This window comes from Viridibacillus sp. d25.2, assembly GCF_055456015.2.
The window spans coordinates 461372-576714 of record NZ_CM196652.1 but is presented as its reverse complement, the minus strand read 5'-3'; the positions used below and the strand labels follow the sequence as shown (position 1 = coordinate 576714).

Genomic DNA, 115343 nt, shown 5'->3' with positions numbered 1-115343 from the left:
AGTACTGCATTTGCCGCTAAGAGCTTTAAGCTAGAAATACCAACTAGTGGTTTTTTCAACGTCCAAGCAAGTGTCTTAGCAATCGTAACACCAATGCGCACACCTGTATAAGAACCTGGACCCTCACCAACTGCAATTGCATCAACTTCAGCCGGTTTTATCTTCGTTCTTTCAAACAATCGCTCAATTGCAGGCATCGCCCCAATTGAATGATTTAATTTAATATTCGCTACTTCCTCCGCAACAACTTGACCATCTTTTACAATTGCTACAGCTAGCGGGGAATTCGATGTATCTAATCCTAACCAAATCATTTCATTAACTCCTCACACAATCGTTCATAACGCTTACCGATTGGTTTCAATAAAAATCGTCTTTTATTCTCATCTATTCGATGGATTTCAATCCCTAGACGTTCAGCAGGCAGATCTTGTTCAATAAGGTGAGCCCATTCTATTACAGATACAGCATCACCGAAAAATAGCTCATCCCAGCCTAAATCCTCATCGCTATCAGCTAGTCGATAGACATCTAAATGATTGAATGGCAACCTACCTTCATATTGCTTTAAAATCGTAAAGGTTGGACTATTTACTGTACGTGTAATTCCCAATCCTTTAGCCAAAGACTGTGTAAAAGTCGTCTTACCTGCGCCAAGATCTCCTTCGAGTGTAATTGCATCTTGTGCTTCCAGCAAAGCAGCCAGTTTCAAAGCAAGACTTTTTGTTTCTTCTAATGAATTAACCAATATCTCAATTGTCATTCAACCTTATCCTCTCAAACTTACATTAACTATAGTTTACCTAAAGCACCGCAAATGTTCAAAGTGAACGGGCAAAAAATTTTAGACATAAAAAAATAACACAGCTACATTAGCTGTGTTTACATTTGAATTTAAAAGTAAATGGCGGTCCGGACGGGACTCGAACCCGCGACCTCCTGCGTGACAGGCAGGCATTCTAACCAACTGAACTACCGGACCATTTCTTTAAGACAAGATTTATTATATCAGGTAATCTAGCCTTTGACAATAGAATTTAATAAAAAAAATTACTTTTACATAAAATATTTTTACTTTTTCTAGCTAATATGGCTCTATTCAAGCATTTCTACTACTTAAAACTGTCTGTTATTTTTAACTATGATCCAAAATAAATCAAAAATTAGTAATCTACAATCATTAATAGACACGATAATGACATTACATAAACTCTCCATAAAGGGTATTATTTAAAACTTGTAAATTTCCGTCTGTCTTAAATAACGAAATTCCATCCAAGTAATACTTTTGAAACTCTTTAATAACATTTCAGCATTTAGATTAGCCTTTAAATAGATAGACATGATTCTACTATTCCAAATCCCTGTGATCGTACAAAAATCTTTGCTATTCATGACTTTCACGTAATTTATATATTTAAGACAAATAAAAAAATACAACTGATTAAATCAGTTGTGCTTTAGTGTGCCTAGCAACGTCCTACTCTCACAGGGGGAAACCCCCAACTACCATTGGCGCTAAAGAGCTTAACTTCCGTGTTCGGCATGGGAACGGGTGTGACCTCTTTGCCATCATCACTAGACTATATTCGACTTCCAATACACATCGCATTACTTCGTCAATTTTACTCATTCAAATCCTCATGTACAAAAGTACATTCCGGTTTTCATTCGTTCATTTCCTCGTACTGCTCGTGTCTTGAAACTCTTATTTGAGAACTTGTTCTCTCAAAACTGGATAAATTACATTGAAGTTTGTTAAGTAAAATTTGGTTAAGTCCTCGATCTATTAGTATTCGTCAGCTCCGTATGTCGCCACACTTCCACCTCGAACCTATCTACCTCATCGTCTTTGAGGGATCTTACTTACTTGCGTAATGGGAAATCTCATCTTGAGGGGGGCTTCATGCTTAGATGCTTTCAGCACTTATCCCGTCCACACATAGCTACCCAGCGATGCCCTTGGCAGAACAACTGGTACACCAGCGGTGTGTCCATCCCGGTCCTCTCGTACTAAGGACAGCTCCTCTCAAATTTCCTACGCCCACGACGGATAGGGACCGAACTGTCTCACGACGTTCTGAACCCAGCTCGCGTACCGCTTTAATGGGCGAACAGCCCAACCCTTGGGACCGACTACAGCCCCAGGATGCGATGAGCCGACATCGAGGTGCCAAACCTCCCCGTCGATGTGGACTCTTGGGGGAGATAAGCCTGTTATCCCCGGGGTAGCTTTTATCCGTTGAGCGATGGCCCTTCCATGCGGAACCACCGGATCACTAAGCCCGTCTTTCGACCCTGCTCGACTTGTAGGTCTCGCAGTCAAGCTCCCTTATGCCTTTACACTCTACGAATGATTTCCAACCATTCTGAGGGAACCTTTGGGCGCCTCCGTTACTCTTTAGGAGGCGACCGCCCCAGTCAAACTGCCCGCCTGACACTGTCTCCTACCCCGCTAAGGGGCATGGGTTAGAAGTTCAATACAGCTAGGGTAGTATCCCACCAACGCCTCCTCCGAAGCTGGCGCTCCGGAATCTCTGGCTCCTACCTATCCTGTACAAGCTGTATCAAAATTCAATATCAGGCTACAGTAAAGCTCCACGGGGTCTTTCCGTCCTGTCGCGGGTAACCTGCATCTTCACAGGTACTATAATTTCACCGAGTCTCTCGTTGAGACAGTGCCCAGATCGTTACGCCTTTCGTGCGGGTCGGAACTTACCCGACAAGGAATTTCGCTACCTTAGGACCGTTATAGTTACGGCCGCCGTTTACTGGGGCTTCAATTCGCACCTTCGCTTGCGCTAAGCACTCCTCTTAACCTTCCAGCACCGGGCAGGCGTCAGCCCCTATACGTCACCTTACGGTTTTGCAGAGACCTGTGTTTTTGCTAAACAGTCGCCTGGGCCTATTCACTGCGGCTCTCTCGGGCTTTCACCCTACTAGAGCACCCCTTCTCCCGAAGTTACGGGGTCATTTTGCCGAGTTCCTTAACGAGAGTTCTCTCGCACACCTTAGGATTCTCTCCTCGACTACCTGTGTCGGTTTGCGGTACGGGCACCTTTTACCTCGCTAGAGGCTTTTCTTGGCAGTGTGAAATCAGGAACTCCGGACATACGTCCTCGTCATCACAGCTCAACGTTATAGAAATGGGATTTGCCTCATTTCACGCCTCACTGCTTGAACATGCATAACCAACAGCATGCTTACCCTATCCTACTGCGTCCCCCCATTGCTCAAATGGTAAATAGGTGGTACAGGAATATCAACCTGTTGTCCATCGCCTACGCCTATCGGCCTCGGCTTAGGTCCCGACTAACCCTGAGCGGACGAGCCTTCCTCAGGAAACCTTAGTCATTCGGTGGACGGGATTCTCACCCGTCTTTCGCTACTCATACCGGCATTCTCACTTCTAAGCGCTCCACCAGTCCTTCCGGTCTGACTTCACAGCACTTAGAACGCTCTCCTACCACGGACATCTAAGATGTCCATCCACAGCTTCGGTGAATTGTTTAGCCCCGATACATTTTCGGCGCAGCGTCACTCGACCAGTGAGCTATTACGCACTCTTTAAATGATGGCTGCTTCTGAGCCAACATCCTGGTTGTCTAAGCAACGTCACATCCTTTTCCACTTAACAATTACTTTGGGACCTTAGCTGGTGGTCTGGGCTGTTTCCCTTTTGACTACGGATCTTATCACTCGCAGTCTGACTCCCGTGCATAAATCACTGGCATTCGGAGTTTGTCTGAATTCGGTAATCCGGGATGGACCCCTAGTTCAAACAGTGCTCTACCTCCAGGATTCTCTATCACGAGGCTAGCCCTAAAGCTATTTCGGAGAGAACCAGCTATCTCCAGGTTCGATTGGAATTTCTCCGCTACCCACACCTCATCCCCGCACTTTTCAACGTACGTGGGTTCGGGCCTCCAGTAAGTGTTACCTTACCTTCACCCTGGACATGGGTAGATCACCTGGTTTCGGGTCTACAACCACATACTCATTCGCCCTATTCAGACTCGCTTTCGCTACGGCTCCGTCTTCTAAAACTTAACCTCGCATGTAATCGTAACTCGCCGGTTCATTCTACAAAAGGCACGCTATCACCCATTAACGGGCTCTAACTACTTGTAGGCACATGGTTTCAGGATCTATTTCACTCCCCTTCCGGGGTGCTTTTCACCTTTCCCTCACGGTACTGGTTCACTATCGGTCACTAGGTAGTATTTAGCCTTGGGAGATGGTCCTCCCAGATTCCGACGGAATTTCACGTGTTCCGCCGTACTCAGGATACACTCAAGAGAGAATGAACTTTCAACTACAGGGCTGTTACCTGCTCTGGCGGGCCTTTCCAGACCGCTTCGTTTAACTCATTCCTTTGTAACTCCATATAGAGTGTCCTACAACCCCAAGAGGCAAGCCTCTTGGTTTGGGCTATTCCCGTTTCGCTCGCCGCTACTCAGGGAATCGATTTTTCTTTCTCTTCCTCCAGGTACTTAGATGTTTCAGTTCCCTGGGTCTGCCATCAAGACGCTATGTATTCACGTCAAGATACTGCTCCATTACGAACAGTGGGTTCCCCCATTCGGAAATCTCCGGATCAAAGCTCACTTACAGCTCCCCGAAGCATATCGGTGTTAGTGCCGTCCTTCTTCGGCTCCTAGTGCCAAGGCATCCGCCATGCGCCCTTAATAACTTAACCTAAAAGTTAGTTATTAAGCCTAAAAAACTTAATAATAAAAAATGTGTTACTTAATTTGCTTCAATGTCGTTTTATCCAGTTTTCAAAGAACAAGGTTTTGAAGATCATTTTACAATGAGCCTTCAAAACTGAACGCAAGACGTTAATCGACAGATCCAAGATCTGTTTCCGTAATTATCCTTAGAAAGGAGGTGATCCAGCCGCACCTTCCGATACGGCTACCTTGTTACGACTTCACCCCAATCATCTATCCCACCTTCGGCGGCTGGCTCCATAAAGGTTACCTCACCGACTTCGGGTGTTACAAACTCTCGTGGTGTGACGGGCGGTGTGTACAAGGCCCGGGAACGTATTCACCGTGGCATGCTGATCCACGATTACTAGCGATTCCGGCTTCATGTAGGCGAGTTGCAGCCTACAATCCGAACTGAGAACGATTTTATGAGATTAGCATACCCTCGCGAGTTAGCGACTCTTTGTATCGTCCATTGTAGCACGTGTGTAGCCCAGGTCATAAGGGGCATGATGATTTGACGTCATCCCCACCTTCCTCCGGTTTGTCACCGGCAGTCACCTTAGAGTGCCCAACTAAATGATGGCAACTAAGATCAAGGGTTGCGCTCGTTGCGGGACTTAACCCAACATCTCACGACACGAGCTGACGACAACCATGCACCACCTGTCACCAATGTCCCCGAAGGGAAAACTCTATCTCTAGAGCGGTCATTGGGATGTCAAGACCTGGTAAGGTTCTTCGCGTTGCTTCGAATTAAACCACATGCTCCACCGCTTGTGCGGGCCCCCGTCAATTCCTTTGAGTTTCAACCTTGCGGCCGTACTCCCCAGGCGGAGTGCTTAATGCGTTAGCTGCAGCACTAAGGGGCGGAAACCCCCTAACACTTAGCACTCATCGTTTACGGCGTGGACTACCAGGGTATCTAATCCTGTTTGCTCCCCACGCTTTCGCGCCTCAGTGTCAGTTACAGACCAGAAAGTCGCCTTCGCCACTGGTGTTCCTCCAAATCTCTACGCATTTCACCGCTACACTTGGAATTCCACTTTCCTCTTCTGCACTCAAGTCTCCCAGTTTCCAATGACCCTCCACGGTTGAGCCGTGGGCTTTCACATCAGACTTAAGAAACCACCTGCGCGCGCTTTACGCCCAATAAATCCGGACAACGCTTGCCACCTACGTATTACCGCGGCTGCTGGCACGTAGTTAGCCGTGGCTTTCTAATAAGGTACCGTCAAGGTACGTTCAGTTACTAACGTACTTGTTCTTCCCTTACAACAGAGTTTTACGATCCGAAAACCTTCATCACTCACGCGGCGTTGCTCCATCAGACTTTCGTCCATTGTGGAAGATTCCCTACTGCTGCCTCCCGTAGGAGTTTGGGCCGTGTCTCAGTCCCAATGTGGCCGATCACCCTCTCAGGTCGGCTATGCATCGTTGCCTTGGTAGGCCGTTACCCCACCAACTAGCTAATGCACCGCGGGCCCATCTAGTAGTGACAGCCGAAACCGCCTTTCAGCATTTTGCCATGTGACAAAATGGATTATTCGGTATTAGCCCCGGTTTCCCGGAGTTATCCCAATCTACTAGGTAGGTTGCCCACGTGTTACTCACCCGTCCGCCGCTAAATCAGAAGAAGCAAGCTTCTTCATCATTCGCTCGACTTGCATGTATTAGGCACGCCGCCAGCGTTCGTCCTGAGCCAGGATCAAACTCTCCATAAAAGTAGTTTGAAAGCTCATTAGCTTTGCTAGCGTATCATCCGAAGATGATATCTATTTCGTTTTGATCCATCAACAGAGTTGATGTCCAAAAACATTTATTGATTAACGTCTTGCATGTTCAGTTTTCAAGGTTCATAAATTATATTGGAGCGGGTGAAGAGAATCGAACTCTCGACAACAGCTTGGAAGGCTGTGGTTTTACCACTAAACTACACCCGCATTGATATTATAATTTTTAAAAAATATGGCGCGCCCGGCAGAAGTCGAATCCACAACCTTCTGATCCGTAGTCAGACGCTCTATCCAATTGAGCTACGGGCGCATATCGTATATTATATATTGTAAACTTTTTGGTGCGGTCGAGAGGACTTGAACCTCCACCGAGTCAACCTCGACTAGGCCCTCAACCTAGCGCGTCTGCCATTCCGCCACGGCCGCATTTCAATTGAAACATGATAGGTTTCTATTATATCACCTAAAAACATAATGTCAAGTTAAAATGGTGAGTCATGCAGGATTCGAACCTGCGACCCTCTGATTAAAAGTCAGATGCTCTACCAACTGAGCTAATGACTCGTAGCTAAAAGAATGAAAATGGCTGGGGTACCTGGATTCGAACCAGGGCATGACGGAATCAAAATCCGTTGCCTTACCGCTTGGCTATACCCCAAAAAGTAAATGGCGGTCCGGACGGGACTCGAACCCGCGACCTCCTGCGTGACAGGCAGGCATTCTAACCAACTGAACTACCGGACCATATAAAACTTGGTGACCCCTACGGGATTCGAACCCGTGTTACCGCCGTGAAAGGGCGGTGTCTTAACCGCTTGACCAAGGGGCCATATGGCTCCGAAGGTAGGACTCGAACCTACGACCGTCCGGTTAACAGCCGGATGCTCTACCACTGAGCTACTTCGGAAAAATTTGTTGCATTTTGTCGTCATCACCTTGTCGACTTTTATTATTATAGACAGGTATTTAGAAAAGGTCAAGCGTTTTTCTAAAAAAACTTTTAACCAATTTGCTTAATGTGCCCTGAACACTTGCTACAACGGTATTTGGAAGGGTTCATTCTTATCTTCCTAACATAGTTTGTACCGCATTTTATACATATATAAGTATAACTTTTATTAGCGTTCTTCCCCTTTTTCTCAGTTAAGTTAGAACAGTATCTAGGAGCATTGGCGTTCTTTAATAGGAGGCGGAAATCCGCATCACGATGTTTATAACCCTTTCCTTCTATATGAAGATGATAATGACATAACTCATGACGAACAATTCCTTCTACTTCTTGAATACCGAACTTTTCAAAGGCTTTCGGGTTAATCTCGATATTATGTGATTGCAATAAGTATCTACCACCTGTAGAGCGTAGTCGCTTATTAAAATAAGCTTGATGCCTAAACGGTTTATGGAATACGTTCTCTGAGATTTCTATTACAAGGTTTTGCAACTCTTCATCTGTCATCTTATTCTCCCCTTTCTTCTATAAAATAAACCCCGCTTTATGGCGAGGTTTATTCTTTCTACTATATTAATCGATTTGTTTTGCCGGTGGAAGCATTGTTAACGCAATTCTTCCTTTATCTTTTTCAATCTTTTCCACCCACACAGTTACGATATCCCCGAGTGCTACTACATCTAGAGGGTGCTTTACAAAGCCATTTCTCAATTTAGAAATATGCACAAGGCCATCTTGCTTCACACCGATATCAACAAATGCACCGAAATCGACTACGTTGCGCACTGTCCCTTGCATCTCCATTCCCGTCTGCAAATCTTCCATTTTCAAAATATCTTTCTTCAATAATGGTTGAGGGAATGCATCACGTGGATCACGAGACGGTTTCATCAATGTATCGATGACATCTTTTAACGTTACTTCTCCTATATCCCACTGTGCGCTTAAAGTTGCAATGTCCAGGTTAGCTAGCGCTTGTTCAGCTTCTGCTGTCCCTAGCTGTTCCTTCTTAATAGAAGCAGCTTCAAGCAATTGATTGGCAAGATCATAACTTTCTGGGTGAATACCTGTAGCGTCTAACGGATTTTTCGCTTCAGAAATTCGTAGAAAACCGATTGCTTGTTCATAAGTCTTAGCCCCTAAGCGTGGAATCTTCTTCAACTGGGTACGAGCTATGAATTTCCCGTTTTCACCACGGACTTTAACAATGTTCTCTGCAACTGTTTTTGAAAGCCCTGAAACATATTGTAAAAGTGAAGATGATGCAGTATTCACATCTACACCAACTTGGTTAACAGCTGTTTCAACGATGAAAGTTAAAGAATCTGCTAGCTTTTTCTGAGATACATCATGCTGATATTGCCCTACGCCGACTGCTTTCGGTTCAATTTTTACAAGCTCAGCAAGTGGATCTTGTAATCTTCTTGCAATTGAAACAGCACTACGTTGTTCAACTTGTAAATCCGGAAACTCTTCACGCGCCACTTCTGACGCTGAATACACACTTGCCCCAGCTTCATTGACAATAACGTAAGCTGTCTCGCTAATTAACTCTTTCAAGCATTCTGCTACAAACTGTTCTGACTCACGAGAAGCTGTCCCATTACCAATAGCAATAATAGATATTGGGTACCTTTGCAATATGTCCTTGAATACCTTTTTGGATTGTACAGGATCTGCTTTAGGCGGATGTGGGTAGATAACTGAGATTTCAAGCATTTTACCTGTATCGTCCACAACAGCCAACTTACAACCCGTTCGATACGCTGGATCTAGTCCCAATACATAGCGATCTTTTAATGGCGGTTGCAAGAGTAGGTTTCGTAAATTTTCAGAGAAAATATGAATCGCTTGAGCTTCTGCCTTTTCCGTTAGCTCTCCACGTAATTCTCTTTCAATAGAAGGTTGAATTAATCGTTTGTATGAATCTTCTATCGCTAACTCCACTTGTTTAGCTGCGGGTGAGTATGTACGTGGTATCCATTCCGTACACATTAATTGATGTACTCGTTCTACCGGTACAGCAATATTGATTTTCAAAACATCTTCCTTTTCACCACGATTGATGGCTAATATACGGTGAGGAACAATTTTATTAATCGGTTCTTCGTATTCATAGTACATTTCATAAACAGATTTTTCGTCTAAATTTTGATCTTTTACCGCTGAAAGAATCTTGCTATTTTGCCATGATAGCTTACGGATTTTCTCACGAATAGTCGCATCATCTGCAAAACGCTCTGCTAAAATATCGCTAGCACCTTGTAACGCTTCCTCAACTGATTTCACATTTTCATTGATATAAGGTGCAGCTAAATCTTCAAGTACCGTTGACTTAAATTTCATCAACTCATCCGCTAAAGGCTCTAACCCTTTTTCTTTAGCGATTGTAGCTTTTGTTCTACGTTTTTGCTTATAAGGACGATATAAATCTTCAACCCGCTTTAGGACAGTTGCCGCTTCTATATCTTTTTTCAATTCTTCGGTTAACTTTCCTTGCTCATCAATAAGGCGAAGCACTTCTTCTTTTCGTTGTTGTAGTTGTTGTAAATAATGATAACGGTCTTCGATTGCTTTAATTTGGACTTCATCAAGTGAACCAGTCACTTCTTTACGATAGCGCGCTATAAATGGCACCGTATTTGAACCTTCTAACAATTCGATAACTGATTCTACTTGTTTTGGTCGGATGCTAAGTTCTTTCGAAATTAATTGCTGCATTTTTTTGTTGTCCATTCAGTCACAACCTTTCTCTATCTTATTTATATTATCATATAGGTAAGTCCAAATACTCTTGTCGCCCAGCAATGCATCACCTTTGCATTATTTTACAATAAATAAAAAGCCTACTCCAAAAGAGCAGACTCCTAACATCAAAGTTTCTATTGTTATTTTGGCTCTCGCCAACCAACACCGCTTTAATAAGGTGTCCATTCTTCCAACTGTAATTTGTTATTCCTTCTAGTAAGTCATAGATGTAAATTATAAAATCATTATTCTATTTTAATACGAATGCCGCTGGTAGCACCAATTGCCTCTTGTAGTTTTTTAATCGCTCTCCTCTGCAACCTAGAAACATGCATTTGAGAAATACCGAGACTTTCTCCTGCTTCTTTCTGACTTAATTGTTCCAAATATGTAAGCTGGATAATGCGTGTTTCTTTTTCTGATAAAACTGCCATAGCTTCAGCAACAATCATGCGGCGGTTTGTTTTTTCATAACCTTCATCTTCATCTCCAACAATATCGAAAAGCGTCATAGAACTACCATCTGAATCGGACTCCATTGTATAATCCATCGATAACGCTTGGTAACTCTGCCCCATTTCCATTGCTTCTAACACTTCTTCTTCCTCAACCCCCATGTACTCTGCAATTTCATTTACATGCGGGGAACGTTGGAATTCTGTCGTCAGTTGCTCTACTGCAGACTTGATACGCGGTCCAAGTTCTTTTATACGTCTTGGTACATGGACATCCCATGATTTATCACGTAAAAAACGCTTAATCTCTCCGATTATTGTAGGAACTGCAAATGCTTCAAAATTACGACCAAAAGATACATCAAACCTTCTAATAGCACCCAGTAGTCCAAGCATACCTACTTGGACAATATCATCGTGATAAGAACCACCTTTTGAATACTTTCTTGCAAGTGACTCAACTAAATATTTATATTGTACAACTAAATTTGTTTGCGCTTCATCATCTTCGTATTTCTGGTAGTTATTAATCCATTCTAAAATTTGCTCTTTTGAAGCGGACTTAGTAGGTGATTTTTTCCACATGGTCTGTCACCTGCTCTCTGGCGACATATTTTGTCATTAAAACAGTAACGCCATTGTCGTTAAGCACTTTTACCTCATCCATTAGAGTTTCAATTAAATATAGACCCAAACCACCTTCTCGAATAAATTGAACATCTTCACCTTCTTGATATGGCCCAACTCTTTTTTTCACATCCTCAAAATCAAAGCTATAACCATAATCCGCGACCATAATTTCAATTTTATCTTTATATAACGCACATCCTACTATAACTTCACCTTCCACATCATCTTCATAAGCATGTTGAATAGCGTTAGTAATCGCTTCACTTGAAGCAATTTTCAAATCTTCAATATCATCATAAGAAAAGCCAATTCGATTTGCTAAACCTGAAATGGTTAATCTTATAACCCCTACATATTGAGGTTTTGCTGGCACTCTCATTTCAAAGTAATCAAATTTCTTCATGGTTGGTAGTCGCCTTCCCCTCTTCTTCGATATTCATTATGTCACTTAGACCAGTTATATTAAATAAGCGATGTAAACGTGGCGACAGCCTTCTTAATTTCATATCTCCGCCGGCACTTATTACGTTTTTATAAAAAGCAACAATAACACCCAATCCTGTACTATCCATATATACTACATCATGAAAGTCTAATTCAATCTGGACACTTTCAGTTAATTTAATGTTAGTTAGTCGCTCACGAAGCTTAGGTGCAGTGAAAGCATCTATTTCTCCGCTAACATAACCAATACTTTTTTGTGCATCTACAGTTTCTAGGTTGAAATCCATATTAAAATCTCCTTCCATCTACTAATCTAGCTCGATTACTCATATAATTACCCTATTATAATAGCTTTAAACCTTAGCGTTTATTTTTTGAAATACCATACATTAAACGTCCTTAATAGTAATTTTATCATCATTATTTTTTTAATATATACAGTACCTACGTTTTCAACAGAGTTTTAATAACACATCTCCCAATAAAAAAGCACTAAAGTGAACTTCACTTCAGTGCTTAACATTTATGTATACCATTAAAATTTCAAAAGTCCCAAGCTAATTTCTAATGCTTCTTCTACTTTTTCCATTAAGGGATCATCAAGTTGTGTTATTTTATCAGTCAATCGTGATTTATCTATCGTACGCAATTGTTCAAGTAAGATAACTGAATCTCTTTCGAAGCCATACTGCTTAGCATCAATTTCGACATGAGTTGGTAGTTTGGCCTTTTGAATTTGCGCAGTAATAGCCGCAATAATTACTGTTGGGCTGAAACGATTTCCTATGTCATTTTGAATAACCAGAACGGGTCTTGTACCACCTTGCTCAGACCCGATAACTGGTGATAAATCAGCAAAAAAAACGTCACCACGTTTTACGATCAAGTTTTCATCCTCCGCTTACGAGACGCTCCACCATATGTTCGGCTTCATACTCTAAATGTAGACATTCACTACATATGGATAAGTTAATTTGTGACATCTCTATATAACCTTTAACCATTGCTTCTCGTATTTGATTTTGTTTGTATTCTCTTTTGTATCTCTTTGTTGGTGTATAAACGAATTCATCGCATTCTGTCGTAATTTGTCTATAAGCTTGTTCAATATTCTCAGCTATCTTATGCTTAGGGAGCTCTAAGATAACTTCACTTATCCTCTTCTTATTCACGGCCAGCACCTCCGACAAAACATTCCATCTTTTTCAATTCAACTTTCAACTTATCCCTATCTTAACATTGAAATTAATTGTTGAATAGACAAGAAAGGTAAGAATTTGACATTGTGGGTGGAAATGTTTTTATTTGTCGGCTGCAATCATTGTTATTAAAGACTTAAAGTTATTGAAATCATTTATAAATCCTTGGAATTCTTGATGTTAACATACATGGTATTTCATATACAATTGTCTGAAGTCTATCTGACCATTCTTTTATCTGAATTTCCTCTTGCTGTTGTTGACCAATTAAAACGACCTTTTCTCCAACCGGCATTTCATATGGTAGCTTGATCATACATTGATCCATACAGATACGTCCAATGATCGGAACGCGATTCCCTTGAATCAATACCTCTTGACCAGTAAGCCCTCGTAAAAGACCATCCGCATAACCAATCGGCATTGTACCAATCCACTCTTCTTCCGATGCTACATACTTGCCACCATAGCTCACTGTATCACCTTGTTCAATTTTCTTCACATGAACAAGTTCGCTTTCAAGTGACATAGCAGGTTTCAAAGGAAATGGTAGATGCTTTTCCACATACGGTGATGGTGCTAGTCCATACATAGAAACACCGAATCTTACGGCATTGAATTGTACATTTTCTTTATTTAATGTCGCAGCCGTATTGGCAGCATGTACAAGTCGTGGTTTCTCGGGTAAACTCTCTACAAATGAATTAAACTTTACTAGTTGTTCGTTGTATTGCATAGCCTCTTCTTCATCTGCAGTTGCAAAATGAGTGAAAATGCCATCGATTAAAAAGTGCTCGTTCGCTTCGATGGCATTATAAAGCGCTGTTAACTCAGTTTGTTTTCTAACACCAATCCGCCCCATACCACTATCAACTTTAATATGTAGCTTCAAAGGTTTTTCAAAGTTCTTTGCTTGTTTCGCAACTTCATTTACCCAATCTAACGAGAATACCGTTAGAGATATATCGTATTGTGCTGCAAAACTTGCAAAACATACCGGGGTTGCTCCTAAAATTAAAATTGGGGCTTCTTTTATAAACTCTCGTAAATGAAGTGCTTCTTCAGGCGTTGCTACAGCTAGCATTGAAGCCCCCGCTTGCAACGCTGCACTTGCTATTTGTAAATCACCATGACCGTATGCATTCGCTTTAACAACTGCAATAATTTCTGTCGTGGCATGTAAGTGTTCACGCAGTTGTTTGATGTTATATTCAATGTTTTCTAATTCAATGACTGCCTTAGTAGGGCGGAAATTCTGATGCTGATACATAGATGATCCCTCATTAAAAATGGATTTTTTTCTATTATCCGCCCTGAAAAAGGTTAGGTCAAATGTTTCATCATTTTACTTCACCATTTACCATAGATGATGCAACTTCCACCATCTCTTCACGAGTTAAAGAATCTGTCGCTATAAAGAAAGATACCCCATTTTTCTCCCAACTAATCGAATTATCTGTAATTGCTCCAATAGTAAATCCTAAATCAGCAGGATCTCCTGGTGCAAACACCGGAATAGAGAGTGGGTTTGTATCTGCAGACTGTTCAATCACGGTGAATGGCTTGTCACCCTCGTATGTCAAAATTCTTCTTTCACCATTTGCACTTGCAACTGTTTTATCATCCTTAAGTTTGACATCCCATTTAAGGACTGGATAATGTGTTTGGAATGTAGGATTTTCAATATCAGCCCCTGCTTGTGCATCGCCTGTTAAACTTTTAGTTGCTTCTTTATCTTCTCCTGTTGTATTCTCAGATGTTTTTCCAGAATCATCTTTCGCATTTTCTTTTTCAGTTGTACTTCCTTCAGCTTTATCACCTGATGCATTTTCTTTTGTTGCAGTTTCATCAGTTGTCCCTTTATCATTCGTGCCTTTTTTAGAGAAATCTTCTACTGCATAGTCTGTACCTTTTCTTGACGTTCCAAGCGAAATTTTCTTAAATGTAATAACAATTTGCTCTTCTTTCGCTTCATTTAATACCGAAACCTTAGTCGGAAGCAAAGTCTTTTTATCGATGAAAATTTGCTGAGTTGGCAACATCTTTGAATGATTGTTACGCGTCTTAACTTCAAAGACATAAGCCTTGTCTGATTCAGTCATTTTCGCATTCTCATCTGCTTTTAAATCTTCCGCAAGTGCACCAATTAAATAAGCCTGACTATTTTGTTTTGGCCAATCACTTTGGAATTTATACGTCTTTTTCATTGAAGGAGTGACAACAAATACACCATCTTCATTACGTATAATCATTTGTGAATCTTTTTCCCCTTGTTGTGCAACGGCTACACGATAAAAATCGGGTTTTGTATGCCATACATTAACATCATAAGTACGGGGTTCTGCACCTGATTTAATTTCCATTTGTGCAGTTAAATCATACCCCTTTGTTTCTGTCCATTTATTACTCGTTTTTTTCAAAACTGCTTCCTTCGAATTTGAACCACAAGCTCCCAAAACCAGCGCTACAATCATAAGTAAAGTTAACACTATAAAACGTTTTCGCAATTTCCCATCCCTTCTCAATTCTATCCGTTAAGATATCTTATGAAACAAGCCAGGCGTTTATGCTAGAAGGATAACTTGAGCTGCAGCATATTCTTTTGAGTGGGTTATACTTACATAACCATCTACAGTCTCCCCTTTAAAGTATAGTATTGGTTGACCCATCGGATTCGGCAAAACCTCGATGTCTAGAAAGCCACAACTCTTACCAATACCCGTTCCATTTGCTTTTGAGTAAGCCTCCTTAGCAGAAAATCTCCCAGCTAAGAACTCCATTTGGCGACGTGCTTTTAATGTATCAAAAATAGCGAGCTCCTTATTTGTTAAAATACGTTGTCTAAATTTCTCACTGAGATCATTGGATCGTTTTACACGTTTGATTTCGACGATATCTAATCCGATTCCTTTTATCATATAAGGTTCTCCTTTCATTCATTAGCTAAAACAATGTATAATAATTATACAAAATTGAGGTGAATAGATGTTTATTCGTAGAGAAAATTTTTCACAGTACATAAAATACTACCCCGTCGTTTCTTTATTAATTGCTCTGAATACGCTAATTTATGTGATGAGTATTTTCCCAATCATAGGTGATAACTTATTTATCTTAGGTACCGGTGCAAACTTTTTAATTGCCGACGGGGAATATTGGCGACTAGTGACACCAATCTTCCTCCATGCAGGTTTTCCACACTTACTATTTAATATGTTTTCGCTTTATTTATTTGGCCCTGAGCTTGAAAAGATTGCAGGGAAGTTGAGATTCTTCACCATTTATTTCATCGCTGGACTTTTAGGCAATGTTGCTACTTATTTATTACAACCAATAAACTATAACAGTGTTGGTGCTAGTGGCGCTATATTTGGTATTTTCGGTGCATTTGCTGCCCTTGTCTATTATACGAGAAATACCCTACCACAATTAAAGCAGACAATTATGCCGATTATTATCGTTAGTTTAATAATGACATTCTTACAGTCAAACGTTAATGCAACTGCTCATATCGCCGGTCTGTTAACTGGTTTCGTTATCGGCCTAATAGACTTCCATCCACGCAGAATTTTAAATTGGCGGATAAAAAAGAAAAGATAAGAAAAGCTGTTGAGTTTTCGTACTCAACAGCTTTTTCTTATAGTTCATTTACCTGCTTTTCATCATGAGTAGATTTCACATTCGGTTTGTACCACTCCATTAATCTATCCATGTCTGTTTTTTCAAAATGGGCAACTGTGGTTGCAAAGCCCGCTGAACCCGATATAATAGTCGCACCAATTGATGCAATATCTTTTCTTTTCCTAAAATACGTTTGCTTTAAACTCATTTGCTGTATACGCTTTTTCTCCATAAAGACAGTTATTTTACTAAATGTACGGTAAACAATTGTTAATTGGTTACCTTCTACTGCATAACCCGCAGTCTTATGTTGCCAAACACCATTCAAAATTGCTAACGGTATTATGAAGAATGACAATAAACCAAATGGGAAGAAGAAGTAACTCACAAGCGCTACGATAAGCAAACTCCATAAGATTTCGATACGATAATAATACGGGCGTGCCCTTTTAGGCGAACGCTTTAACATTGGTTGCCAATTGATATCCGGAAATAATTGTTGTAAAGGCCCCATGGCATGAAGTTTCTTTACAAGCGGCATAAGGACAATTTTCCTCTCATCATCCTGTGCCGACCCCCCAGCACTCTCAACAACAACTGTCGCGTAGCCAAACATTTGGCGTAATGGGTTTTCCACAATTTTAATACCTTGAATGCGATTAATAGGTATCGTAATTCGTTTTTTTTCTATTAACCCTCTAGTAATGATCAACTTGTCACTTTCACGCTCAACTATAAAATCATAATAATTGAACAATGTTAAAACGAGCGATAACCCCCAGGCGATAAGTAATACAAGGAAAATACCTAGTAACACAAGCAAAATACCTATTTTTACAAACGCACGAAACTCATCATACAAATAATCGTACGGAATAATGTTACCAAATTGCGATGCAAAGGCTGCTATCCCTGAAAATACGACACCGACACCACCTGATGTTGTTGCTAAGATAAGTAAATCTTTGATAGACATACGATGCACTATCTCTTTATGCGCAACTTCTTCCTCAGGAAGCTGCTCGTACTGATTTGAAACAGGCACATCCTCCGACACATTGTCCCGATTAACTTCATATTGATCCGCTACTTGTTTTCCTTGTCGCTTCTCTTTTTTAGCTCGTTTCATCTCAAACTCAATCGTATCAGCAGCTTCTCGCGTAATGGCAGTTAACTCTGCTTCCGCTTTCCCGTTATTGCTACCAGCTGTTTCTACGCTAACTTTGACAAGACCAAACGGTCGATGGAAAATTCCCTCTTTATAATTTAAACTTTGAATACGTTCAAAAGGAATGTAACGTTTCTTTTTAACGAAAAGTCCATACTCTACTCGCAGTTCACCTTCTTCAAACCAGTAAACAAAACGTCTCCATTTCACAATCCCACCAATTAGATTTAATATTACTAAAAATGCACCAATCGCTAATGGCACGAGATCTTCCCAGAATTCTTCATTATTAGGATTTAAATTAATCTTTAAACCATTACTAACGAAAATAAGAACAAACGGGAATATTAAATCTTTTAATCCTTTAATGAAATTAATAATAGCTGAAATTGGGTGTAATCTAAATTTCGTATCAGACATCATCTTCCGCCACCCTTGCTAACTCAGATATGCGTGCTCGTAAATCATCTGCTTCAGCCATAACAAGGGCCGGAATCGTATGCGTAGTTGCTGCTGTTGAAATTTTCATTTCAGCTAATCCATACCGCTTTAATATCGGACCTTGAGAAGTATCAACATGCTGTACACGTACCATCGGCACTAATGTCCTAACAACAATAAACAATCCATGTTGCACTTCGATTTCTTGTTCACGTACTTCGTAACGCCAATGATCCCAACGTATTTTAGGAAATAAGAAAATAAATAAAAATGCAAAAATAAACGGCACTACTGCGCAAATTATGTATATCCACCAATACCATTCAAAAAACCACGTTAATACACCGCCGCCCACCGCTACTAATAAAACAATTAGTGATTGAATAATTCCGTAAACGCGCCAAACGGATAACCCTTTTCTTGATATTTGATATTTCGGTTCTATACTCATTTTGTCCACCTCTTTTCTTTTATATCTCTTTTACGTTTGAAAAGTAGGAAACGTTTCATTTATTTTCAGTCTACAAAGAGACAGTTAAAATGACCATTTGTTAAGTCCAGCAATCACGCTTTACTAATATCAAAGTAAACAAAAAAGCTACCCCACCGAAATGGGATAGCTTTATTAGATGAATTTTAGTCTTCGCTACGTTTGCGTGGTGCACGAGTGCGTCCGCCTTGGCTAGCGCCGCCTTCACGACGACCGCCACCTTCACGACGACTACGATCTCCACCACGTTCTCCACGGCTTCCACCGCGTCCTCCGCGATCTCCACCTCGGCTGCTGCTGCCGCCGCCACTTGAGCGACCACCACGGTAACCGCCACCGCCGCCACTTGAGCGACCGCCACGACTACTACCGCCTGAACGTCCACCACGTTGTGGTAATGGGCGTTCTTCAGTGATTTTGATTGGCGTATCATCTGGCTCTTTAGTCATTGATTTAATAGCAGCTGCTACTAAATCAACAGCTTCGTGTTTAGCTAACAAATCTTCTGCCATTGAACGGTAATCACTTAAGTGATTTTTTTCAACTAGTTCAGTTAATTGTTCTACTGCAAGAGCTTGTTGGCCAACTAAAGCTTCATCCGCTGTTGGTGGACGAAGAGCAGTCATACGTTTTTTAGTTGTTTCTTCAACAATACGTAAGTAACCCATTTCACGTGGTGTTACAAATGTAATTGCCATACCTGATTTACCAGCACGACCTGTACGTCCAATACGGTGAACGTAAGATTCTGGATCTTGTGGGATATCGAAGTTATAAACGTGAGTTACACCTGAAATATCAAGACCACGAGCTGCTACGTCAGTTGCAACTAATACATCAATTTTATTTTCTTTGAATTGACGTAATACTGAAATACGTTTTGCTTGGCTTAAATCTCCATGAATACCTTCAGCAAGGTAACCGCGAATGCTTAAAGCGTGAGCTAATTCATCAACACGGCGTTTAGTACGACCAAATACGATCGCTAATTCTGGTTGGTGAACATTTAATAGACGAGAAAGGATATCGAATTTTTCGCGTTCTTGAGACTTAACGAAAAATTGCTCAATGTTTTCTACTGTCATTTCTTTAGATTTAATTTTAACTACTTCAGGGTCTTTCATGAATTTCTCAGCAATTTTACGAATTGGTCCAGGCATAGTAGCCGAGAACAGTAATGTTTGGCGCTCAGCTGGAACGCTTTCTAAAATTGTATTGATATCTTCAATGAATCCCATGTTTAACATTTCATCAGCTTCGTCTAACACAAGTGTTTGAACGTTATCTAATTTCAATGTACGACGGTTGATATGGTCAAGAATACGACCAGGAGTACCAACAATAATTTGTGGTTTGTTTTTAAGAGCACGGATTTGACGACTAATGTCCTGTCCACCGTATACTGATAAAATTCGTGCACGTGTATCATAACCAATTTTATGAAGTTCTTCAGAAACTTGGATTGCTAATTCGCGAGTTGGGGCAATAATTAAGCCTTGGATTGCAGGATTATTGATATCAATTTTCTCGATAAGCGGAATACCAAACGCTGCAGTTTTACCAGTACCAGTTTGTGCTTGGCCGATAATGTCGCGTCCTTCTTTCGCAAATGAAATTGTACCTTCTTGGATTGGGGTTGCTTCTTCAAAGCCCATACGTTGTAGGGATTTTTGGATAGAAGCGCTAACGTTTAATTCTGAAAAATTTGTCAAAGTTTCATTCTCCTTTTTGCTCATGCATTTGACAAATGGTTACATTTTCAGATGAAAATAGGGCAAATCGAGCCTTGTGAGAGGAACGTTTCCGTCTCTTAATATATCTCTGTTTTAGTTCCAGAGGAATTTTATATATATAAAGTAAAGCCCGGTCTTTGCCGAGCGGTTCAATTCTCGGGGAATTCTAACCCAAAAAAGAATAAACCGTAATGTTCAAAAAAAAGCACTCTCCATCATCTCGGAGAGTCTTCACACAAAATGTATCCATTGCTTTCAATAGTCTAACACGAGTAACCATACTATGCAATCAATATCCATCAGTCGAAATTATCAGTTTCTTTCACTCTAACAAAAAGCTCAATACAGATTGAAACCATTCATCCCTATCATCACTATAGCAAATATGATGTTTACCATTTGGTGAAAGTATTAATTGCTTTTTCGTTGATCCTAATCGGTCATATAAAAATTGAGCGGTTATCGCTGGCACTATTCCATCTACCTCTCCTTGAACTAAACAAATGGGTACTTTAATTTTCTCATAATAAGGTTCCACTTTTTTTACTAAACGAAGAAATTCAAACGTCGATGACATAGGTACATTACTAATTTTACTGTCATAGCGATGGAATAGCTCATTTTGCTCGAGCTCTCCATGAAACAAATCATTGGTCAACTCTTTTATATCTTTTAGCAATTGACGGACACTGATATATTTTGCTGCGGCACTTAGTAATACTAATTTTTCCACCTCATAACGCAATGCTAGATAAAGGGCTATTAGTCCTCCCATGGAAAACCCTACAACAATGACTACGTCTACTTCTTTAGCTAATTTTTTATAAGCCAGTTCAGCATCCATTAGCCAATGCTCAGCTTTATAATTATCTAAATGCAATTCTTCACCATGTCCTGAAAGAGTTGGCACTAGAACAATCCAATCTGTTTTCTGCTTTAGAAAATCCACGAACGGTTTTAATTCTTGTGGTCCACCTGTAAAACCATGAATACAAAGCACGCCTGTTGTCATCATGTTATCCTCCGCCCATAGTGTACCCATTATTTTATAAAAAAAGCATCAAAAAGGAACTCAACCTTTTTAGATGCTTTACAAAAAATTACTATTTAAATGCTTTTAACACATTTTCAAGAGCCATTCCACGTGAACCTTTTAATAAGACAATAGAATTTGCACCCGCATTCTCTTGAAGATGTTGAATAATTGTTTCATATTCTTCTGCAGTCCATAATAGACGATCTGCTGGTAAAATATTTTGCAACTTATTGTATAACCACTTCATACGTGGTCCAAATAGACATACTCGGTGGATGCTCTCTGCATCAATTACCTCTGCAATTTCCTCATGAAACTGTTGCTCTAGCTCACCTAACTCTAACATGTCTCCAAGCACTACCCATTTATCTAAACGAATATCTGTCGTTTGTAAAAATTGCAGCGCTGCCTTCACAGAAGTTGGTGCTGCGTTGTAAGCATCATTAATAAATAAGATATCTTGTGCTCCGGTTACTAATTGCATACGCATATTAGTTAATGAAACTTCTTTTAAGGCTTCGCGAATTTGTTTGGCTGATAGACCTACTTCACGTGCAATCAAAATCGCTACCAATGTATTTTTCACTTGGTGACTTCCTAAAACTGAGATGAAGAAATCTTCATTCAACAAGCCCTCAACAGTAAACACACTACCGTTTTCAGTTGTCTTAATGTTTGTCGCAGTTATATCTGCTGAGTCCTCAAGTCCAAATGATATGGCTTGTAAATCTGTTTGTTCCGAAACAAGCGGCATAAGTAACGGCTCATCACCGTCATAGAACAACTTACCACCAGGTTGTAAACCTTCAACGATTTCAAATTTTGCTTTTGCAATTCCCGCTCTTGAACCGAGATCTTGCATATGCGCTTCTCCAATGTTCGTGATGGCTGTAAAATGCGGTTTAGCTAGTTTAGTCAAAAATTCAATTTCACCAAAACCACTCATCCCCATCTCGAGAACAGCAAAATCTGTATCTTCATCAAGAGATAAAATTGTTAATGGTAAACCTAACTCATTATTAAAGTTTCCCTCTGTTTTTTGCACTTTGTAGTAAGGAGATAATACTCCCGCTACTAAGTCTTTTGTAGAAGTCTTCCCATTAGATCCCGTAATACCTATAAACGTAGCACTGTGTTCTTGTCGATAAGCTGATGCCATTTGTTGAAGCGCCTCTTCTGCATCGTCTACAAAAAGTAATGGCAGACCTACAGGCGGATTAGGTTCATCCTTTAGCCAAAATGACGCGGCAGCACCGTTTTCAAATGCTTGCTCTACATAACGATGACCATTTGTTTTTTCACCACGGAAAGGTATAAAAAGATCTCCCGCTTGCAATGTACGTGTATTAATAGAGATTCCTGTAACTACAACGTTTTCAAATAGTTGTTGATCGCTATTTAACCAGTTTGCAATTTGCTTTAATGTTTTTCTCATTATCTCATCACACTCGAGTCTTATTGATATTGAAGCTGTTGTTTTTCGTCATGTCTTTCAATTGCCAAGTCAATCAATTGTTCAATTAAATTTGAATAAGTAACACCTGTATTTTGCCATAAAATTGGATACATGCTGACAGGCGTAAATCCTGGCATCGTGTTTACTTCGTTAATAACAATGTCATCTTCAGCTGTTACAAAGAAATCTGCTCGCACAAGACCTGAACAATCTAATACTTTAAATGCACGAATCGCCATATCTGTCATACGCTCTACAACATCTGTTGATACTGGAGCAGGAATAATTAGACCTGTATTATTATCGTTATATTTTGAATCGTAATCATAAAAATCTGTTACTGGTTTGATTTCACCAGGTACAGATACTTTTGGTGAATCGTTTCCTAATACACCCATTTCTACTTCACGTGCAACGATCCCAGTTTCAACAATAATTTTGCGGTCATATTTTGACGCAAGATCAATTGCATTAATAAGTTCTTCACGGTTAGATGCTTTGCTAATCCCAACACTTGATCCCAAGTTTGCAGGTTTAACGAACATCGGCCAAGTTAGCTCTTCTTCCATTTTAGCAATTAATTCATCTTGGTTTTTGCTCCATTCTTTACGGATGAAGTATACATAAGGAACTTGTTTTAACCCAGCATGTTCGAACAGTTGCTTCATGACCACTTTATCCATACCTGCAGAAGAAGCCAATACGCCATTGCCGACATACGGTAAGTTCAATACTTCTAATAAACCTTGCACTGTGCCATCTTCTCCGTTTGTACCATGTAGTAGTGGGAAAATAACATCAAATTCTTTTTCGTCTTTATCTAATAAGAAGCTTGATACATCATTTGGAATGCTGTCTTGTGTACCTTTGCCTAGTTGTAATTGTTCAACTGACTCTGCAGGCTCTGTTAACTGTTCTCCTTTTCTCCATTCGCCTTCGCGTGTAATAAAAATAGGGAATACATCAAATTTATCAAAGTTTAACGCTTGAGTGACTGCTCTTGCTGTTGATAAAGAAACATCATGCTCAGCTGATTTACCACCATATAATAAGCCTAATTTTTTTTTCATTTTATAAATGTCCTCCAGTTTGTTGTACTTTTAGTTTATCATGAACCGAAAAGATTCATGAAATGATTTCATCATAAAGAGTCTAAGGTCCTTCAATCTTTTTTCTTACTTAAAATATCTTTTCTTATAATAGCACTCTAGAAAATTTATGCATGCAAATATGAAAAAATTCTCCACAGAATTATCCGTGGAGAACCTTATAAGCAGTTGCACTCAATGAACTTCCATTATTTGTTCTGCTTTTTTCTTTAATATTGTATTTAACTCATCCCAAATTTCATCCGGGAAAGTTAAATCAGAAATATTGCGCAGTTCTAAGACATATGCAAGGTCCGGCTTTTCAATTTTGTACATTGAAAATAATACGCCATCCTTCACTTCTTCACGAAAGCCCTCAAACATCTCTTTCTTAAAGGTCGGAATACTGTCTTTCGCTTTTCTTCTCCAAAATGTCGCAGGCTTTTCTTTTTCTTGAATAATGGCATTAAACAAATTAACTAATAATTCTTCGACGTCTTGTAAATCCCTGAAGTAAATTTTAGACATCTTCTCATCTTCATTGGCCAAATATACGTATTTATTTTGTAGTTGGTGATAAAATGGCGTACGGACAGGCTCTTTTTTATGACCAATATATAATAGCTCTGCCTGTTCTTGTGGCGTTAAAAGATTTAATCGTTTTTCGTCTGAGAAATCAATCCAACAAAGCTCTTTTTTTGAATCTGAAGCTTTCTTTATAAACTTGCGGATACTTCCTTCTTCTACGAATTCTAACTGTGTATGCATATTAAATGAACCGTCTTCGTATTCATTTTTCAAGAGTAAAATATTTTGAAGCGGACCGACTGAAGAAACGAATTCTTGAAACGTTAAACCACTAAAAATGACAAATTGATTAATCTCATTCATATGTACATATAAGTGGTGCAAAAAATCATCAGCAGCTCGCATTTTTTTTGCCAAGTCGATCACCTCATTTCCAACTCTCATTATAAGATGAATTATCATAATTTGAAACATTTGTGATTCGATTTCGTCACATCTTTATTATGAAGCGTGATACAATTATTTACGCTATAATGAAATGAGAAATGAAACTAAATAATTTAGGTGACGTAAATGAATACAAATAAAAAATTCTCCGATCGTTTTGACTGGACGCTCGCTTTTATATTGCTCTTATTTTGTATTATCAGTGTAATAGCTATTGCTTCAGCTCAAACTTCTGGTCAATACGCAGCAAACTATGTAAATAAGCAATTATTTTGGTATTTTATCTGCGCATGTATTATGAGTGCGATGATGTATTTTGAACCCGACCAGTACAAGAAAATGTCCTGGTTTTTATATGGAGCTGGGATTTTCCTATTAGCTCTATTATTAATTGCCCCTGATGGAGTAGGTCAAATTGCCGAACGACGAAATGGTGCAAAAAGTTGGTTCCATTTACCTGTAGGTGATATTCAGCCTTCCGAATTTATGAAAACTTTTTTCATACTCGCACTCGCCCGAATGGTTAGTAAGCATCATGAAAAGTACTCTACGAAATCCTTAAAAACGGATTTCATGTTATTAGGTAAAATTTTCGGCGTATTATTAATTCCATTAGCATTTATTATGCAACAGCCTGATTTAGGTTCAGCACTCGTTTTCTTTGCTATTACTGCAGCAACTGTAATCGTAGCAGGGATTTCTTGGAAAATTATTTTACCTATCATAGGTAGCGCCGCAGCTTTAGGGGCTGGTTTATTGTGGATGGCCCTTTACATGCAAGACTTCCTACAACACAAATTAGGTTTCAGCCCTTATCAATTTGCTCGAATCTATTCTTGGTTAGACCCTTATTCCTATGCATCTGGTGATGGCTATCACTTAATTTCATCCTTAAACGCCATTGGCTCAGGTGAAATATTTGGGAAAGGCTTCCAAGGTCGTGAAGTATATGTTCCTGAAAACCATACAGACTTTGTCTTTAGTGTAATCGGTGAAGAGTACGGCTTTATAGGAGCAAGCGTCGTTATTTGTTTATTCTTTATCCTAATCTTCCATCTGACAAAGTTGACTTTGCAAATGAAAGACCCATTCTGTACATATGTTTGTGCTGGGATTATCGCCATGATAACATTCCATGTCTTAGAAAACATCGGTATGACAATTCAATTACTACCTATAACAGGCATTCCATTACCATTCATCAGTTACGGTGGTAGCTCGATGATGGGCAATGCACTAGCATTAGGTTTAGTATTCAGTATGAAATTCCATCACCGTACATATATGTTCGGCAACCATGATGAAGATGACGAATTTTAATAAAAATAGAAAAAGCCCAGAGAATAATTAATTTCTCTGGGCTTTCTCTTTATAAATAAAAAAACTTCGACATCTTATAGTCGAAGCGGAGCATTTTAGTTTTGTGTTTGTGGTGATTGTTTTGGTGGTGCTATTGCTTTAAGTAATTCCAAGCGCGATTTTGTAGTCGTTGCTTTAACGCCAAGCTTTGATAAGTTAGAAACAATTTTAGTCAAATCTACTTCTCTTCCCATACTTTCCACCTCTTCTTTTCTTTAAATTTAAGACGTAGTGTCCCATAAAAGGTTTCAACTACATCATACCCACTAATTAAGTATTTCATGCTTATTATTATAACATTTTTTCACCATCTGATACGTTTCAATATTGTTACATATATTAAGCGGAAGTAAATCATACTACATGATAAGCCTTATTGACAATGGTATTTTCAAAATATTCGTGCTATTCATCACTCTTTAGTTTTCTTTAACAGTAATGCTTATACCAAATATTTAAAACATTAATTTTGAATACCCCCCTATAGTATGATATTATGAATTCATCAAACGTAGGAGGAACAAAATGACGAAAGAATGTCACGATAACTCTTGTCGTAAAAGTCACCACCCAGAGCAAATAAAAAAAGATTTAATCACTCGATTAAATCGCGCCGAAGGTCAAATCCGCGGTATTAAAGGCATGGTCGAAAAAGATGTTTACTGTGATGATATCATCACACAACTATCTGCAACACAATCGGCTTTAAATAGCGTCGCAAAAGTTCTCCTAGACGGACACTTAAAAGGTTGTGTAAAGGACAGACTAGCTGAAGGTGATGACGAAGTATTAGACGAGCTAGTCACAACTATACAAAAACTAATGAGAAAATAAGGAGTGTTCGAAATGGCAGAAACAATTCAATTAAAAGTAGAAGGTATGTCTTGCGGTCACTGTGTAAACGCTATAGAAACTGGCGTTAGTACACTTGCAGGTGTAGATACCGTATCAGTAAACCTTCAACAAAGTACAGTAAATGTAGAATATGATAATTCAAAATTGAATAAAACAGACATTTCACAAGCAATTGAAGAGGCTGGATATGCAGTAAAAGGTTTAGCCGATCCTTCATAACAGAAATTTTATGCTTATTAAACAACACACAAAAGACATTCAGAATGCTCATATCCTGAATGTCTTTTGTTATTTTCATATATTTAGGTTTTAAGATCCTCTCTTACAGGATTTTTTCATTGTTATATTTCCTATTATCTCAGCAGATTTGTTTATATTGCATGTGTAGTTATTGAAGCGAAGGTGGCGACTCCTACGGGAAATGTGGCTTGGCGCCCGCCCCGGGAAAGCGTCCACCGATTAACGGTCTTATCTACAGTCTTAAACAACTGTGGCCTAACAGTTGTTTTTTTATGTTCATGGAGAATTTTTTATTGATACACCAACCAGTTGTCACAAATTCTTTAGTTCTAACACATTATGATAAAAAGGAAATCACATGCCTAAAATTATCATCTTACAGAGGTTATCAGAATAAACACTTTATACTTTCTCAAGAAAAACTGAGACTTAGTATAATGAGTATTCGATTTAATGCAATCAAACACTCCTTTATTTTTTCTCTGATAGTTGTTTCTATATTTATACAGCGTTAAAATGAACATACTTATGTTTATAGAAAGCAGGGATTATATGAAAAAATCCATCCTATTATTAATGTCCGTACAGTTCTTTGTTTATTTAGGATTTGGTTTAATCATTCCTATTTTGCCTGAAGTTGTTATTCAACAAGGCTTTAACAAAATGCATGTAGGTGGATTATTAACAGTCTATTCTCTAGCAAGCTTCTTCACAGCACCTCTTTGGGGTATGTTATCAGATAAAATGGGTCGTAAAAAATTAATTTTAGTTGGTCTTCTAGGCTTCTGCACAAGTTTCTTATTAATTTCACTCTTTATCGATTCTCTTACAATGCTCTATATTTCGCGCATTGTTGGCGGCCTATTCTCTGGAGCACTTTATACTGCTGTAACAGGTTTTATAGGTGATATGTCTACAGAAGAAAATCGTAATAAGTACATGGGCTTCATGGGGATGTCAATCGGTTTAGGCTTCATCTTCGGTCCAGGAATTGGCGGATTACTTGGTCATTATAGCTTAAGCTTGCCATTTACAGCTTCAGCCATTTTAATCTTCCTATTATTCATTTATGCAAGTATTGTGTTGGTAGAGCCTGAACGTCTTGGCGAAGCTAATAAACGTGCACTTGTTCCAAAAGGGGCTTCTACTCTTTTCAAATATCGCGTGCGATACTTATTCCTATTTTCATTCGTTGTAACATTTTTGCTTGCAGGTGTCGAGTCAACTCTACAATTATTCCAAATGGATAAAATCAACATCACTCCAGCACAACTTGGATCACTATTCTTATTCAGTGGATTCGTTGATTTCCTAGTCCAAGGTGGCCTTGTTCGTCGCATTAAAGATGGTTCTGAAGCTAAATGGTTAATGATCGCTCAAATCATCACAGCAGGTGGTTTATTACTGTTCCCATTCACAACAAGCCTTGCTTTCGCAGGATTTGCGCTATGTGTCTTCACTGCAGGTAACGCTCTAGCCAGAACATTAACAGTTTCGTTAACAACTAAAGAATCTGGTGGTAAATACGGTACAGCAGCTGGCTTAACATATTCAATGGATAATATGGGACGTATTATCGGCCCTCTATTCTTCACTTGGGTATTCACTATGCAAGCAAACTCAACATACTTTATTTCTGCTTCACTAGCGATAGTAAGTATTCTAATCATCCTATTATTCAAGTCAACTAAAAAAACATTACGTGTTTCAGAATAAAAGTGAAAATCCAGCAGCCATTATGGTTGCTGGATTTTTTCTGTCAATTTAAATGACTTTGTTTCTTTTGCTAATTCCGGATAAGCCTCTTTTAGTACGGAGGATCTTAGCATATAAAGCGTTATGATAATAAGGAAACCACTTGAGCCGAGCAAGATCCACTGTGCGGGGAACTTATCAAATAATAACCCAAACAGCAGCGTTCCAAGTGGCATCATCGCCCCCGCCATTGTTTCTAGAATACCGAACGCTCTCCCACGATATTCTTCCTCTACTTCCGTTTGCATCATGACGCCAATTGGTGTATTCGTAAATACACCAAATACAGAAAAGCTTATAAAAATAATTATATAAAAAATAACTATCCAAATATACGGGAAATCTATCCACAGTGGAACAGTCATTAAACCTAATGATATGGCCAATAACAATATAGATCGTTTTGAAAATAATAACGGATATTTCACTTGCTTTCTTGTCGCGAAATAAATAGACGCTACAAGCATCCCAACTGCACCTGATGCCTCAATAATTCCGATATGTCGTGAATTCACATGTAACAATTGAACTAACACATAAGTTCCACCCACACTCAAAGCCGAAAAGAAAAAGTTAATCCAAAGCGCAGCCCATATAATAATTAAGACGACACGCTTTGTTTTTAAATATCTAAATCCTTCTTTAAAGTTTTGTAAAAAGCTTTCTTTATCTCCTTCACTTTTATCTTCTTTTTTTGAATACAATTTAAAATCCATTGTTGCTTCGAGTAAAAAAGCTGTAGCGTATGCAGCCATATGAATCATTAAGAATACTTCTATCGAAACGAAACCATACATCATCCCACCTAGGGCAGGACCACCAATTGCCGCTACAGACAATGAAGCTTGATTAAATGAGGTAGCCTTTTGCAAACGTTCTCCATCGACTAAATTTGCTATAGAAGAAGAAAACGTAATGCCAGTAAATGTTGATGTAATTGAATAAATTGCTGTAGTAATATAGATTGCTGTTACTGACATCCCGAATATAGATGCATACGTAAGGAGTCCACCCATAGTTAATACGGTACATGCTTGAGCGATTAATATGATGTGTTTCTTCGAATATTTATCAGCCATCATACCTGCTACTGGTGCTAACAAAGTCCTTGGAATAATGGAACAAATCATATTCACGGCAAAAGAAGTCGCTGATCCCGTCATCGCCAAAATGTATAAACTAATACCAAACGCTAATACATTGGAACCCAATGTAGAAATCATTTTACTAATCGTAAAAGTCCATAAATGATAAGTCGCTTTCTTTAACTTTAAAGCTTCGTTCACTTGGCATCTCCACCTTTAGTTTAATTTAATTTAAATGTTTAATATGATTAAACAAATAATAACATGCACTTGACTTCCATTGCAAGCTAAAGTTTAATATAATTAAACAAATTAAAAAATAGTGAGGTGTCTGTATGGAGACTCTTGGAATGCGTATACGTAAACTCCGCAAAGAGCGAAAGCTTACATTAGCAGAACTAGCAGGCGACCGCTTAACAAAAGGTATGCTTAGTCTAATTGAAAACGATAAAGCCAATCCTTCCATGGATAGCTTAGCATATATTGCAGAACAGCTCGGAATTGAAGTAAGTGAATTATTGGAGGAAGTTAGCGCATCAGAATTACGTGAGTTACTTGAGAAAGTAAAAAGTATCAAGGTCCCTAAGCTGTTAAAAACCATTGATTCCCAACGTGAAAGAATACAACTAATCGAGCCTTATGTAGATCGACTCCCCGTTAGCTACGAAGCAGGACAACTCCTAGTGTTATACGCTGAAGCTAAATACGGTGTAGAAAAGACACATTGGGAAGAGCCATTAGATCGAGCTATTCAAATCTTCAAAAAGATGAATTTAATGAACGATTGGCTTCGTGCCTATTTTTTAAAATCAACTTCTGAGTTCATTGATTATAATTACGAAGAGTCGCTAAATATATTGCTAGTAGTGAAAAAAGAAATGGAAATGAATCACTATGTAATAGATGAACTACCAAATCTCGATTTACTTTATATGGTAGCTATTAGATACTTGGCAATAGGGCTGGATGAAGAAGGTCTTGGGGTCATGAACGAAGCAATCAAACTATCGAAGGAGGCACGTATTTTCTATCGCATCGATGACCTTTATCGATTAGCTGCGTTCAAAGAAATGATGAGTGGTAACGATCAAGACGTACAATATTATTTGAACAAGCTCTCTCAATATGCTGACTTTACAGATGATATTGAAACAAAGGGCTTTATCCTATTCGCGAAAGCCCATTACTATAATAGTTTTGTAAAAGACTATGAAAAAGGAAGTGAATTTGCTGAGCAATTCTACGACTTTGACGCCTTTTACTATATTGAAAAAGGTAAATCATTATTTGGGATGAAGCGGTATGAAGAGGCGCTAGAAGCATTTGAGAAAATAGACGGATTTCCTGATTGCGATCATCACCCATATGATTTATCTATGCAAAATGAATTATATGCTTATAAAGCCTTATGCTATGAGCAACAAGGTCAATTATCAAAAGCATTAGAAGAAGCTAAAATCGGTGTAGATTTAGTCGAACCTTTTATCAATACACCTTATAAGCAATTTATTAATGACACATATGAAAAGCTAAAAAAGAAAGCAGATGGGCGTTAGCACCATCTGCTTTTTCGTTGAGCTCTAGTCATAGTAGTTATACAAGCTTATTCAACATTTAAGTTTTCTGTATTCCTTATATTTACTATACCATTTCTTAAAACGTCCCCACGCTTCATCAAAGTCCGGTTGGATGATTGAAATTTGTACCCATCCACGTTCTTTTAAATACGCACTTTCATAGTGTAAATGGAAACCATTTATCGCTGCAGCGTCAGCCATATTTGTTAAAGATTCATCCGCCTTCAACGTGACGATCATTGGATAGCCCTCAGTTGTTAAGAAAGTGAAGTCACCATCAGTAGCTGCCTGTTGTAATTTTTCATATCGTGCTTGCAATAAATCGTAGCGATTTCCTTCAGTATAAGCTAGTAGCGCGTTGTTAAAACTCTCCATCAACTGCGCTGGATAGGTAAATGGAATATGATGATTAGAATAATTGCCTAAATCAATATACGATGGAAGTTGCTCACTTTTTGCAATAACATGATTTGAAAATACTACGGCTATACCACTCATTGTGCCAACTGCCTTACCACTAACCGCTGTTGCTATAAATACCTTCTCCAGTGAAAAACGGTATGTTCCAAAAGAACTTACACAATCCATGCAAAGCTTTACATTATATGTCTCGCATAGATTTTGTACCATCTCTAGATTATTTAACATTCCAGTAGATGTTTCACCATGAGCAATTAACAGCCACTCAAAATCTGACTGTTTTAAAATAAGTGCTAATTCTGCTTCGTTAAAAGATTGGCCCCAATCATAACGTAACCAATCATGTTTTAAATGCCAACGCTCTGCTTGCTGTTGCAAGCGCTCACCAAAGGCACCGTTTGTAACAATTAACCCTCTTCCAGGGAGTTTAGTAAGCTGAGCAATCATTGCTTCATTCGCCAATGTACCGCTTCCTAACAGCAAATGAGCATAACTTGCTCCACTTAGTACTTCCAGTTTACTACGCACCTGATCGATTGTTCTAGAAAAAGAATAGGAACGATGAGATACTGGCGTCTTTAGTAAAGGCGCTTGAATATCCTCTGTTAGTTGAACTGGTCCTGGATAAAAGGAGTAACGTCGTTGCTTAAAACGACCTGCTAACGATTTTTCATAACGCTCCGCCGTTAACACCATCGGAATGAATTTTGCATCATCTGCCCCAACCGGCTCTGAAAATGCCTCAAATCCCATTTGCATATACAATTTTTCTTCGCGTACAGTACCAGAGATAACTGCAGCGCCATAGCCATTTTCGTAAGCATAATCAATTAACGCTCGAGTTAGCATAAAAAATACACGACCGTTACGATGCTCCTTTTTAACAGCTAGCAATCGCACCTCACAAAGCCTACCTAATAACGCGTCTGCAGGTAATAACTTCTCCACCTGACCAATCTTTTTATCCAAAGAGAAAGGTCGATGATCACGAAAAGCAACCATACCAACGAGCTCTTCATCCTTCAGTACAACTAAGTACATATTTTCGTGATGAAAAGCATCGACACGTCGCCCACTAGGGTCTGGCTCATGCTGAGGAATTTCTTCTACAAATGTTTCGTAGTTAAGCTTGGCGATTTCATCAAATTCTTGTTCTGTTTGCGCAATTTTACACCAATACATAGAAGAGCCCCTTTAACGTTTTACTATAATAACGAAATGTTTAAATAGAAGTTTCCATATTAATACTATTAGTTACAAAACAGGAATATTTTCTACTACTTTCATTTTATAGCTAAATGGCTACGAAAAAAAGGAGGTAATTTCCCATTTTCTATTATTGTGCAATTAATTCAAAATCACCTGAGTTTGTTCGAGATTTGATAATCGGGTTTCCGTTACCGATTTCGCCCACAATTCTATGATCTTTATTCTCTTTAAAAGTCATACCAGAATGTATTACTGTTCCATCACCTGAATCACTTATATAATCTACACCTAAATTATCTGCCTTGTTTTTCAATATTACCGCTGTTTCTCCACTTGTGGTATTAAGTGTTATATCGTCCTTCACTGAATCTAATAACAATTCTATATCACCTGAACTAGTTTTCGCTATAATTTCTCCAGCTATATAATCCGCTGCTATATCACCTGAAGTCGCATCCATTATTATGTTCTTTGCTTTAAAATTCTGAGATGCGATCTCTCCACTTGAAGTAGTTAATTTTGCTTCACCATCTACAGTAATACTCTGACTGGTAACATCCCCAGAAGTTGCATCCATAACGATGTTCTTCATCTGCATATCTCGGACATTTATATCTCCACTTGAAGTAGTTAATTCTACGTCACCATCTACAACGATATTTTCCCCAGCTATATCACCTGAAGATGCTCGAATAGCTAATTCTTTCGTAGAAACATCTACATAAGCTACATCACCCGACGAAGTATTCACGGTTATTTTCTCATACATAGCTTTCGGCAATGCTACTTTTAAGCTAACTGAACCTCTGTAAAAATTAATAAATGAGAATAATTTTTTAAATTTTGCTTCAGCAACGATAGAGCGACCACTTTTTTTCACATCTAAAGATATTTTCCTCGCTAAATTAGGATTTACCTTTCCGGATATAGTGAAAACTGCCTTATCCCCTTTGCCTTCAACGACTTCAATATCAATCGATGAACTTAACACCTCAATTGCATCTACATCTGTTATCTTAATCTCCTTCTCGATAGACGCATCTTTCATCTTCATTCCTGTAAAATAATAAAAGCCACAAACTATAATTATCGCTACTAAAAATATACTAACCAATACTTTTTTCACTCCAGCACCTCTTTCCTTATATTTACTATACCAAAAAGCAAGATATACCATATCAGACCTGAGACGTATTTAAAAAAGGCGCTTGAAAAGAGGGCAGCACTTTATTGGTTCGGAGAAGCGTCCCTCGGCTCCTGCGGGATTAGCGAGACAGACGAGACCCTGCAGGAGTGTAGCGACGAAGCGGCTCGGCGGCTCGCCCGCGGTAAGCGAGCGGCTCGCCCGCGGTAAGCGAGCGGTAAGCTTCGGAAAACCTGATCTATCCTGTATACACAGAAATCAGAGGGCAGCATTTTATTGGTTTGGAGAAGCGTCCCTCGACTCCTGCGGGATTAGCGAGACAGACGAGACCCTGCAGGAGTGTAGCGACGAAGCAGCTCGGCGGCTCGCCCGCGGAAAGCGAGCGGTAAGCTTCGGAAAACCTGATCTATCCTATATACACAGAAATCAGAAGGGAGCACTTTATTGGTTCGGAGAAGCGTCCCTCGACTCCTGCGGGATTAGCGAGACAGACGAGACCCTGCAGGAGTGTAGCGACGAAGCGGCTCGGCGGCTCGCCCGCGGTAAGCGAGCGGTAAGCTTCGGAAAACCTGATCTATCCTATATACAAATAAAAAGACTGTAGAAAACTCTTTTTTTCGAGTTTGTCTACAGTCAATTGCTCTAAGTTAGACTAGAGCTTGCTTTCAATAAATACATTAAATTTCGGTTAATTCTTGAGATGTTTCAGTGTCAAAGATATCTTTATCTAATTCACCCGTCACACGTGCAGTTACGACACCTGCAGTCATTGAACCATTTACATTTAACGCTGTACGCCCCATGTCAATTAAAGGTTCAACAGAAATCAAAACACCTGCAAGGGCTACTGGTAAATTCATCGCTGATAATACAAGGATTGCCGCGAATGTTGCACCACCGCCAACACCTGCCACACCGAAAGAGCTAATTGCTACTACAGCAATCAACGTGAAAATAAATGATGGTTCTAATGGGTTAATTCCAACACTTGGCGCAATCATAACAGCAAGCATAGCTGGATAAATACCTGCACACCCATTTTGACCAATTGATAAACCAAATGAACCAGAGAAATTTGCTACGCCCTCTGAAACACCTAAACGATTTGTTTGTGTTTGAATATTAAGTGGTAATGCACCTGCACTAGAACGTGAAGTGAAGGCAAATAATAATGTTGGTGCCACTTTTTTCACATAAGTGATTGGATTTAAACCTGATGCAGTCACAATCAATAAGTGAACGATGAACATAAAGATTAATGCTACATATGAGGCAACAACGAATTTACCCATATTGTAGATTGCACTAAAATCTGATGTTGCAACCGTTGACGCCATAATTGCCAAAATACCGAATGGTGTTAAACGTAAAACGATTTTCACAACACCCATTACTAAAGCATAGATTGCATCAATTCCTACTTTTATTGTATCTGCTGTCTTTTCGTCTTTACGTTTAACTGCTAAATAAGCAAATCCTAGGAATGCTGCGAAAATAACAACTGCAATTGTTGAAGTAGAACGAGCGCCTGTTAAATCTAAAAATGGATTAGCTGGGAGCAAATCAATAATTTGTTGTGGTAATGTTTTTTCACCAATATCTGCTGATTTTGCAGCAATATCTTCACCACGTTGCATCTCTGCATCACCTTGGACGATTTGTGATGCATCCAATTGAAAGCCTACAGCTGAAGCAATACCCACCGCAGCGGCGACTGCCGTTGTACCAACTAAGATAAATAAAATAAGTGTAGCCATTTTCCCAAAGTTTTTACCGATAATGACTTTCGTAAACGCTGAAAGTATAGAGATAAATACTAATGGCATTACAACCATTTGAAGTAATTTTACATATCCCGATCCAATGATGCTAAACCATCCAACTGAATCTGCTAATACTTGTGCATCAACGCCATACGCAAAGTGCAAGATTAACCCGTATATAATTCCTAAACCTAGACCAGCAAATACCCTTTTCGAAAAAGATATATGTTTGCGGTGCATAATAATTAATAAACCAATGAGCAGTAAAAGTACTACAACATTGAGTGATGTCAATAAAATACTCATAGTAAATCCTCCTAGTAAAGAAAAACATAAATGATAATTATATAGAATACATTAAATCATTAATCCCTATTGGTCAAGTAGGTTTTAAGAAAAATTTAGAAAATTGGTACCTCCTTCTTTCTTATAGACATATACGATATACTAAAGGAAAGAAATAATGGAAGAAGGTGTAACGTTTGATTGTAACGTTTTTTTCATTTATAGTGCCCCTTACCTTATCGTTGAACATCTTATTAGCAATCCCCATTATATTTTTAGAAAGACGTGAACCTTCCTCGACATGGGCTTGGATATTGGTCCTATTCTTCTTCCCAGTTGGCGGATTCATATTATATTTACTATTAGGTCGTAAATTACGTAAAAAGCATCTTTTCCGATGGGAAGGTCGCAAGAAAATTGGGATTGAAAAACTAATTGATTATCAGATGGAAGCTATTGAAGATGGGACATTCGAATATCGATTAGATGATGCAGCACATTATAAAGACCTCATCTATATGCACCTAAGTACAAATCACGCTGTTTTAACACAAGATAACGCAGTGAAAATCTATTCTGATGGTGCTGAGAAATTCAAATCTCTACTAAAGGATATTGAAGCAGCGAAAGACCATATCCATATTCAATACTATATTTTCAAGATGGATAACTTAGGAACTCATATCTTAAATGGGTTAATTAAAAAAGCGAAGCAAGGGATACAAGTAAGGGTATTGTATGATGAAATGGGTTCAAGGGGTGTTCACAAGAGACACTTCAAGCAATTAATAGAAGCTGGCGGTGAGGTAGAGGTATTTTTCCCTTCAATTTTACCGCTCATTAATCCTCGTTTGAATTATCGAAACCACCGTAAACTTGTTATCGTAGACGGTCGAACAGGATATATTGGTGGATTCAATGTCGGCGACGAATATCTTGGATTAAACAAAAAATTTGGCTACTGGCGCGATACACATTTACGTATTGAAGGAAGCTCTGTACATCCACTTCAAACTCGCTTCATTTTAGACTGGAATCAAGCATCTGATAACCAGGATATTGAATATTCTGATCGATACTTCCCTACTTTTTCTCGTAAAGGTGAAGTTGGTTTGCAAATAGTTTCTAGTGGCCCTGATTCAGAATGGGAACAAATTAAAATCGGTTATTTAAAATTAATAGGAATGGCAACAAAATACGTTTATATTCAAACACCTTATTTTATCCCAGATGATAGTTTTATGGATGCAGTGAGAATCGCATGCTTATCTGGGATTGATGTACGTATTATGATACCTAACAAACCTGATCATATGTTTGTTTACTGGGCAACTTATTCTTATATTGGTCAGCTCATTAAAGCAGGAGCTAAAATATATATTTATGAAAATGGTTTCTTGCATACGAAGATGATCGTCATTGATGATGAAGCTTCTACAGTTGGCACTGCTAATATCGATTTCCGTAGCTTCAAATTGAATTTCGAAGTAAATGCATTTATATATGATCGGGAAACTTCCCATCAATTAGCAGAGCTTTTTGAACAAGATATGCAGTTATGCACAGAATTGACTCCTGAAAAATATGCTAACCGTTCTCGCATTATTAAAATAAAAGAATCAATATCTCGTTTACTATCCCCTATATTATAAACAAAAAAGCCTTCTGAATGGATATTCAGAAGGCTTTCCTATTATATAGCAATTTACTTTCCTATTTCTAAGTATTCTTCTAATGTGCTTTTATTGCTATAGATATCTTTAGCAATATCTTTTCCTACGTAACGGAAATGCCATGCTTCATGCATGTAACCTGTAACTTTTTCTTTTCCTTCCGGATAGCGCATGATAAATCCATACTTATGGGCATTTTTTGCAAGCCATTTACCCGCTTCAGTTGCACCAAAACCTTCATCTGCAAAAAATTGTTCATTTCCTACTTCACCAATATCAAAAGCTAATCCTGTTTGATGTTCAGAATAACCAGGACGGGCACTATACGTATCTGCTGCTTCTTTGCCATCTCTATTTACATAATTAGCATACAACTCAACTTGGCGGTCATAAGAACGATAAGTACTAAATGCATTAAAAGTATAGCCCTCTAGTAAAGCTGCAGCATTTAATTCTTCATAAGCTGCACGCGCTTCAGGATTTTCACCTGGAGCAAAGTCGGCAGGTAATGGATACCTTTTACTAGCAATTAATATTGCATTTATATAAGTGGCTTTTTTAGGAAGCTCTTGACCTACAATATAGCCTCCAGCGTCACGCACTTCTTCTTGTTCATTCTTTTTTGAATCTTGTGTTTCTATATCTTCATGAAATGTTTCAGTTGTTTTTGATGATTGTTCTTCTTTATTTTCAGTACCTTCATTCCCACATCCTGACATCATTAACGCAAAAACCGCAAATGAAGCCATCATCTTAAATGGAAATTCGATATGATTATTTTTACTCATGTTTATTCGATACCTGTCCTTCTTTTGTATATTTTATGCTGATTTTACGTGAATACATAGAACCATCGACTACCAAATCTCTTTTATATAGACGTTCTCTATATGGTAATGTTTCATCAAACAATAAAAACGATATCTAGTAACCGCCAGATATCGTTTCATATTACGGTTACATGAAGTTAACTACTAATATCGCTAAAGTAGCTATCCCGAAGAAAATAGACATTCCCCGCATCCATTTAGCCTCTTTTTCAAAACCTTTTTCTTTAAAATCTTTTGCTCTAAAAGCATTCGTTACCGTGAACATTAATGTGATGAATAGTATAGCTACATTAAAGTTCTGTTTAATGATGAAATATAGCGCCAGTAAACTCGTGATGACAACTAATACACCTGTAATATTTTTTATTTTCAAAGTATTTTCCTCCAAAAAAATCGGGACACTATCTGCCCCGATCATTGTATTACTATTTTGCTGCCTTTTCCGGATGTTCTGAATAGAACTTGCGACCAAGATATGTTTGGAATATTAAAATCGCACCGCTGACAGACCAGTAAAGTGGTAAAGCTGCCATACTTGAGAATGAGATGAACATAATCATAATCGGCGAAATATACATCATTAATTTCATTTGCGATTTTTGTTGCTCAGGTACAGTCCATAACGACACTTGTGCTTGAACGAAGTAAATCGCACCAGCAACCAATGTCATAATAATATCTGGTTTACCTAGACTAAACCATAAGAATTGATGGGCTTGAACCTCAGTTGAATAAAGGATTGCATAATAAAGACCCATGATGATTGGCATTTGTATCACTACTGGTAAACAACCCATATTCAATGGATTGACTCCATGTTTACGATATAGACCCATCATTTCTTGTTGCAATGCCATTTGTTCTTCTTTTGTTTTTGCTGCTTTTAATTTCTTTTGGATATCATCCATTTCAGGTTTTAACTTATCCATCTTCGTCTTCATACCTTGTTGATGCTTATAGTTTTTAAGCATAAACGGCATTAAGATAAGGCGAATAAGAACCGTAATTAAGATGATGGCTAATCCGTAACTATCTGTAAATAACGTATTTCCAAAGAAATTCAAAACAAATTCCATTGGCTTTACGAACAAACTATAAAAAAAGCCTTCTTGGTTTTTCACTGAATCACAACCAGCTAGCACAAACGGCGCTAAACCAAGCATTGAGAGTAACCCAAGTTTCTTCTTCAATTTTCTCACCTACAATTTCTCAAACTATAGTGAAGTATACCTTAAATATATAGTACATTTCAAATCAAAGAAGAAGTAAACTATCAATATTTTCAAATATTTCGGTCTGGTAGTTGGAAACGAAAGTACTCATGATTTGGTTGGTCTCTAAAATGCTTAGGTGTTAACCCTACATACTTTTTGAAAATACGTGTATAGTAGCTCTGATTACAGAAGTGGAATTGCTCTGAAATATCTGAAATACTTTTATTTGTATGCCTTAAATAATACTGCGATTCCTCTACACGCCTCACGTTCAAATACTCTACTAATGTAATTCCCACATGTTCCTTGAAGATACGTGACAGATGACTTGTACTGATCGTAAAGTACTGTGCAATATCTTCTACAGATAAGTCTGTCTCTACCTCATCATCAATAAACATAATGACTTTATTGACGGTTTGATGCTTGTAAGAAGGCTGCTTTCTTTCAGAAATCACATAAATATAGAATTCTATTAAATCATCCGCAAACTGTAAAAACTCTGCGTCATTCATACGTTGATCAATCATCTCAACGCAAGCGGCGTTAAAGGCAAATGCCTTTTTAGATGGTGCCTGGTTCTCAATAAGTTTTCTCGTAACAACTGATGAAAGTACAACAAAATAATGCCTGATCGCCCTGAAAAAGTGCTTCCCAGAACGCTCAGATAAAATATCAATTAGAAGACGCAAAGATTCCTTTGAAGCTTCAGCCTCTAATTGATAAATCTCTCTTAACAGTTGGGATTCAATTTCAAAAAATTTTTCAATACCTTCATAGCGGTTCATCGTTTCAATCTCTTGGAAATACCTCTTTGAAATAGCTTCTGAAATAGAATATTGGTGTTGTAGCATATACTCCCCATCTTTCTACAATATGCGCATGTTTTATAATAGACTTTAATTAACTATATAACGAAATTGGTAATATGAAAATAGTTTTATTCCTTTCTAAGCAAAATTTGTAAAAAACGATATTATAGGACGTTGTTCTCACTAATTTTACAGGCGATATATATATATTATACAATATTTATCCATTAATATTAATTAAAGGGGATGAAATTTATTTATTTTGCAAAGCATGCTACAATTCCTTACAAACTCTTATGACAAAACTATAGTATGAAAGAAGCAAATTATGTATCTTTTGTTTCATCCTGATTCCACTAAATAATTTTTTATTATTCCAATGATTCTCTTTACTTAAATTCGTCTTTAAACTATAGTAAAATGTTAGAAAAGTACTTAAGAATGGAAAGAAACGAGGTATGGATTTATGGATCCACGATCTATCGAGGAATTGATACAAATTATTAAGGAATTTTTCCCTGATAACACTTCAATCGTTATTTCAGATACTGAAGAATACTTATATTATCAGCCAAGTAAAAAAGTTGATTTAAAAATCAAACCGGGTGATCTAATCCCTGAAGGTTCAGCAACACACCAAGCTCTTCGTTACGGACAAAAAATCAATTCATTTATCGAACCTGAAGTATTCGGCGTTCCTTACTATGGAATGAGTATTCCGTTAATGGAAGAAGGGGAAACCAAAGGGGCTATTACAGCTATTTTCCCACAAAAGCCATCTCCTTTCCTTACAAACTACATTACGATTAAAATCGATGACTGTTGGTACCCTGTCAAACATAAAGAAGTTATCTATTTAGAAACTCAACTTCGCAAAACTTTTGTGAAAACAATGTATAAAGAAGGCTATCATCGTTTGAATTTAAGTGATTTAGAGCTTTTCTTATCTCCGGACTCTTTCATCCGTTGCCATCGTTCATACATTGTTAATATCGATTATATTGAAGAAATTCAACCGGATTCTCATTCAACCTTCTTATTGATTATGAAGGACGGAACAAGAATTCCTGTCAGTCAACGTTACGCAAGCTATTTCCGTCGTTCACTGGGATTCTAAGTAAACATAAGAAAAAGCTGTCTTTTAAGACAGCTTTTTCTCGTTTACGCGTTTTTTTTCTCTTTCGAACTAGTTTTAAGCCTTTTCATGCTTTTTTCGAGCAAATGTGACAATTCGGTGATAATATAAAAATAGGTATAATCTTCATACAAGGCTAATTTATAAGAATTTTGTGTAATAATGATAGAAAAGTATTCATCAAGCAGAGAGGATGATAGTAATGACAGTAAAAATCGAAGAAAGACTTCGTCATGCAGAACTTGCGAAAAAGGTAATTACAGCTGAGGAGGCTGCATCTTTAATTCAAGATGGTATGGCACTTGGTCTAAGTGGCTTCACACGCTCAGGGGATGCGAAAGCAGTACCAATGGCTTTAGTAGAGCGCTCTAAAAACGAGAAGTTCAAAGTCGATGTATATACAGGTGCATCTCTAGGTTCTGATATCGATACGATCATGTCTGATGCAGGCATTATTGGCAAACGCGTACCTTTCCAATCTGATAGCGCAATGCGTGGTCACATTAACAATGGCGACATGTACTATATCGACCAACATTTATCTATTACTGCTGAATACTTACGCCAAGGAGCTATGAAAGGCGTAGACGTAGCTATTATCGAAGCAGTAGCAATCACTGAAGACGGCATGTTAATTCCAACAACTTCTGTTGGTAACTCACCAATCTTCATTAAAACTGCCGATAAAGTTATTATCGAGTTAAACCTTGCTTCTTACCCAGCTCTTGAAGGTATGCATGATATCTATGTTCCAGATAACCAAGGTGAACGTGGTCCAATTCCATTGTTAAACGCTTCTGATCGTATTGGTACTATCGGTATTCCTTTAGATTTAGATAAAGTTGCTGGTATTGTCATTACAAATCAAGAAGACTCTGAATCTGCAATCGTTCCACCAGATGCTGAAACAGATCAAATCGCTTCTCATTTACTTGGTTTCTTACGTAACGAGATCAAAGAGGGACGTTTAACGGAAGAACTTGCTCCAATGCAATCTGGTGTTGGTTCAGTTGCAAATGCTGTACTTCACGGTATGTTAGATTCTGAATTCAAAGATTTAGAAGTTTACTCTGAAGTTTTACAAGATGCTGTATTCGACTTAATCGATGCTGGTAAAGTTAAATTTGCTAGTGGTTGCTCTACAACACTTTCTCAAGAGAAAATGGAATCTGTTTATTACAATTTAGAAAAATACAAAGACAAAGTATTATTACGTCCACAGGAAATCTCTAACCACCCAGAACTAATCCGTCGTATGGGCTTAATCGCTATTAATACTGCACTTGAGCTTGATATCTACGGAAACGTAAACTCAACTCACGTAAGCGGTACTAAAATGATGAATGGTATCGGTGGATCAGGAGACTTTACACGTAATTCTCGTGTATCTATCTTCGTTACTAAATCATACGCTAAAGGCGGCAAAATCTCTTCAGTAGTACCATTTGTATCTCACGTTGACCATACAGAGCATGACGTAGATGTAATTGTAACTGAACAAGGTTATGCTGATTTACGTGGACTTGCTCCTCGTGAACGTGCTGCACTAATTATCGAACACTGTGCTCACCCTAAATTCAAAGGTGCTTTAAATGCATATGTAGAAGAAGCTAATGCACGTGGTGGACAAACTCCACACGTATTAGAAAAAGCTTTTGAGTTCCATACAAACCTTGCTAAATACGGTCAAATGCTAACTCCAGAGCCTGAAGAAGTAAAATAACTCAGTTCTAAATAGCTTAATTATAAGAGGTTGTTCAAATCTTTGATATTTCAAAGATTTGGGCTCCTCTTTTTTGTATTCGTTAATAAAAAAATAGAGCTAACTGTAGATTTACTACAATTAGCTTTTACTTTATTATTATTTTTTATCTTCTGCAGGCTGTTCTGGATCATCAAATGAATTATCTTGTCCATCATCCTGAACTTCAGCGTTGTAATATCGAACACTTGTTAGCGCACCTTCATCTACCATTCTAGAATCACCCTCATCATAAGGGTTTGGGTGCCCTGCTTCAGTTAAATCAGAACAATTGTGTTTTTGCGCTTCAATAAATGAATTAACTTTAACCTTCGTATTATTAAATGCAACTACAGCTTTATCACGGTTTTCTTTTTTGCGGAAGTATGCATATGCACCTGCTGCGATACCTGCGATTACTAAAGATTTACCTTTTGCCATTGAACATCATTCCTTCCAATATTTTGTTCCATCATACTATGTTATTTACCTTATTTCCAAATAACTAAACATGACATTTAATTTCACTTTGTAAAAATACTATTTTTTTCGCTTGAACACCATATCAATATGAGGTAAACATTCCATAATATATTCCTCAGAAACAGCTTCAAATCCAAAAGCACCATAGAATTTTTGCAAATAGGCTTGAGCTTCTATAAAAATATCTGCTTCAGGCCAATTACGTTCTAAAATCACCATTACTCTTTTAATAAGTTCTTGTGCTAGTCCTGTTCCTCTGGCTTCTGGTAAAACGATTACACGGCCAAATGAAGCCTTTTCGAATTTTTCACCTGAAGGGACAACACGTGCATAAGCAATTAGTTTTCCATCTTGCTCATACGTTACATGTATACAATTTTGATCATGGTCATCCAGATCTGCATAGTAAGCCTTCTGCTCAACTACAAATACATTTATGCGTAATTGTAGTATGCGATAAAGCTCTGTCGTTGTTAACTCTTCAAATGTCCGTTCTTTCCATGCCATTATCTATCACTCCTTAGTATTCATTATTTCACATTTTCTATACCTTTTCGACTTAATTACTGCTAAGCAAATAAAAAAATCGGACAATTTTGAAATATATTCACTAATAGTTCACAAGGAACTTTTTCGCCTTAGGTATAGAACAACAAATTCATTTATGCGGAAACGATTAATAGTTTCTGCCATGGCTTTTTCTTCGATGCCGTTAATTTCCGTTCCGGCGGACGCTTTCCTGGGGACGAACCTTGAGCCTCCTCGTCGCTAACGCTCCTGCGGGGTCTCAAGATGTTCGTTAGTTCCCCAAGGAGTCGCCGCCTGCACTCCAATCAACTAGTTTTATCGTTTTTCTAGGCTTAGAGAAAAAGCGCTATAAAATTGAAGAAAAGAAGAATAGTGAGTAGAAAAATCCGCATGGCTACAATACGGCAAAATCGGCGGGTTTATTTGGTCTAAAAATCCAAGAAGCTTCAACAATATTTGCGGTGAATTTGAAACGTATCTTAAAGCTATTAAATGAATAATAAGGGGAATACAAAAAAACACCGGCACTTTCTGTTCAAAATCAAACAAAAAGTGCCGGTGTTTACTATTGAAGAACATTACATTTTAAAAACATAAGTTTTACAGTACCCTCAGTTTTTTACTCAGAGCTCTTTTGTTTTATTCGTTTACATAAAAAGTATCTATTTCTTCAACTTTTGGCTTCCTTACAAAGCTCATGATCGCTGCAATATAAAATAAAATTGCAGTTACCGAGATAATTCCAGCGAATACCCCTGCTAATATAAAGAAGGTACCTGCTACATTTTGTTTATCACTTTTTCTAATATATACAACACCTAAAATGCCAAGTGCAAGTGATACTACTAATAATGCAACACCAAACCATCCAAATGCATTTATATAAGTTGGCATATTATCGATAAAAGCAGTTAGCGCTTCTATCTCACCAGAACTTAAAGTTGGATCATTCTGCACATCTGACAATACCTCATCTGTGAATGTTGAATCATTCGCAAATGTTGAGATACCGATTATCATTACTGTAAGTAAAATAATTACAAGTACGTTAATAACAGAACCTATAATACCTAAAGCCATTTCTCCCGTTCTCTTCATCTAATCACCTCTAATTTATCATTTCTATTTACTTTACGTACAACCTTTAATTTGGTTTCACTTTTATTAAAAACAGCCCACTAAATATTTAGTGAGCTGCTTCGTTAAACCTACTGTTCAATTGTATGAAAGTAATTATACTTTAATGTCATCATATGCATTTGATTTTTCAAAAGCGGCTACTACATACGTGCAAACAGCTTCAATCTTGAAATCTTTTTCTCTAGCATAATCAGCTGCACGATCTAATAGTTTTTTTGCAACACCTTGTCCACGTAATTTTTCGGATACAAATGTATGGTCAACAACCATAATATCCCCTAATTTTGTCCAACTAATTTCCGCTAATAATTCATCTTTTTCTTTGTACTCAAAAGCGAATTCTTCGTTGCCACGATTATTTAATTGAAATTCCATATTACACACCCCTTTTTTAATTTAGTGTAGCACAATTTATTCTGACAGTGTTAATGGTCGCAATTTCGCTTCAATTTTATCACGTTGAGGCTCTAAGAATGGTGGTAATGCTAATTGTTCTCCTAAAGTTTCAAGTGGTTCATCCGATGTAAAACCTGGTTCATCTGTTGCTAGTTCGAATAATAACCGTTTGGTTCACGGAAATAAATTGACCGGAAATAAAAGCGATCTACTTTTCCTGAAGTATGGAAACCCTGTTGTCGCAGGTGCTTTTCCCAAAGATTATACTCTTCAAAAGTATTTACTCGGAATGCGACATGGTGCACGCTTCCTCTACCTGGGCGTTCTTTAGGAAGGTCTGGACGTTCTTCTATGTGCACTTCAGCTCCAGCGCCACCTTCACCTGTTGTATAAACAATGATATCTGGCATATTGGGTATTGCCGAAGGATATGTTCCCGCTTTTTCAAATCCCAAAACTTTCGACAATACAGTTTCAGTAGGAGCTGCTAAATGGACGGTTAATGTTATAGGACCTAATCCAACTATCCCATATTCTATTGGTATATCCGTTTTTGTCCATGCTTCTCCGTAAGGCACCCCTTCTCCATCATCTACAACAAGCATTAAACGTGAGCCTTCAAAATCACGAAATGTTAGTGTTTGGCGTCCGAAGCGCTCCATAACCTCATCATGCTCTATTTCTAATTTTTTAAAGCGATTTTTCCAATATTGTAGTGCTTCATTAGATTTTATTCGGAAAGCTGTGTTGTTAATACTTGAAACTCCCGGGTAGGTTCGACCAGCTATGGGAATATCAAAAAACGTCATATCTGATCCAGGTGTACCAACTGCATCCGCGTAAAATAGATGATACGAAGATGTATTGTCTTGATTCACAGTTTTTTTCACAAGACGCATTCCTAAAATTTTCGTAAAAAAATGATGGTTTTTTTCTGCATTAGCTGTAATTGCTGAAACGTGATGGATTCCTGCTAAATGTAATGACATATTAAACGCCTCCTAAAAACAACTTTACATATCTCGAATTCGAGATAATTTATTAAACATATAATATCACTCTAATATTTCTATTGCAATTACAATGCTCAAAAGCTTTTTCACAATAGAAAAGACTACTCCATACCTATAGTGTGGAGTAGTCTCTTAAATGGTATTTTAAGCTATTAGCTAAAAAGGCCGCTAATACCGTCCGCTATTTTTTGGAAAAAGTTTTTAACACTTGCCCAAAAGCCAGAATCGCTTTTAATATCTTCTGAAATGCTACCTAGTTTATCTTTTAACGTACTACTTAAGTCTTCTAATTGACTGCCCCATTTACTAAAATCGATATCTAATTTACTGATTTTATTCATTAAATCAATTAACAGTTGGCGGTCTTTATCGCTCAAATTAATCTCTAATTTGCTAAGTTGTTCGTTTACAATTTTTTCAACGTCTTCTTTTGTTGCAGGTTTTTGTTCTGCAATTTGCTTTTTGATTTCCGTTAATAGTTGACTTACTTTTTCATCGTCAACGCCTGCTTTTTGTGCTAAATCTGTTGCGACAGAAAGTTCTTCATTCGCTACATCAGTACGTTCTGTGTCTAGCTTTTCACCAGTTGTTACTTCATATGCTTTATAAATACCTACAAGTGCAGAGTGTCCTGTAACTGCTTTAGGAGCTGCTACTTCTACTACAGCGTCCTCAATACCAGCTGTTAACATAGCATTTGCATACATATCTGATGTTACTTGTGTAATATTTTGTGGTGTTACAATATTAATGACTAATCCTGCTCCAGCATCTTTACGCGTAATCTTCGCTGAAGAATACATACGAGAACGTGCATCACCATCTGAGATATACTTTACTAAATCCGCACCTGTTACTGTAACCTCTTCTACTTCTGCTTCACTTGCTACATTTAAACTTTTCTTCACGCTTTCTTTTTCTGTATCTGATAAATTGCCACCGTAAACAACGATTGGCACACCTAATTTTTCGTTAATACCTTTTGTTGCTGAAGTATCAGTTGTGCTTGCAAAGCTAATCGAGGGTGCTACAACTGAAGTTGCTAAAAACATTGCCGTTAAGACGGCTAAAAATTTCTTTTTCATTTCTATTTCCTCCTTCATTTAAAAGTGTTTCATATACGTTAGTATAGTAGACTATTTCATAAAGTTGCATTCTTAAGCAACGAATAGTATGACTTCCATCAAACTGATTGTATTAAGGAAAACTAACCAAATAACTAAATCAAAAAAATTTGTTGATAACAATTGCTACATACTATGATTTTACTTATTTTCTCACCACTATGTATTATTACGAAAAAAAGGAGCAAAAAGTTTCTGAAAGTATGGAAACTTTCTACTTTTGCTCCATCAATTTTATTCTTTAATTTCAGTCCAACCATCTACTTGTGTTATTCGTCCGGCTTTCATTAATGTTCCTAAAGCGCGTTTAAACGAAGCCTTACTCATATGGAACATCTCTTTGATTTCATCAGGAGACGATTTATCTCCGAAAGGCATTTTGCCGCCAATTTCTTGTAAGTAAGCAAAGATTTTCTCAGCGTCATCCGATAGACGTTCGTATTTACGTGGTAACATTGAAGCGTTAATCGTACCGTCTTCTTTCACTTCAATTACACGTACTGAGATATCTGCACCAAGGCGAGGCTCTGCATTACGTTCTGATTCATGTACAAAGATACGATAAGGTGTATCTACACCAATTAGGAATGTTCCAACTGGTAGTAAACGGTATGGACGAGCGATGATATTTTGGTTGAAAAGTTCAGGTTCTGCATCTTCATACATTTCCAATACTTTTTCCTCTGTAGCAAGGCGTCCGAATAAACCTCCATCACGGTCTGTACGCAGCGTGATAAATAAATGGTTGCCAGGCTCTGGCCATAGTGGTTTAAGCTTTGGTAAATCCTCCGCTGGTACTAATACCTCTCTCGAAGTACCGATATCAACATAAGCACCGTCACGATCTTTCACATGTAATACGCGTGCCCAGCCGTATTCGTCTTTATTAATATGAGGTATAGCTGTTGTAGCGGATAGATTTCCTCTACGGTCAGCAAATAAAAACACCTCAATTTTACTATTCAGTTCTAAAGGCTCCGTTACTTCCGAAATATTAAGTGGAATATCAACAAAATCATTGGTTAGAATATACTTTGATTCTTGTTTTTCTTTCACAAATAATTTAACGATATCGCCTGATTGTAATTCTGCCATACATCTAGCTCCCTTCATATGACATATCATTCACTTTGTTGAGTTTTTAACTCCTCAAGCTTTTGAATAAATGTAGGATTTTCTTCCATCACTTGTATAAGATCTGCTATGCGGTCTATAGAATTCCAACTCAAATGATGCTCAATTCCTTCAACATCATTGTAAATTCGTTCTTCATCTACACCAATTAGTCTTAAAAAATTCTCTAGTAGATCATGTCGTTCTACTAAACGCTTGCCTAGTTTGGAGCCTTTAGGGGTCAACATGAGGCCTCTATAACGTTCGTACACTAAGTAACCATCTTTATCAAGCTTCTGAACCATTTTGGTAACAGAGGAAGGAAGAACTGACAATGCTTCAGCGATATCCGATACGCGTGCATAACCCTTTTGATCAATTAATAAGTATATTTGTTCGATGTGGTCTTCCATACTCGGTGTCGGCATCTCATGTCCCTCTCTTTCCATATCCTACTGTATAGTTTACTACAAGCACTAATAAAACGTAACCTAAAACAGTAAATGAGCGTACCTATTACAGGGAATAGTTCTTTAATGTGTCGATTTCTGACTGACGATGTGAATCGCATGTATGATTTGTTTATTAATTTTCTCGATGCTCTCGGGTGTCTTTAAAACAGTGTAGGCTCTTTCACGAGCTTCTTTTGTTGTCACAAAATGATTATCTAAATGATTTAACGTAATAGCACAAATATCTAATTCACATTTTTGGCAGCGACAAAATGTTGGATAGTCAGGACCATGAATAGCGAAAGTCACAAGTCCTCGCACGATTTCCTCAGTTACGTTCAACAATTTCACTTCTTTGGTAACTGTCGAGGTTTTCATTTGTTCCGTCATAATCTCTCTCCTTCAAGTACTTCCGACAATTCCCTTATGTTTAAGTTTTTCGAAAAAGGGAATTATTTATACATAACAACAAAAGGGGTGTGCCTAATGGGGAAACTGCTATGGTGGATTGTCTGTATTTTAATCGTATTCTGGTTACTTGGCTTACTTTTTAAAATCGGTGGCGGTCTCATCCACATTATTTTAGTCATTGCAGGTATTATATTCTTCGTTCAATTACTGGCAGGAAAAAAATCATTATAACATTCGAATGCCAATGCGTAAACGCATTGGCATTCGATTTTTTCATTGTGTTTTGGCATATATACAAGTATCTCTCAATACTTTTCCGTTAGCAGAAAGTGAATCATTTTTAAGGATTCCCTCTAATTCATATTGCGCACGTTCAGCAACAGCTCTACTACGAATATTCTCAACATCGCAACGAATTTCTATACGTGCTGCATATAACTCTTCAAAAGCAAATTGTGTAATACGTTCAACTGCCTCTGTCATATAGCCTTTACCTTCATGACGTGCATCTAACCAATAGCCAATTTCAAACTTTGGAATATCCCAATCGATTTTGTGTAAACCAGAGCTGCCTATAAATTCTCCTGTCCCCTTTAAAAATATATGCAATCTCAAGTCTTTTCTCGCCAAAAAATCTGCAATAGCTTGTCGAATATTCTCTCTTGTCTCTTCAGATTTAGGTAATGTCTGAGCCCACGGCATGTATTGTTTTAATGACGTTGCTGATTCAACAATCGAATCCCAAACTGCTTCAGCATCTTCCATTAGCGGCATACGTATAATCAATCTTTCAGAATTAAACGTATTAGGGAAATCCCAGTTTTTTTGAAAACGAACTTCCTCTTTTACTTTCTCATCGTCCCAACTAACAGGCGTTGTTTTTCCTTCTAAAAAATCTTCACGGGTGATGCCATATGTGACAGCATCATAGTATGCATACTCTTTTGGTACGAACCAAGCTTGTCTTAAATGTGCCTCTTTTAAGAAGCCAGCACGCTCAAAGGTTTTGCGCATCGGGAAGTTATCCTGTCGTGTATGCCCTTCAAGACGAATCTTCTTCTCAGGCAAACTGAATACATAATTTGAGACCAGCCTTAATGCAGCAGTGCCATGCCCTAACCCACGCCATTTTTCCGCAATACGTAGATCAAAAAGAGGTATTTCATCTTGCAGATCATAAATCTTCACCAAACCTACCTTTTCGCCTTCATCGCTTTCTAACCAGAAAGTCTTCACCTCTTCTGACTCGTAGCCACCCTCATCAATCGCCTTTTCGACTAGTTCACGACCTGGATGAGAATTGACGTGATATGGCCACGTATTCATCGTCATAAAATGTATTAACTGTTCCTGTTCTTCCATTGTCCACTCTATTAGTTTCACATTACTCGACCTCCGATTACACAATACAGTTATTTCTGCATGCGCATTAAACGTAACGAATTTAATACTACTAGTAGGGTTGCACCCATATCTGCAAAGATAGCAATCCAGAGTGTCAACCATCCTGGAATAATTAGAAGTAACGCTATCAATTTTAGCCCTAATGCAAACATAATATTTTCTTTAACAATTCGCAACGTTTTTCGACTAAGTCTTATCGTATATGGCAATTTTTCTAGGTCATCTGCCATTAATGCAACATCCGCTGTCTCTAATGCTGTATCCGTACCAGCACCACCCATCGCAATGCCAACTGTTGCATTCGCTAAAGCAGGTGCATCGTTTATACCATCCCCAACCATGGCAACCGAACCATACTGCGACTGTAGTTCTTTCATAGCCTGTAATTTATCTTCTGGTAATAACCCAGCACGTATATCTGTTAACTGAAGTTCCTGCGCTATAGCTCGAGCTGTTGGCTCAGCATCACCAGTTAGCATAACCGTATGTGCAATACCATTGTCACGAAGTTTTTGAATGACACTTACACTATTACTTCGAACTTTATCTGCAATCGCTATAGAACCAAGGAAAGTTTCTCCTGACATAGCGGCAATAACAGATTTTCCTTCTTTTTGAAAGTTGCTAATAGTAGATTGCATAGCTTTAGGTATACTTACTGTCTCTTGAATCCATGTTATACTCCCTACGGAAATACGAGCACCATCTATTTCAGCATATGCACCCTTACCTGTCACCGATTGAAATTGTTCAGCAATAGCTGGTAGTACCTTATTTTTTTTTGCATATTGTAAAATTGCACGAGCTAATGGATGCTGAGATGACTGTTCCACTGCAGCTACTAAACGAATCAAAGTTTCTTCCGTAATATAATCTGCTACTAATACATTTGTTACTTCAGGAACGCCATTTGTTAATGTACCTGTTTTATCAAATGCAATTGCTTTTATACGCCCAAGTTGTTCTAGATGAACTCCACCTTTAATGAGAACTCCTTGTCTTGCTGCGTTTCCAATTGCTGTAACAATTGCCACTGGGGTTGAAATAACAAGTGCACATGGGCAGCCGACTACTAATACTGCCAATCCTTGATATATCCAGTGATTCCAATCGCCCAAAAATAGTGGCGTTATAAATGACACTAATATAGCTATTAAAATAATTAGTGGTGTGTAATATTTTGCAAACTGATCTACAAATTTTTGGGCAGGAGCTTTTTCTGCCTGGGCTTCTTCTACTAAATGAATGATTTTCGCAATCGTTGTATCTTTTACATGTTTCGTAACTAAGATTTCCAACGCGCCCTCTTCATTCAATGTTCCAGCAAATACTTCGTCCCCCATTTCTTTCCTTACTGGAATTGACTCACCCGTAATTGGAGCTTGATTTACACTTGAAATACCGCTTTGCACTTTACCGTCCATAGCAATCTTTTGCCCCGGTTTTACAATTAATATATCACCAATTAGAATATCCTCTGTTGCAAGTTCTACTAATTGATCTCCTCTACGTACCATTGCATTTGCTGGTGCAATATCCATCAAACTACTAATTGACTGTCTTGCCTTATTCATCGAATAAGCTTCTAACGCTTCGCTAACAGCAAATAAAAAGACGACAACTGCCCCTTCTTGCCATTCACCTATTATTGCTGCTCCAATAATGGCAATCGTCATTAGCGTTTTCATATCAAATTCTAATCGAAGTAAATTTTTAAATCCTGTTTTGAAAATATCATATCCGCCAATGACTATGGCTAATAAAAACAGAGTTATCGCTGGTAAATAATCATCACCTTTAAACGATGCCACTAGATAACCTGCTAAAACGAATATTAAAGAAATGGCCGCTAAAATATTTTCTTTCTTCTTAAAAAATGGGGTATTCTTTTCAATCCTTCTATCATCTGCATGTTTAACCTTTATGCCATCAAAGGCACCTGCTTCTTCAAGTTGTTCAATTGATGCTTCTCCTATAACTGTGAGCTTTGCTGCTCCAAAATTTATTTGCACTTCATCTACTGTAGAGATATTTTGAATGTTCTTTTCAAATTTCTTTGCACAACTCGCACAAGATAAATTCTGCAATCTATACTCTTGCTGCTCAGTTTGCTTCAATGCAATCCCCTTCTTTCAAATGTTCATAGGCAATTTTCACAAGTTGTTCAACATGATTATCTGCAAGTTCATAATAAATGAGTTTCCCCTTACGATGCGATTTTGCTAAAGCATTATCGCGTAAATACCTTAAATGATGCGATGCTGTTGCCGTTGATGAACCTATAATCGCTGCTACATCACAGACACATAATGCTTTTTCAATTGTTAATGCATATAAAATCTTTAAGCGCGTTTCATCTGAAAATGCTTTAAAGAATTGAGCTAACTTTTGCAATTCGGGAATTTGACTTTGTACTCGCTCTACCGATTCTTCATGTACTTTAGTTACTTCACACATTTCTTTTTGCATTCTGCACCTCCTCATTCAAACATTCATTTGATTGTTAATATCAGTATACATTTTTTACATATTTTATTCAAATGGTTGTTTGATTGTTCAGGACAATTTTCTCCATTGTTTATATTTTGAATTTTCAATATAATTAATCAAAAAGATAATTAGGAGAGATTAGTTATGAATAAAGGGAGATGGAATGCTATAACAGACGTCCCAAATGTACGAGTTGGGCATGTAACATTACACAAAAAGTTAGATGAAGAAGACACAATTTGTACGGGTGTAACAGCGATCTTATCCCATAACCAAAATCCATTTGAACAAAAAGTACCTGCTGCAAGCTTTGTATTGAACGGCTTTGGTAAAACAGCCGGTCTTATACAAATAGAAGAATTAGGGGTACTAGAATCGCCTATTATGCTAACAAACACATTTAGTGTCGGAGCAGTTTTAGAAGGTACTTTGCAGCATATGTTGCAAGAAAATCCGGCAATTGGAGATTCTACTAGCTCACTTAATATTGTTGTTGGTGAATGTAACGATAGTCATTTAAATAGCATGCGTTTAATGGCTGTTAGACCCGAGCACGCACAAAATGCAATCCAAAATGCTGGTGGTGGACCTGTTCAACAAGGAGCAGTGGGCGCTGGTAAAGGTATGATTTGTTACGGCGTCAAAGGAGGAATTGGTTCCTCTTCTAGAATTGTGGATAGCGGAGATCAATCTTATACAGTTGGAGTATTATCTTTAACGAACTTTGGCAATGCCCATGAATGCAAATTTGCGAACTGGCAACAAAAACAAATCGACAAGCCAGATGGTTCAGTCATTATCGTTGTCGCTACCGATGCTCCAGTTGATGCACGTCAACTAAAGCGCTTGGCTAAACGCGCTTCCATTGGCTTAGGTAGAACAGGAACACATATCCATAATGGTAGTGGTGATATTATTATCAGCTTTTCAAATGCCTATACAATTCCACACACTTCAAATTCCTTAACTGCAGAATATTCAATATTACGTGATGATACAGACGTAATGAATAACCTTTTTCAAGCGGTTATAGAAGCGACTGAAGAATCTATATACCAGTCCTTACTACATGCTGAAACGACAACTGGACGGAAAGGTCGCATGATTAGCAAAGGGCAATTATAAGAAAAAAAAGAAGCCTGGCATTATTGCCAAGCTTCCTTTTTGCATTAGGCTAATATTTGCCAACCTAGCGTTACTAAAACAAGACCTACAAATAATGTGAGTACCGGATACAATAACACCGCACGATAATCACGTTCTTCTATTAATTTTACAACGTCAAAAGCAAATGTAGAAAATGTAGTGAATCCTCCTAAAAAGCCAATTGTGAAAATTGAGGTAATCGTCGCTTGCTCCGCCCCTAAATGTAAAGCCATCCCTATCAATAGTGAACCAACACTATTTACAAGAAATGTAGAGATAAAAAAGGGTTGTTCCTTTCGCTTCATCCACTCTATCACACCATAACGGGCTACGGCACCGAGGCCACCACCTACAGCAACTAAAAGCCAGGTCATAATCGTTCACCTGCTTTTACTTTCGGTACTGTGCATAAGTAACCAAAAGAAGCTAACGCAACACATACACCTGTCATCATAATTGCGTATACTATGGCTAATAACGCACTAGTCTGCATAAGTGCAAGCCAACTAGCAGAAAAAGTGGAGAATGTCGTAAATGCGCCTAACATACCTGTTGTTAAAAAAAGTCGTAATGAATTGGCTGGTTTATAGCGAACAAATAGCCCGTTTAATACTCCTAATATAGCACTCCCTATTCCATTAACAACCCACAACATCCATTCTGACGGTACTGTTATTGTTACACCATAGCGAAGCATTGCTCCTATCATACCGCCAATAGCGACCGATATTATTTCTACCATTTACAAAACACCTTCTATAGTTATTGAGCCTTTAATAATAATTTCTTACCATTGGGCACATCACCTGTAATAATGGTTTCATGATACTTACCATTCGCCCAATCGTCAACTTGATCGTTATACCACTCAGACTTCATATGTCCACTTTGTCCAGGTCCAACAATATGGTACCCCTTCGATAAGTCACTTAAATCTGCAACAAAGCGCCATGATGCACCATGATTTACATTACCTTTCCCATCATTTGCCGCTGCTTGTACGGTAAATTTAGAGCCTCCGATAGGTACTGGCTTTGGATTTAGTAATTTCGCCAGAATTGGTGAAGCAGCTGATAACGGATGGTTAAATGTTAACTGATGATAATCTCCCCATTGCCATTTCTCAGCATTTTTTCCGTATTTATCTTCAATATCTTTTATAGTCTTTTTAAAGGAATTGTACATGAGCTGGTCAATGCCACCTGCTTTGGTCACCCATGCACCTTGTTTTCCTGCAAAGGCTTGGCGCATAATTTCATCCGTAATATTATATTTTCCAGGCATCATTGCATACACATCTTCTGGTAAATTATCTTCAAACAATTCCTTCTGAACATTAACTATCCACAAGTTGAAAACTAGGGGGGCACCAGATTCTTTTGAATCGACTTGATCCCAGTCCTCCATCATTTTCAAAATGTCCTTATATTCATTTCTACTATCCGATCGTTTTACAGAGCCTAGCATATCCTTCAAAAACTCACCTGCGTATAAGTCCTTCTGATCCATTTGCAAGTTTTGCATATCTTTTACTGTCAGCTTGTTATTGCTCGCTAGCACTTCATATATTCGTTCATAACGATATGGCTGTGCCCAGAAGTCCGTAATATGATATGGATATTCTTCACCGACTACTTCATTATTTGCTGTCGCTATAAAGCCTTTATCAGGATTTACGACTTTTGGCAATTTGTCGTAATCGATGTAACCTTTCCAGCCATACTCCTTTGAATCCCCCGGCACCGGTAGCTGACCGTCTCCTTTTTTACGAATTGGAATACGACCATTTGCTTTATAAGCAATCGTCCCGTCCTCTGAAGCAAAAACAAAATTTTGGGCAGGTGCTTGGAAATCTTCTAAAGCTGTTTCAAACTGCTCCCAATTTTCTGCACGGTTAATATTTAGTATCGCTTGTAATTCCAATGTTGGTTCTAAAGCAGTCCATTGCATAGAAAATACCGCAGTCGGCTTTTCTTTATTAAATGCTAAATCTGAAATAATCGGACCATGTCTCGTTTCTACCACTTCAAAGTCTACAGTTTCTCCACCTTTGATTTTAATGGGTTCATCTCGTACTGTAGCCTTCTCCCACTTACCTTCATATTTATATTCAGTTGCATTACTTGGATTTGGTGTTTCGATATATAAATCCTGCACATCAGGGCTTACATTCGTTACACCCCACGCTACTTTTTCGTTATGCCCTAAAATAATTCCAGGTACTCCTGCAAAAATAACTCCACTCACATTCTGCGTAGGGCTCTCCAAATGCATTTGATACCAAATAGATGGCGTACTTAAACCTAAATGTGGATCATCCGCTAGTAAAGGCTTTCCTGACTCTGTTTTACTGCCCGATACAACCCAGTTATTACTGCCATTAAATTCATGCGGTAATAGCGACGCATCGAATTGTCCTGCAACCTTTACAGGCGTTTTTTTATTTGCTGCAATAATCGATTTCGCATTGTCTGGATACTTAATGATTAGCTCTTTTGCCTCTTCATCTGGTAAATTGTTTAATGCCCAGTGCCTAAACGCTAACATATCCCAATTTCCACCTAAATCATAGGCCATATATTTACCGATCGTTAATGAATCAACTGGTGTCCAAGGCTCAGGTTCATAGCCAAGCAAACGAAATTCATACGATAATTTACCCTCTTTCTTTGCTTGTTCCATAAATGCGTTTACACCTTCAGCATACCAAGCTAAAACTTGCTTAGCCTCTTGTGAATAGCCCGCTTCAGACTTTTCAGCAGCTGAGCGCAAACTAAATGTACGGAAGAATTTATCCGTATCTACTGCAGATTCACCAACGACCTCTGCCAGTCTACCGCTTGCCTGTCTTCTCGCTAAATCCATTTGGAATAGTCGATCCTGAGCTTGAACAAAACCTTGCGCTCGATATAAATCTGCATCTGTTTTAGCTGTGAGATGCGGAACGCCTTTGTCATCACGTACAACTTTCACATTTTCATCCAATACTGCTACTTGCATTTCACCATCTATTTTCGGTTTAGATTTACCTATGTAACCGTTAACAAAAATAAGTGCTCCACATGCAATAAGTATTAACCCCCCTATAGTCCAGCTCAGCCATTTCCATAATCGACCGCGCTTTTTCTCATTGGCCATAATTTCGCCCCCCTTGCTCCTACTATATTCGGCTCCCGAAGAATTTTTTCCTTTTATATAAAATAAAAAAACCCCGCTTTTTCGACAAAAAGTGGGGTTTCTCTATTAAAACAAATCATTTTAATGTTAATACTATTGGACAATGGTCACTTCCTAGAATATTAGCATGTACTTCTGCACCTTCAATTTCACCTTGTAAACAATCTGAAACGATGAAGTAATCAATCCGCCATCCAATATTCCGTTCTCTTACTTTATTCATATAAGACCACCATGTATAAGTATCGGTTTGTGTTGGAAATAAGTAACGATAGGTGTCTGTAAATCCAGAACCTAACAACGTTGTCATTCTGCCACGCTCTTCTGCTGTAAAACCTGAATTACCGATATTCGACTTAGCATTTTTTATATCTATTTCTTCATGTGCAACATTCAAATCACCACAGTAAATAACAGGCTTTACTTGGTCTAAGGATAATAAGTAAGCTCTCAGCTCATCCTCCCATTCAATTCGATAATCGAGACGCGCTAAGTCACGTTTTGAATTTGGTGTATACACATTTACTAAATAGAAATTTTCATATTCTAATGTAATGATACGGCCCTCTTCTTGCGTCGATTGGTCACCTACACCATATTTAACGGACAATGGTGTATGTTTTGTAAATATAGCTGTTCCAGAATAACCTTTGCGCTCTGCGTAATTCCAATATTGTTCATAGCCTGGTAAATCTAATTCAACTTGTCCAGCTTGGCATTTTGACTCTTGAATACTGAAAAAATCTGCATCTATTTCATTAAAATATTCTAAAAAACCCTTTTTCAAGCATGCTCGAATTCCATTGACATTCCAAGATATAAATTTCATAGTATACTCCCTTTTAAATATAAATACGCCTTCCGCATGAAATACGAAAGGCGTTCTCTGTAGTTTTTAGTTTCATAAAGGTTGCACTAATTAGTTTTTAGAAGGTTCTTCTCCAACAATTTTCACTTCTAATTCTAACTCAATATCAAATTTTTCTTTAACAGTGGCTTGCACCATTTTAATTGTGTTGATGTAATCGGTAGCTGTAGCGCCACCTTTATTTACGATAAAGCCAGCATGTTTTGTAGAAACCTCTGCACCACCTACACCTTTACCTTGCAGCTCGCTGTCTTGAATCAATTTACCAGCAAAGTAACCTGGAGGGCGTTTGAAAACACTTCCTGCTGAAGGGTATTCAAGCGGTTGTTTCGATTCACGTAAAAATGTTAACTCAGCAATTTTCGCATCAATTTCTTGTTGATTACCTTGTTGTAATTCAAACTCAGAAGATAATACGTAGTAACCTTTTTTAGAGATGATACTTTTACGATAGCTTAGATCAAGTTGTTCTTTGTTTAGAACTAATTTTTCGCCAGTTGGTGTTAGTACCGTTGAATGTAAAATAACGTCGTTTATTTCCCCGCCGTATGCGCCTGCATTCATAGCCATTGCGCCACCAATAGATCCTGGAATACCACATGAGAATTCTAGACCTGTTAAAGTTGCCTCTGCCGCTGCTATTGATACGTCTTTAATCAATGCACCTGCTTGTGCATAAACAGTTGTACCTTCAATACGGATGTCGTCCAATTTCGAAAAGTTCAGGACAATCCCTCTAACTCCTCCATCACGTACAACCATATTTGAGCCATTCCCTAATAGCAAAATTGGGATGTTGTTGTTATTTGCATATTTTACAATTGCTATTGCTTCTTCTTCAGTAGAAGGCATGACAAAAACATCCGCGCTACCGCCTAGCTTTGTCATCGTGTATTGATCTAGTGGTTCATCTATTTTAACGTTTTCAGGATTTACTATAGTAGATAATTTTGCTGCCCATTGTTGTTTCATTATTGAAAGACCTTTCCTTTCTAAACTTCTATTCCTTCATAGTATGAATAGACAACTGCATTTTTACAAGTGATATTCACTTAAAGCCATTTTTTAGACCAATTTTCAATCTCACTGATTGCCGCTTTTAAACCTTGGCCTTTTTCTGTCAAAGTATATTCTACGCGAACTGGTACTTCAGTATACACATGGCGTTCAACAAGACCTTCTTTTTCAAGCTCTTTTAGACGCTCAGATAATAGTCGCCCGCTAATTGGCATCGATGATTCAATTTCATTAAAGCGCTGCGGTCCATCTAATAATTGATATAAGATCAAGCCCATCCAGCGTTTACCTATCAAATCCATAGATTTTGCTAAACGAGGGCATAATGCTGATTCTTTCATTTTTTTCACCTCTATATATGTTATTGTAGCGGGATTATTTTAAAAAGTAAACTTAGGGTAACTTATTTACTTGACGTAACTAATTTATTATTTTATAGTTAGTTACGAAAAGTAAGTATATAAAAATTAATTACGAGGAGGAACTTCTTTGTCTTTCAAATTAGATCCCAAAATGACATTAGGATATGTACATTTACGTGTACAATCTCTCGAAAAACAGAAAGCATTTTATCAAACGTTAGGGTTCCATATTATTCAGGAAACAGCGACCGAAGTTACATTTGGTGCTGGTAGTACCGAACCAATTCTTATATTAACTACATCTCAGGATGTTGTTCCTAGACCAACACGTACTACAGGTCTTTTTCACTTCGCTATATTAGTACCAAGCAGAGAGGATTTAGCTCATGTTATCAAAAATTTATTGGAAGTTGGTGCCCCAATTTCTGGAGCAAGTGACCACCTTTACTCTGAAGCATTCTATCTAAGTGATCCAGAAGGCAATGGTATTGAAATATACCGCGATTTACCAAGAAGTGAGTGGACGATTGAACCAAACGGTCAAGTGAAAGCAGCAACTGAACCAATTGATTTCCAGGGAATTATGGCTTTGTACAATCCAGAGCGTCCATGGGCGGGATTCCCTGAAGGTACAATTTTAGGGCATATGCATTTAAATGTTACTAACTTAAATGACTCCACAAGCCACTTCTATTTAAAAGCGCTAGGCTTAGACTTAATGACCAACTTTATGGATTCGGCATTCTTTATGTCTGCTGGTGGTTACCATCACCATATTGCAACAAATATTTGGCAAGGTGTGGGCGCCCCACTTCCACCGAAAAATGCTACTGGATTAATGGGTTACTCTCTTAAGCTGTCTTCAAAAGATGAATTAAACAAACTGAAAGAAAGCTTGCAAACTTACAATGTTTCATTCTCTGAAATTGAGGGGAAAATAATTATAAAGGATTTAAATAATAGTGACATGATTTTCTATACACAAGCATAAAATTCATGTATAACATAACTGCAAATTATCTCAAATTCAAAACTCTTGATTTCGAGACAAAATTATATTATGATAGATATACTAAATAACAAACATTTTTTAGGAGGATTTTAAAATGACAAAATATAATGTAGACCAAGCTCACTCAAATTTAGGTTTCCAAGTTAAGCATATGATGATTTCAAAAGTTAAAGGTAACTTTGGTTCTTTCACTGCAGATATCGATGCTAATCCGGAAGATTTAACGGGTGCTTCAATTAAATTTGAAATTGATGTAGCAAGTGTAAACTCGAACAATGAAGATCGTGATAACCACCTAAAATCAGCTGAGTTCTTTGATGCTGAACAGTTCCCTAAAATGACTTTTGTAGCAACAAACATTAAATCTAATGGTGGTGGCGAGTACGAAATTACTGGCGACTTCACAATTAAAGATGTAACAAAATCTGTAACTTTTGAAGCTGAATATGGTGGTAAAGGTACTAACCCATGGGGACAAGAAGTTGTAGGTTTTGAAGCTGAAACTAAAATTAACCGTAAAGACTTCGGTTTAACTTGGAATGCAGCACTTGAAACTGGCGGCGTACTAGTTGGCGATGATATCAAAATTAATATCGAACTTGAAGCTAACCCTGCTTAAGTCAGTAAAAGACTTATGTTTAGCTTAACCATCCTAACCAGTCACATTTCTGTGACTGGTTTTTTGTTATAAAATCACTCAAAGCAAATGTAGAAACATGGAAAGATACTCGGAAATGATTTAAATAAATCGAACGAGCTTTTACAGCAATGTCGGAACACTCTGAACTGTTGCTGTGATGATAACAAATAAAACATCTGCAAATAATACGATTTCGCCCGGAGGTAGTTCCTGGTGGTCTAAGATTACTAAAATTAGAGAAGAAGAAACCATGACGGAAACAAAGAAAGCTACATAGGAGAATAGTGAATGTTGATAAAATTCTAGTTTGAATTTGCTAAACCAAAGACAAATATTGATGAGTATAAAAACTGAATGGAAAATTAAAAGTTGAAAAATTTTCATACTTATTAATTCTTCTAGTAGTGTCCAGTAAAAAATTTGGGCTATACAAACAATAATGATATTTGTAAAAGCTACTACAATGGATGAATGTTTATTTGTTTGATGCATAATCCTCCCCTTTTTTCGGATTTTCTTGATTTACCATTACAGTTTGGCGAACACCCATTTTTTTAAAAATGAGGGTGTTAATGAGAGTTGGATGGTCCTTTATATAGTGTCTATCCTATTGGTATATCAACGAATCATTCCTTTAAAGTTGCTCACCCAACTTTTAAAAACATTTAAACAGTGAATTTGAAACTATTTTAATCGCATTTTCGTAAATGGTAATATATATATTATAGGGGGTGTTTTTCCTGGAAAATGGAGTATATGAAGGAGACTCATTTTTTTCTACAGGTGGCTTTTTTAATGGGGCTGGATTTGGCGGTATATTTATTTCGATTATTTTTATTATAGTTTTTTTGGGTATCATTTTTACAATTGTCAAAAGTATAGCTCAGTGGTCTCAAAATAATGCTTCCCCTATTTTAACTGTACCCGCAGAGGTTGTTACAAAGCGGTCAAGAACGTCTGGTGGCTCTGGCGATACATCAGCTAGTACTCGGTATTATTCGACCTTTGAGGTACAAAGTGGCGACCGAATTGAGCTATCCGTAAGCGGTAGCGAATATGGTATACTCGTTGAAGGCGACCGTGGTTTACTAACATTTCAAGGAACTCGGTATAAAGGTTTTGAACGCAATGGAAAAGAGGGAAGCACCATTTAATGGGCCTCCCTCTTTCTTTATGAATAGCCCAACTAAGATTAGACGTTCATTAGTATTTAAAATTAAGCGTGAACAACTGTTAATGATTTTGCTGCTACTTTAACGCGCTCCATACCTTCAGCAATAATTGCTTCTGCTTTGTCTGGCATTGCATTATGACCTTCGATAATAACTTCTTCTACTGACATACCAAATATGCCACCGAAAACGTTACGCATATAGTTTACAGCCATTTCCATTGGTGCTGTTTCTGGAGTTGAATAAACACCACCACGAGCGTTTAAAAGGATAGCCTTTTTCTCTGGCATTAAGTTAATCATGTTACCTTCTGCATCATATTTGAAAGCAAAACCTGCTTGGAATACGTAATCAACGAAAGTTTGTAATTTAGCTGGAATTGTTAAGTTCCATAATGGGAATGCAAATACCACTACGTCAGCAGCAGTTAAAGCATCCATTGCTTTTTGTTTAGCAGCTAAAAGACGCCCTTCTAAATCTGTAAGCTTCTCACCGTTTTGTACTTTACCAAATGCATTAAATAAATCTTGACCGAAGTAAGGTAGATCCTCAGCGAATACATCAAATGTAGTCACGTTTAAATCTTGGGCTCCTTTTACCTCTTCCATAAATACTTCATACATTTTACTAGAAACGCCTTCAGTAGAAGGACGGTTATTTGCTTTAACAACTAATACATTTGTCAATTTAATCTCTCACTCTCTTAATAAAAATTGTTATTCTACAAAACATCTCAAATTCGAGATAATTTTATTTTATAAAAAGACAGATACACTGTCAATGTATCTGCTCTCAGACTTTTGACTGAAGATTAAAGTTCACACTGGCCATCTTCACAAATGCCTGTACCTTTAGCTCCAACCATTTTAAGCGTAGGTTGAATCCCTTCTTCAGCTGCAACTTTACGAATAGTTTCTTCGAATAATTCTTGTGGTTGCGCACCTGAAATCGCATATTTACGATTTAATACAAAGAATGGGACACCTCTAACACCTAATTGAGAAGCCTCTTGAATATCAGCCAATACCTCTGAAGCATACTCATCTGAATTTAGTACATCTAGTACTCTCTCACGATTTAAACCAACTTCTACTGCCAACTCTACTAATACTTCACTCGAGCCAATTTGTTTTGCTTCAACAAAGTGTGCACGAAGCAAACGCTCAGTAATTTCAGCAGCCTTACCTTCTGCTTCGGCATATTTTGCTAAACGATGTGATTTAAAAGTATTTGCAGGTTTCATATGATCGAAATCATAATCTAATCCCACTTCTTTTGCACGGCCAGCAACACCAACTGTTTGGGCTTTTGCCGCTTCAATTGAAGAACCGAATTTTTTTGCTAAAGCTTCATACATTGATTCATCCGAAATAGCTGGGGTATTTGGATCTAATTGATAGCTTTTAAATATTACTTCTGTTTGTTCACTGAATCCTGTATCTTGCAAAGCTTTTTCTAATTGTCTTTTACCAATATAACAAAATGGACATACATAGTCTGACCAAATTTCAATTTTCATCAATGTTCACCTCTTGCAGACATTGTATATGTGAACATCTAAAACGGCAATTTATTTGCTTATACATAATTTCTCAAATACTCCACATGCTAAAAAAAACTGTACTTGGAGGCATTTTATGGAATCTTCAATTTGGCTAGGTAAACAGACACCTTTTGCGAGACCTTCACTCGAACAATCAATTGAAACTGATATCTGTATTATTGGTGGCGGTATTTCTGGCATACTTGCAGCTTACCTACTCTCAAAGGTTGGTAGGAAAGTTACTTTATTAGAGGGCAATACTTTATTTTCAGGTGCTACCGGTCATTCCACTGGTAAGGTAACTGCACAACAAGGTCTATTATATAGCCAACTCATTACTAAATTTGGTGTTGAAGCGGCACAGCAATATTATGAGCTTAGCCAGCAAGCTGTGGAATTATCATTTAATTTAGCAGAATCCGATTGTGTCCACCATGCTGATTCCTTCTTATATACAGAGAAAGCTGACGGTAGAAAGGACTTAGAAAATGAATGGGAGGCTTATCAGACACTTGGTATTCCGGGAGAATGGAATGCCGATTGTGAAATTCCATATGACATTGTCGCCTCCCTAAAGATGCCAAAACAAGCGCAAATTCATCCTGTACGCTTTGGACGGTCTATCGCAGAAAAAGCATTGCAAGCCGGAGCTGAGATTTATGAACAGTCTCGCGTACAAAAGGTCAATATATTGAAACCATGTGTAGAGTTAGAAAATGGCCATACAGTTTGTTATAAAGAGCTAATTTTATGCTCCCATTACCCTCTAGAAGCTATTATTGGTATGCAAATTTTCAAACTTGAAGTAACTCGTTCTTATATCGTGACTTTTGAGGCAAGCGAATTGTATAAAGGGCAGTATTTATCAATCGATAAACCTGGTCGCTCTATTCGAACAACTTTGATTGATGACAAACCCTTTATATTATTAGCGGGCGATAGTCACCCTGCAGGTACTATTTCCAATACATCTATGTATTATGAAGCGTTAAAACAGGAGGCTAAAGATAAATTCGCAGCCCAGAACTGTAACTACCACTGGTCAGCTCAGGACCCAGAAACAGTAGATTTAATTCCTTATGTAGGTCAAATCAGTTCACGTTTACCAAATATTTGGATGGCCTCTGGTTTCAGAAAATGGGGGTTAGCTAATTCAATCGTAGCTGCGCAACTTCTGCGTGATGGGATTGTTGGTAAACCGAATGTAGGAATCTCTCTTTACTCTCCTAAACATACGAAATTTGGAGATGCGGTTTTCCAAGCGTTGAAACTAGGGGGGAAAGTAACAAAAGACTTTGTCGGCGGTCATGTCACACGTCGTTCTATGCCACGCTGTACGCATTTAGGTTGTAAGACTAGATGGAACGAAGCAGATGAAACATGGGATTGCCCTTGTCACGGCTCACGTTTTTCGAAGGATGGTGCAGTACTTGAGGGACCTGCCGTATATCCACTTGACCTAAGTGGATTATAAAGTGGCCGTAAATAGGATTTTATTTTCACATAATCCTCGAACGTTTCCTGCAATAAAAAAAACCGCCTATTCCATTTGAAATAGGCAGTTCATCCTCAAATGAGGATTATTTTAATGCATCAGTTAATGCTGGGACAATTTGTTTTTTACGAGAAACTACGCCTTTTAATAGCGCTCTATTATTATCAGCGGCAACGTTAAATGCTGCATAAGCTTTTTCTGCCTGTGCTCCTATTGCAACAGCAACAGAATCATTGTTTATGATATCTGTTACAACGAAGAAGAATAGATCTAGACCTTTTTCTGTTACAGTATTGTTCAATAAAATTTCTAAATCCGCTTGACGATTTAAAACGTCATTTACATCAACAGCATTTACTTGAGCGATGACAACTCTGTGGTCTCCCATGCTGAATTCTTTTGCATCAAGAGAAAGTAAATCTTCTAATGATTTATCACTTAAATCAGCACCTGCTTTTAACAATGCAAGACCATACTCAGCAGCGTCAACATCTGCAATTGCAGCTAACTCATTAGCTGCTTTAACATCTTGCTCTGTGCATGTTGGTGATTTGAATAATAATGTATCAGAGATGATAGCAGACAACATAAGACCAGCATAGTTAGCTGGAATCTCAACATCATTTTCTTTAAAAATTTTATTTAGGATTGTTGCTGTACAGCCAACAGGTTCCGCACGGTAGTACAACGGGTCAGCTGTTTCAAAGTTAGCAATACGGTGATGATCAATAACTTCAGTCACTTGAACTTCAGCGATATCATCAGCACTTTGTTGACGTTCGTTATGATCAACTAAGATTACTTGAGCAGCTTCTCCTGCAACTTTTTCCACTAAGCGTGGTGCTTCAAATCCGAATTTTTCTAAAGCGTAAGCTGTTTCGTTATTCAATTCGCCAAGGCGAACAGCCTCAGCATCAACGCCTAGTTGTTTTTTTAAATATGCATATACTAACGCAGATGTGATTGTATCAGTATCTGGGTTTTTGTGTCCGAATACAAGTACTTTACTCATTTAAATTTTACCTCCTAGATTTCTCTAATTTCCGAATATATTTTATCACACATATCACTGAAAAAGAACGCCAGCGCATTTGATAGTAATTGTTAAATCTTATTATGGTCTTTTTTAAAAGGCATAATATTCTTGTATTCTGTTTTATAATTTAAGAATAAAAAACATCATAATTAGTTCTAAAAACCCTTATATTTATAGTATTTTTTATCCACTAAATTAATTATCGGTCATAAAAATCATGTAATTAGTCTTAATACTATGTTACTATTTCTAATATAGTATATACATATAATAAAGAGGGGTAATAATGGAAAATAAGATCGAAAAGAAATACATACCACTAGCTGAATATTTCAGCTCCGCAAAAGACGATAAAATTCGACTTTCCTTCACAGAAATCGAAACGATTATGGGACATTCATTACCTAACTCCTCCTATTTAAATAAGAGTTGGTGGAAAAAAACAAAACCTCCTCTAAAACACTATCTTGCTTGGGTGGAACAAGGTTATTATGTTACAACTATACAACCTGGTTATCATGTGACATTTGAAAAACCTTCTAGTAGCGATAACTCCGATATGGACAGCTCTGATAAGACAATGAGCACTTATATCATCCGTTCAATTGAAACAGATGATGCACGTGATTTAATCAAGTTATTTTCTACATTAGACGCAGAGACAGACTTTATGCTCTATGGTGAAAACGAACGTGACCCATCTTTACAAAGTTTACGCAAAAAGATTACTAGTTTACGTAAAAACAATTCTAATTCTATTTTGGTAGCTATTGTTGAGGGACAAATTGGAGGAATGCTCTCTATTTCAGGTAATAAAGCCCCGCGTGCTAAACACCGTGCATCCATTTATCTCGGTGTTATGCAAAAATTCAATAACCAAGGCATCGGTACAGCACTTTTAAAAGAAGCTGAAAAATGGGCTTTGTCAAACGCTATTCATAGACTTGAATTAAGTGTTTGTAAATCCAATACAATTGCAATCAATATGTACAACAAAATGGGCTTTGAAATAGATGGTGAGCGTCAACGATCTTTAAAAATAAATGATCAATATGAAGATGAATTTTATATGAGTAAACTATTAGATATATGATCACAAAAAAGCTATGCAATTTTCGCATAGCTTTTTTTGTTTATCTATAAACCTTTTGACTTATAGTAAGTTGATCCATTAATTCCATATTTGGTTCATACCCAATTCCATAACTTTCTGGCACTGAAATATACCCGTCTTCTACAAATACTTCAGGTGAAATAATATCTTGTTCCCAATAATGACTAGAGCCTGCAGTATCTCCTGGTAACACAAAGTTTTCTAGTGTTGTTAGTGCCACATTATGCGCTCTACCAATGCCGGATTCTAACATGCCGCCACACCAAACTTTAATACCATGTTGCTGGCATAAATCATGAATTCGTTTTGCTTCAGTTAAGCCACCCACTCGCCCGAACTTGATGTTTATGATTCCACAGCTACCTAGCTCAATCGCCGTACGTGCATCTTCATAAGAACAAATACTCTCATCTAAACAAATTGGCGTTTTCAAATGCTTTTGTAGCTTTGCATGGTTGATAATGTCATCCGATGCAAGCGGCTGCTCTATCATCATTAAATTGTATTCATCTAGTTTTTTTAACAACTCGATGTCATCTAAAGTATAAGCTGAGTTGGCATCAGCCATTAACGGAACTTGTGGAAACACTTCTCGGATTGCTTGAATAACTTCGATGTCCTTGCCAGGCTTAATCTTCACCTTCATACGTTTATAGCCAGCAGTAATATAATTTTCAATGTACTGCAATAGCTGCTCAATTGTCGGTTGAATACCTATACTTATACCAACTTCAATTTTCTTTTTCGTTCCACCTAATGCATGCGCAAGTGACTGTTTAGTACATTTCGCGTATAAATCCCATACCGCGCATTCAAGAGTCGCCTTTGCCATTTTATTTTGGCGAATTGCTTTGAATATATCACTTATCTCATCTGGATGCTGAATATCTTTATTAAGCACTAATGGAATAAGGAAATCCTCAAGCATATGCCAACTCGTTTTAACTGTCTCCTCTGTATACCAAGGGATTTCAAAAGCAACCCCTTCTCCCCAACCAGATAGTCCATTATCATCTTTAGCTTCTAATATTAAAAATTGCTTATCTTGCAATGTACCAAAGCTTGTTGAAAATGGTGATTTCATCCGCATACTTAGTTGCCGAATTTTAATTTCTGTTATCTTCACACTACCGCACCCTTCACTATCCAATCTAGATTAACATTTTAATAAAACATACGCTAATCTAAGATTTTCAGCAAGAGAGGGCTTCCTTTTCCGCTTGTGCAAATGCACCTAAAACAGTTCGTGCTAAAATTTCTACTCCGACGATTAGTTGGGCTTTATTAAATGTCATTTTTGGATGGTGCAGTCCCGGAGTTAATCCGCAACCGAGTCCTAACATTGCTGCCTTTACATTCGCCCTTTTAACCGTATAAAAGTGAAAGTCCTCTCCTCCTGGCGTAATAATGGGGGGACGTAAGCACTCTTCACCTACTGATTCGATAATTGCTTGCTCGATTATTTCCTTTGCCTCATCATCCACTTCAGCCGCAGCAACTCGAACTTGTTCTTGTAGATCAATTGACACTTCATAAAGCGATTCAATTGCCCGTATTGTACGTTCGATACCTTCATGTAACTGCTCAATTCCTTCATTTGTTTGAGCACGTACATCGATTGAGAAGTAGGCTTTCGCTGGGATTATATTCCCTGATTCTCCACCTGCTTGAAATTTAGTGAACTTCACCGAAAATGGAATCATAGTATCTATATGAATCGTTTTTAGTGCTTCAATTAAGCTTGCACCAATTTCGATTGCATTTTTACCTAAATGGGGTCTTGCCGCATGTGATTCAACACCGTTAATTTGGCCACATAATAACCTAGATGCACCGTGATATAATGCCGGGCAAAAAGTGCCGTCACTTAGCTCTTGTACCGGGCGGACGTGCACGCCAAATAAATAATCCATATCGTCGACCAATCCACGATCAACAAAGGACAATGCTCCCTGCCCTTTTTCTTCAGCTGGTTGAAATAATACCCTAATGGTACCTCTCGATGTTCTTTTCAAACGTTTTAATAACAACAAAACTCCAATTACCATTGTCATATGCGCATCATGTCCACAAGAATGATGGGCTTGAAATTCTCCATCAACCTCTTGCCACAAGGCATCGATATCAGTTCGTAGCCCTACTACTGGTCTACCCTTACCGATTTCAACATATAAGCCCGTACTATCTGCGAATGTATGCACCTCGTACCCTTCTTGTTCTAATATTCCTTTTATATATTCAGTCGTTCGCCTCTCTTTCCAGCTAATTTCAGGATTCTCATGCAAATACTTAAAAATACTCTGTAATTGTGGTTCAAGTAACGTTAACTGCTCCTTCATCATAAGCGTCTCCTATCTATTTATTTTTGATATATATCTCTTTTTCCTTATTATATTTAACACAATTTTTCTCTCTTATAGGTATATATATGTAACATTCAGTTTGGTTATCGTGAATAATGTTTATTATTCATCAAAAAAAACCCGTTTTTCAAAAAACGGGTTTTAGACCGTAGACAAACTCGCAGAAATTCGATTTTATCTATGGTCTTTTTTCTTTTAAAATATATAGAGATAAGACCGTGGATTTCCGCTACGGTGGGCGCTTTCCGCGGGCGGGCGCCAAGTCGCTTCGTCGCTATGCTCCTGCAGGGTCTTGGACGTTCCCGCTTTTCCCGTAGGAGTCGCCACCTCCGCTCCAATCAACTACACATGTAATAAAAATAAATCTTTAGAGATGATAGGAAATTACACCAATAAAAAATAACCCTGAAATAGATCAAATTGAAATGATTGCTTTGGATGCACGAGTCGCGATGCTACTTTTACTGCTGTGAATTTAAAGAAACTCGCTAATTGAACTTGGCAAAGTTCAAAAATGAAATACAAGTTAACACTCAAAAGAGAATCCAAAATAACAAAAGACACTCAGGATCATTCTGAATGCCTTTTGTTGAAATACTGAACCTGTTTTTCGAAAAACGGGTTTTAGTATTTCTTACATTAAATTTAGTTTTTTCGCTTCAAATATTAGTTCTTCTTTAAATTTAGGATGCGCAATCTCAATTAATGCCTTTGCTCTAGCAGATATCGATTTGCCTTTTAGCTCTGCTATACCATACTCGGTTACTACTTTATCTACTTCATTTTTTGATGTTGTAACAACAGACCCATTTGTTAATAATACTTTTATTCTCGATATGGTATCGTTTTTAGTCGTCGAATGCATGCATATAAAACCTCGACCATTTTCCGCAAAATTTGCTCCACGAGCAAAATCAAATTGCCCACCAGTGGAAGAATAATACTTACCTGCAACTGTTTCAGAAGCACATTGACCATATATGTCCACTTCCGTCGTGGCATTGATTGAAACAATATTATCCTCTTTCGCAATTAAACGTGGATCGTTCGTTACATCAACCGTTTGGAATTCCACAATAGGGTTATTATGTAGGAATTTATATAACTTGTCCGTCCCTAACGCAAACGTTCCAACTATTTTTCCTTTATTGGTTTTCTTCTGCGAACCATCTACTACACCTTTCTCTACTAACCCTACTACCCCGTCCGTTATTAGTTCTGTATGAATACCTAAATGTCGATGATCATTTAGTAAACTAATAACCGCATTTGGAATCGAACCTATCCCAGCTTGCAATGTGTCACCATTTTTAATATATTCTGCAACATATTCTGCAATCCGTATATCCTTTTCTTCGATTACTGGATCTGGATTTTTCACAAGTGGTGTATGATGCTCTATAAAGCCCTCGATTTGGCTAATATGTATTAAATTTTGACCAAACGTTCTTGGCATATGCTCATTGACTTCCAAGAAAAAGGGCGCATTACCAATAAAGCACGCTGCATAATCTGCTTGAGTTCCAAGCGTAAAATATCCATGCTCATCCATTGGAGATGCTACAGCCATTATAAGAGATGCTTTCGTATAATTCTTCATAATACGAGGTACCTCATGAAAATAGTTTGGCACCAATTCACAGTGCCCATTATGATACGCTTTACGTGTTGCACCACTCAAAAAGTATGAGACATGTGATAAGTGTCCTTTAAAAGCTCCATCTATATATTTACGTGGATGCATCGTTAACATTTGATGAATACGCACATTATTTAAGCGTTCCGCGTTCTCTTCCAAAATATCTAGTAGTTTTACTGGTTCTCCATTTGAAATCGGTACAATAATATCTGCCCCGTCCTCTACATATGCGAGAACATCTTCTGGTTTTTTTAACTTCTCCTTGTACTGCCCATGAAAAACATCTACCATTTAAAATCCTTCTCCATTTCTGCATTACACATGAATTTCACTTAAAAATATCACCTTTCTCTTAGAATAACACAACACCCTATTTCCAAGATATTTTCATACAAAGAGAAAGGGAATTTATATGGTACCCTTTCTTAGAAAAAGTATTCTCACTAAAATTATCAACAATATCCTTAGAGATATCCACATTCTTTTAAAAAACACTGAAAAATCCTATTAGTTATCCATATATCGCTACATTAATTTAAATAAAGTTTAATTTTTTATCCACTATTCACATTTTTATCCCCACTATACACAAAATACTATAGAAAAAAGCAGTTCACCTTTGAAAGGGAACTGCTACTTGTGTATAACTATTATTTAAACGCTTGGGCTGCATGTACAGCCTTTTTCCAACCTTTGTATAAGTTTTCACGTCTATCTTCTTCCATATTCGGACAGAATTGCGTGTCTAAATTCCAGTACTTCGAAATCTCATCTTGATCCTTCCAAAATCCAACCGCTAAGCCGGCTAAGTACGCTGCACCTAGTGCTGTTGTTTCATTAATTGACGGTCGTTCTACTGGCACATCCAGTAAATCTGCTTGGAATTGCATTAACAGATTGTTCATAACAGCTCCGCCATCAACACGTAATGTTTTTAACGAGATGCCGGAATCTGCTTCCATTGCACCTAGCACATCTTTTGTTTGATATGCTAATGATTCAAGTGTCGCGCGTATGAAATGTTCTTTTTCTGTACCTCGTGTTAAACCAAATACAGCTCCACGTACATCACTATCCCAATATGGTGTACCTAACCCAACAAATGCAGGGACAACATATACACCTTCAGTTGAGTCAACCTTTTCTGCATAGCGCTCACTTTCTTTTGAATCATGGAACATCCGTAAACCATCTCGTAACCATTGAATAGCTGAGCCGGCTACGAAAATGCTACCCTCTAGTGCATATTCCACTTTCCCATTAATTCCCCAGGCAATCGTTGTTAACAAACCATTATCTGATTTAACAGCTTTTTCACCTGTGTTCATAAGCATAAAGCAACCTGTACCGTAAGTGTTTTTCACCATACCACTTTCAAAACACGCTTGGCCGAATAACGCTGCTTGTTGGTCACCTGCAATACCAGCAATAGGTACCTCTTGACCAAAGAAGTGGTTGCCATCCGTTAAACCATAAACTTCAGAAGAAGGGCGAACTTCCGGTAGCATAGATGATGGAACACCTAAAATCTCTAGTAGCTCTTCATCCCATTTCAAGTCGTAAATATTATACATTAAGGTTCTAGAAGCATTCGAATAGTCGGTTACATGTACTTTCCCATCGGTTAATTTCCAAATCAGCCATGTATCAATAGTACCGAATAATAAATCACCATTCTCCGCTTTTTCTCTTGCTCCTTCAACATTATCTAATATCCACTTCACTTTTGTGCCTGAGAAGTATGCATCAATGAGTAATCCTGTTTTATCTCTAAATAAATCATTATAGCCTTTCTCTTTCAACTCTTCACAAATGCCCGCTGTTTGGCGTGATTGCCATACAATAGCATTATGAACTGGTACTCCCGTATTTTTATCCCATACAACTGTTGTTTCACGTTGATTGGTGATACCAATTCCTTGAACTTGATTTGCATGGACGTTTTTCTCTGAAAGGACACCTGCTATGACAGATGAAATTGAGCTCCAAATTTGTTCTGCATTATGCTCTACCCAACCTGATTGTGGGAAGTATTGTGGAAATTCCTGTTGAGCACTATTAAAAACATTGCCTTCTTCGTCAAATAAAATTGCACGTGAGCTTGTAGTACCTTGATCTAATGCCAGAATATACTTTTTTGTCATATGATGACCTCCAGATATTAATTTATTTTACAACTTTATTCACTGTAGCTTGTGCTCCTATGAAAATTGCTATAACAATTAACCCAACTATCCAAAATGCAATACTATTTTCACCTTCAAATACTTGCTTATAGAACAACGCTCCAAATAGCCCTCCAATAATTGGACCAACTACTGGTACCCATGAATAACTCCAGTTAGAATCTCTTTTCCCTGGAATCGGTAGCAAGAAATGTGCTATACGAGGTCCTAAATCACGCGCAGGATTAATAGCATATCCTGTTGGTCCACCAAGTGCCATACCAATTACGATAATCAAAGCACCCACGATTAATGGATTTAAACCGTCTGTAATATTATTAGTGCCTATAGCTAAAATACCAAGAACTAAGATGAATGTGCCAATCATCTCCGTAGTTAAATTCGATAACGGATGATTATATGCTGGAGCTGTACAAAATACACTTAGTTTCGCATCTGGATCTTCAGTTGGTTTCCAATGCGCTAAATAAGTTAAATAAACTAATATCGCTCCGATGATCGCTCCAATCATTTGAGCAAGTATGAACATCGGAACATCGGACCATTCGAATTTCCCAATCGTTGCTAATGCAATTGTCAGTGCAGGATTCAAATGTGCACCACTTATCCCCCCAACTGCAAATGCAGCCATTGCTACTGCAAGACCCCAGGCAACAGTAATAACGATCCAACCACCATCTTTTCCTTTAGAACCTTTCAAAGAAACAGCCGCAACAACGCCGCCCCCAAACAATATCAAAATCATTGTTCCTACCACTTCTGCCATAAAAGTTGACATACCGAACTCCCCCTTCTTAAAAACAATATTATGAAAGCGTAAACAATAAAATATATTCCTATAGAAATCAAGTTATGCTCACTTAATATTAATAATAATATGGCTAAAGGTAAAGTATGTAAAAAAATAAAAGTATGCTTAAAGCGTATTAAATTAATATGCAAATGAAAAGCCCCCCAGATAATCCGGTTATCTGAAGGGTCATCTAGCGGTACAATCTATTCACTAATTGCAGTCTTTAACAGTTGTTTACGCTCAAGTTATTATTAAATTAAAAAATTCCGGTGTATACACTCATAAAAATAAAAAAGCAGCCTCATTTGAGACTACTTTTCCCTTTTTTACAATTTCCCAACCATTTTTTTAGCTGTGACGGAGAAGAAAAAATAATACTGTTCACATTAGATTGCACCATAATATTCATAATCCCTGGTCTACCATCAGTAGGGAAGCGCCAAACCCATCTCAAAAACTCTTTATCAACTTTTTCAAGACACCCCTCCCCCATATCAGGCCTTGTCCTACCCCGATATTGAATAGTACGTTTTAATACTCGATAAGTGCAAAGCTTATTAGAAAAATCGAGAAAGATAATAAGATCTGCATATTTCGCGCGCATTTCTAGTGACGAATCAAAATTCCCATCAATAATCCAAGCAGGCTTTTCCAACTCTAATTGAAGTCTTTCTATAAAATCTGCTTTATTAGATTTCTGCCAACCAGTTTTCCAATACATAGTATCTAAATGAACGAGGGGTAATTCCCACAATTCACTTAATGTACGAGACAATGTGGATTTCCCCGCTCCTCCAGATCCAATAATTAAAACCCTTTGATGCTTTGCTGGATACTTCACTTAATATCCCCCTAGCTTTTTTACTCTTTGATAATATATTCATCTAACGCTTTTGCTACGCTATTAATAAAGCTATTACCCACTCCCCAATCAAAACGGAAAATGGCACCTTCTCCACCACCAGAAGCGACTGCATGAATTTTCGTTTTACCTTCCAAATTGTCAACTGTTACTGTTAAGCTTGCACGATTACTAGTACGCATATAATATTTTTCAAGTATACACACTACTATTTGTTGATCCCCTACAACACGTTCATATTGATCAATAAGCTTTCCAGAAATACTGCCCTCCACAATGTTTGTTTTAATACGTTCTAATACATCATGTGGTTCAATTGATACGTAAAATTCTGTTACATCCATAGCGCTCACTCCTTTTATGTATAACTTTATTACGTTATGGATTTACCGATAGTTTCAAATCAGGGTAAAATTATCTTAATTTTAAGATTAATCTCGAGCAAGAATTAATTGAACATTTGTATCGTTAAACTGATTTACAATATGTTGGTCTAATTTTGAATCAGTAATAATTGAATCAATTTGCTCAAGTGGCGCTATCCCAATCATGACATCTTTTTCAAACTTGGTGCTGTCTGCTGCAATATAAAGATCAAAAAACGATCTTCTCTCTGCTAAATAGTGAGAAAAGATCGTTTTTATTAAAACTTCAAAAGAGTATTACCTCTTATATATTTCTAATCTAATTCAGTTTGTTTAGTCTCTGTACCTAGTGCAACAATTGCAACTACACCTATTATTATCGAGATACAAAAGATACCGAAGATCACATTCAATTCATAACCTTTTGCAACAAGTGAACCTACAAGCAACGGTCCAAAGATTCCACCTAACCGTCCAACAGAAGCAGCCATACCTGCACCTGTACCACGGATAACCGTTGGATACTGCTCTGGCGTATAAGCATACAAAGCACCCCAAGCACCTAGATTAAAGAATGATAAAAACATCCCCGCTACAAGTAAAAGACCGATTGTTTCAGCATTACCAAAAACAAACGCACTTACTGCAGTTCCTAGCAAATAGGTAGCTAAGACAAATTTTCTGCCTGCTCTTTCAATTAGCCAAGCAGCTGTAAAATAACCTGGTAATTGTGCCAGCGTCATTATCAGTACATATTTAAAGCTTGCTATTAAACTAAAACCCTTCATAACCATAACACTAGGTAACCACAAAAACATGCCATAATAAGAAAAGACAACTGTAAACCAAACAATCCAAAGCATTAATGTACGACGAGCATATTCTTTCGACCAAACATCTTTAATATTTTGACCGATACTACGAACGACATCTTTTTTAGCTGTAAACTGTGGTGAATCTGGTAAATGTAACCGCAAGTATATTGCATAAACTGCCGGAATAGCTGTTAATAATAATGCAATTCGCCAGCCGTAGTTAGGTATAACAAAATAAGAAATAAGTGCTGCTAATAACCACCCTCCAGCCCAGAAGCTTTCTAATAAGACAACAATGCGGCCACGTTCATGTGATTCAACACTTTCAGAAACAAGGGTTGAAGCTACTGGCAATTCTCCACCAAGGCCCATACCAATAAAAAACCTTAAAATCATAAAAGCTGCTAGAGTTGTCACCAACGCTGATAAACCACTAGCGACAGAGAACATTACAAGTGTCCATATAAATACTGATTTACGGCCAATACGATCCGCCAATATACCAAATACAAAAGCTCCGACTGCCATACCAATTGAGTTCATACTACCAATCCAACCCATTTCACTTGGTGATAGCATCCATTCTTTTGCTAGAGCTGCTATTACAAAAGATAAAATACCAACATCTAACGCATCAAACATCCACCCAATCCCAGCAATACCTAAAAGCTTATTACGAGATATTAACTTAGTACCTGCTTGTTGATTCATCGTCATCATTATTCCTCCAGATGTCTTTACACTTGAATATACATTTGACTACCATAACTATACACGCCTTTATATTTTGTGACAAGATGCAAAAGAAATTCAAATTGTTCGAAAATTTAACAATTACCTATTGAAACATATACCCAAAATGCGTTAGAATGTCTTTTATAGAAAAACAAATGTTTTTTCAGGATGAACAAAAAGGAGAATGTTTATATGTGGAAAGGCCTTATCGATCACTATAAAGAATATTTACCTGTCTCAGAAAATACACCTGCACTTACTTTGCATGAGGGTAATACACCTCTCATTCATTTAAATACGCTATCAAAAGAACTAGAAATCGACCTTTTCGTTAAATATGAAGGTTTAAATCCAACAGGTTCATTCAAGGACCGAGGCATGGTTATGGCTGTAGCAAAAGCTGTTGAAGCTGGAAGTAAATTTGTTATTTGTGCTTCAACAGGTAATACATCAGCTGCAGCTGCAGCATACGCAGCACGAGCTGGCATCCAAGCTATTATCGTTATTCCAAAAGGTAAAGTGGCTGCTGGTAAACTAGCACAAGCTTACATGTATGGAGCGAAAATTATCGAAATTGATGGCAACTTTGATGAAGCTCTTCAAATTGTTCGCGACATTAGTGAAAACACTTCAGTAACATTAGTAAACTCAGTTAATCCATACAGATTAGAAGGCCAAAAAACAGCTGCTTTTGAAATCTGCGACGCTCTAGGCAGTGCACCAGATATTCTTGCAATCCCTGTAGGAAACGCAGGTAACATCAGCGCTTATTGGAAAGGCTTCAAAGAATACAATGCCAAAAAGCATACAGGTCTACCTAAAATGTTTGGTTTCGAAGCGGAAGGTGCTGCTGCAATCGTACGTGGAGAAATAATTCCACATCCTGAAACTGTTGCTACTGCTATTCGTATTGGGAACCCGGCAAGTTGGAAACTCGCTGAAGCCGCTCGTGATGAATCAGGCGGTAAAATCGCTGCAGTTACAGATGAAGAGATTTTAAAAGCATACCGTTTAATTGCTTCTAAGGAAGGCGTCTTTGCAGAGCCGGGATCAGCCGCTTCTATAGCTGGTGTACTTCAATCTGTTGCAAATGGCTCTATTCCTAAAGGAAGTCGTGTAGTTGCTGTATTAACAGGCAATGGATTAAAGGACCCTGATACAGCTGTAAAAGCTTCTAAGGTTGATATGGTATCTTTAGCAAATGACGAAAATGAAATTCGCACTTATATCGAGGGATTACTATGACAACTAAATGGTCCATATCTGTTCCAGGTAGTACCGCAAATCTTGGTCCAGGATTCGACTCTATTGGACTAGCATTAGGTCTCTATTTAACATTAGAAGTAACTTTACAAGAACATTGGGAATTCGATCATCGCTCAGAACATCTCCCTATAAACGTTACTATTGATGACCATCTCGTCTATAAAGTAGCTAAAGAAGTAGCTGAGCGGTATAACACTAACCTTCCTGCTTGTAAAGTTGTGATGCACAGTGAACTACCACTTGCTCGTGGACTTGGAAGTAGTGCATCTGCTATTGTGGCAGGTATTGAAATTGCAAATCAAGTATGTGAATTACAACTTTCTATCGAAGAGCGTTGTAAACTTGCATCTAAAATTGAAGGACATCCTGACAATGCAGCAGCATCTGTATATGGTGGCTTAACAATTGCTTCAACATTACCAAACGGTCGCTTAGAATTGATAAATGATCGTGATGTAGACGCTGCATTTGCTGTTTTCATTCCAAGTGTCGAATTGAAAACAGAGGAAGCTCGTAAAGTATTGCCAGCGAACTATGACAAAGCATACGCTGTTCACGCAAGTGCCAATGCCAATATGTTAACTGCTTCTTTACTAATCAAAGATTATGAACGTGCTGGAAAATTCATGGAGAATGACTTATTTCATGAACCATTCCGTGCAAATTTAATACCTAATTATCATGAAATTCGTCAAACAGCGAAGGATGCAGGTGCATATGGTACAGCAATTAGCGGTGCAGGTCCAACTGTCATCTCATTAATTTCGAAAGATCGCGTAAATGCTTTCGTTGAAAAGATGAAGCCACTATTCCCGTCTTATGATATTAAGGCAGTTCCTGTAGATACAAAAGGTGTTCAAGTTACAAAGGAATAATAGAAAAGAAGAATGCCAAGATTATGTGCCACTTGGCATTTTTTCTTGGCAAAAACCATCACTGCTTAAAGTTATCATCACGTGTTAACCATAAAAATGGAAATAAGAGCAACAGCTTCCGACTTTGATACATTAGCCGCTTATTCAATCAAATGAATTGACATTTCTACACCCTGTAACTATAATGATTACATGCTAGGCGGTGACCGATATGGTGAACAGTCGTGTTTCTGTCGCTATACACATTCTTTCTTTAATCGCTAGAACAAATGATTCTAACCTACTTACATCTGATTGGATTGCTGGCAGTGTGAACACTAACCCCGTCGTTATACGTCGTATTAGTAGCCAGTTAAAAAAGGCGAACTTAATTGTCTCCAATGCAGGAGTTGCAGGATATCAATTAGTCAAAGAACCGAAAGACATTACGCTACTAGATATATACAGAGCTGTACAAGCACCTGAAGAGTTATTTGCAATTCACGATAACCCGAACCCAGAATGCGCTGTCGGACAAAAAATTCAATCCACTTTAGATAACGTATTTCGATCTGTTCAGCGAGCAATGGAAGATAAATTGACAGAAGAAACGCTACAAGATGTATTAGATCAACTCTTTCATTAAGAGGCGATCTTTTTTTAAAAACAACTTGTAACTATATTTGTTACAACACACTTTGAGGAGGAAAACATTATGAAAATCGGTATTATTGGTGCAACGGGTAAAGCAGGCAACTTCATTTTAAAAGAAGCAGTATTACGTGGACATGAAGTAACTGCAATCGTTCGTAGTGCTACAAAACTAGCGGACAAAAGTGTAGCTATTATGGAGAAAGATATTTTTTCATTAACTACTGAAGATATACAAGGATTTGACGTTGTTGTTAATGCATTTGGGGCTCCAGCAGGTGCAGAACACTTACATGTAGAAGCTGGACGTAAGCTTATCAACATTTTACAAGATGCACCGAATACAAAACTATTCGTAGTTGGAGGAGCAGGTAGCCTATTTGTTGATCCAGAAAAAACATTGAAAGTGATGTCTACACCAGATTTCCCTGCAATCTATTTACCAACAGCTGAAAATCAAGGCATAAATTTAGAGGACTTAAAAGCATCATCTATCACTTGGACATTCTTAAGTCCATCTGCTTTCTTCGATCCTGAAGGTTCACGCACTGGTCAATATATCGCAGGAATAGACCATCTATTAGTTAATACAAAAAGTGAAAGCTACGTTAGCTACGCTGACTATGCAATTGCAGCATTAGATGAATTAGAAAATCCAAAACACGTAAATGAAAGATTCACTGTAGCCTCTGAAAACTAAGTTCATATTAGTAAAAAAACAAGCCCCATTATAGGTGGGAACTGAAAAAGTCCATAAAATGAATTTTAGCCATGGCGGAGACGATTAATCGTTTCTACCATGTCTTTTTCTTCGATGCTGTTGATTTCCATTCCGGCGGACGCTTTCCTGGGAGCGAACCTTGTACTCCTGCGGGGTCTCAAGATGTTCGCTAGTTCCCCAAGGGGTCGCCGCCTGCACTCCAATCAACTAGTTTTATCGTTTTTCTGAGTTAAGGCAAATACAAAAAAACACCGGTACTTTCTGTTCAAAATCGAACAAAAAGTGCCGGTGTTTACTATTCAAACTAATAATACTAAACTAATAGCCATTACAGCCATGCCAACAATAACACCATATATCGAAGTATGTGCCTCGTCATATTTCTTTGCTGCTGGCAGTAATTCATCTAATGATATGAATACCATAATACCGGCAACACCAGCAAAAAGCATTCCGAACACAATATCATTTAAGAACGGCATTAAAATCAAATACGCTACAAATGCTCCAACTGGCTCTGCTAAACCTGATAGAAATGAGAGCTTAAATGCTTTTTTACGGTCTCCTGTCGCAAAGAATATTGGGACAGAGACAGCAATTCCCTCTGGAATATTATGAATAGCAACCGCAATTGCAATCGCAATACCGAGATTTGGATCTTGCAATGCAGATGCAAATGTCGCAATTCCCTCTGGAAAGTTATGAATCCCAATTGCAAGTGCAGTGAATACACCCATCTTCATTAACCTAGCATATTCATCATCTGATGGCCCATTCTGCATATCTTCAACTTTTTTTACTTCATGTGGATTTTCATGTTTAGGAATCATTTTATCAATAAGTGCGATTAACAACATACCAGCAAAAAAACCAATTACCGTAAATGTATATCCTTGCTTCTCCCCTAATTCACCAACGAGTGAATCTTTAGCTTTCACAAATATTTCAACAAGTGAAACATAAATCATAACTCCTGCAGAAAAACCTAAAGAAAAAGATAGGAACTTCGTATTCGTCCTAGATGTGAAAAATGCTATTAAACTACCTACTCCTGTCGCTAAACCAGCGAAGAGTGTTAATGCTAAAGCGAAAACAACATTTCCATCCATAAACTCAACTACTTTCTCTATTAAAATGTTAATTTCATTGTATGCAAAATGTTTCCTTTACGCAATTTTATTTAGATAAGAAAAATAAAGTGAGTGCAAGAAAATTCCAGACTATTAATCTAATCAATTGTTATTATGATTTGTACTTCCTTATAATAAGTATTATAGATAACCTATTTTTAAAATCTCTCAATTTTGGAGTGACCTCTAATGGACTATATAAAACGCGGTACGGTTAACTTCCGAAACGCGAATTTGGCATTATTCGCCGGAGCTTTTAGTACGTTCGCTAATCTATACATGACACAACCATTACTCCCGACTTTCACAAAAGTATTTCACATTTCACCTACAATAGCTAGTTTGTCATTGTCAGTAACTACTTTAACATTAGCCTTCAGCATGATAATCATTGGCTCATTATCTGAAGCCTGGGGTAGAAAAAAGATTATGGCTTTCTCCATGTTTGCAGGTGCAATTTTAACTTTATTAATTGCTTTAGCACCTAGTTATTCAACTTTACTTACATTAAGAGTCATACAAGGAATTGTATTTGCCGGTCTCCCCGCCATTGCTATGGCCTATTTAGGAGAAGAAATTGACCCTAAAAGTTTAGGGATTGCTATGGGATTATATATTAGTGGAAATACAATTGGTGGATTAGGTGGCCGAATTATCGTTGGGACGATGACTGATTTATTTAGTTGGAGGATTGGGATGATTTCGATTGGGGTGATTAGTTTTGTAGTGAGCTTCGCCTTTTACTTTTTGCTACCTGCCTCTAAACACTTTGAAGCAAAGAAACTTAATGTAAAAGTACTTTTCCACTCATTGATCCAGCATTTGAAAGATTCCGCATTACTTAGTTTATTCGGATTAGGTTTTTTCTTAATGGGGGGCTTTGTTACGCTTTACAATTATATCGGCTTCCAATTAGTGGAGCCACCCTTTTCTTTAAGCCAAACAATTGTCGGTTGGATATTCATCATCTATCTTGTTGGGACATTTAGTTCTGCATGGTTTGGAAGCCTTTCTGATCGTCTCGGAAGATATAAAATGTTAGTCATTGCAATAGTCATTATGTTTACTGGTAGCATTGTTACGTTAGAAAATCATTTACTTTTAAAGATAGCTGGAATCGCCATTTTCACTTTCGGGTTCTTTGGTGGACATTCTATTGCTAGTAGCTGGGTTGGACGACGTGCTACACATGATAAAGCACAAGCATCTTCTCTATACCTATTCTTTTACTATGTAGGATCAAGTGTTGGCGGAACGGTAGGTGGAATATTCTGGACAGTATCTGGCTGGCATGGAGTTATTGGTATGATAATAAGTTTTCTATTTGCCTCTTTCATATTAGCATTTCACCTGCGTAAAACTCTGCATGAACAAGCTCTATAGGGGAGATGTTAGTAATTGTGATAGCTATTAGATTACTAGTTTTAAATATAATTTTTTTGATAGGTCTCAAAACAAAACAACCAGTCGTCGATAGATATTGACGACTGGTTGTTTTATTTAATTTCGATTAATTTTAAATAACGTTATATTAAAATTTGTTTATTCATCTACTTTTATCTGTGCTAACTCTTTAAATTTTCGTTTTCTACGTTCATACCATATTACTGCAATGATAAACCAAGTGTATCCCATCGACCAACCTGCTAACACATCTGAAGCGAAGTGACGGCTCTCAGCAACACGTGACATACCAATAAGTACTGTCATCACAATGGCTCCTACCCAAGTGAATATCTTCACCTTTTTAGAATATTGATATTCCGTTGCTAAATAAGCCAATGTAAATAAATATAATATCCCCGTCATGGAATGTCCTGAAGGAAAGCTAAAACTTTTAAGCTGATCTGGTATGTCAGGACGTGGTCTCTGCACCCATATTTTCAATAATTGATTTAGTACATTACCAGCTGCTATTGTTACAAGGGCAAAAAGCATTCCTCGGTAATTATGGTCTTTTATCCATAACACTAATAATAAAATAATGGCGATGACAACAACGAATGCTGGCTCACCAAAGTAATGGAAAAACCCTAAGAATTCATTACCCTTCAACAAATCAGAAACCCGCTGATCTAGATTGATTATCCAATTACTTTTTATATTTAAAAAAAGCACGATATATACGACGGCGGTAACTATCGCAAGTGGATAAAATAACTTTTTCATTCTAATCCTCCTTAAGCTTGCGATTATCATTACTTTTACTATATCCCTTTTTAACTCGATGTAATAGTAAAACGAGTAAAAACAATAAAAAAATGCTCTAGCATCGTGCTAGAGCATTTTCAGTAATAAGCTAGGGGAGCTTATATTATTTTGTTGCTTTTACTTCATAGACGTCTTGGCTTGATTCGATAATATATGGTGTTTTTGGTTTTCCGATATTCGCTTTATGACCAGCGATGTGCTCCGGACTCTTCTCCCAATTTTTCCAATCTTCTTCACTTTGCCATTGAACAAGTATCATTACTTCCTCGTCTCCACGTCTAACTTTCTTCACAAGTACTTTCAAATCAATGAAACCAGGTTGTTTAGCTAATGGTGTATCGCCACTAAAACGCTCTACAACTTGTCCAGAAAAACCTTCCTGTACAATAATTCGTTTCGCTTGATAGAACATATTATAATGCTTTCTCTACTTCATCAATCATTAATGATACTGATTGTAATCCGCCACCTGATAGGTACCAAACTGCTGGATCTAAGTAAATCATTTTGCCATCTTTATAAGCTTTTGTTTTCTTAACTAATGCATTTTCAATTGCGTCTTTAGAAGATGCACCTTCAGTGATTGCTGCATCACGGTCAACTATGAAGATGATATCTGGATTTGTATCTAAAACATATTCAAACGATACTGTGTTTCCGTGATTTTCAATTTTAATATTTTCATCAGCAGCTTTAAAGCCAAATACGTCATGGATTAAACCGAAACGAGATTGTGGACCGTAAGCAGTGACTGTACCTTCTGAACCAAGAAGGATTAAAGCCTTTTTATCTAGAGCAGATGCTTTTTCCTTAACTCCAGCAATTTTATCGTCGATTTTTTTCAATTCATCTTTCACTTGATTTTCTTTATCGAAGATTTTACCTGCTAATTCTGCGTTAGCTTTAAATGATTCCATGTATTTAGTTGAATCTAACCCAACATATACAGTTGGAGCAATTTTCTTAAATTCTTCGTATAAGCTAGATTGGCGACCAGAAATGAAGATTACATCTGGTTTTAATGCAGCAATTGCTTCAAAATCAGGTTCTTTTAAATGACCAGCGTCTGTATAATCAGAGCCTTCAAATTTCTTAAGGTAATCTGGCAATAGCTCTTTTGGTAAACCTGCGACTTTAACGCCTAAAGTATCAAGTGTATCTAGGAATCCTAAATCAAACACAACAACTTTTTCAGGGTTTTTCTTAACTTTTACTTCCTCTTTGATGTCATTAGTAGATCCATCTTCTTTTTCAATACCAAAAGTATTTGTAATTGTAACTTCTTCAGCTTTTTTGCCTGAAGTTGATTCTTCCTTTTTTTCATCTTTAGAGCCACAAGCTGCTAATACTAACAGCATAGCAAAAACTAATGTAAGTAATTTCCAGTTTTTCATGGGTAAATTCTCCTTTTATTATGAATTGAAATAGACACAAATACGGCAGCTATTCATTTCCTGAATAGGGATATCCATATCGTAAATTTCTTTTAATGATTCTGAATTAATAATGTCATGAGTAGGGCCATCCTTGACAACACGTCCATCTTTTAAAGCAACGATTCGGTCTGAGTACACTGATGCGAAATTTATATCGTGCAACACGATAACAACTGTTTTTCCTAGCTCATCCACAAGCTTTTTCAAGATTTTCATAATCTGAACTGAATGTTTCATATCTAGGTTATTTAGTGGTTCATCAAGCAAAATATATTCCGTATCTTGTGCAATGACCATCGCGATGAAAGCACGTTGGCGTTGACCGCCAGACAATTCGTCCATATAGTCATGTTGAATTTCTTCTAGGTTCATATACTCGATTGCTTGGTCGATCATCTTTATGTCTTCCTTATTTAAGCGACCGCGAGAATATGGAAAACGTCCAAATGATACAAGTTCACGAATTGTTAGACGTACATTCATATAGTTCGATTGCTTTAAAATTGACACTCGTTTGGCAAAATCATTTGATTTTAGTTTTTTTACATCTGAGCTATCTAATAATACTTCTCCAGTGTCTGCATCAAGTAAACGGCTAACCATAGAAAGAAGCGTAGATTTACCTGCACCATTTGGACCGATAAAAGACGTAATTTTGCCGTGTTGAATATCGACACTAACTTTATCAACTACAGCTTTCTTTCCGAAAAGTTTGGATATTTCTTTTACTTGGATCATGCAGATCGACTCTCCCTTAATAATAGATAGATGAAGTAAACACCACCGACAAAGTTGATGATAACACTTAATGTTGTTGAGAATGTGAAGACGCGCTCAACAATCCATTGTCCACCAATCAATGCCACTAAACTCATTAGCCCTGCACCGGTGATTAACACCGTGTGCTTGTACGTTTTAAAGAATTGATAAGACAAGTTTGCAACGATTAGACCAAAGAAAGTTATAGGCCCTACTAACGCAGTAGACGTTGCAATTAAAATTGATGAAATAACTAGCATACGTTTAACAATTTTATCGTATGGCACTCCAAGGTTTATAGCATTATCTCGCCCTAATGACAAGACATCTAGATCACGAACCATTCGCCATCCATATGCCATCGTCAAGACTACAATAACTAATGCATACCATACTAAGTCGCCATTAACATTATTAAAACTGGCAAACATTTTATCTTGCACGCGCATAAATTCATTTGGATCAATTAGCACTCCTAAGAACGTCGTAATACTACCTAACAATGTACCAAGAATTATCCCAACAAGTAGTAAGAAGTAAATTGGCCGTTTTCCTGAGCGGAAAAGAAATTTGTATAGCAGTAGTGCAAACACAACCATGAACGCTAATGATAGAACGAAATTTACTTTTGCATTCATGACTGCTATATGCCCTGAACCTAGGAAGAAAATTATCACTGTTTGCAACAGTAAATAAAGTGAATCTAGCCCCATAATACTTGGCGTTAGAATGCGGTTATGCGTAATTGTTTGGAAAACAACAGTTGAATACGCAATTGCAACACCTGTTATAACCATCGCTAGAACTTTTATTCCTCGACGAGGTAAGGCATAGTCATAGCTTCCATTTAAACCTTGAAACAAATATAATCCACAGAATACTACAGCTAATGCCGCTAATAGTATCATTTTCGTACTGTTACGCATACGCCCTCCCCCTAAATAACAAGAATAGGAAGACGCCACTACCGATTACCCCAACCATTAAGCTAATTGTAATTTCATATGGATAAATTAATATTCTTCCCAGAATATCGCAGATCAATAAGAAGATTGCACCTAATAATGCTGTGTGCGGAAGTGTTTTTTGTAAATGATCTCCCTTGAAGATCGATACAATGTTCGGGATGATTAAACCCAGGAATGGTATCATTCCAACCGTTAGCACAACGGTTGATGTAATGAGTGCCACAAGGATTAAACCAAAATTAACGATCCTATTATAAGCAAGGCCGAGGTTTTTTGAGAAATCTTCGCCCATTCCAGCCACCGTAAAGCGGTTTGCATATAAATAAGCGATAATTAGTATAGGGACACTTATGTATAAAAGCTCATAACGGCCCTTCATAATCATGGAGAAATCACCCTGTAGCCAGGAAGATATATTTTGAATAATATTCGCTTTATAGGCGAAAAACGTCGTTATTGACGATAAAATATTACCAAACATTAAACCAACTAGTGGAATAAAAATGGCGTCCTTGAATTTAATACGATTTAAAATTTGCATAAATAACAGCGTGCCGGCTAGCGCAAATACAAATGAAACCGCCATTTTCTCAATCAAAGAAGCATTCGTAAACAATAGCATCGATACTAGTATGCCTAACTTAGTAGCATCTAATGTACCTGCTGTTGTTGGCGAAACAAATTTATTTCTACTAAGACTTTGCATGATTAAACCTGCAATACTCATTCCCATACCAGCCAAAAGGATGGCAATTAGTCTTGGCACTCGACTAATTAGGAAAATTTGAGTTTCTTCAGATTTAAAATCTAACAAATCTGTTGGTGAAATTCGGCTCACTCCTACAAAAAGCGATAGAAGTGATAACAAGATGAGTGCTATAAATAGGTATCGTTTCTTCATTGTAATCCCCGTTGTATTCATTTTATGAGTGTATAATCTTGTCATTGAAAATGATTATCATTTACTCACAATTCCCATTATAACATGACGACTTTTTCCGTCAACCCTAAATGAAAATGATTATCACATAAAATGGCAGTTTATTGAACTCAAAAAATTATTCTTTGCTTTAAACTCCCGGTATAGAGCCTTTTTATAGTAAAACACTTTCAATACTTTGCATTCTATTAGATTCATATTAATCTTATTTATTCTGTCTAATCTCGTTATTAATACGTATAATGATAGGATTTTATACGTTAATTTCTTATATTTCCTGAAAACAAAAAAAACTCAGAGACAGGAAAATCTCTGAGCCTTTTTATTGTCTATTAACGGATACCTTGCATCGCTTTAGAAATAATTGGTGAAATCATTAACATTACGATACCTAGAAGAACTGAAGCTGTACCTAATGTACCAAAGTACGCAACTTCACTAATTTTATCAAATACTTTTACTAACTGTGCATTAATTGCTTGTGCAGCTGCACTCGTTAGGAACCATAAACTCATTGTTTGCGCACTAAATGCCTTTGGTGCTAATTTAGTTGTAACAGATAATCCTACAGGAGATATTAATAATTCACCTATAACAACAAGGAAGAAACTTAATACTAACCACCATGGACTTACTAAAGCTGTGCCTTCTGAAAGAAGCGCTGGAATTACCATAATAATGAATGAGAACCCCGAGAAAAATAACGCCAATGCAAATTTAACTGGTGTAGATGGTTGGCGGGTTCCTAATTTCATCCAAATCCATGCAAATAAAGGTGCCATTGTAATAATGAATAAAGGATTTAATGATTGGAACCAAGAAGACTCCAATTTAAATGATCCTATTGTTAAATCAGTACGTGAGTCTGCATACGTCCCAAGAATATTTGCCCCTTGTTCTTGTATTGCCCAGAACATGACAGCAGCTATGAACATTGGTATATATGCCAATACACGAGATTTTTCTTCTGCATTAGTTTTTGGACTTCTATACATCACCACAAAAAATGCTGTAGGGATTACAATCCCTAAAATAGAAATGAATAATATAACATTGTTAATTGTTAATTGATCGTTTATATATGCAATCCCCGCTAGCACTGCAACAACTAAAACACCAATGATTGTTTTTATTGCTAATTTAGAAAAATCCTCTTTTGGTAACGGGTTATTAATTTGTGTACCTGCTAACCCTAGATGTTTCTTTGAAGTAATTACATACATAACTAAGCCTAGGAACATACCAATTGCCGCAATTCCAAAACCTAAATGAAAGCTGTACTTTTGTCCAATAGTTCCGACAATTAAAGGTGCAGTGACTGAACCAAGATTAATACCCATATAGAAAATACTGAATCCTGAGTCTCTACGATCATCAGTTTCAGCATAAATGTCTCCAACAAGGCTTGAAACGTTAGGTTTTAATAAACCTGTACCCATTACAATAAATACCATAGAAATTAATAGCATTGTCAATCCACCTGGGAATGACAAACAAATATGCCCCATCATTATTAGAATACCACCGTAGAACACCGTTCTTCTAGTACCTAATATACGGTCAGCAAGCCAGCCACCAATAATACCTGACATATATACAAGTGATCCATATATAGCGAAAATTGAGTTAGCTGTCGTTCGATCTAATCCTAGCCCACCATCATTTAAACTATAGTACATAAAGAAAAGTAAAATTGCACGCATACCATAGTATGAAAAACGCTCCCAAAACTCAGTAAAGAATAATGTCATTAATCCTTTAGGATGTCCTACAAAACCTTTTTGGGGAACCGACTTAACGATTTCTTCCTTCGTTATCATTTAATTTCCTTCTTTCCAAATAAGTAGATAATATATATATTTTCAGAAAAAACAGTAAGTCTATTATAAATAGGTAGTTATACGTATGTCAAAGAATAGAATTTTACAGAATATTGATTATTTTAACAATTATTTGATTAGCAAGATAATTATCTAATGTATGGTTGATTTCACTTATCTAACTTTTTCGTTATAATACAAATAATTGAATTTACAGAGGAGCAATTACATGCTAAAACAGTTTTTTTCCTATTACAAACCGCATAAGCGATTATTTATCATCGATTTTACAAGTGCTGTCATCGTCGCAATTTTAGAACTAGCCTTTCCAATTACCGTACAATGGTTTATTGATAAACTTTTACCAAGTGGCGAGTGGGGCTCAATTGTGACAGTAAGCGTACTACTTTTAATCATTTACCTTCTTAGTACCTTGTTGCAATATATCGTTAGCTACTTAGGTCATAAACTTGGCACGAATATTGAAACTGATATGCGACAAGAACTCTTTAATCATGTACAGAAACAATCTTTCCGCTTTTTTGATAACACAAAAACAGGCCATATAATGAGCCGTGTTACGAATGATTTATTTGATATTGGCGAGCTCGCTCACCATGGTCCAGAAGATCTCTTTATTGCAGTTATGACGTTTTTCGGAGCTTTTGCAATTATGTTCAGTATCAATCCACAATTAGCCTTAATCGCTATAATCATGGTACCCTTTTTATTTTGGTTAGTAACTTATTGCAATGTCAAAATGAATGAAGCTTGGAAATCGATGTACGGAAGTATTGCAGACGTCAATGCTCGCGTAGAAGATAGCGTGTCTGGCGTACGTGTTGTACAAGCATTCACAAACGAACAATTTGAAATGGATCGATTCAAAGTAAATAACGATCGTTTTCGTCTTGCTAAACTTTCTGCATATAAAATTATGGCTGGTACACATTCCAGCATTTATATGATTACTCGCCTTGTTACACTAATCATCTTAGTTGTTGGGGCATGGCTGAGCTTCAACAAACAGCTAACTTATGGTGAACTTGTTAGCTTCGTGCTCTATTCCAATGTTCTAATTAAACCAGTCGATAAAATTAGCGCACTTCTAGAGATGTATCCAAAGGGAATGGCTGGATTTAAGAGATTCCTTGAGCTAATTAACCAAGAACCTGAAATCCAAAATAAGAAGAATGCAATCAATACTCATGCATTATCTGGAGATATTCAATTCAACAATGTACATTTCGGGTACGAGTCCTATAAAGAGATTTTGTCCAATATTAATTTATCGATTCAAGAAGGACAGACAATTGCATTCGTTGGTCCTTCAGGTGCTGGTAAAACAACGATTTGTTCATTAATACCAAGGTTTTATGATGTCACTGAAGGTTCGATTTCAATTGATGGCATCGATGTACGTGATATGACGTTACACTCTTTACGCTCACAAATTGGCATCGTACAACAAGACGTCTTCTTATTTACCGGAACGGTGAAAGATAATATTGCTTATGGTAAACTTGGCGCTTCATTTAAAGAAATTCAAGAGGCCGCAAAAAAAGCCCATTTAGAGGAATTTATCGAAGGTCTTCAAGATGGTTACGATACACAAATTGGTGAAAGAGGATTAAAGTTATCTGGTGGCCAAAAACAACGACTAGCAATTGCACGCATGTTTCTAAAGAATCCTCCAATTTTAATTTTAGATGAAGCTACATCTGCACTAGATACGGAAACAGAGAAAATCATTCAACGTGCTTTAAATGACCTTGCAAAAAACCGCACGACCCTCGTCATTGCTCACCGTCTAGCTACAATACGAGATGCCGATCGTGTAATTGTCATCACTGAAGACGGAATTGCTGAAGATGGTAAGTACGATGAGCTTGTCGCAGCAAACGGAATTTTCACAAAGCTACACAATATACAATTTAATCAAAATTAAAAGAGTAGAGGTCGATTTCACATCGACTCTCTACTCTTTCACTTTCCTATTACAAGATAAATTCAGCGAAGCGATTTGCATCCGCTTCTTTCATTTCAACTTTCAATACAGTACCTTCTTCTTCATATGCTGTTTCTTGAATATTGCTATACTCATTCAAATACGAAACAATATCCCCTCGATCGTACGGTATACATATGCGACATGTAATATAATCCGAGAAAATGTGGCGACGAACAACTTGTAAAAGTTCATCCAACCCTACACCTTCTTTTGCAGACATCCAAACTGTATCTCCACTTACATGTGGATATTCTGCATTAGCAAGATCCGCCTTATTGTACACAAACACTGTTGGAACGTCTTCAACACCGACAGCATGTAATGTATCATTCGTTACTTCCATCATATACTGATATTCTTCGTTTGAAGAGTCCACAACATGTAAAAGTAAATCTGCATCTCGTGCTTCTTCTAAAGTAGAACGAAACGCCTTTACTAAATGGTGAGGTAATTTACTAACAAAGCCCACGGTATCAGTTAATAAGAAGCTCTTATGATCCGGTAATTCAATTTGTCGAACCGATGTTTCAAGAGTAGCAAAAAGCATATCTTTTTCGAATACTTGTTTATGTTCTTCATGCTCAGTTTTACGTAACAACTGATTCATAATCGTCGATTTTCCAGCATTCGTATAACCTACAATGGATACGACTGGGATTTCATTTTTGCGTCGTTGCTTACGCTGGGTTTCGCGTTGTTCTTTCACCACTTCTAAATCACGGCGTAATTTTGCAATTTGATCCTCAATTTTACGACGATCCAATTCAAGTTTCGTTTCACCTGCACCACGGTTTTTGAAACCGCCACCTGTTCCCCCACCTTGTCGACTAAGAGATGCATGCAAACCGACTAATCGTGGTAACATATATTGTAACTGCGCTAATTCTACTTGCATTTGTGCTTCCTTCGATTTTGCACGTCTAGCGAAAATATCTAAAATCAGCATTGTACGATCGATAACTTTACATTCTAAATCAGCCTCAAGATTTCGTATTTGAGATGGTGATAACTCATCATCAAAAATAACTAAATTTGCGTCAGATTCATCATAGAAATTTTTAATTTCTTCTATTTTACCAGTTCCAACAAAATGCGATGGATTTACACGTTCTAAATTTTGCGTAACGGTGCCCACTACTTCTACCTCTAGCGCTTCAGCTAAATTTCGGAGCTCTTCGAGCGAATATTCAAAATGAACATCCCCTCTTAAATTAACACCGACTAATACGGCTTTTTCAATTAATTCATCCAACAAATTTCCTCCTCTTACTACGCAAAGCAAAGTGTATGAATATATTCTTAAATTCCTACCGAAAATAAATAGTAGAATAGATCCGATCTGTCTACTCTTCTCTTAATATCCATTATAAAATCCTTTAATAAACAATTCTTTTCAATGACTCTGTAAAATATTCAAACTGTACGATTTCAAATGTCATTTAGAAACCCTTAGTTAAAAGGTAAATTTATCCTAACATATTCATTTCTAAACTCTCAACCTTTTGCAATTTCGATTGTATGCAATCTTTCCTTACTATCATGCTTTTCCTCAAAAACAAAAGTCGTATTTCCTAGCTTCAATGTATTCTCCTTTACCGGTAACGATAATAATCTAGACCAGTGAATAAGCTTCTCTTCAACACTCTTCACATGAAAGATACATCGCTTAATCGTCAATTCTTCATTTCCAGGTTTGACTGTACCATCTTCTCTTAGCGACGAATAGCGTTCTTCATCTGACTGCTCCCACTGTATAAAAAATGGATAAGGTAATGTATGGTCTATTTTATGATTGATGAAAAGCATCTTCCATTTGCGCAAATCGCCATTGGATGTTCTTCTCTCGGCAGATATAATACCTGATGTGCGATAGCCCATTTTTTTAAAATAGCGATTTTTCTTTTCTAAATCGTTTGAGCGTAAGCATAATGATGCGAACCCTTCCCCATCGACAATATCATATAAAAGTTGTTTAACTAAAGGCTGAGTTGATTGTTTTGCTATATTATCATGTTCTATAGCAAGCCACTCGATATAACTATTCTTTGTATAAAATAGTGCATTATACGTTCCCCAATCCACATGCTGCCCGCCTTCAACAGGATGCAAACCTTCAATTTGTTCCTGTTCGACAACCTGCTGTGGATTTTTTGTTGTGAAATATACGACATGATCTAATTCAAACATCCTATCACCCCCTATGTATATAGAAAAGTCCGTAGCTGTATGTATGCAAGCATAGCCAACTACGGACACAAGAATGATTAGCCTTCTTGTTCTTCTTTCAATAACTCTATTGTTCTATCAAACTCTTCTTCAATTTCTTTATTAGGTTTATATGTTAATAAACTAACAACAACCGCAACTAGTAGACAGATGATAAATCCTGGTACAATTTCGTACATAGCTGCATGGAGTTTATCATTAGAACCCCAAACGTAAGCTGTCACTGCACCAGTTACCATACCTGCTAGAGCTCCCCAGTTTGTAATCTTCCTCCAATATAATGTCAATAAAATAATAGGACCAAACGCAGCACCAAAACCCGCCCAAGCGAAGGATACTAAATCTAAAATTTTGTTATCCTGTTTCCAAGCTAACGTCATAGCCAAAATAGATACTAAAAGTACGGACATACGTCCTAAGAATACATATTGTTTATCTGTAGCATTTGATTTAAATACCGCTTTATAAATGTCTTCCACTAATGCAGATGATGTTACGATTAATTGAGATGAAATCGTACTCATAACTGCTGCTAAGATAGCCGCAAGCATAACCCCAGCAATAAATGGGTGGAATAGAATTTGGCCTAAAACAATGAATACTGTTTCAGGATTTTTTAATACCTCGGCATTTTGTTGATAATAAGCAACCCCAACAAGCGCCGTCGCAATCGCTCCGAATAAACTTAGTAACATCCAACTTATCCCGATTCTACGAGCTTGCTTTGTCTCTTTAACGCTCTTGATCGCCATAAAGCGTACAATAATATGTGGCTGGCCAAAATAACCTAGACCCCATGCTACTGTAGAAATAATTCCTGTAATCGTTGTACCTGCAAATAAGCTTAATAATTTTGGATCAACTTCTTTAATAGAATCTACAGTCTCTCCTATTCCACCCGTTAAGAATAAACCGAATATCGGAACAATTATAAGTGCTAAAAACATGACCAACCCTTGAATGAAATCTGTATAACTAACAGCTAAAAATCCACCGAACAGTGTATAGGCAATTACAACACCAGAAGAAATTAATAGACCTGTATGATAATTATAACCAAACGAACTTTCGAAAAATACGCCGCCCGCAACCATTCCTGAAGATACGTAGAAAGTAAAGAATACAAGAATAATTAAACCTGAAGCAATACGAAGTAATTTCGTTTTGTCTCTTAAGCGGTTATCTAAATAGCTTGGAATTGTAATTGAATTATTTGATACTTGTGTGTACATACGTAAACGTGGTGCAACAAATACCCAGTTTAAATACGCACCTACTGTTAAACCAATCGCAATCCATGCTTCTATTAATCCACTTGCATAAATTGCACCTGGTAACCCCATTAATAACCAACCTGACATATCTGCTGCCCCAGCACTTAATGCTGTAACTGCAGGCCCTAAAGAACGCCCCCCAAGCATGTAATCCGTTAAATTAGATGTACGCCTAAATGCATACCAACCGATTACTAACATTGCAATCATATATATAACAATTGCAATGAGTTGATACATGTTATCAGACATGCTAAATCCCCCTTAAACTATGTAATAAAACTATTTTATCATGATTATCTCAGTGTAAGTAAATAGAATATTATATTTATTCAGATCACGTTAACATCCCATCTTCAAATTCACCTAAAAGGGTGAACAGATTATACGTCACTTCACCATATAATCTGTTCTAATACCACTCACTTAACTAGGTGTTCCTGTGATAACTCTCTTAATCTAAACTTCTGAATTTTACCTGATGCAGTCATAGGATATTCATGTATAAACTGAATATATTTAGGGATTTTATGATAGGAAATCTTCCCTTTACAATATGCTCTAAGCTCATCCTCCGTCAAAGTTTCCCCATCCTTTAGTATGACCCAAGCCATTAGTTCTTCCCCATACTTTTCATCTGGTACACCTACAACCTGAACATCTTGTATTTGTGGATGCTCATATAAGAATTCCTCTACCTCACGTGGATAAATATTTTCACCCCCACGAATAACCATATCTTTAATTCTCCCCGTAATATCGATATATCCATCCTCATCCATAACCGCGATATCACCTGTATGAAGCCAACCTTCGTCATCGATTGCTGCATGTGTAGCTTCCGGATTATTATAGTAACCCTTCATAATTAAATAACCACGCGTACATAATTCGCCCGGTGTACCGACTTCTACTTCATCCCCAGTCACTGGGTCAATAATCTTCACTTCTACATTTGGATGAGGCTTACCTACTGTAGATACACGCTTTTCAATCGAATCGTCCGTCCTTGTTTGTGTAATAACTGGTGAAGATTCTGTTTGACCATAGCAAATAGTAATTTCACGGGCACCCATATCATTAATGACCTTTTTCATTACTTCTATTGGACAAATCGACCCTGCCATAATCCCTGTACGGAGTGAAGATAAATCAAACTTCCCGAAGTCAGGATGATTTAACTCTGCGATGAACATTGTTGGCACTCCTTGTAGTGCCGTACACTTTTCATCTTGAACAATCTGTAACACTAGACGTGGTTCAAACTGTTCCACAACTACCATTGTGGCACCACGTAATACAGAAGCTAATGTGCTCATCACACAACCAAAGCAGTGGAAAAATGGCACAGGTATGCACAAACGGTCGTGCTCTGTTAAGTGAATATATTCTCCAACTAGCTGACCATTATTAATCACATTATTATGTGTCAACATGACTCCCTTTGGAAAACCGGTTGTACCTGATGTGTATTGAATATTAATAACATCATCTGGATCTAGAGAGTGGAGACGTTCTTCTAATTCCCCATCTGTCACTTGCTCCGCAAATTCTACAAATTCACTCCATTTATAGATACCAGGATAATCATTTTCACTCATAACAATTACACGTTTGAATCGAGGTAATTTATCTGACTGAATATAACCTTTTTTAGAAGTTGCTAATTCCGGGCATATTGTTTGGATTATATTAATATAGGAAGTCCCTTTAAATTCTTCTCCTAATATCAATGTCGTCGAGTCCGATTGCTGAAGTAAATATTCCAGTTCTTTTTCTTGATAATTCGTATTTACTGTTACAAGGACAGCCCCCACTTTCCCTGAGGCAAACTGACTAAGTAACCATTCCCTCTTATTATCTGACCAAATGGCTATATGCTCCCCTTTTGCAATACCCATGCCGATAAACGCCTTAGCTAATTCATCTGTTTCATGATCAAATTCCGCATAAGTTTTCCTCACATTATTTTCCGGATACACATATGCCTCGTTATTTGGAAACGTTTCCACTGTATAGCGTAAAACTTCCCCAACAGTTTTATGTAATAACATAAAAAATGCCCCCCCTTTGCTCGCAGTATTATATTCGTTATTTTATCACAAAATTCAGATTAATTAACTTGTAAATTGGTAGAGTTTATTAATTATTCTTACTTTCTTCCAACAAAGTATAACAATCTTTAATTCTCTACATTATTATAGTGAAGACTTAACCGAGGAACAGGCTCAAATTGCTAGTTATGTTAGCGAAACAATGAAGTGGCAAACCCAAACTCAATAAAAGCTTTATGTATAACCAGCAATGCAATAACAAACAGATTTTTTTCTAACTAAGTTATTTAAACAATGTTTTAAAAATTATATTTACGTCAAATCTATTGACTAGAAACTAAAACATGGTATCATTTTAAATAACTTCAACACGTTGAAGCGACAAAGTATATAGCGTATATTCCGAGTAATGGACATAGTAGGTATTTTACAGACAGCAATTAGAGACTAAGTAGGTGGTGCAAACTTAGGTCTGTTCTATAGATGAATTACACCATTAGATACTCGTTTTAATTAAGAGGTTGGATACAATTATTCAACAATTAGGGTGGTACCGCGGAGTTCTCCTTCGTCCCTGTTTATAGGGATAGAGGGATTTTTTTATGCCAATTTATAATTTAGGAGGATTTCTATGTTTCGTATTCAAGCTAAAATTACACCATCTTTTTTTGAAGCATTACTTCTTGTAGGCATCATTATTACAACAATGGGGATTAGTATTGCCAAGTTCGATGCAGTACCTCATATGCCAATTATTATAAGTATTTTATTGTTACTCACATACGGACTAATCAAAAAAGTTTCTTATAGACAACTGGAAGAAGGGCTAGTTGAAGGTTCCAAAGCAGGTTTAGGTGCCATTTTCATCTTCTTCTTTATCGGTATTCTAATTAGTAGTTGGATGATGGGTGGTACCATTCCAACAATGATCTACTTAGGTTTCCAAACAATTACACCACATTTCTTCTTTGCGGTAGTCTTCCTTGTTACATGTATTGTTGGTGTTGCGATTGGTAGTTCACTTACCACTACCGCAACAGTCGGTGTCGCATTTATCGGTATGGCAAGTGCAATGGATATTTCTTTAGCTATTACTGCAGGCGCTATCGTTTCAGGTGCTTTTTTCGGCGATAAAATGTCACCTCTATCTGATACGACAAATCTCTCATCTGCCATTGTTGGCGTAGATTTATTTGAACATATTAAAAATATGGGATGGACAACTATTCCCGCATTTTTTATCTCATTAATTGTTTATGGTGCAATTTCGCCGAATAAAGAATTGCAACACGCAGACAAAATTGATGCATTTCAAAACGGTCTGTTACAAACAGGGATGGTACATTGGTATACGCTAATCCCTTTAGTTATTCTTATCATTCTAACTTTGAAAAAAACACCAGCTATTTTAACATTAGCAGTTAGTTCTATCTCAGCTATTATCGTTGCATACTTCCATACACAATTTGGGATTAGTGAAGTAATGGACATTTTATTTAATGGTTTCAAATCTACTACAGGGATAGAAGACATTGATTCCCTACTTTCACGCGGCGGTATTAATAGCATGATGTTCACAATTGGACTTGTCCTTTTAGCACTTAGCATGGGTGGTTTATTATTCACGCTTGGTATTGTGCAAGCTCTTTTATCAAAAGTAGAAAGCTTCTTTAAAAGTACTGGCTCTGTTATAACAGGTGCAGCCGTTACAGCGATTGGTATTAACACATTAATCGGTGAACAATACTTATCAATTCTATTAACAGGTGAAGCATTCCAAGCACAGTTCAAAAAGGTTGGCTTGAAAAGTAAAAACCTTGCGCGTGTTATGGAGGATGCAGGTACCGTTGTAAACCCACTTGTTCCTTGGAGTGTATGTGGTATTTTCATCACAAAAGTATTAGGCGTTTCAACTTTGGATTACTTGCCATTTGCCTTATTCTGTTTGTTATCACCAATCTTAACAGTCTTATTTGGATGGACAGGCAAGACACTTTCATATATTGACGAAAAATAATTACTCAACTTCTTTTATTCTTTGATGGCGGTGAATTATGGTACACTAATGCCAACTATTAAACAATAAAGAAGGCGAGTAACAATGGATTATCAAGAAATGATACAAGAGTTATTACAACGATTGTTAAATAAAGAATTAGTAGCTGCTACAATTAGCCAGCCACGTATAAAGTCAAATGAAATCAAACGTATTAAATTGAAGCCAATTGAACTAAAAGGTATTTACCATATTCAACTGGAATATCAATATGAACGTATTTTAAAGCATGAAAATATACCTTTATCTTCTATTGAAATGACCGTTAATGAGCTATTTGAGCAGTTCCGTCAATTTCATGGGGACTTCACTAGTGAAAATATACAAATCCAACTTTCCAAGAAAAACAAAGTATTTTGGAAAGTTGAACAAACGGCAAATAAAACGGTCAACCTTTCACATAATCGCAAAAAGAATTACTTGCTAGATCCTGAAACAGTTTATCCATTCCTTATCCGCTTAGGGGTGCAATCTGCTGATGGTAAAGTAAAAAAACAAAAATATGATAAGTTCAAACAGATAAATCGTTTTATCGAATTTATCCATGATTCACTCGACTATTTACCGAAAGACCGTACCATTCGTATACTAGATTTCGGTTCAGGTAAATCCTATTTAACTTTTGCACTTTATCATTATTTAAAAATTGAGCAAGGCTTGGATATTCGTGTAACAGGCTTAGATTTGAAGAAGGAAGTCATTGAGCATTGTGCTCAAATCGCCAAAGATTTAGAATATGATCAACTTGAATTTTTGGTAGGTGACATTAATGACTATAATGATGAAACTGCTGTCGATATGGTCGTTACTTTACATGCATGTGATGTTGCTACAGATATGGCATTAGCTCGTGCAGTAAAATGGGGAGCGAGAGTAATTTTAAGTGTTCCTTGTTGCCAACATGAATTAAATACTCAAATTCAATCTTCACCACTCGATATTATGCTTCAACACGGTTTAGTAAAAGAGCGATTTGCAGCTCTAGCTACAGACTCTATTCGCGCGGAAATTTTATCGCTCGTTGGTTATGAAACGCAGCTGCTAGAATTTATAGATATGGAGAATACACCGAAGAATATTTTAATTCGAGCTTACTTCACAGGTAAAAAACCAACAGCTATTCAAAAAGAACGTTATGATGCATTTACTAATTTTTTATCCGCAAAACCTTTTTTAGAAAAGGAATTAAAGGAATATATTCAGTAATAAAAATTCCTATACCGTTAATCGGTGTAGGAGTTTTTTCATTTAATTCCCCTCTTTGATGAAAAATCATGTTTAGTAGGTTGATTACAGATTGTAATAATTCAAATTAGTATATTAATGTAAAATACAAAAAAGTCCCAATATGATATGATTAAAAGACTAGTAAAAATTCATAATATGTTGTGAAATGGAATACACAGGATTGTATCTAAAGAGAATGATTTCGTATATAGGTTTTATAAAAAAGGGAGAAATGGATTTGGGTAAAGTATAAGACGTTAATCTGGTTCATGTTGATAATGAAGTAGATTAATCAAAGGGGTGTATGTATAAATGAAAAAGTTTGTGTTTTTAATTTGCCTCATTATTATATTGGGGGGGACGGGCTATTATGGGGTTTCAAAATATGAAGAAGTGAAATTAAAAGATGAAGAAAAACTTAGAGAAGAAGTTGTTGATTATTTAAAAAATAAAGGGTTTAATATGGACGATTACTCTTCTCCTAAGTACGTGAAAGATAAAAGTTTGAAAGGTTCCAAATCCGATAGTATAGAAATTATTTTTAATAATGAAAAAAACTATACATACTACTATATCAAGGAGAATGGCATAGTTAAAGTTTTTTACGCTAGAAATAATGATACTGCTGAAGCAGATTATAATAAAAAAGAGCCCCGATTGAAGTGAACCCAAAAAGAGTAGACAAATATTTCAAGTAACTCTATAGGAGTGAGTCCGGTATTGTACCTAGCTCATTCCTTTTAGTTTTGACTTAATACGTTTGTAATTGGAATAGTTAAAATTTTTTCTAATTCGAATTTCAAATGTTCTATACTTTCAAATTCTTGTAGATAAAGTATTTCAAATATTAATAAACTAATGAAGTTCTCTATGACCGCATAATCTAAATAGTTACCATACGGGACATATTTTGTGTAATATTATGTACTTTCAATAAGTTTTGGTAGTGCTTCATTTAATAAAACCAACCTTAATCAGAATGGAAATAGGCGAATCTTTATCATTTTAAGCGATCAAAAGCATAGTCTAATTTGCTTGAAAAAGAGGTACTTATGAACAACAACTATTTTTTGAATTAAATTAAACTTGATCAAAAAAACTACACCTACAATTGTTGTGTCTAACATGGGGTGCAGTTCAAAAATAATGAAGCTCTTTTAATCATTAACTAGTATTGACCTAGATTTTTAAAACCATTTGCAATTAAAAAATCCGGAGTTTTAAAATCATACGGTACCATATAGTTTAATGTAACATAATCAGAATTCATTGAAGTTTTACCTATAAATGGCTTCTTAGCTCTTTTGTATGCATCTGCTACTAGTTTTGAACAATAAGTACTACCTGAAACATTAAATGGAAGAACTTTATATGGTAGATTTTTACCTGCACCAAATTCATAATATGTTCTTGCAGCTGCCGAAGCATTTATTCCAGTCATATCATTCTTAGGTCTAACTATTACACCCGTTTTGTATGTTTTTCGCCATTCAGCTTCCGGTACTATAGTAGGTTTTTTTCCAGCACCAGGAGAATGTAAAACTCTTAAAGGTCTTTTACCTTTTACTTTAGGTCCACTTATGACTAATCCATTATGTCCAGTGAAATATCTAGTTTCTGATTTTGAAGTTACTAGGATGTCACCTGTTTTAAATTCTACTTTTTTTGCAGCTAAACTTTTGTCCGAAAATAAAATAAAACAAAACAATAAAATTGGTAGTGCCATTAAAATTTTTAGAAATTCTTTTGAATGTTTATTTTTCATAAAAATACAACCTCCAATTACCTTATTTAATAAAATTTTAACATAACTAACAATAAAATGAAATATTTATATTAAATTAACAATACGTTGAGCTCTGACTACTAAATTTCAAAAATTTGCAATTGGGCTTTTACTAATATTTTTCATAAAGCTTTTTTAGAAAATGAATTAAAAGAGCATATTCAGTAATAAAAGCTCCTATTCCAGTATTTGGTGTAGGATATTTTTTTCTAATCAAATATATTGTAATAAGTACAGTGGAGAAAATGCATATCTCCCCCCTTATAAATCATTTAAAAAGGAAACTAATACCATTTACTTGAATTTTTTGTCTAGTAAAGCATTGACTTTTCACTGATAATGATTATCATTATTGTAGATATAAAATCGAAGCACAGAGAGTAGGATATCAATGAAATCAAAATCATTATTAGCCATATTATTAGCAGGAAGCGTTCTCGTAACAGGATGCAATAGCTCAGATGAGGAATCTACTGTTAAGAAGTCATCAACTGAAGCAACAACTAAAGATACAGCAACGATTGACTTACAAGCTGAAGTAGATGCATATAAAGAATTCGCTCTTGATCAAATGGACCAATTCACAACTGAAACAGAAAAATTCGTTGCTGCTGTAAAAGCTGGCGATATTGAAAAAGCAAAATCTATTTACCCAAAGGCACGTATGTTTTTTGAACGATCTGAACCAATTGCAGAAAAGTTCGGCGATCTTGACCCCCGTATTGATGCTCGTTTAGCTGACTTAGAAGAAGAAGGTCAAGGAAAAGAAGATTGGAGTGGCTACCACAAAATTGAATTTGGATTGTGGGAAGAAAATACAACAAAAGGCTATGAAAAAACAGCTGATCAATTACTTAAAGATGCAAAAGAGTTACGCGCGCGCGTAGAAACAGTTGAGGTAACTCCTATTTTAATGATGTCAGGAGCTATAGACTTATTGAACGAAGTTTCTACATCTAAAATTTCAGGTGAAGAAGAAATCTTTTCTCATACTGACTTATATGACTTCAAAGCTAATGTCGAAGGTGCCGAAAAAATCTTTACTATTTTAGAAAATAAAATCGAAGCAAAAGACCCAGAATTGGCTAAAAACCTAAATGAAAAATTCAAAGCAGTTAATGATCTGCTAGCTAAATACAAAACTAAAGATGGTTACGTCTCTTACACTGAGCTTACAAAAGACGATACAAAAGCTCTAGCTGAAGCAGTAAACCATCTTGGAGAACCACTAAGTCAAATGGGAACCATATTGGAGTGAGATTACAATGACTGAAACAAAAGACGAAAAAATCTTAGATAAAAAAATTTCACGTAGAAAGATGTTGAAATTAACTGGTCTTGGAGCTGCTGGTGTAGCAATTGGCGCAACAGGTCTTGGAGGTGTCATCAAAACCTTTGGTATGGATTTCTTAGATGACGATTCAACAGCTACCAATAAGGTAAGTTTCTACGGCGCGCATCAATCTGGAATCGCAACAGATGTGCAAACAAATATCTATTTCGCCTCTTTAAACGTTTTAGTTACTTCTAAACAAGAATTGCAAGAGTTGTTCAAAATGTGGACACCTCTTGCTGTACGTTTGATGAACGGTGAAATAATTGGTGATTCAACCGCTAATGGCATGGTTCCTCCAAAAGATACTGGGGAAGCCAAAGGACTTGATGCAGCTAACTTAAGTATTACCTTCGGAGTTGGACCATCTCTTTTTGAGAGAGAGGAATTCGGACTGGCTTCAAAAAAACCAAACGAATTAAAAGACTTACCTCACTTTCCAAAAGACCAGTTAGATGCTGCCTATACAGGTGGGGATATTTGTATTCAAGCATGTGCTGACGATCCACAAGTTGCATTCCATGCTGTTCGTAATCTAGTACGTGCGGCTTCTGGTAAAGTATCATTGAAATGGTCACAAGCTGGTTTTAATTCATTTCCTATTTCAAAAGGAAAAAAACAAACTCCGCGTAATCTGTTTGCATTTAAGGATGGAACAGAAAATCCAATCACTTCAAGTAATAAAGATATGGATAAAGTGGTTTGGGTACAATCTGGTGAATCTAAAGGTTGGATGACTGGCGGTTCTTATTTAGTTGCCCGTCGTATTCAGTTACATTTAGAAACTTGGGACCGTACTTCTTTAAAAGAACAAGAGAATACATTTGGGCGCCACCGTGATAGTGGAGCACCAATCGGCAAAAAAGATGAGTTTGAAGCGATGGATATAGATCGAAAAGATGACAAGGGAAATTATATTGTCCCTGAAACTTCACATGTCTTCTTGGCGAAATCTGTCGATGCACGCATACTACGCCGTTCGTATTCATACTCGTCTGGCGTAATGGATGCTACAGGCTCATATGATGCAGGATTACTATTTGTTTCATTCCAAAAAAGCCCTGAACAATTCATTAAAATTCAAAATAGTCTAGGCCGACTAGACAAAATGAACGAATATATTACCCATCGAGGCAGTGCCTTATTCGCTTGCTTCCCTGGTATACAAAAAGGGAGTTATATCGGTGAAGCACTTTTTAAAACGCTGTAGTCAAATTGCCGTTATTCTTGGATTAATCATCTTAACATCATTACATTCTGTAAATGCTGCTCCATCTTATAGTCATTTATACATTTCTATTAGTGATGCCATTATGAACTCTAAGCAGGATCATGACAAAGAAGCGATCGATGCTATTAAAACATTCCAATCTGATTGGGATAAAGCTAATGTAAATGCATCTGACGAAACAAAAGCAATAGAATCCTCTTTAGCTGATGCTTTAAATGCCTCCTCTAAGGAAGAACGCCTTACTGCACTTACAAAGCTTTCAAAAGCATTAACAGCTCTAGAAAAAGCTGAAAATCCTGTAGATGAAATGGCAGAGCGTGCTGGATTTTTAAAAACCATTACTCCTGCACTGAACTTACTAGGTCAATCCATCCAAACTGGTGACGTAGAAAAAATCGAAGTGCAGTACAAACAATTCAATACTTTTTGGAAAAGAACTGAACGCCCAGTACGCGAGCATGATATTGCAGCATATGGACAAATCGAAACACAAATGTCCTTTATGCGTATGACACTTGCTGATGACAAACCTAATGTCGATTCATTAACAGATCAATTCGACTCATTAAAACAAGCGATAGATAACTTTGCAGCCGGAAAAAAAACAGCTACTCAATCTGGTACCTATTCCCTGCAAACATTATTAAATTTAATCGATGATGCCAAAGACCAAATTGCTGATGAAAAATACTCTAAAGCATCTGCTACTATTAAAAAGTTCATCACTACATGGCCAAATGTTGAAGGCGATATTCGTACCAAAAACGCTAGCTTATATACGAAAATCGAAAGTGATATGCCTATCATCGCCAGCAATTTAATGAAAGATTCTATAGATGTTAAGGACATCACTTCTCAGTTAAATAACTTTAAACAGCAAATCCAGCTTATCCAAGGCGATCAGAACTATAGCTTCTGGGATTCAGCATTAATCCTTTTACGTGAAGGTCTGGAAGCTTTATTAATCATCATTGCACTTGTAGCTTTCTTAAAAAAATCTGGACAAACACATATGGAAAGATGGATTTATATCGGTGCTGGTATCGGGATCGGTTTAAGTGCTGTGGCAGCAATTTTAATGTCCACATTATTCAACTCGACAACTATTAATACAAGCCGGGAAATGCTAGAAGGATATATTGGACTTGCAGCCGCTGCTATGATGATTGGTGTCGGTGTGTGGATGCATAGTAAATCGAACATCAAATCATGGAACAATTACATTGCAAAACAAATGAATCATGCAATGTCTAAACAAAGTGTTTGGGCAATGGCCTTCATCAGTTTCTTATCTGTTTTCCGTGAAGGTGCGGAAACGCTTGTGTTCTATGCTGGTATTGCACCTAAAATGTCGACTTTCGACTTCACTTTAGGAATCGTCATTGCACTTGTTATTTTAGTCATCGTAGCTATTGTATTGCTCCGTGCAAGTGGCAAAATTCCAATTCACTACTTCTTTGCAGTGGCAACGGTATTAATCTATTTATTAGCATTTAAAATTATCGGTGTTAGTATTCATACATTGCAGTTAACAGATGTGTTACCGACATCCATTATTAGTAATCTGCCTGTATGGGCTTCAATCGGTTTCTACCCAACAATTGAAACAATTATTGGACAAGTAATTTTAATTGTTCTAGTAATTATTACTTTCTTCTACAAACGCCGTAACGAAAAAGCGACTGTATGAGACTATCAAAAAGAGCGATCAGCCTAATGGCTAATCGCTCTTTTTATAATTATAATTCTTGTCTTAATGCTTGGATGACATCAATTTTTGTGGCCTTACGTGCCGGTCTCCAGCCCGAAAGTAATGCTACTCCAATACTAATAGCTGAAGCTACAAGTATTAGTTGCCAAGGAATATCTGAGAATACAATATCCGCTTCTTGGAATTGCTTTGAATCAGTAGCCATATCAATAATAATTGGCAATAGCCAGTTTGATAAGAAACTAATACCGTATGATATAACAACTGCAATCGCTGTTCCTAAAATACCAATCCAAGCACTTTCCATTAAGAATAATCGCTGGATCAATTTCGGACTTGCCCCAATCGCCTTCATGACGCCAATTTCACGAGTACGTTCAGTAACGGCCATTGTCATTGTATTGAAGATACCAATAGAAGCAATTAATACAGCAATCGTCCCTACAAAGATTAAACCTACTTTAAATGCTAAGAATATAACATTGATTTCATCTAATTGCTCAGTAATTGAGTAAACACTTAAACCTTTATCCTTCAGCTTGGCTAATACACCTTTTACTGCTTCTAAATTCGTCGCATGTACTTTTATCTCAGGATAGAACATATCTTTTTCAGCTTTAATGTTTTTCGAATCTTTTACAGATGCCTTATAAATATTATAAAACTCACCTTTTAGTTCATCACTAAATAGTATCGTATTTTGAATAAGCCAATCTTTTGCCGGTTTTTCTGATACACCAACCACTTTGAATGATAACTCTTTTTTAATTTCCTTATCATTATCATAATCTTGTAGTTTTACTGAAATTGTTTTACCTACTAGCGATTCCTTGTAACCTAATTTCTTTTCTTGCTTAGTAGCAGTTGTGTCGTTTCCTGCAGATTCTTCATTTAACTTTTCCTGCTCTTTCAAATCTGCTTTCGACAATAAATTCTCAGCAAAATGAAAACCTACTACAATTTCATCTGGATTTTGAGGTAGACGACCTTCAGATAATTTACTTCCGATCTTTTCTTCGTTATCAAAATCAGTCATGTTTACTGGTACGCTATTTGTACGTTCCTCAAATTTTACGTTAGCCGATAGTTGAGCATTTGTTTTTTCAACCACTGCTCTGACATTGTCCATTTTACTAATGGCATCTACATCAATTTTCTTTTGAGGATCTCCGTGTACTTCAATTTCAGTCACTGTTTGATCTGTTAAGATTTCTCTTTCTATTGACCCTTGTAAACCAAAACCAATGGATGCTAATACAATTAAAAACGCACATCCCATAGTAGTTGCTAAAACAGTTGTAAACACACGTAGCCTATTTTTCTTTAAATGTTGTCTAACAAAATCTACTTGATCCTTAAATAACATATTACAATACCTCCTTAACTAATTCACCATCGTGCATTCTGAATTTGCGATGTGCAATATTAGCCACTTCTTCATCATGTGTAATAATGACAAACGTTAAATCCAACGCTTTGTTAAGGCTTTGAATAAGGAGTAAAATATCCTGCTCTGTTTCCGAATCTAAACTTCCTGTAGGCTCGTCCGCTAATAATATGGGTGGATTAGTTACCAATGCACGAGCAATACTAACACGTTGTTGCTGTCCACCTGATAATTCATTTGGATAATGATCTGAAACGTTCTCAAGTCCAACTTGTTGTAATAGTTCTTTTACCTTAACTTTACGCTTGGCCGACGGGATACCTTTAATTTTCAGCGGTAATTCAATATTTTCAAATGCCGTTAAACCAGGCATCAATTGAAAATTTTGAAAGATAAAACCGAAATTTTCTAATCGAAACTGTGCATGAGTAACCTCACTCATAGATGCTGTTTCTTGACCGTTGATAACGATTGATCCATGCTCAGGTGTCATAAAACCAGCGATGGTATTTAGCAAGGTCGATTTACCAGATCCACTCTTACCAACAATAGAAACTATTTCTCCTTTTGCCACATCGAATGATAAATCCTTCAACACAGGTACTTTCTTTTCTTTTCCCTTTTTTCCTATAGCAAATGTATGACTCACATTTTTTATTTCTATCAATTTATTTAAGCCCCTCTCCACTTACTTACTGAAATTTAGTATACACGTAGATTCTTAAGGAACAGGGAGGATAAAGATGAAGAAATTCTTAAGATTAGATATAGTGGCGTTAAGATAATAATTTTTTTATAGAAGCAAACTTTTTGAGGGACTTCTAAGTCAAAATATTGTAGTGTTTTCGCGATGCGCTATATTTGTGAAGGAGTTAAATAAGTCATGACTAAAGAAGAAAAATACAAGCTTGTAGAAGCGTTTATAATAGAAAACCAACATTCTTATTACCGACTAGCCTTTAGCTATGTCAAAAATAAAGAAGATGCACTAGATATCGTACAGGAGAGCGTTGTTAAAGCACTCAAATCAATCGATTATATAGAACAAATTGAATATATTAAAACGTGGTTTTACCGAATTTTAATCAATACATCCATAGATTATATAAAGAAAAACAAACGAACAATCGCCTCTCCAGATGAAATACTAGATCTTCAGTTACCAAACCAAGAAAATGAATTACATGATTTAGATTTATATGACGCCATTGATCATTTACCCATAACATACAAAACCATTATTATCTTGCGCTTCTTCGAGGATATGAAAATCGATGATATTGCCAAAATGCTCGGGGAAAATAGCAACACAATTAAAACAAGGCTATATGCCGCATTGCGTAAGCTACGCATAGAAATGAAAGAGGATGTGGAATCATGAGTAAAATTAACGACGCCAAAAAAAAATTCGACAATATTGAAATTCCTGATGAACTAAATTTTGTTGTCCAAAAAGCGATAAAGGAAGCTAACCCAATGAAAAACAATAAACGAAAAACAATAAACCCTATTAAAAACTTTGGTTTAGGGGCTGCAGCTGCTGCAGTATTATTCGCAGGTAGTGTAAACATCAGTCCAGCCTTTGCACAATCAATGGCTAATATCCCTGTCTTAAACTCAATTGTCAAAGTTATCACAGTAAACGAATTAGCTGATGGTAATGACAATTCACAAGCCAACATTTCAACTCCTCAAATTACAGGCCTTGAAAACAAAGAACTGGAACAAACATTAAATTCTAAATACGAACAAGAAAATGCTAAACTATATGCACAATTCAAAAAAAATATGGCTAAAATTGAGGAACAAGGCGGAGGACATTTAGGTGTAGATGCGGGCTACAAAGTATTAACAAATACAGAAGATTTACTTTCAATTAGTCGTTATACTGTCGAAACACAAGCTTCAAGCTATGAAACAATTCATAACGATACAATAGACAAAAAGAATGAATTACTCATTACTTTACCGAGTCTATTCAAAGATAATACTTATATCGATACTATCTCTACTTATATTAAAGATGAAATGCGTAAACAAATGGCTGCAGATGTTGAAAAGAGCTATTTCATTGCAGGAGAATCAGAAGTGAACGATGGTTTTGATAAAATCAAAGCTGATCAAAACTTCTCTATTACAAAGAACAATGAACTTATTATCTACTTTGATCAATTTGAAGCTGCACCAGGCTACATGGGTGCTGTAAAATTCAAAATCCCTACAAGCGTTATACAAGGAAATCTTGTGAGTAATCACTATATCAAATAGTAAAAAGCCTTGCACACAGCAGTTGTTTCCTCTGCTGCCGTGCAAGGCTTTTTATTGTTGGATTTTAAAATTGAATCATCTTCACTGGATCTACGATTTCATCAAATTGTGCTTCAGTTAATAACCCTGTTTCAAGCGCTGCTTCTTTAAGTGTCAGCCCGTTTTTATGTGCATGTTTCGCTATTTTAGCCGCATTTTCATAACCAATGTGTGGGTTTAGTGCTGTCACTAGCATAAGCGAATTTTTTACAAAATGGTCTAGTTTTTCTTCATTTGCTTCTATACCTACTAAACAGTGTTCGTTGAAGCTACGAATGACATCACTTAACAAATGAACGGACTGCATGAAGTTATAAAGAATAACCGGTTTAAATACATTGAGTTCGAAGTTTCCTTGGCTTGCAGCAATTCCAATAGTCACATCGTTGCCCATAACTTGCGTTGCAACCATCGTTACAGCCTCACATTGTGTCGGGTTCACTTTTCCTGGCATAATAGAACTACCTGGTTCATTTTCAGGAATCGTTATTTCGCCAATTCCACTACGCGGTCCACTTGCAAGCCAGCGTACATCGTTGGCAATTTTCATCAAATCTGCTGCTAAACCTTTTAAAGTACCGTGTACGTGAACCATTTGATCATGGCTTGTGAGTGCATGAAATTTGTTTTCAGATGATACGAAAGGAAGTCCTGTTTCTTCATCTAAAGTTTTAGCTACTCGGTCACCGAATCCAGAAGGTGCGTTTATACCAGTCCCTACTGCTGTACCACCAATTGCAAGCTCTAGCAAATGGACTTTACTTTCTGTGATCATTTGCTCCGATTTCTCAATCATATGCAACCAACCACTAATTTCTTGGCCAAGGGTTAAAGGTGTAGCATCTTGTAGATGAGTACGTCCGATTTTAATAGTTGTTTTAAATTGTTCAGCTTTCGCCTTTAACGTTGTTTTTATTTCTTGTAATGCTGGCAATAAATCATTCGTAACAACAGTAACAGCTGCAATATGCATAGCTGTCGGAAACGAATCGTTAGAGCTTTGAGATTTGTTCACATCATCGTTTGGGTGAAGTATCTCTTCACTACCTTGGTTTTGCAAATATGCATTTCCAAGATAGGCGATAACTTCGTTTACATTCATATTCGTTTGTGTACCGCTACCTGTTTGCCACACGACAAGTGGGAATTCTTCATCCCATTTCCCCGCTATAATTTCATCAGCTGCATGAACAATGGCATTCGCTTTACTTTTGGATAAGTTACCAATTTCAGAACTAACAATAGCTGCTGCTTTTTTAAGAAGTGCGTACGCATAAATAAATTCAATTGGCATCTGTTCTGTACCAATCTTAAAATTTTCCTTACTACGCTGTGTTTGAGCTCCCCATTTGTGTTCTGATGGTACTTTTATTTCTCCCATAGAATCATGTTCAATACGATAATCCAAAATCATCCATCTCCCTTGCTTTTCTACGAAATTTATTACCTTTCTATTATTTATGATAACGCTTTCTTTTCGAAATGTCTTATGTGCTGTTTGTGGTAAAGAAAAACCTTGTATAAAAAAATACATATACAAGGTTGAAAAATACTATCAAGCTGGCATTGGTGTTGGCGTTGGTTTGGCATAACCTTCTTTATAAGCTTCATCGATTACTTTACGAATCTCTTTTAGCGACTTACCCTCTTGCGCCATTTTAATTGATTGGATGGCAATTTCTACACAAGCTACACATCGTGTTCCATGATCGTCCCAAACGATTGAGCCATCTTCTTTTACTTCTTTGACAAAGCAATTCATATTGCTTTTATGGCCAGCACTTTCTCCACAACCACAGTAACACGGTATCCATTTCAGAATCTCTGTTGCTTGACCCGTCGCTTTATATACAAGCTTCATATCTTCTGATTGTTTATCTAAAAAACTTGGTAGAACATCTGCTGAAGCTGTTGTCTCTTGTATATCTCCATTGGCTGCAGCGTGTTGATGCCCTGATTCATCATTGTGTTGTTCTTGTTTTACCGGCTCATCTACCTTGTCCTCACCACTACTGCAAGCAGTCAATAACATAGAACTAGCTAATAATAACGTAAACCATTTAAATTTCATTACTAATAACTCCTTCATACACTTTTCCCCATTGTACCTTAATAAGTCTCAAAACTTGTATGACAAATAAACAACATTATTATTATTATTAAGTAGTAGACTATGTTACAGGACTAATCAGTTCCTATTTTAGTTTATACATAAAAAGCTGACTCATTTTCATGAGCCAGCACTTTCATTTAAACTTCTTCTTTTGGTTCAACAACTGCAGTTGACTTACCTTGTATTTCATCTGCCAATCGTTCGATACTTGGACGAATAGTACCTTTGCCTGAATAATTTTCAATTAGCTCTTTCATATCTATTCCTGATGTTTCTTTAAGAGACTCTTGTAAAGTAGACATTAAATTCGTTGCGTAAGCAGTAACTTTATTGGCACCGCCGCCACCTTCTCCACTACCAGTATCAACGACTGTAATTTTGTCAATATTAGAAAGCGGGCTAGCAACCTGTTTAGCGTATTCTGGCATCATATGGATGACCATATCAAGTACTGCTGCTTGGCCGTATTGCTCGAATGCTTCGGCAATTTTGCGTTTTGCCTCTGCCTCTGCAAGACCTTTAAGACGGATAATATCTGCCTCTGCTTCACCCTGTGCACGTTCTGAATCGGCTTTTGCAAGACCATCTAAACGTACTTTTTCTGCATCGGCTTTTGCTCTTGCTTCAATACTGTATTTCTCTGCATCCGCTTGTGCTAATTGTTTCATTTTATCAGCCGCTGCGTTTTGCTCTATCGCATAACGATCAGCATCAGCTTTTTTCTTTACTTCAGAGTCGTATTGTTTCTCACGGCGAAGAATCTCTTTTTCTTCCAATTCAATTTGTTTTTGACGCTCAATGATTCGAACTTGCATTTCTTGTTCAGTTACTTCCTGTTTTGCACGTGCCGCTTCTAGTTCGTAAGCTTGGTCTGCGCGAGCTTTAGCAATGTCTTGCTCACGGCGGAATTCAGCCACTTTTAATTGGTTTTCTTTTTCTGCTTCAGCAATCTCAGTTGCACGTTCAAGTTCTGCTTTTTGAGCTTCTTTATCTGACTCA

The 115343-nt window shown here is 37.2% G+C and carries 104 protein-coding genes, 9 tRNA genes, 3 rRNA genes and 4 pseudogenes (2 of these 120 running past the window's edge); 31 read left to right on the top strand and 89 right to left on the bottom strand.

Annotation, left to right across the window (positions count from 1 at the left end; all coding sequences use genetic code 11):
- The 24 genes from tsaB to acpS form a co-directional block, all read right to left on the bottom strand.
- On the bottom strand, positions 1-314 hold the 5' portion of the coding sequence (gene tsaB / locus ACZLO7_RS02945) for a tRNA (adenosine(37)-N6)-threonylcarbamoyltransferase complex dimerization subunit type 1 TsaB (protein WP_464941377.1). The gene continues 388 nt to the left of window position 1, outside the view; the window shows 314 of its 702 coding nt (coding positions 1-314); its start codon is at positions 312-314; its stop codon lies off the left edge, out of view.
- Complete coding sequence (tsaE, locus tag ACZLO7_RS02940; RefSeq protein ID WP_464941376.1) at positions 311-763, bottom strand: tRNA (adenosine(37)-N6)-threonylcarbamoyltransferase complex ATPase subunit type 1 TsaE; 453 nt, start codon at positions 761-763, stop codon at positions 311-313. Before tsaE ends, tsaB begins: the two co-directional genes overlap by 4 nt.
- 142 nt (positions 764-905) lie before the next feature.
- Positions 906-982 (bottom strand) — tRNA-Asp (locus ACZLO7_RS02935).
- A gap of 485 nt (positions 983-1467) precedes the next feature.
- Positions 1468-1583, bottom strand: a 5S ribosomal RNA gene (rrf, locus tag ACZLO7_RS02930).
- Positions 1584-1769: 186 nt separating this feature from the next.
- Positions 1770-4699, bottom strand: a 23S ribosomal RNA gene (locus ACZLO7_RS02925).
- Between the two features lie 184 nt (positions 4700-4883).
- Positions 4884-6436, bottom strand: a 16S ribosomal RNA gene (locus tag ACZLO7_RS02920).
- Together the 16S, 23S and 5S rRNA genes with 9 tRNA genes alongside form the textbook arrangement of a ribosomal RNA operon.
- A 145-nt stretch (positions 6437-6581) precedes the next feature.
- A tRNA-Gly gene (locus ACZLO7_RS02915) sits at positions 6582-6655 on the bottom strand.
- 26 nt (positions 6656-6681) lie between these two features.
- Positions 6682-6758, bottom strand: a tRNA-Arg gene (locus tag ACZLO7_RS02910).
- A 29-nt stretch (positions 6759-6787) separates the two neighbouring features.
- Positions 6788-6874 (bottom strand) — tRNA-Leu (locus ACZLO7_RS02905).
- Positions 6875-6936: 62 nt separating this feature from the next.
- A tRNA-Lys gene (locus tag ACZLO7_RS02900) sits at positions 6937-7012 on the bottom strand.
- A 19-nt stretch (positions 7013-7031) separates the two neighbouring features.
- A tRNA-Gln gene (locus tag ACZLO7_RS02895) sits at positions 7032-7106 on the bottom strand.
- A 9-nt stretch (positions 7107-7115) separates the two neighbouring features.
- A tRNA-Asp gene (locus tag ACZLO7_RS02890) sits at positions 7116-7192 on the bottom strand.
- Positions 7193-7202: 10 nt separating this feature from the next.
- Positions 7203-7277, bottom strand: a tRNA-Glu gene (locus ACZLO7_RS02885).
- A gap of 3 nt (positions 7278-7280) precedes the next feature.
- Positions 7281-7355 (bottom strand) — tRNA-Asn (locus ACZLO7_RS02880).
- Positions 7356-7448: 93 nt separating this feature from the next.
- Positions 7449-7904: a SprT family protein gene (locus ACZLO7_RS02875; RefSeq protein ID WP_464939087.1), complete on the bottom strand. Its 456-nt coding sequence runs from the start codon at positions 7902-7904 to the stop codon at positions 7449-7451.
- Between the two features lie 66 nt (positions 7905-7970).
- Positions 7971-10133 carry a Tex family protein gene (locus ACZLO7_RS02870; protein WP_464939086.1) on the bottom strand — a complete coding sequence of 721 codons (2163 nt, stop codon included), beginning with the start codon at positions 10131-10133 and terminating at the stop codon, positions 7971-7973.
- Positions 10134-10390: 257 nt separating this feature from the next.
- On the bottom strand, positions 10391-11185 hold the full coding sequence (gene sigB / locus ACZLO7_RS02865) for an RNA polymerase sigma factor SigB (RefSeq protein ID WP_464939085.1): 795 nt from the start codon (positions 11183-11185) through the stop codon (positions 10391-10393).
- Complete coding sequence (gene rsbW, locus ACZLO7_RS02860) at positions 11163-11633, bottom strand: anti-sigma B factor RsbW (protein ID WP_464939084.1); 471 nt, start codon at positions 11631-11633, stop codon at positions 11163-11165. The genes sigB and rsbW overlap by 23 nt, the downstream gene beginning before the upstream one ends.
- A complete protein-coding gene (locus tag ACZLO7_RS02855; RefSeq protein ID WP_464939083.1) occupies positions 11620-11961 on the bottom strand; it encodes an STAS domain-containing protein in 342 nt (113 codons plus the stop codon). The genes rsbW and ACZLO7_RS02855 overlap by 14 nt, the downstream gene beginning before the upstream one ends.
- 248 nt (positions 11962-12209) lie before the next feature.
- Positions 12210-12560, bottom strand: a complete 351-nt coding sequence (locus ACZLO7_RS02850; protein ID WP_038185900.1) for a type II toxin-antitoxin system PemK/MazF family toxin — start codon at positions 12558-12560, stop codon at positions 12210-12212.
- A gap of 4 nt (positions 12561-12564) precedes the next feature.
- Positions 12565-12846 (bottom strand): transcriptional regulator, encoded by a 282-nt coding sequence (locus tag ACZLO7_RS02845; protein WP_464939082.1) that lies wholly within the window; start codon positions 12844-12846, stop codon positions 12565-12567.
- Positions 12847-13024: 178 nt separating this feature from the next.
- The gene (alr, locus tag ACZLO7_RS02840; RefSeq protein ID WP_464939081.1) at positions 13025-14143 is read right to left on the bottom strand and encodes an alanine racemase; all 1119 of its coding nucleotides are present in this window, start codon (positions 14141-14143) and stop codon (positions 13025-13027) included.
- Between the two features lie 70 nt (positions 14144-14213).
- Positions 14214-15380, bottom strand: a complete 1167-nt coding sequence (locus ACZLO7_RS02835; RefSeq protein ID WP_464939080.1) for a LolA family protein — start codon at positions 15378-15380, stop codon at positions 14214-14216.
- 57 nt (positions 15381-15437) lie between these two features.
- Positions 15438-15791 carry a holo-ACP synthase gene (gene acpS / locus ACZLO7_RS02830; RefSeq protein ID WP_464939079.1) on the bottom strand — a complete coding sequence of 118 codons (354 nt, stop codon included), beginning with the start codon at positions 15789-15791 and terminating at the stop codon, positions 15438-15440.
- Between the two features lie 67 nt (positions 15792-15858).
- On the opposite strand from acpS, the gene ACZLO7_RS02825 reads away from it, so the two are divergent.
- Positions 15859-16473, top strand: a complete 615-nt coding sequence (locus ACZLO7_RS02825) for a rhomboid family intramembrane serine protease (RefSeq protein WP_464939078.1) — start codon at positions 15859-15861, stop codon at positions 16471-16473.
- A gap of 37 nt (positions 16474-16510) precedes the next feature.
- Here ACZLO7_RS02825 and ACZLO7_RS02820 read toward each other — a convergent pair whose 3' ends face one another.
- From ACZLO7_RS02820 to ACZLO7_RS02790, 7 genes are all read right to left on the bottom strand, one after another.
- Positions 16511-18085 carry a PH domain-containing protein gene (locus ACZLO7_RS02820; protein WP_464939077.1) on the bottom strand — a complete coding sequence of 525 codons (1575 nt, stop codon included), beginning with the start codon at positions 18083-18085 and terminating at the stop codon, positions 16511-16513.
- Positions 18075-18554: a PH domain-containing protein gene (locus ACZLO7_RS02815; protein WP_464939076.1), complete on the bottom strand. Its 480-nt coding sequence runs from the start codon at positions 18552-18554 to the stop codon at positions 18075-18077. The genes ACZLO7_RS02820 and ACZLO7_RS02815 overlap by 11 nt, the downstream gene beginning before the upstream one ends.
- A gap of 185 nt (positions 18555-18739) precedes the next feature.
- On the bottom strand, positions 18740-20305 hold the full coding sequence (gene cshA / locus ACZLO7_RS02810) for a degradosome RNA helicase CshA (RefSeq protein WP_464939075.1): 1566 nt from the start codon (positions 20303-20305) through the stop codon (positions 18740-18742).
- A gap of 343 nt (positions 20306-20648) precedes the next feature.
- Positions 20649-21338: an alpha/beta hydrolase gene (locus tag ACZLO7_RS02805; protein WP_464939092.1), complete on the bottom strand. Its 690-nt coding sequence runs from the start codon at positions 21336-21338 to the stop codon at positions 20649-20651.
- A gap of 91 nt (positions 21339-21429) precedes the next feature.
- Positions 21430-22797 (bottom strand): UDP-N-acetylmuramoyl-tripeptide--D-alanyl-D-alanine ligase, encoded by a 1368-nt coding sequence (locus ACZLO7_RS02800; protein WP_464939074.1) that lies wholly within the window; start codon positions 22795-22797, stop codon positions 21430-21432.
- Positions 22798-22817: 20 nt separating this feature from the next.
- A complete protein-coding gene (locus tag ACZLO7_RS02795) occupies positions 22818-23888 on the bottom strand; it encodes a D-alanine--D-alanine ligase (protein ID WP_464939073.1) in 1071 nt (356 codons plus the stop codon).
- Between the two features lie 213 nt (positions 23889-24101).
- Positions 24102-24860, bottom strand: coding sequence for a hypothetical protein (locus tag ACZLO7_RS02790; protein WP_464939072.1), 759 nt, complete (start codon positions 24858-24860; stop codon positions 24102-24104).
- A 147-nt stretch (positions 24861-25007) separates the two neighbouring features.
- On the opposite strand from ACZLO7_RS02790, the gene ACZLO7_RS02785 reads away from it, so the two are divergent.
- Complete coding sequence (locus tag ACZLO7_RS02785) at positions 25008-26201, top strand: FtsW/RodA/SpoVE family cell cycle protein (RefSeq protein WP_464939070.1); 1194 nt, start codon at positions 25008-25010, stop codon at positions 26199-26201.
- 95 nt (positions 26202-26296) lie between these two features.
- Here the strand turns inward: ACZLO7_RS02785 and ACZLO7_RS02780 are convergent, their stop codons facing one another.
- Complete coding sequence (locus tag ACZLO7_RS02780) at positions 26297-26434, bottom strand: Lmo0850 family protein (protein ID WP_164491933.1); 138 nt, start codon at positions 26432-26434, stop codon at positions 26297-26299.
- Positions 26435-26765: 331 nt separating this feature from the next.
- Between ACZLO7_RS02780 and ACZLO7_RS02775 the strand changes: the two genes are divergently transcribed.
- The 3 genes from ACZLO7_RS02775 (at position 26766) to ACZLO7_RS02765 (ending at position 29051) form a co-directional block, all read left to right on the top strand.
- Positions 26766-27074 (top strand): metal-sensing transcriptional repressor, encoded by a 309-nt coding sequence (locus ACZLO7_RS02775; protein WP_464939069.1) that lies wholly within the window; start codon positions 26766-26768, stop codon positions 27072-27074.
- A gap of 12 nt (positions 27075-27086) precedes the next feature.
- On the top strand, positions 27087-27314 hold the full coding sequence (locus ACZLO7_RS02770; protein ID WP_464939068.1) for a copper ion binding protein: 228 nt from the start codon (positions 27087-27089) through the stop codon (positions 27312-27314).
- Between the two features lie 573 nt (positions 27315-27887).
- Positions 27888-29051 (top strand): MFS transporter, encoded by a 1164-nt coding sequence (locus ACZLO7_RS02765; RefSeq protein ID WP_464939067.1) that lies wholly within the window; start codon positions 27888-27890, stop codon positions 29049-29051.
- A gap of 20 nt (positions 29052-29071) precedes the next feature.
- Here ACZLO7_RS02765 and ACZLO7_RS02760 read toward each other — a convergent pair whose 3' ends face one another.
- Positions 29072-30376: an MFS transporter gene (locus tag ACZLO7_RS02760; RefSeq protein ID WP_464939066.1), complete on the bottom strand. Its 1305-nt coding sequence runs from the start codon at positions 30374-30376 to the stop codon at positions 29072-29074.
- 149 nt (positions 30377-30525) lie between these two features.
- Between ACZLO7_RS02760 and ACZLO7_RS02755 the strand changes: the two genes are divergently transcribed.
- Entirely contained in the window at positions 30526-31731 is a 1206-nt protein-coding gene (locus ACZLO7_RS02755; protein WP_464939065.1) for a helix-turn-helix domain-containing protein, read from the top strand.
- A 51-nt stretch (positions 31732-31782) separates the two neighbouring features.
- Here the strand turns inward: ACZLO7_RS02755 and ACZLO7_RS02750 are convergent, their stop codons facing one another.
- From ACZLO7_RS02750 to ACZLO7_RS02740, 3 genes are all read right to left on the bottom strand, one after another.
- Positions 31783-33354 (bottom strand): GNAT family N-acetyltransferase, encoded by a 1572-nt coding sequence (locus ACZLO7_RS02750; RefSeq protein ID WP_464939064.1) that lies wholly within the window; start codon positions 33352-33354, stop codon positions 31783-31785.
- Positions 33355-33508: 154 nt separating this feature from the next.
- Positions 33509-34507, bottom strand: coding sequence for a DUF4097 family beta strand repeat-containing protein (locus tag ACZLO7_RS02745; protein ID WP_464939062.1), 999 nt, complete (start codon positions 34505-34507; stop codon positions 33509-33511).
- 695 nt (positions 34508-35202) lie between these two features.
- On the bottom strand, positions 35203-36594 hold the full coding sequence (locus ACZLO7_RS02740; protein WP_464939060.1) for an L-cystine transporter: 1392 nt from the start codon (positions 36592-36594) through the stop codon (positions 35203-35205).
- Between the two features lie 176 nt (positions 36595-36770).
- Here ACZLO7_RS02740 and cls point away from each other — a divergent pair, with 176 nt between their 5' ends.
- On the top strand, positions 36771-38225 hold the full coding sequence (gene cls / locus ACZLO7_RS02735) for a cardiolipin synthase (protein ID WP_464939059.1): 1455 nt from the start codon (positions 36771-36773) through the stop codon (positions 38223-38225).
- Between the two features lie 53 nt (positions 38226-38278).
- Here the strand turns inward: cls and ACZLO7_RS02730 are convergent, their stop codons facing one another.
- From ACZLO7_RS02730 to ACZLO7_RS02715, 4 genes are all read right to left on the bottom strand, one after another.
- Positions 38279-39034 carry a M15 family metallopeptidase gene (locus ACZLO7_RS02730; RefSeq protein WP_464939058.1) on the bottom strand — a complete coding sequence of 252 codons (756 nt, stop codon included), beginning with the start codon at positions 39032-39034 and terminating at the stop codon, positions 38279-38281.
- A gap of 169 nt (positions 39035-39203) precedes the next feature.
- Positions 39204-39449: a hypothetical protein gene (locus tag ACZLO7_RS02725; RefSeq protein WP_427749821.1), complete on the bottom strand. Its 246-nt coding sequence runs from the start codon at positions 39447-39449 to the stop codon at positions 39204-39206.
- Between the two features lie 52 nt (positions 39450-39501).
- Complete coding sequence (gene yidC, locus ACZLO7_RS02720) at positions 39502-40266, bottom strand: membrane protein insertase YidC (protein WP_464939057.1); 765 nt, start codon at positions 40264-40266, stop codon at positions 39502-39504.
- Between the two features lie 92 nt (positions 40267-40358).
- Positions 40359-41144, bottom strand: a complete 786-nt coding sequence (locus ACZLO7_RS02715) for an AraC family transcriptional regulator (protein WP_427749817.1) — start codon at positions 41142-41144, stop codon at positions 40359-40361.
- A 424-nt stretch (positions 41145-41568) separates the two neighbouring features.
- On the opposite strand from ACZLO7_RS02715, the gene ACZLO7_RS02710 reads away from it, so the two are divergent.
- Together ACZLO7_RS02710 and scpC are read left to right on the top strand one after the other, a co-directional pair.
- Positions 41569-42219 carry a LytTR family DNA-binding domain-containing protein gene (locus ACZLO7_RS02710; RefSeq protein WP_464939056.1) on the top strand — a complete coding sequence of 217 codons (651 nt, stop codon included), beginning with the start codon at positions 41569-41571 and terminating at the stop codon, positions 42217-42219.
- 220 nt (positions 42220-42439) lie between these two features.
- Complete coding sequence (scpC, locus tag ACZLO7_RS02705; protein WP_464939055.1) at positions 42440-43960, top strand: succinyl-CoA:acetate CoA-transferase ScpC; 1521 nt, start codon at positions 42440-42442, stop codon at positions 43958-43960.
- 138 nt (positions 43961-44098) lie between these two features.
- Here scpC and ACZLO7_RS02700 read toward each other — a convergent pair whose 3' ends face one another.
- Together ACZLO7_RS02700 and ACZLO7_RS02695 are read right to left on the bottom strand one after the other, a co-directional pair.
- On the bottom strand, positions 44099-44419 hold the full coding sequence (locus tag ACZLO7_RS02700) for a YbyB family protein (RefSeq protein ID WP_464939054.1): 321 nt from the start codon (positions 44417-44419) through the stop codon (positions 44099-44101).
- Between the two features lie 99 nt (positions 44420-44518).
- Entirely contained in the window at positions 44519-44968 is a 450-nt protein-coding gene (locus ACZLO7_RS02695; protein ID WP_464939053.1) for a GNAT family N-acetyltransferase, read from the bottom strand.
- 344 nt (positions 44969-45312) lie between these two features.
- Between ACZLO7_RS02695 and ACZLO7_RS02690 the strand changes: the two are divergent.
- Positions 45313-45489: pseudogene (locus tag ACZLO7_RS02690) on the top strand (IS5/IS1182 family transposase); the annotation flags it as partial.
- A gap of 139 nt (positions 45490-45628) precedes the next feature.
- On the opposite strand, the gene ACZLO7_RS02685 reads toward ACZLO7_RS02690, so the two are convergent.
- From ACZLO7_RS02685 to ACZLO7_RS02655, 7 genes and pseudogenes are all read right to left on the bottom strand, one after another.
- The gene (locus ACZLO7_RS02685; protein ID WP_464939052.1) at positions 45629-46087 is read right to left on the bottom strand and encodes a DUF4064 domain-containing protein; all 459 of its coding nucleotides are present in this window, start codon (positions 46085-46087) and stop codon (positions 45629-45631) included.
- Positions 46088-46222: 135 nt separating this feature from the next.
- Positions 46223-46504, bottom strand: a complete 282-nt coding sequence (locus ACZLO7_RS02680; protein ID WP_464939051.1) for a GNAT family N-acetyltransferase — start codon at positions 46502-46504, stop codon at positions 46223-46225.
- A 36-nt stretch (positions 46505-46540) separates the two neighbouring features.
- A pseudogene (locus ACZLO7_RS02675) lies at positions 46541-47514 on the bottom strand (ring-cleaving dioxygenase).
- A 176-nt stretch (positions 47515-47690) separates the two neighbouring features.
- Positions 47691-48623 carry a DUF1002 domain-containing protein gene (locus ACZLO7_RS02670; protein ID WP_464939050.1) on the bottom strand — a complete coding sequence of 311 codons (933 nt, stop codon included), beginning with the start codon at positions 48621-48623 and terminating at the stop codon, positions 47691-47693.
- Between the two features lie 273 nt (positions 48624-48896).
- Positions 48897-49757: a CvfB family protein gene (locus ACZLO7_RS02665; protein WP_464939049.1), complete on the bottom strand. Its 861-nt coding sequence runs from the start codon at positions 49755-49757 to the stop codon at positions 48897-48899.
- 26 nt (positions 49758-49783) lie between these two features.
- A complete protein-coding gene (gene mntR, locus ACZLO7_RS02660) occupies positions 49784-50203 on the bottom strand; it encodes a transcriptional regulator MntR (protein WP_427749800.1) in 420 nt (139 codons plus the stop codon).
- A gap of 105 nt (positions 50204-50308) precedes the next feature.
- Positions 50309-50617 carry a late competence development ComFB family protein gene (locus ACZLO7_RS02655; protein WP_464939048.1) on the bottom strand — a complete coding sequence of 103 codons (309 nt, stop codon included), beginning with the start codon at positions 50615-50617 and terminating at the stop codon, positions 50309-50311.
- 96 nt (positions 50618-50713) lie between these two features.
- Between ACZLO7_RS02655 and ACZLO7_RS02650 the strand changes: the two genes are divergently transcribed.
- On the top strand, positions 50714-50869 hold the full coding sequence (locus ACZLO7_RS02650) for a lmo0937 family membrane protein (RefSeq protein ID WP_464939047.1): 156 nt from the start codon (positions 50714-50716) through the stop codon (positions 50867-50869).
- 42 nt (positions 50870-50911) lie between these two features.
- Here ACZLO7_RS02650 and ACZLO7_RS02645 read toward each other — a convergent pair whose 3' ends face one another.
- From ACZLO7_RS02645 to ACZLO7_RS02635, 3 genes are read right to left on the bottom strand one after another with little or no spacing between them, the layout of a single operon-like run.
- Entirely contained in the window at positions 50912-52021 is a 1110-nt protein-coding gene (locus ACZLO7_RS02645; RefSeq protein WP_464939046.1) for a GNAT family N-acetyltransferase, read from the bottom strand.
- A 29-nt stretch (positions 52022-52050) separates the two neighbouring features.
- Complete coding sequence (locus ACZLO7_RS02640; protein WP_464939045.1) at positions 52051-54159, bottom strand: heavy metal translocating P-type ATPase; 2109 nt, start codon at positions 54157-54159, stop codon at positions 52051-52053.
- A complete protein-coding gene (locus tag ACZLO7_RS02635) occupies positions 54146-54511 on the bottom strand; it encodes an ArsR/SmtB family transcription factor (protein WP_464939044.1) in 366 nt (121 codons plus the stop codon). Before ACZLO7_RS02635 ends, ACZLO7_RS02640 begins: the two co-directional genes overlap by 14 nt.
- A 165-nt stretch (positions 54512-54676) precedes the next feature.
- On the opposite strand from ACZLO7_RS02635, the gene ACZLO7_RS02630 reads away from it, so the two are divergent.
- Positions 54677-55657 carry a DmpA family aminopeptidase gene (locus ACZLO7_RS02630; RefSeq protein ID WP_464939043.1) on the top strand — a complete coding sequence of 327 codons (981 nt, stop codon included), beginning with the start codon at positions 54677-54679 and terminating at the stop codon, positions 55655-55657.
- A 44-nt stretch (positions 55658-55701) separates the two neighbouring features.
- On the opposite strand, the gene crcB is transcribed toward ACZLO7_RS02630, so the two are convergent.
- The 6 genes from crcB to ACZLO7_RS02600 form a co-directional block, all read right to left on the bottom strand.
- Entirely contained in the window at positions 55702-56052 is a 351-nt protein-coding gene (gene crcB / locus ACZLO7_RS02625) for a fluoride efflux transporter CrcB (protein ID WP_464939042.1), read from the bottom strand.
- The gene (locus ACZLO7_RS02620) at positions 56049-56420 is read right to left on the bottom strand and encodes a fluoride efflux transporter FluC (RefSeq protein ID WP_464939041.1); all 372 of its coding nucleotides are present in this window, start codon (positions 56418-56420) and stop codon (positions 56049-56051) included. Before ACZLO7_RS02620 ends, crcB begins: the two co-directional genes overlap by 4 nt.
- A gap of 20 nt (positions 56421-56440) precedes the next feature.
- Positions 56441-58816 carry a penicillin acylase family protein gene (locus ACZLO7_RS02615; protein ID WP_464939040.1) on the bottom strand — a complete coding sequence of 792 codons (2376 nt, stop codon included), beginning with the start codon at positions 58814-58816 and terminating at the stop codon, positions 56441-56443.
- Between the two features lie 115 nt (positions 58817-58931).
- Complete coding sequence (locus ACZLO7_RS02610; protein ID WP_464939039.1) at positions 58932-59684, bottom strand: exodeoxyribonuclease III; 753 nt, start codon at positions 59682-59684, stop codon at positions 58932-58934.
- Between the two features lie 90 nt (positions 59685-59774).
- Entirely contained in the window at positions 59775-60698 is a 924-nt protein-coding gene (murB, locus tag ACZLO7_RS02605; protein ID WP_464939091.1) for a UDP-N-acetylmuramate dehydrogenase, read from the bottom strand.
- 77 nt (positions 60699-60775) lie between these two features.
- A complete protein-coding gene (locus ACZLO7_RS02600) occupies positions 60776-61081 on the bottom strand; it encodes a winged helix-turn-helix transcriptional regulator (protein WP_427749779.1) in 306 nt (101 codons plus the stop codon).
- 148 nt (positions 61082-61229) lie between these two features.
- Here ACZLO7_RS02600 and ACZLO7_RS02595 point away from each other — a divergent pair, with 148 nt between their 5' ends.
- Both ACZLO7_RS02595 and ACZLO7_RS02590 read left to right on the top strand, forming a co-directional pair.
- Entirely contained in the window at positions 61230-62093 is an 864-nt protein-coding gene (locus ACZLO7_RS02595; RefSeq protein WP_464939038.1) for a VOC family protein, read from the top strand.
- Positions 62094-62208: 115 nt separating this feature from the next.
- Positions 62209-62733 carry a YceI family protein gene (locus ACZLO7_RS02590; protein ID WP_464939036.1) on the top strand — a complete coding sequence of 175 codons (525 nt, stop codon included), beginning with the start codon at positions 62209-62211 and terminating at the stop codon, positions 62731-62733.
- Between the two features lie 141 nt (positions 62734-62874).
- On the opposite strand, the gene ACZLO7_RS02585 is transcribed toward ACZLO7_RS02590, so the two are convergent.
- Positions 62875-63246, bottom strand: coding sequence for a hypothetical protein (locus tag ACZLO7_RS02585; protein ID WP_464939035.1), 372 nt, complete (start codon positions 63244-63246; stop codon positions 62875-62877).
- A 239-nt stretch (positions 63247-63485) separates the two neighbouring features.
- Here ACZLO7_RS02585 and ACZLO7_RS02580 point away from each other — a divergent pair, with 239 nt between their 5' ends.
- Positions 63486-63908, top strand: a complete 423-nt coding sequence (locus ACZLO7_RS02580) for a DUF2500 domain-containing protein (protein WP_464939034.1) — start codon at positions 63486-63488, stop codon at positions 63906-63908.
- Between the two features lie 62 nt (positions 63909-63970).
- Here the strand turns inward: ACZLO7_RS02580 and ACZLO7_RS02575 are convergent, their stop codons facing one another.
- On the bottom strand, positions 63971-64612 hold the full coding sequence (locus ACZLO7_RS02575; RefSeq protein ID WP_464939033.1) for an FMN-dependent NADH-azoreductase: 642 nt from the start codon (positions 64610-64612) through the stop codon (positions 63971-63973).
- 125 nt (positions 64613-64737) lie between these two features.
- Positions 64738-65445, bottom strand: a complete 708-nt coding sequence (locus ACZLO7_RS02570; RefSeq protein WP_464939032.1) for a DsbA family oxidoreductase — start codon at positions 65443-65445, stop codon at positions 64738-64740.
- Between the two features lie 118 nt (positions 65446-65563).
- Between ACZLO7_RS02570 and ACZLO7_RS02565 the strand changes: the two genes are divergently transcribed.
- Positions 65564-66943 (top strand): FAD-dependent oxidoreductase, encoded by a 1380-nt coding sequence (locus tag ACZLO7_RS02565; protein ID WP_464939031.1) that lies wholly within the window; start codon positions 65564-65566, stop codon positions 66941-66943.
- 106 nt (positions 66944-67049) lie between these two features.
- Here the strand turns inward: ACZLO7_RS02565 and ACZLO7_RS02560 are convergent, their stop codons facing one another.
- Entirely contained in the window at positions 67050-67976 is a 927-nt protein-coding gene (locus ACZLO7_RS02560; protein ID WP_464939030.1) for a manganese-dependent inorganic pyrophosphatase, read from the bottom strand.
- A 310-nt stretch (positions 67977-68286) separates the two neighbouring features.
- Here ACZLO7_RS02560 and ACZLO7_RS02555 point away from each other — a divergent pair, with 310 nt between their 5' ends.
- Positions 68287-69093 carry a GNAT family N-acetyltransferase gene (locus tag ACZLO7_RS02555; RefSeq protein ID WP_464939029.1) on the top strand — a complete coding sequence of 269 codons (807 nt, stop codon included), beginning with the start codon at positions 68287-68289 and terminating at the stop codon, positions 69091-69093.
- A 40-nt stretch (positions 69094-69133) separates the two neighbouring features.
- On the opposite strand, the gene menC is transcribed toward ACZLO7_RS02555, so the two are convergent.
- The 8 genes from menC to niaP all read right to left on the bottom strand — a co-directional run bounded on the left by menC (position 69134) and on the right by niaP (position 78854).
- Positions 69134-70240: an o-succinylbenzoate synthase gene (menC, locus tag ACZLO7_RS02550; RefSeq protein ID WP_464939028.1), complete on the bottom strand. Its 1107-nt coding sequence runs from the start codon at positions 70238-70240 to the stop codon at positions 69134-69136.
- Between the two features lie 67 nt (positions 70241-70307).
- A complete protein-coding gene (locus ACZLO7_RS02545; protein ID WP_464939090.1) occupies positions 70308-71453 on the bottom strand; it encodes a M20 peptidase aminoacylase family protein in 1146 nt (381 codons plus the stop codon).
- Positions 71454-72111: 658 nt separating this feature from the next.
- A complete protein-coding gene (locus ACZLO7_RS02540) occupies positions 72112-73407 on the bottom strand; it encodes an acetyl-CoA hydrolase/transferase family protein (RefSeq protein ID WP_464939027.1) in 1296 nt (431 codons plus the stop codon).
- Between the two features lie 359 nt (positions 73408-73766).
- Positions 73767-75260: a glycerol kinase GlpK gene (gene glpK, locus ACZLO7_RS02535; RefSeq protein WP_464939026.1), complete on the bottom strand. Its 1494-nt coding sequence runs from the start codon at positions 75258-75260 to the stop codon at positions 73767-73769.
- A gap of 22 nt (positions 75261-75282) precedes the next feature.
- Positions 75283-76080, bottom strand: a complete 798-nt coding sequence (locus tag ACZLO7_RS02530; protein WP_464939024.1) for an MIP/aquaporin family protein — start codon at positions 76078-76080, stop codon at positions 75283-75285.
- A gap of 316 nt (positions 76081-76396) precedes the next feature.
- Positions 76397-76936, bottom strand: coding sequence for a P-loop NTPase family protein (locus ACZLO7_RS02525; RefSeq protein ID WP_464939023.1), 540 nt, complete (start codon positions 76934-76936; stop codon positions 76397-76399).
- 20 nt (positions 76937-76956) lie between these two features.
- Positions 76957-77301 carry a DUF6054 family protein gene (locus tag ACZLO7_RS02520; RefSeq protein WP_464939022.1) on the bottom strand — a complete coding sequence of 115 codons (345 nt, stop codon included), beginning with the start codon at positions 77299-77301 and terminating at the stop codon, positions 76957-76959.
- A gap of 335 nt (positions 77302-77636) precedes the next feature.
- Positions 77637-78854: a niacin permease NiaP gene (niaP, locus tag ACZLO7_RS02515; RefSeq protein ID WP_464939089.1), complete on the bottom strand. Its 1218-nt coding sequence runs from the start codon at positions 78852-78854 to the stop codon at positions 77637-77639.
- A gap of 210 nt (positions 78855-79064) precedes the next feature.
- Between niaP and thrC the strand changes: the two genes are divergently transcribed.
- The 4 genes from thrC to ACZLO7_RS02495 all read left to right on the top strand — a co-directional run bounded on the left by thrC (position 79065) and on the right by ACZLO7_RS02495 (position 82343).
- Entirely contained in the window at positions 79065-80117 is a 1053-nt protein-coding gene (gene thrC / locus ACZLO7_RS02510) for a threonine synthase (protein WP_464939021.1), read from the top strand.
- Positions 80114-81013: a homoserine kinase gene (thrB, locus tag ACZLO7_RS02505; RefSeq protein WP_464939020.1), complete on the top strand. Its 900-nt coding sequence runs from the start codon at positions 80114-80116 to the stop codon at positions 81011-81013. Before thrC ends, thrB begins: the two co-directional genes overlap by 4 nt.
- A 211-nt stretch (positions 81014-81224) precedes the next feature.
- Positions 81225-81638, top strand: a complete 414-nt coding sequence (locus ACZLO7_RS02500; protein ID WP_464939019.1) for an Rrf2 family transcriptional regulator — start codon at positions 81225-81227, stop codon at positions 81636-81638.
- Between the two features lie 69 nt (positions 81639-81707).
- A complete protein-coding gene (locus ACZLO7_RS02495; protein WP_464939018.1) occupies positions 81708-82343 on the top strand; it encodes an NAD(P)-dependent oxidoreductase in 636 nt (211 codons plus the stop codon).
- A gap of 320 nt (positions 82344-82663) precedes the next feature.
- Here the strand turns inward: ACZLO7_RS02495 and zupT are convergent, their stop codons facing one another.
- Positions 82664-83473 (bottom strand): zinc transporter ZupT, encoded by an 810-nt coding sequence (zupT, locus tag ACZLO7_RS02490; RefSeq protein WP_464939017.1) that lies wholly within the window; start codon positions 83471-83473, stop codon positions 82664-82666.
- 210 nt (positions 83474-83683) lie between these two features.
- Between zupT and ACZLO7_RS02485 the strand changes: the two genes are divergently transcribed.
- Positions 83684-84877, top strand: a complete 1194-nt coding sequence (locus tag ACZLO7_RS02485) for an MFS transporter (RefSeq protein WP_464939016.1) — start codon at positions 83684-83686, stop codon at positions 84875-84877.
- 159 nt (positions 84878-85036) lie between these two features.
- On the opposite strand, the gene ACZLO7_RS02480 is transcribed toward ACZLO7_RS02485, so the two are convergent.
- The 7 genes from ACZLO7_RS02480 to ACZLO7_RS02450 all read right to left on the bottom strand — a co-directional run bounded on the left by ACZLO7_RS02480 (position 85037) and on the right by ACZLO7_RS02450 (position 91628).
- Complete coding sequence (locus ACZLO7_RS02480) at positions 85037-85663, bottom strand: phosphatase PAP2 family protein (protein WP_464939015.1); 627 nt, start codon at positions 85661-85663, stop codon at positions 85037-85039.
- 145 nt (positions 85664-85808) lie between these two features.
- The gene (locus ACZLO7_RS02475; protein ID WP_464939014.1) at positions 85809-86117 is read right to left on the bottom strand and encodes an antibiotic biosynthesis monooxygenase family protein; all 309 of its coding nucleotides are present in this window, start codon (positions 86115-86117) and stop codon (positions 85809-85811) included.
- Position 86118: 1 nt separating this feature from the next.
- The gene (locus tag ACZLO7_RS02470; protein ID WP_464939013.1) at positions 86119-87099 is read right to left on the bottom strand and encodes a siderophore ABC transporter substrate-binding protein; all 981 of its coding nucleotides are present in this window, start codon (positions 87097-87099) and stop codon (positions 86119-86121) included.
- Positions 87100-87117: 18 nt separating this feature from the next.
- On the bottom strand, positions 87118-87879 hold the full coding sequence (locus ACZLO7_RS02465) for an iron ABC transporter ATP-binding protein (RefSeq protein WP_464939012.1): 762 nt from the start codon (positions 87877-87879) through the stop codon (positions 87118-87120).
- Positions 87876-88826: an iron chelate uptake ABC transporter family permease subunit gene (locus ACZLO7_RS02460; protein WP_464939011.1), complete on the bottom strand. Its 951-nt coding sequence runs from the start codon at positions 88824-88826 to the stop codon at positions 87876-87878. The genes ACZLO7_RS02465 and ACZLO7_RS02460 overlap by 4 nt, the downstream gene beginning before the upstream one ends.
- Positions 88819-89769, bottom strand: a complete 951-nt coding sequence (locus tag ACZLO7_RS02455; RefSeq protein WP_464939010.1) for an ABC transporter permease — start codon at positions 89767-89769, stop codon at positions 88819-88821. The genes ACZLO7_RS02460 and ACZLO7_RS02455 overlap by 8 nt, the downstream gene beginning before the upstream one ends.
- Positions 89770-90140: 371 nt before the next feature.
- Positions 90141-91628: a peptide MFS transporter gene (locus ACZLO7_RS02450; RefSeq protein WP_464939009.1), complete on the bottom strand. Its 1488-nt coding sequence runs from the start codon at positions 91626-91628 to the stop codon at positions 90141-90143.
- A 229-nt stretch (positions 91629-91857) separates the two neighbouring features.
- On the opposite strand from ACZLO7_RS02450, the gene ACZLO7_RS02445 reads away from it, so the two are divergent.
- Complete coding sequence (locus ACZLO7_RS02445; RefSeq protein ID WP_464939008.1) at positions 91858-93576, top strand: ABC transporter ATP-binding protein; 1719 nt, start codon at positions 91858-91860, stop codon at positions 93574-93576.
- A gap of 49 nt (positions 93577-93625) precedes the next feature.
- On the opposite strand, the gene hflX is transcribed toward ACZLO7_RS02445, so the two are convergent.
- The 4 genes and pseudogenes from hflX to ACZLO7_RS02425 all read right to left on the bottom strand — a co-directional run.
- Positions 93626-94891, bottom strand: coding sequence for a GTPase HflX (gene hflX, locus ACZLO7_RS02440; protein WP_464939007.1), 1266 nt, complete (start codon positions 94889-94891; stop codon positions 93626-93628).
- Positions 94892-95133: 242 nt separating this feature from the next.
- A complete protein-coding gene (locus ACZLO7_RS02435; RefSeq protein WP_464939006.1) occupies positions 95134-95826 on the bottom strand; it encodes a VOC family protein in 693 nt (230 codons plus the stop codon).
- Between the two features lie 77 nt (positions 95827-95903).
- The gene (putP, locus tag ACZLO7_RS02430; RefSeq protein ID WP_464939005.1) at positions 95904-97391 is read right to left on the bottom strand and encodes a sodium/proline symporter PutP; all 1488 of its coding nucleotides are present in this window, start codon (positions 97389-97391) and stop codon (positions 95904-95906) included.
- A gap of 170 nt (positions 97392-97561) precedes the next feature.
- A pseudogene (locus tag ACZLO7_RS02425) lies at positions 97562-99202 on the bottom strand (AMP-binding protein); the annotation flags it as partial.
- A gap of 622 nt (positions 99203-99824) precedes the next feature.
- Between ACZLO7_RS02425 and nhaC the strand changes: the two are divergent.
- From nhaC to ACZLO7_RS02410, 3 genes are all read left to right on the top strand, one after another.
- A complete protein-coding gene (gene nhaC / locus ACZLO7_RS02420; RefSeq protein ID WP_464939004.1) occupies positions 99825-101210 on the top strand; it encodes a Na+/H+ antiporter NhaC in 1386 nt (461 codons plus the stop codon).
- Between the two features lie 84 nt (positions 101211-101294).
- Positions 101295-102455 (top strand): class I SAM-dependent methyltransferase, encoded by a 1161-nt coding sequence (locus ACZLO7_RS02415; protein ID WP_464939003.1) that lies wholly within the window; start codon positions 101295-101297, stop codon positions 102453-102455.
- A 333-nt stretch (positions 102456-102788) separates the two neighbouring features.
- Positions 102789-103142: a hypothetical protein gene (locus tag ACZLO7_RS02410; RefSeq protein WP_464939002.1), complete on the top strand. Its 354-nt coding sequence runs from the start codon at positions 102789-102791 to the stop codon at positions 103140-103142.
- 60 nt (positions 103143-103202) lie between these two features.
- On the opposite strand, the pseudogene ACZLO7_RS02405 reads toward ACZLO7_RS02410, so the two are convergent.
- Positions 103203-103431 (bottom strand): annotated as a pseudogene (locus ACZLO7_RS02405) (IS3 family transposase); the annotation flags it as partial.
- Positions 103432-103644: 213 nt separating this feature from the next.
- Complete coding sequence (locus ACZLO7_RS02400) at positions 103645-104241, bottom strand: hypothetical protein (RefSeq protein ID WP_464939001.1); 597 nt, start codon at positions 104239-104241, stop codon at positions 103645-103647.
- Positions 104242-104653: 412 nt separating this feature from the next.
- Here ACZLO7_RS02400 and efeO point away from each other — a divergent pair, with 412 nt between their 5' ends.
- From efeO to ACZLO7_RS02385, 3 genes are read left to right on the top strand one after another with little or no spacing between them, the layout of a single operon-like run.
- Entirely contained in the window at positions 104654-105520 is an 867-nt protein-coding gene (gene efeO / locus ACZLO7_RS02395) for an iron uptake system protein EfeO (protein ID WP_464939000.1), read from the top strand.
- A 7-nt stretch (positions 105521-105527) separates the two neighbouring features.
- Complete coding sequence (gene efeB, locus ACZLO7_RS02390) at positions 105528-106805, top strand: iron uptake transporter deferrochelatase/peroxidase subunit (protein WP_464938999.1); 1278 nt, start codon at positions 105528-105530, stop codon at positions 106803-106805.
- Positions 106780-108516 carry an FTR1 family iron permease gene (locus ACZLO7_RS02385; RefSeq protein ID WP_464938998.1) on the top strand — a complete coding sequence of 579 codons (1737 nt, stop codon included), beginning with the start codon at positions 106780-106782 and terminating at the stop codon, positions 108514-108516. Before efeB ends, ACZLO7_RS02385 begins: the two co-directional genes overlap by 26 nt.
- 49 nt (positions 108517-108565) lie before the next feature.
- Here the strand turns inward: ACZLO7_RS02385 and ACZLO7_RS02380 are convergent, their stop codons facing one another.
- Complete coding sequence (locus ACZLO7_RS02380; protein ID WP_464938997.1) at positions 108566-109903, bottom strand: ABC transporter permease; 1338 nt, start codon at positions 109901-109903, stop codon at positions 108566-108568.
- Between the two features lies 1 nt (position 109904).
- On the bottom strand, positions 109905-110591 hold the full coding sequence (locus tag ACZLO7_RS02375; protein WP_464938996.1) for an ABC transporter ATP-binding protein: 687 nt from the start codon (positions 110589-110591) through the stop codon (positions 109905-109907).
- Positions 110592-110807: 216 nt separating this feature from the next.
- Here ACZLO7_RS02375 and sigV point away from each other — a divergent pair, with 216 nt between their 5' ends.
- On the top strand, positions 110808-111305 hold the full coding sequence (gene sigV / locus ACZLO7_RS02370; protein WP_464938995.1) for an RNA polymerase sigma factor SigV: 498 nt from the start codon (positions 110808-110810) through the stop codon (positions 111303-111305).
- Positions 111302-112192, top strand: a complete 891-nt coding sequence (gene rsiV, locus ACZLO7_RS02365) for an anti-sigma-V factor RsiV (RefSeq protein ID WP_464938994.1) — start codon at positions 111302-111304, stop codon at positions 112190-112192. Before sigV ends, rsiV begins: the two co-directional genes overlap by 4 nt.
- Before the next feature lie 64 nt (positions 112193-112256).
- Here rsiV and fumC read toward each other — a convergent pair whose 3' ends face one another.
- The 3 genes from fumC to floT form a co-directional block, all read right to left on the bottom strand.
- Positions 112257-113639, bottom strand: a complete 1383-nt coding sequence (gene fumC, locus ACZLO7_RS02360) for a class II fumarate hydratase (protein ID WP_464938993.1) — start codon at positions 113637-113639, stop codon at positions 112257-112259.
- A gap of 147 nt (positions 113640-113786) precedes the next feature.
- Entirely contained in the window at positions 113787-114302 is a 516-nt protein-coding gene (locus ACZLO7_RS02355; protein WP_464938992.1) for a PCYCGC motif-containing (lipo)protein, read from the bottom strand.
- A 179-nt stretch (positions 114303-114481) separates the two neighbouring features.
- Positions 114482-115343, bottom strand: the 3' portion of a protein-coding gene (floT, locus tag ACZLO7_RS02350) for a flotillin lipid rafts scaffold protein FloT (protein WP_464938991.1). The gene runs 689 nt beyond the window's last position; only the last 862 of its 1551 coding nucleotides appear in the window; the start codon falls outside the window, past its right edge — the gene reads right to left on this strand; the stop codon is at positions 114482-114484.

What these genes read in the sequence shown, in the direction of transcription:
- ACZLO7_RS02795 (WP_464939073.1), bottom strand. Translation starts at nt 23,888, where the DNA reads ATGAAAAAAAAATTAGGCTTATTATATGGTGGTAAATCAGCTGAGCAT.
- ACZLO7_RS02775 (WP_464939069.1), top strand. Translation starts at nt 26,766, where the DNA reads ATGACGAAAGAATGTCACGATAACTCTTGTCGTAAAAGTCACCACCCA.
- ACZLO7_RS02480 (WP_464939015.1), bottom strand. Translation starts at nt 85,663, where the DNA reads ATGAAAAAGTTATTTTATCCACTTGCGATAGTTACCGCCGTCGTATAT.
- ACZLO7_RS02710 (WP_464939056.1), top strand. Translation starts at nt 41,569, where the DNA reads ATGGATCCACGATCTATCGAGGAATTGATACAAATTATTAAGGAATTT.
- ACZLO7_RS02820 (WP_464939077.1), bottom strand. Translation starts at nt 18,085, where the DNA reads ATGATGTCTGATACGAAATTTAGATTACACCCAATTTCAGCTATTATT.
- ACZLO7_RS02415 (WP_464939003.1), top strand. Translation starts at nt 101,295, where the DNA reads ATGGATTATCAAGAAATGATACAAGAGTTATTACAACGATTGTTAAAT.
- ACZLO7_RS02600 (WP_427749779.1), bottom strand. Translation starts at nt 61,081, where the DNA reads ATGAAAGAATCAGCATTATGCCCTCGTTTAGCAAAATCTATGGATTTG.
- ACZLO7_RS02750 (WP_464939064.1), bottom strand. Translation starts at nt 33,354, where the DNA reads ATGTATTGGTGTAAAATTGCGCAAACAGAACAAGAATTTGATGAAATC.
- ACZLO7_RS02590 (WP_464939036.1), top strand. Translation starts at nt 62,209, where the DNA reads ATGACAAAATATAATGTAGACCAAGCTCACTCAAATTTAGGTTTCCAA.
- ACZLO7_RS02730 (WP_464939058.1), bottom strand. Translation starts at nt 39,034, where the DNA reads ATGAGTAAAAATAATCATATCGAATTTCCATTTAAGATGATGGCTTCA.
- ACZLO7_RS02380 (WP_464938997.1), bottom strand. Translation starts at nt 109,903, where the DNA reads ATGTTATTTAAGGATCAAGTAGATTTTGTTAGACAACATTTAAAGAAA.
- ACZLO7_RS02540 (WP_464939027.1), bottom strand. Translation starts at nt 73,407, where the DNA reads ATGGTAGATGTTTTTCATGGGCAGTACAAGGAGAAGTTAAAAAAACCA.
- ACZLO7_RS02455 (WP_464939010.1), bottom strand. Translation starts at nt 89,769, where the DNA reads ATGAAGAAACGATACCTATTTATAGCACTCATCTTGTTATCACTTCTA.
- ACZLO7_RS02470 (WP_464939013.1), bottom strand. Translation starts at nt 87,099, where the DNA reads ATGAAAAACTGGAAATTACTTACATTAGTTTTTGCTATGCTGTTAGTA.
- ACZLO7_RS02770 (WP_464939068.1), top strand. Translation starts at nt 27,087, where the DNA reads ATGGCAGAAACAATTCAATTAAAAGTAGAAGGTATGTCTTGCGGTCAC.
- sigB (WP_464939085.1), bottom strand. Translation starts at nt 11,185, where the DNA reads ATGTGGAAAAAATCACCTACTAAGTCCGCTTCAAAAGAGCAAATTTTA.
- ACZLO7_RS02715 (WP_427749817.1), bottom strand. Translation starts at nt 41,144, where the DNA reads ATGCTACAACACCAATATTCTATTTCAGAAGCTATTTCAAAGAGGTAT.
- ACZLO7_RS02615 (WP_464939040.1), bottom strand. Translation starts at nt 58,816, where the DNA reads ATGGCCAATGAGAAAAAGCGCGGTCGATTATGGAAATGGCTGAGCTGG.
- thrC (WP_464939021.1), top strand. Translation starts at nt 79,065, where the DNA reads ATGTGGAAAGGCCTTATCGATCACTATAAAGAATATTTACCTGTCTCA.
- tsaE (WP_464941376.1), bottom strand. Translation starts at nt 763, where the DNA reads ATGACAATTGAGATATTGGTTAATTCATTAGAAGAAACAAAAAGTCTT.
- scpC (WP_464939055.1), top strand. Translation starts at nt 42,440, where the DNA reads ATGACAGTAAAAATCGAAGAAAGACTTCGTCATGCAGAACTTGCGAAA.
- ACZLO7_RS02465 (WP_464939012.1), bottom strand. Translation starts at nt 87,879, where the DNA reads ATGATCCAAGTAAAAGAAATATCCAAACTTTTCGGAAAGAAAGCTGTA.
- ACZLO7_RS02450 (WP_464939009.1), bottom strand. Translation starts at nt 91,628, where the DNA reads ATGATAACGAAGGAAGAAATCGTTAAGTCGGTTCCCCAAAAAGGTTTT.
- crcB (WP_464939042.1), bottom strand. Translation starts at nt 56,052, where the DNA reads ATGACCTGGCTTTTAGTTGCTGTAGGTGGTGGCCTCGGTGCCGTAGCC.
- ACZLO7_RS02435 (WP_464939006.1), bottom strand. Translation starts at nt 95,826, where the DNA reads ATGTTTGAATTAGATCATGTCGTATATTTCACAACAAAAAATCCACAG.
- ACZLO7_RS02410 (WP_464939002.1), top strand. Translation starts at nt 102,789, where the DNA reads ATGAAAAAGTTTGTGTTTTTAATTTGCCTCATTATTATATTGGGGGGG.
- ACZLO7_RS02560 (WP_464939030.1), bottom strand. Translation starts at nt 67,976, where the DNA reads ATGAGTAAAGTACTTGTATTCGGACACAAAAACCCAGATACTGATACA.
- ACZLO7_RS02635 (WP_464939044.1), bottom strand. Translation starts at nt 54,511, where the DNA reads ATGCAAAAAGAAATGTGTGAAGTAACTAAAGTACATGAAGAATCGGTA.
- ACZLO7_RS02685 (WP_464939052.1), bottom strand. Translation starts at nt 46,087, where the DNA reads ATGAAGAGAACGGGAGAAATGGCTTTAGGTATTATAGGTTCTGTTATT.
- ACZLO7_RS02815 (WP_464939076.1), bottom strand. Translation starts at nt 18,554, where the DNA reads ATGAGTATAGAACCGAAATATCAAATATCAAGAAAAGGGTTATCCGTT.
- ACZLO7_RS02620 (WP_464939041.1), bottom strand. Translation starts at nt 56,420, where the DNA reads ATGGTAGAAATAATATCGGTCGCTATTGGCGGTATGATAGGAGCAATG.
- ACZLO7_RS02825 (WP_464939078.1), top strand. Translation starts at nt 15,859, where the DNA reads ATGTTTATTCGTAGAGAAAATTTTTCACAGTACATAAAATACTACCCC.
- ACZLO7_RS02630 (WP_464939043.1), top strand. Translation starts at nt 54,677, where the DNA reads ATGAATAAAGGGAGATGGAATGCTATAACAGACGTCCCAAATGTACGA.
- ACZLO7_RS02780 (WP_164491933.1), bottom strand. Translation starts at nt 26,434, where the DNA reads ATGGGAAGAGAAGTAGATTTGACTAAAATTGTTTCTAACTTATCAAAG.
- ACZLO7_RS02495 (WP_464939018.1), top strand. Translation starts at nt 81,708, where the DNA reads ATGAAAATCGGTATTATTGGTGCAACGGGTAAAGCAGGCAACTTCATT.
- ACZLO7_RS02520 (WP_464939022.1), bottom strand. Translation starts at nt 77,301, where the DNA reads ATGGATGTAACAGAATTTTACGTATCAATTGAACCACATGATGTATTA.
- mntR (WP_427749800.1), bottom strand. Translation starts at nt 50,203, where the DNA reads ATGCCGACACCGAGTATGGAAGACCACATCGAACAAATATACTTATTA.
- ACZLO7_RS02765 (WP_464939067.1), top strand. Translation starts at nt 27,888, where the DNA reads ATGAAAAAATCCATCCTATTATTAATGTCCGTACAGTTCTTTGTTTAT.
- rsiV (WP_464938994.1), top strand. Translation starts at nt 111,302, where the DNA reads ATGAGTAAAATTAACGACGCCAAAAAAAAATTCGACAATATTGAAATT.
- ACZLO7_RS02665 (WP_464939049.1), bottom strand. Translation starts at nt 49,757, where the DNA reads ATGGCAGAATTACAATCAGGCGATATCGTTAAATTATTTGTGAAAGAA.
- ACZLO7_RS02870 (WP_464939086.1), bottom strand. Translation starts at nt 10,133, where the DNA reads ATGGACAACAAAAAAATGCAGCAATTAATTTCGAAAGAACTTAGCATC.
- rsbW (WP_464939084.1), bottom strand. Translation starts at nt 11,633, where the DNA reads ATGAAGAAATTTGATTACTTTGAAATGAGAGTGCCAGCAAAACCTCAA.
- acpS (WP_464939079.1), bottom strand. Translation starts at nt 15,791, where the DNA reads ATGATAAAAGGAATCGGATTAGATATCGTCGAAATCAAACGTGTAAAA.
- zupT (WP_464939017.1), bottom strand. Translation starts at nt 83,473, where the DNA reads ATGGATGGAAATGTTGTTTTCGCTTTAGCATTAACACTCTTCGCTGGT.
- ACZLO7_RS02855 (WP_464939083.1), bottom strand. Translation starts at nt 11,961, where the DNA reads ATGGATTTCAACCTAGAAACTGTAGATGCACAAAAAAGTATTGGTTAT.
- sigV (WP_464938995.1), top strand. Translation starts at nt 110,808, where the DNA reads ATGACTAAAGAAGAAAAATACAAGCTTGTAGAAGCGTTTATAATAGAA.
- ACZLO7_RS02555 (WP_464939029.1), top strand. Translation starts at nt 68,287, where the DNA reads ATGGAAAATAAGATCGAAAAGAAATACATACCACTAGCTGAATATTTC.
- ACZLO7_RS02475 (WP_464939014.1), bottom strand. Translation starts at nt 86,117, where the DNA reads ATGTTCTATCAAGCGAAACGAATTATTGTACAGGAAGGTTTTTCTGGA.
- ACZLO7_RS02355 (WP_464938992.1), bottom strand. Translation starts at nt 114,302, where the DNA reads ATGAAATTTAAATGGTTTACGTTATTATTAGCTAGTTCTATGTTATTG.
- nhaC (WP_464939004.1), top strand. Translation starts at nt 99,825, where the DNA reads ATGTTTCGTATTCAAGCTAAAATTACACCATCTTTTTTTGAAGCATTA.
- ACZLO7_RS02695 (WP_464939053.1), bottom strand. Translation starts at nt 44,968, where the DNA reads ATGGCATGGAAAGAACGGACATTTGAAGAGTTAACAACGACAGAGCTT.
- ACZLO7_RS02400 (WP_464939001.1), bottom strand. Translation starts at nt 104,241, where the DNA reads ATGAAAAATAAACATTCAAAAGAATTTCTAAAAATTTTAATGGCACTA.
- ACZLO7_RS02570 (WP_464939032.1), bottom strand. Translation starts at nt 65,445, where the DNA reads ATGAAAATTGAAATTTGGTCAGACTATGTATGTCCATTTTGTTATATT.
- ACZLO7_RS02755 (WP_464939065.1), top strand. Translation starts at nt 30,526, where the DNA reads ATGCGTATACGTAAACTCCGCAAAGAGCGAAAGCTTACATTAGCAGAA.
- niaP (WP_464939089.1), bottom strand. Translation starts at nt 78,854, where the DNA reads ATGACGATGAATCAACAAGCAGGTACTAAGTTAATATCTCGTAATAAG.
- efeB (WP_464938999.1), top strand. Translation starts at nt 105,528, where the DNA reads ATGACTGAAACAAAAGACGAAAAAATCTTAGATAAAAAAATTTCACGT.
- ACZLO7_RS02485 (WP_464939016.1), top strand. Translation starts at nt 83,684, where the DNA reads ATGGACTATATAAAACGCGGTACGGTTAACTTCCGAAACGCGAATTTG.
- ACZLO7_RS02785 (WP_464939070.1), top strand. Translation starts at nt 25,008, where the DNA reads ATGAATACAAATAAAAAATTCTCCGATCGTTTTGACTGGACGCTCGCT.
- putP (WP_464939005.1), bottom strand. Translation starts at nt 97,391, where the DNA reads ATGTCTGATAACATGTATCAACTCATTGCAATTGTTATATATATGATT.
- ACZLO7_RS02805 (WP_464939092.1), bottom strand. Translation starts at nt 21,338, where the DNA reads ATGACAACAGGCGTGCTTTGTATTCATGGTTTTACAGGTGGACCACAA.
- ACZLO7_RS02670 (WP_464939050.1), bottom strand. Translation starts at nt 48,623, where the DNA reads ATGAAAAAGAAATTTTTAGCCGTCTTAACGGCAATGTTTTTAGCAACT.
- ACZLO7_RS02700 (WP_464939054.1), bottom strand. Translation starts at nt 44,419, where the DNA reads ATGGCAAAAGGTAAATCTTTAGTAATCGCAGGTATCGCAGCAGGTGCA.
- ACZLO7_RS02650 (WP_464939047.1), top strand. Translation starts at nt 50,714, where the DNA reads ATGGGGAAACTGCTATGGTGGATTGTCTGTATTTTAATCGTATTCTGG.
- ACZLO7_RS02585 (WP_464939035.1), bottom strand. Translation starts at nt 63,246, where the DNA reads ATGCATCAAACAAATAAACATTCATCCATTGTAGTAGCTTTTACAAAT.
- ACZLO7_RS02445 (WP_464939008.1), top strand. Translation starts at nt 91,858, where the DNA reads ATGCTAAAACAGTTTTTTTCCTATTACAAACCGCATAAGCGATTATTT.
- ACZLO7_RS02610 (WP_464939039.1), bottom strand. Translation starts at nt 59,684, where the DNA reads ATGAAATTTATATCTTGGAATGTCAATGGAATTCGAGCATGCTTGAAA.
- alr (WP_464939081.1), bottom strand. Translation starts at nt 14,143, where the DNA reads ATGTATCAGCATCAGAATTTCCGCCCTACTAAGGCAGTCATTGAATTA.
- ACZLO7_RS02565 (WP_464939031.1), top strand. Translation starts at nt 65,564, where the DNA reads ATGGAATCTTCAATTTGGCTAGGTAAACAGACACCTTTTGCGAGACCT.
- ACZLO7_RS02655 (WP_464939048.1), bottom strand. Translation starts at nt 50,617, where the DNA reads ATGACGGAACAAATGAAAACCTCGACAGTTACCAAAGAAGTGAAATTG.
- ACZLO7_RS02800 (WP_464939074.1), bottom strand. Translation starts at nt 22,797, where the DNA reads ATGAGAAAAACATTAAAGCAAATTGCAAACTGGTTAAATAGCGATCAA.
- ACZLO7_RS02680 (WP_464939051.1), bottom strand. Translation starts at nt 46,504, where the DNA reads ATGGAATTTCAATTAAATAATCGTGGCAACGAAGAATTCGCTTTTGAG.
- ACZLO7_RS02875 (WP_464939087.1), bottom strand. Translation starts at nt 7,904, where the DNA reads ATGACAGATGAAGAGTTGCAAAACCTTGTAATAGAAATCTCAGAGAAC.
- glpK (WP_464939026.1), bottom strand. Translation starts at nt 75,260, where the DNA reads ATGACAAAAAAGTATATTCTGGCATTAGATCAAGGTACTACAAGCTCA.
- ACZLO7_RS02500 (WP_464939019.1), top strand. Translation starts at nt 81,225, where the DNA reads ATGGTGAACAGTCGTGTTTCTGTCGCTATACACATTCTTTCTTTAATC.
- ACZLO7_RS02740 (WP_464939060.1), bottom strand. Translation starts at nt 36,594, where the DNA reads ATGAGTATTTTATTGACATCACTCAATGTTGTAGTACTTTTACTGCTC.
- efeO (WP_464939000.1), top strand. Translation starts at nt 104,654, where the DNA reads ATGAAATCAAAATCATTATTAGCCATATTATTAGCAGGAAGCGTTCTC.
- ACZLO7_RS02460 (WP_464939011.1), bottom strand. Translation starts at nt 88,826, where the DNA reads ATGCGTAACAGTACGAAAATGATACTATTAGCGGCATTAGCTGTAGTA.
- ACZLO7_RS02530 (WP_464939024.1), bottom strand. Translation starts at nt 76,080, where the DNA reads ATGTCAACTTTTATGGCAGAAGTGGTAGGAACAATGATTTTGATATTG.
- ACZLO7_RS02545 (WP_464939090.1), bottom strand. Translation starts at nt 71,453, where the DNA reads ATGAAGGAGCAGTTAACGTTACTTGAACCACAATTACAGAGTATTTTT.
- thrB (WP_464939020.1), top strand. Translation starts at nt 80,114, where the DNA reads ATGACAACTAAATGGTCCATATCTGTTCCAGGTAGTACCGCAAATCTT.